The organism is Aquimarina sp. Aq107, assembly GCF_943733665.1.
Taxonomy (GTDB): Bacteria; Bacteroidota; Bacteroidia; order Flavobacteriales; family Flavobacteriaceae; genus Aquimarina.
On sequence record NZ_OX030782.1, the window covers coordinates 791,371 to 906,713 of the forward strand.

Genomic DNA, 115,343 nt, shown 5'->3' on the forward strand with positions numbered 1-115,343 from the left:
GATGCACAGGATTGTGCACATTATTAATTTGTTAGGTTTCATATGAAGTTTGTGTTTTGAGTTTATGTTTTATGAAGGATTTTGCAAGAAAAAGGGCCCTGACAAGTTGCTAACCAAATATGTAGAACCCTTTTTACACACTTACAAAAAACTTACTTTTTAATGATAGGGATCACCTGAGAACCTCTATCATCATTTATTTTTATAAAATACGTGCCATCTCTTAACGATCCGAAATAACTGCTTAGATCTATAGTTGTGTTCTTTGCTTCTTCTGTGTATTCTATGAATGATTTTAGAATGCTACCTTTTATATCAATTATGGATATAGATGCCTGGGATTTTTGTAGGGATTGATAGCTAATTGTTACATCAGATCCATCTGTGGGGTTCGGAAATACGTTTGCTTTAATGGTATCATTATTAAGAAAAGTATCGTTTATGATTTCTGGGTTTTGTCTTGTTAGAGAACTTATAGTTACATCTAGGTTTCCAGCAGCAGACCAATTTCCGGCGGCATCTCTAACCAAACTTTTTATTTTTCCATTTTTTCTTCGGATATCCTTAGTTATTTCTGATCCTGCAGAAATCCCTGTAGAACTATCCGCTCTAAACTTATAGACCTTTAAGTCATCGAATTCAATATTTGTTTTATTTGTTCTTAAAGAAATTGTGCTTCCGTTTTTGATTGGTGATGGATCTGTCCATTTTAAGATAGAAGTGTTATTTCTAAATACTTCGAGAACACCAAACCCAGGACTGTATGTAATTTTGTAGTTCGCCCATTTATTGTCTAGTAGCACATCATCAATAGCTCTAAAGTTTAATTGGTTATTTATGGTTTCGTATACTCTAACTTTGTTATCCTCTCCGCTAAACCATATTAAATAGGAATTTCCTCTTTGGCTTTGATCTGGAGAATCTGCCATGATGTGAATTCCGAATTTTCTAGGACCATTCGTAGATAGTACTTTTGCAGAGAATTCATATAAATACGGCAATCCTGAATTTTGAGACAAGAATGTATTTAATTTGGTGTTGTCTGATGTAGTGTTCGATTGAAGTAGGTGATTATTATTAATTGACCAATCCCCATCTCCTTGTACGTATCCAGAATAAAAAACATTAAAGTTGTCATTAAAAAAACCATTACCTCTATTGGCGTACCAATTGTTTCCGTATTTTTCTAAAACTTGATAAAATCGACGTGTTACCGCAATATTGTCTGAGTCGGTATAATTGGCAGTAAAATCACCAGATTGTGTAGTTCCTCCATTAGCTGTTATAGAAGTAGTAGGAGCTTCTGTGTCTGCTTGCGAACCAAAGGTATTCTGAGAGCGATAAATATAATTTTGTCTTGGTTGTCCTGCATCAACAAAAGAACCTGGAGTAGGAGAGTTTCCTCCAGCAGCTCTCCACTCAAAATGAATATGATCTCCTGTAGATCCACCTGTTGTGCCTTCTAAAGCGATTACTTGTCCTTTTTGTACAGATTGCCCTTGACTAACTAATAGTGTTTTATTATGAGCATAATATGTTCGGGTTCCATCGCTATGTCTTATGATAATCAATCTCCCATAACCGCTAGATAAACTTCCACTTATTCCAGAAAAAGAAACAGTTCCAGCAGCAGAAGCTCTTACGTTATCATCTCCGGATAAAGAAGTTGCAAAATCAATTGCGTGATATCCGTGATGGCCACCTGGAGTAAAAAAACCACATTGACCTACAGGACTATGAGAACCAGTTGGGCCAGGTGTTCCGTGTCTAGAGACACAATTTTCTTTGCCAAAATCCCAAGGTAAATAATAGGATAAATTAGATTTTTGATTATGGGTAGGCTCTTTATTAGTTTTAGAATTAACATTCCAACCTAAGATTTGAACCTGATCTCCTTCTGACCGATATATAGTCTCAGTTGTTTGTTGTTTGATATCATATTTATAAATAAGATCAGAAGTACCATGGAGGTAGTCTAATTTTTTATCGGTAGATCCAGAGAAGATAAAATATTCTCGCTGCGGAGAGAGTAATGGTGTACTGGTGTACTTAAAGGAGATAGGAAGTTTTTCGATATGATTTGTTTGGATGTCATACATGAAAATCCCTTGGTGTTCTTCTGCTGCATCTAAGTAAATCCCTTCTACAAAGATTTTAGAAGCATCATTGGTCCAGCCAATAGGTTTTAGCGCTATTTCCTTTCGATCATTATTAGTTTTACTTTGTAAAGTAACCTGTTTTTTATTAGAAAGATCTATTTTTTGAAGTTTAAAAGCTCCTCCAATTTGTTCTCTCTCTAGATATATCCATACATTAGGATTAAAAGGATTTTGTAATCCCTGAAAAAAATCAAAGTTAGCCGTTAGATCTAGTTCTCGCGAGATATTATGCGGTTGCAATACTATCACATCCATTGCTGAGGTGATGGCTAAAGAAGACTTATTCTTATTTAATATTACGGTATCGCTGTTACTTATATTTTGAGAATATAGTTGCCGGTTTTTTTCTATAATAAGTTCTTGAGCTTCTGATATGTTTATATAAAATAAGAGTATCAATAAAGTTTTGAGTGTAGTGTTTTTCATAATTAAGAGTTGTGTGTGATTTGTTTATTTTGGGTATAAACAGTATCGTTAGTTTTCGGTAGGAAAATTAAAAACTCTATGAATGAAAAATATAGGCACAAGTACTCAATTTTTTATTAAAGATTATTGCGCTCTAACCATCTAATGATACACATCTTTTAATTTCATGGTATATTTAAAAAGAGCATTACTTCCTGCAATCTGTAGCTTTTTGCAAATATTTTGGCGATGATTTTTAATAGTTTTTTCGCTTTTAAAAAGATCAAATGCAATTTCTTTATTGGTTTTGCCTAATGCTACTTGATTTAAAATTTTAATTTCTGTTTTTGATAATTGTTGGTATGATTTATCAGAAACTTCGGGAATAGGATTTGCTTTTTCTTTAAACCAAGATTCTCTAAATCGTTTACTTACATAAGGTTTGTTTTGGATAGCTCGCCCTGCACATTTAGTTAGATTTTCTACAGTATCGGCCTTATATAGAATCCACTTTATCTCTAAGTTTTTTAATTCTTTTATCAACCACTCTTCTAGGGTAAATGTCATGATAACAATCTTGGTTTTAGAAGCGTGTCGTTTAGTATATTTTGCTAATTCAATTCCAGAATCATTAGAATTTAGTGTAGCATCAATAACAATAAAATCAGGTTGGCTGTCAACAATGACTTTTCGTAAGTTTTCTAAATCACTTATATCTTCATATAAATTAAATTTCATGTCTTTTGGGGCTTCTAGCATGGCTTTGATGCCTAACCTTTTTAAAGGATCATCATAGGCCACAACAACACTATATACTTTCATAGTCTTAGGGATTTGTTATGAAATGTCAATAATAATTCTGGTTCGGTGGGTGGAATGTATTATTGAGAGAAATTAGGGTATTATGTTTGTTGTAAAAAAGCTACTTAGGTTGATGATCTTCTAATAAATACGTGTAGTGCAAGTATGTGGTGTAGCGGTTCGTAATATTCATGAGTTTGAGGTTTTGTGTTAGCCTTATAAAGTTAATTGATATTTTAATTGATTTAGGAGAGATAGCTTTCTTTTCGATATAATGATATGTTTTTTAGCTAAAGACAAGAGTTGATATAACATACCTAATTAGTACAATGATAGTGTGTTAATTCAATCTCCAAAAGCAAATACCCTAGTATTTCTGTAGGTTTTAGTTAAAACAAATTTTTAGCATTACCGCTTAGATTTGTAAGTTTTTACGTACCGGTTCTAGTGATCTATATTTACTAAAAAATAGATGAATGTATTGATTTTGATTACTTTTTACTTGTATTTTATTAGTAGAAATGCCTGTAATCAAACTTTATAGCACAAAATAGTTCTATTTTAGTATCAATATTTCTTGTTACTAATTTTATTTCTATTCTTTTAACTAGAGTATTATTCGTTGCATCATTCGGAATATTTTAAACAAAACATAAACTTTTCTAAAAATCCATGTTTTTAGATTTTTTATAAAATAGTTAACGGTTTAAGTTGTTGAAAATCTGTATCTTAAAAAGAAAATAAGATATGAGAAATAAACTACTTATACTTACCCTACTGTTTTTAATAGCTTGTATCTCTGGTAATGCCAGTGATGATTATTTAGTAAGCAATAGATTGGATACTATTAATGATACTACATTTTCTTTTAAACTAGAATCTACGACTGCCCAACAGTCCATTACGATTATATCCGATGTAAGAGAACCTATGTTAATCAAGGTGATAGATGATTCTGGTTTTATTAGAATTCAGAAAAAACTTCATGTAGATAGAGAAGTTGATATCTCTGGCTTATTAGAAGGCACCTATGTGATTAGAATATACGTTGGTAACCATACTGCTGTAAAAAGATTTTATAAAGGACAAGATGGTGTGGACATAAAGTAATGCGAGCCTATGCATTTTATAGAATGTGTTATAGGTAATACTAAAATATGAATACAAACTCCCATAATCATTATTGATTTGGGAGTTTTTTTATGGAATACATCAACTATTTAGAATAAACTTAGAAATGATTAAAGAACGTTTTGGTTGTAATATTCTTCTTAAGCTTACTACTGAGCAAGAAAAGTATTAATAACATAAAATAAGATGTTTAAAAAGAATCGGAAGAAATGAATAGAATGGGGAAAAAATAGTCATTCCAAATTAATTTGTTATTTTCGTTTTAGGATAAAATGATTATGAAAAGTAAGTATATATCTTATGTTGGAGATATATAGTCACATTTGTTCACTATACTCGCATGTTAGCTCTAATTAACCATAACTAGCAAAAAGACTGAAATGATTCAAAAAAAACTAACGAAACTTGTCGGACTGAAAAAAACTGATTTTGACTTATTTGTTCAAAGTGGTCAAATCAAAATACAACAAGCGAAATTAATTCCGACATTGAAAACTGGAGATGAAATGGCATTAACGTCAATTTTCTTGTCAACAATTAGGTTAGTTAAAGAATATAGAGACGGAATTTTCAAAAGCATCAAATTAAGTAGAGCTGGTAAAGCATATTATTATACAGAAACTTGCTTTCCTGATATTAGTTCATCTCGAATTGATGGATTAATTATCGTTGTGACAAAAGGAATAATTACGGATGCGGTATTCTTCGAAATGAAGAATAAAAACAACGGAATTGACCTGAAACAAGTTGAGGATTATTTGTCTATTTCAAAAAGTTTAAAGGTTAATAAATTGGTAACTGTTTCAAACGAATTTGTCGCTGACTCGACACATTCGCCTGTTAAAGCAAAAGTTCCAAGAAACATTTCATTATATCATTTTTCTTGGACGTATTTAATAACAAAAGGAAGATTACTACTTTTTAAGAATGATTTAAGAATACAGGATAACGACCAAGTGGAGATAATGTCAGAAGCTTTACATTATTTTGAAAGTTCAGTATCTGGAATTTCTGGTTTCATACAAATGAAAGCAGGTTGGAAAGAGCTTGCTGAAAGTATTAGGGCACAAAAAGCGCTAAAACAATCCGATTACTTTATAGAAGAAGCTGTTTTAAGTTGGTATGAGGAAGAAAAAGATATGGCCTTACTTTTAAGTAGAAAACTTGGTGTTTTGGTAAAATCTTCTTCAAAAAACAAAGACAGCGTAAAAAACGATATAAAAAAAGTTATAAAAGACAACTATATCAATGGAGAGTTGGTTATTAAAAATGCTGCTTCGGATATTAAACTTATGGTTGAATTCGAAAGGAGAATAGTATCAATGTCAGTTAAGTTGACACCGCCTTTAGATAGAGGAAACAAAGCTAAAATTACTTGGATTGGAAAGCAACTAGAAAATTGTAAAAAGAAAAATGATACTTTATTTTCAAAATTAGAAAAGGAACTAATAATCGAAGCAGACATAAAATATGCTAAAGCTAACATAAAAGTCAAATTATCAGAATTTGATGAGCTTATTGAATTAACTAAAGACAAGGAAATTCAAGGTTTTAAAATTACTTTGAATAGAGGATTTGGAGCAGGATTTGCAAGCGTTAAAAAATTTATAGTTCTGATTGATAATATGGTTTTAGAATATTATGAAGGAATTGTTCAATATGTAAGCACTTGGACAAGACCAACGCCGAAAATTGTACAAACAGAAACGGAATTAATAAATAACTAGAGTTAACAATAGTTACAAATAATTGTTTTTTCTCGCCTACATTGTAAATTCCTTAGGGATTTACAACTTGGTGTGGAGACGATCGAGCGTTAAGCAATTATCTTGTGGATGATTTTAGCGAAGAGGCGGGCTTGCCGCGATGTGAATCCCCCGGATACTCAAAATCCCGCCATTTGGCGGGATTGAAGTGGAGTCGGAGGCTATCGAACTTTTAGCAGTTTGTTAATAACAGTTTATAAGTATATCAAGCTGTTAACCATATAAGTACAGTGATTGTTTATTTTTGTTATAGCTTAGAATAGTATCTAAATATAACATAATTGTCGACCAGATTGTCGACTATAATATTCAATCAATGACCTCAACATTCTTTTTAAAACGTCCAAAATCTGAAAAGGAAACGCTAATTATTTTTTCGTGTTACTTTAAAAGCGAAGGGAAGAAGTTTTTGTATTCTACAGGCGAGAAGATAAAACCAATAAATTGGGATCAAGAGAATAAACAACCTATTCTAAAAGGTAAGTATAAAGCTGCAAGTAGTAGCATTATTAAACTACAACTGAATCGATACCCAAAAGCCTTTGAGTTAATTCATAATAGGTGCAAAGCGATGGGAGAAGATTTTACTTCGCAGATCTTAAAGCGGGAGTTTGATATCATTTTCAAAAAAGCACCAACTGGCAAAAATACATTTTATGATGCATTTGATGAGTTTATGGATTATAAGATCAAAATGCAAGAATGGTCTTCATCTACTATTAAGAGATATAAGAATATCAAAAACATATTACAGGACTTTGAGAAACAGTCAAAGTATACACTTACGTTTAGCAATATAAATGAGGTTTTTCATGCTGATTTTACAGATTATTGTATGAATGTTCGAGGCCATATTAATAATACCTATTCTCGAAATCTGGGATTGTTCAAAACCTTTATGTTTTGGGCTTTGAAGAAAGGGTACACATATAATAATGCATTTCTGAGTTTTGAGAAGAAAAAGAAAGTAATTACTCAACAAATAGCATTGTCCAAAGTAGATTTACAGAATCTAATGCATTATAATTTCAAAAATGAACGACTGGGGAAAGTCAGGGATGTATTTGTCTTTTCTTGTGTTACTGGGATGAGATTTGGAGAATTAAGATTATTCAAAAAAGAAGATATACGAAATAACTCTATTGTTCTAAAAGAAGAAAAAGAAACCGAGAAAGAGTCTCGTACAATACCATTGAATGAAGTGTCATTACATATTCTTCGTAAATACAATTATAAGTTACCATTGATTGCAAATCAGAAACAAAATGAGTACATAAAGGAAGTGTTCAAAGAAGCTGGTTATATAGATGAGGTTATTAAAACCACAACCAAAGGAAAGGAAAATATAAGAGAAAAGATGCCTTTTTATGAAAGGATATCAACGCATACCGCTAGACGTACATTTATTACAATGATGAAAAAAGAAGGGCTGTCTGACAAATTAATAGCGTCTATAACTGGTCATAGAGATATGAAAACATTAAATCAGTATTATCAGGTGGATGATGATTCTAAAGCCGAAGCTGTGAAAGATGTTTTTAACATGGATATTGGTTTATTAAAAAAAGTGAATTAGATGAAGAGGAAAGAATTTGGATTGGAGATTAAGTTGGAAGAAGGGGCGCAAATAACTTCTATCCAATTAAGTGATGAAACTGTAGAATATTTGAATAGTATTTGGGGAGAAAAAACGTATATCGACTACCTTAAAGAATTTTTGGTTGAAGAAAAGAATTTTGAAATAGCGAATAACGCTGTCATGGAATGCATGAAAGATGCTTTGCCAGAAAATATAAGAGAAAATTGCAAACATTGTAAAGGTGAAACCAAAGATGAAAGCTATAAGGCTTGCACAAAATATTACCTACAAATGAAAGGGACTTTTACGATGGTAGGAACAGAGTTTGTAAACATAGTTTTGAGGCATAAACATATTTATGATAATAAGTATGAATTGCAAAGGTTGACAATTAATTTTTTCAATTGTTTAAATTTTGTCAAAGGTAGAGGGGTTATGTTTATTGATTTGGAAAAGTTATCTCGTTATGCATTAGATGCCAATTTTAAATCACTGTCTCAGTTGTTTCGGAACTCTAGAGTTTTGAAAAGCTTAGAGATAATAAACAACTCTTTAGATTCTTTGAATGAACAGGAGATGGAAAATAAGGTACTTCAGAGAGAGGATGAAAATTACATAGAACTACAAAAAGAATTTTTTGAGAAGAAACAAAGATTCTATAAAGAAAAACTTTTTTTACAGGAAAAAGAGAATAATGCAGATGTAAAAATAAAGGAACAAAATGCACCCGATAAAAAAATCTCAATTCCAAAATATGCGCTCTACATTCATTATCTACAAGCTGTAGGAGAACATCCATATTTCGAGAACCACCCTATTGGTAAATTGACTGCTATTGAAGAATGGTTAGAGAAGGAGGGTATTATCACTACTCCTAAATACTTTCAAATCAAATATAATTTTATCAGTAATCATAAAACAAATAGAATTGCAAATAACCAAGTTTCCAATATTAGTTACGTAGCACATACAATGCTTGCAGATTTTCCTAAAGCAAAGAAATTGGCACTTTCAGAACTAAAATTGGCACAAACTAAGAATAAGTAACTATAAGAGGTAACAGTTACATTATAGTTACCTCATAAAAGCTGGATTACCTTGTGGCTGTATAACAAAAATGCAGAAGTTATGGACAATCCATTTAAGATAATTAGTGAAAGATTATCAAACATTGAAAGCCTTCTATTAGACATAAAACATAAGCCTGTAGAAGAGAGAAAACCTGAAAACCTTACCGTAAAAGAAACTGCAGAACTTCTAAAAGTCTCTGAGCAATCCGTACATAATTACATAAAACGGGGGACGTTGTCTGCACAAAAAGTAGGTAGAATACTATTAATCAAAAGAGCCGATTTAGATAATGCATTAACAGAGGTTAAGTCACTTAAGTATAAAAGAACTTAACCCCTTTGTTTATTGGGTTTTATAATTTTTGAAATAGGTAGTATGTATACATTAGCAGAAAGTAGGACAAACAAAACAGGACAGAATAGCATTATTGTTAATGGAGAAGGTTCCGACCTCAACAAAAAAGATGCGTTAAAAGGTAGGGCAAAACGAAAAACGATCACGCAAATAATGATGTTGCGATTAATAGAAGTAGCACAAGAAAATGGAGAGCCAGAATTGGAGAAATCTTATTGGAATACCTATTACTGTCAGCAAAACATTGTTACAGCGGATAGGAGATTATACGGCAAGTATTGTAAAAACCGCTTTTGTACTTTGTGTTGTAGTATTCGAAAGGCTGAGATGATCAATAAATATTATCCAGTAATGAGAGAATGGAAAGAACCATATTTTCTTACTCTAACTGTGAAAGCCTGTAATGCATACAATTTACCGAGATATATAAAGAAATTGATACAAGGAATACAGAGAATAACAGAAAAACACCGTAAAAGATACCAAAGAGGGAAAGGTAAAAAACTTGTTGGAGTTCGTTCGTTAGAATGCAATTTCAATCCCAAAAAGAAAACATATAATCCGCACTTCCATATAATCACTAAGGACAAATATACTGCTGAGGTTTTATTAGCCGAATGGTTAAAATTATGGACTCCAAAATACACCAATAGAGGGGGACAAAAAATCAAGAAAATCACTAATCTCGAAAGGGGGCTTGTCGAGATCATAAAATATGGTAGTAAAATATTTACAGAACCAGATTTAAAGAAAAGAGAAAAAGAAACAAGTACTACAAAAATCTATATCAAAGCTTTAGATACAATACTAACTGCAATGAAGGGCAAACGTATTTTTGATCGATTTGGTTTTAACTTACCAAAGAAAACTACAAAACAAAAATTCTCTGCAAAGTTGCTTAGTAACTACAACGAATGGGAATATAATTCAAAAACCTGTGATTGGGAAAATTTAGCAACAGGAGAGCTTTTAAGCGGGTATGAGATGCCATCACATTTATCAGCTCTGCTGACGAATAATATTAATAATTCAATTAGCTAAAATTTATTACAACGCTGCTGGTTGGTTTAAGGTGTCTATAAATTTATCTTGTACAGGCTCTTATAGCTTCATAGAAGGTTCTATATTGATCATATTTCACTAAGTCACCATTTTTATCTAGTTCAACTGTTTTGTTTTTTAAGAAATCAACAAAAGAAATTCTTTTTATCGCATAATCACGGAACACAAATTCAAGATTACTACTTTTGTTGATCATATTTTTATCATATCTGAAGGAAAAATCTCCATCGAAATTCCCGTACGAATTAACACAAACAGAATCATTAATATTTAATTTAATAGCTACTAAATCCGTTGTTGTAGAATCATTATGAATCACCTTGCCATAAATGAAATCATTTCCAATAGGTTTGTAACTATCCTCAATTTTTATTACTTCCTCAGCTTCTACTATAGGCGGTGGATCGATTGTAGTTTTTGTTTTGCACGAGTTTAGTAATAAGAACGTTATGAATAAATAAAATAATGTTTTCATATCTGATTCTAGTTATAATATTTTATTACTTCCTTCTGCATAATCTTCCATTGCCAATGGAAAAAATCTTTATGGTTATTTTCGTAATCCATAAGATTAGTAGTTTTTGACTGTTCGAATTTAAATCTATTGTTTTCTTCCACTTTTTTATAATCTCGAATGTTGTTGTCAATTTTAGTAATTCTATTATTTAGCTTTTCAATATTATCACTCACTTGTGTTTGATTATATCTCGAATCATTTAAATATCCACTATTCTTATCTAATTGATCTTGATAAAACTGTTTACTATTATTCATCCTAGTTACATAATCTGAACTTTCTACAAATGTATGTTGTAAACCTAATGCGTGACCTATTTCATGTGATAGATCAGTTTCTAATGCTGAACTTAGGTATAAATAAACAAATTGATCATTTAACGGTAAACTTTGCGCATCTCCTGCTTTACTATCTACGTGTTCTACTCCTAAATAAAAAACGACTAAACCTTTAAAATTATCACCTAAATTACATCTTTCCTTTAATTCGTCTCTACCTTTACTATTTATTTTAGTTCTATTAGAATTAAACATCTCATCCGGTAAATCATTTAAATTGATAAACTCCAGATTATCAAATTCCTTTTCGATGATATTTGGCTTTATAAGAGCTTGATTTAATGAGTTATTTTCTAAGTGAGTTTCAATATCTGATATACTTCGATTAAATTTTTTCTTCAAATAATTTAAAGATCTTGTTTCATCACTATTAACTATAACAAATTTGACATCAACATCAAAGACCTCATCATTCTTTACCACAATAATTTCACCAACAGGACTATCGTTTTTATCCAGTAATTCAATACTTACATCTTGACTTAAAGCATTCTCGCAAATTACTTTAATTTCGGTTCTATCTATCGATGAAACATCTCCATCAAAACCTTTTGCTTTCTCTTTTTCCAAAGCTTTCTGTTCTTTTACTAAATCTTTTATTGATACCTCATCAGGATCAAATTTTATACCGTCTATGGTTGGTAACTTAATCACATCATCCTTTCGGGCTTTACCTTCTATAATATCTAACTTTAAATTTAGTATAACTCCATCCTGATTAGGAAACATACTCAAATATGGAATAAAGTAATCTTGATCATTAATTTGAGTTTCTTTGTATTCATTCTTTAAGTCTTCATAATTAAGAGAAATACCATCGCTGTAATCATCTCTCATCCAATCAAAACCAAACTCACCTTTGTAATTAGCTTTACGCTCAAATAGAACTGTAAATTTTAGATCCTCTACAACTTCGATACTGGTTGTTTTAGTAATCCCTGCGACTTGTAATTTAAAAGTATTTGTTCCCATTAATTTTGCTGCTTAATTACTTCTAACTCTATTTTTTCAAGGTTACCACCTATTTCATAATCAGTTAAAGTATCATTAACTAGTACTTTTCCATTGTATTTGAAATCTACAGTTTGATCATCTAGGTTAATGGTTAATTTCTCACCTATTAGATTCCTAGAATCAATATTTAACAGTATTGTTTCTCCTACTACTGTTTCTTCAATTCTTTTATTATTAGTGTCCGTAATATAATATTCTACAACTCTAGGTTCATTATCAGATGCGTCGCTCTCAACTACGGGAGTAGTATTAGGATATGTAACCCTCCAATATTCTGAGAACTCCGCAGAACCTTCTTTCATTCCTGCTGAGGTGATATTTAGATTAATAGTCATTGGATTCTCACTATCGCTAGTAAATAGCTCCACATAATCAACACAACAAGCATCTATAAAATTGAGCGTTCTTCCTTTACCGTTAAGGGCTCTTGGTTCTAAACGGATTTTTAGTTGCTTAGACATAAATGGATCTACCATCCATTCTAACAACTCTGCATCTTTTGTAGATTCTATTACGACAAATAATCCTGTGAATTGAGGTTTAGAAGAAGGGCTTCCATTATAATCACTCTCTTGTCTGAAAGTATAGGAAAAATCAAGAATGTTTATCTCTTTATCATCAAAGAGCAGTTTTGCCGTAAAACTCATATATGCTTATGTATAAAAAAATACAAATATAAAAGTATATCTGTGATGTAAGTATACGGTAAAACCTTCTATTTATTGTTTTTATGAACTAAAAACATGGGATACTAAGTCGGGGAAAAAATATTACTGTTATAGTTGTTATTAAAATACTATTTTTAGCATTATGATAAAGAAAGATTATTTTCTTTTATAAAAGAAAAATTTAATATTAATTACTTGCAAATTTATATGAAACTTACCGAAATCTTAAGAGACTCTAATTATAAACTAACCCAATTTTCGCAAGAGCAAATTGACAGATTAGAAAGTGAAGTATTTATTGAGGAAACAAGAGGAAAAGATACTCCTTACATAAATTGTTTAGTTCGTAGAAAAAAGATAAAACTAACACCTGAAGAAACTGTTAGACAACTATATCTTACGGTGTTAAATGAAAATTATGGCTATCCATTTGAAAGAATGGAGATTGAATATTCTGTAAGTTTTGGACGTGAAAAAAAACGAGCAGATATTGTGGTTTTTGACAAACAAAATACTCGTTCTGTCTATATAATGGTTGAGTTAAAAAAACCAAAATTAAAAGACGGAAAAGAACAATTAAAATCTTATTGCAATGCAACTGGCGCACCTATTGGTGTCTGGAGTAATGGAGAATCAATTTCTTTTTACAACAGAAAAGACCCAAATTATTTTGAAGATATTCCCAATATTCCAAAAGCAACGGAAAAATTATCTGACGTTTTAACTGAACGTTGGACAATTACTGATTTGGTTGAAAAAGATAAGCTTAGAACCGAAAAAAAATCGTTGAAAGATTTGATTTTGGAAATGGAAGATGAAGTTTTGGCTAATGCAGGAGTAGATGTTTTTGAAGAACTTTTCAAGCTGATTTTTACCAAACTATATGATGAAATGGAAAGCGGACGAAATAAAACTCGTCATTTAGAATTCAGAAATTATGGAGATACTGAAACTGAATTAAAGCAAAAAGTTCAAGATATATTTGACAAAGCAAGAGAAAAATGGGAAGGCGTTTTTACAGATGATTCAAAAATAATGCTTACACCTTCTCACTTATCTGTTTGTGTTTCTTCATTACAAGATGTCAAACTATTTAATTCAAATTTAGATGTTGTAGATGAAGCATTTGAATATTTAATAAACAAAAGTAGTAAAGGAGAAAAAGGGCAATATTTTACACCACGTTATGTAATTGATATGTGTGTAAAAATGATGAACCCTCAAGTACATGAAACAGTAATTGATACTGCTTCTGGAAGTTGTGGATTTCCCGTTCACTCCATTTTTCACGTATGGGAACAAATTCTTAAAGAAAAAGAAATTCCTAAAAGTCATTTATTTACAACTGAAGAAAAACCTGTCGAATGTACCGATTATGTTCAAAATAAAGTTTTTGCTATAGATTTTGACGAAAAAGCAGTTCGTGTAGCTAGAACCTTAAATTTAATTGCTGGAGATGGACAAACTAACGTACTTCACTTAAATACTCTAGATTGGGAACGTTGGGAAGAAAAAACGGAAGACGAAGAATGGCAAGATACATATTTTGAAGGGTGGAAGAAGCTAAAGAAATTAAGGAAAGATAAAAAGAGCAATCGAGATTTTAAATTTGATATTCTAATGGCAAATCCACCATTTGCAGGTGATATTAAAGAAAGTAGAATTTTAGCAAAATATGAATTAGGTAAGAAACCAAATGGTAAATATCAAACCAAAGTTGGTAGAGATATTTTGTTTATTGAAAGAAATTTAGATTTTCTAGCTTCAGGAGGACGAATGGCTGTTGTGTTACCTCAGGGGAGGTTTAATAACAGTTCTGATAAAAATATTCGAGACTATTTGGCGGAAAAATGTAGAATATTAGGTGTAGTTGGTTTACATGGAAATGTCTTTAAGCCGCATACAGGTACTAAAACTTCGGTGCTTTTTGTGCAAAAATGGGATGATAGATTATGTCCTAAAGTAGATGACTATCCAATTTTCTTTGCAACAATGCAAGAACCAAGTAAAGATAATAGTGGGGATAAAATTTTCGTAAAAAATGACGATGGAACCCCTAAATTAGACACCCATGAGCATTTAATAATAAAACATGATTTATTTAATCACGACAACTTAACACAAGATGGGATTGCAGAAGCTTTTGTAGAATTTGCTAAAAAAGAAAAACTTTCTTTTGTGGGAAAGACCTAAGCCCTTTTAGTCAAAACCGTTATAGGGATTTGTTAGAAGGGCTAGAAATCAAAGAAGTTAAATTAAATAAAATTATAAACACGAATTTAATTCGATTAGAACCTGAATTTTATACCGCAAAATCTTTTGATTTAGACTCACCCTTTTCTGGTGAAGAAATAATAGATTTTGTGCAGTATGGAACATCTAAAGAATTAAATGAAGAGTTCAAGGGGTATCCTGTACTTCGGTTAAATGAATTTAAAAGTTGTTTTATAAGTAAGCCATCTAAATATTGTAATAAAATTAATCAAAACACTTATGATTCATTAAGGTTATTGAAAAATGATGTATTGATTTGTCGTACAAATGGAAATTATAAATATGTTGGTAAAAGTGCTATTGTTCCAAAGGATTACAATTATGCTTATGCTTCTTATTTATTTAAAATTAGACCTAAAAATCACCTAATAAATGCTAGTACACTCGTAACATATTTAAATTCTAAGTATGGTAGAATTGAAATTGAAAAATATTCAATGGCAGGTAATCAAGTTAATTTTAGTCCAGCTAAATTCAGGCAACTTAGAATACCAAAATTTATCAAAGAGTTTAACGTAATCATTGAAAAACTGACATATAAATCTTTTGAGCACCTTCAAGAGTCAGATATTTCCTATATCGAAGCTGATGAAGTATTATCAAAAGAAATTGGGTTGCTTAATTTTAAGCCGAGTAATTCCCCTATTAATATAAAGTCTTTTTCAGAAAGTTTGGGTATGTCTAAAAGATTAGATGCAGAATATTATCAGCCAAAATATGATGATTATTTGAAGCTAATTTTTAATTATCATAATGGGTTTGATTCAATTTCTGATTCGTGTAATTTAAAAGGTAGCAATTATAACCCTATTGATGAAAAAAAATATAATTATATAGAATTATCAAATATTGACAAGTCAGGTGATATAAGCGGTTGTACAATAGATTTAGGTAATAAATTGCCCTCAAGAGCAAGAAGATTGGTAAATAAAGGTGATTTAATAATAAGCTCAATTGAAGGAAGTCTAGACTCGTGCGCCTTGGTTACTGAGAATTATAATAACTCATTATGTTCCACAGGGTTTTACGTGATTAACTCAAGTAAAATTAACTCTGAAACATTATTAGTGTTATTCAAGTCGGAATTAATGCAGAATATTTTAAAACAGAATTGCTCAGGAACTATTCTTACTGCGATTAATAAAGATGAGTTCTTAAATATCCCAATACCCCAAATACAGTTAAACATACAACAGCAAATTTCAGAGCTAATAGAATCAAGTTTTTCAAATAAAAGAAAAAGTGAATACTTATTGAATGTAACTAAAAAGGCGGTAGAAATGGCAATAGAGCAAAATGAACAAATTGCTCTAAAGTATATTAATGAAAAAATATCTGATTATGCCAGTTAGTACAGAAAACATAAGAAGATGGATTGAGCAATCTGATATTGATTATATCTCTCATTATATCAAATGTTGGATACCATTTAATGCGTGGTATAATGCAAATTATTCGGCACTAAATACTGACAGAGAAAAAATAAACTCCATTAAAAATAACGGAAATACCATTAGAAATAAAATTAATACTCTAATGGAAAATAATGGACAAGAAAGTTTAGAGTTCAGGAGCTTTTTGGCTTCTCTCCACCAAGAACTTTTAGATACAGATGTCCAAGGAAGTAATGGACGGATTTGGTTTCAAGATATTATTAAAGAAACAAATCCAATAAATCAAATTTCGGAAAACTATAATCGGATTAGTTACTTTGTACGGGTTACTCACGTAAGAGGAGATGTTAGTAACGTTCGGATAAATTTAAACAGAATGACAAATAATTCTTCGGTTTTTAATTATACGCATACTGACTATGATTTAACACATTTAACAAACAATAACGGTTTTGGTAATTTATCTGCTACACAACAAGCTCAAATAAGACATTATTATGGTCAATTGAAACCAATCATTATAAAAAATATGATTGAATTTCATCCTTCACAAGTAGGAGAACCTCAGAATCACTATCCTTGTGACGCTCATAATTTTAAAAGAGACTTATCAAATCCAAACTGCTATTCAATTTATGTCTGCAAATCCTTAATTGAAATTTTGTATCAATTACGGAATGTACTATTTCATGGAGAATTAATACCAAACGAACAAAATCAAAGAATATATAAGAACGCTTACTTCTGTTTAAAATATCTATTGAATAGTTTGAGGTGATATGTTAAAAGTATTTGAATAAGCTAAAATAGAAATATAAGACAATCAATATGTTAAATAACCAAACAAAACAAAAAATAAAGGAGCTTTGGTCGACCTATGAAAGCTATAATGAGTATGAAAATATAGATAAAAAACGCATAGATGCTATAGAAGACATTAAAAAAATAATAAACTCATTTATTATTGGTAAAAGCAATGTTTATGATTTTAAAACTTCTTTAGATGGTTATAATAAGCGTAATAACCTTTGGGGTTTTACAGCTGTTAAAGGGCAAATGTTTTTTAATCAAATTGTTAATTCCTATAACGATAATATAGATGAGTTAACAGAACTTTTGAAAACAATAATTACTGAGCCAAAAGATTTAAATGATGCTTTACAACGAATTACTAAGTTAGAAAATGAATTACAAGATGGTTATAATGATGCGCCTGATAAACGTAAAGTGCCTAAACCATCTTCAATAGGATACTTTTTGTCTTATTTTTGGCAAATACACAATCCAGAAAAGTGGGCAATATTATTTACTTCAATGATAACTGCTTTTAAGGAAATAGGCATATGGAATGAAAAGGAAACTCAAAAAGAAATTTATAATCAATTTTATTTATTGAATGAAGAGATAAAAGCATATTTAATAAAACAAACAAGTGCTCCAATCAATAATTGGGATATTGAACATTGTTTTTGGGATTTGTATTTAAAAAAAAATAACATTTCTCAAAATACTACTATCCATACTAATAAAGAAAGTCAAAGTTCCGCTAAAGCTATTGAAAAGGTAGATGTTGATTTGATAAAAGCAAGCTTTAATATTGAAGACTATTTAATACCTAAGATTTCTAATTTAATTCAGTTAGGAGAGGATGATACTAAAAGTTCAGCGGAGAGAGGTAGTTTGTTTGAAAAGAATGTTGCAGAAGTTTTTAAATTATTGGATTTTGAAGTTAAGGAATATGGGCAAGGTACTGGACGTAATGCAGATGCTATTCTAAGGTTTAGAGAAGAGAATATAGCATTTATCGTTGATGCTAAGGCTTATGTAAATGGGTATGATTTAGGAATTGATGATAGAGCTATTAGGGAATATATAAATAATTATTCACCAATTTTGGCTAAGGATGGTTACAAAAGAATAGGGTTTATTATCGTAAGTAATAGTTTTAAATCTGATTTGGATACTTTCATAAATGATATTACTTGGAGTACAGATGTAAAAAGATTTATGTTGTTGACCTCAAATGCATTACTTCATTTGTTGGCTTATAAAACAAGATATAATATTCCTCTAAGTCAAATTATTGAAAATATTATAAAATTAGGTTCAGTTATTAGTGAAAAGGAAATAATTGGAATATTTGAAGATATTTAATTAAATAACTGAATAAAATTAGAGTTTCTGTCAACTAAAAAAAAGCTTTGTTAATCAAATGATTACAAGTGTTTTTGCGGAGAAAGAGGGATTTACATCTTTATTGTCACATGGTTAAAAAAATAAAATTGTCGACCAAATTGTCGACTAAAAATTAAAACTCCCGTAATCATTAGTGATTCGGGAGTTTTTTGTGGAGTCGGAGGGATTCGAACCCTCGTCCAAACAAGTAATACAATAGCTTTCTACACGCTTAGTTTTTGTTTAGATTTTCGTGGGATTGCCGGCCAAAAACCGCCAACGCACCCCTTATTCTCAATTGATTTCGAAACTATATCAAGATCCTATAGTTTCTAGGTTTATTTTTACGATACTCAAAACCAAACGCCATAAACCAAGGCTTCTGAAGAGTATCCTGCTTGTCTACCTAGTAGACCGAGGCACTATCCTACTATAATTCGGATTATGCAGCTAGGGCGTAGTTATTCTCGCCGTTTAAAAAAGGTGAAATATGATATTTACGAGCTGTATCTCAGCGCTCGACGTGCTTACCACTCTATTAATCTCGCTGTCAAAACCAGTCGACCCCGATATTTATGTAATTGGTATTCATTTAAAGTTAATTTGACATAAATTACCCTAGTTAGAATACCAAAATGGTTGGCAAAGATAATCATATTTGTCATATCTTAGCCGCGCTTTTAAATAAACAAAATACATACCAAACCTATATGACTACATTCGGAATAATTAAAGAGCGTAAAAACCCGCCAGATCGTCGGGTAGTCTTTTCTCCCAAAGGGATTAGTGACACGATGTCTAAGTTTCCTGAAGCATCTTTTAAGGTAGAAAGCTCTGATATTAGAATTTTTGATGATGCTTCATATAAAAATGTAGGCGTAGCAGTTACTGATGATATTAATGACTGTGATGTATTATTAGGTGTAAAAGAAGTTCCTATTGATGCCTTGATTCCGAATAAAAAATACTTTTTCTTTTCGCATACGATAAAAAAACAACCTTATAATAGAAAATTGCTAAAAGCGATTTTAGATAAGAACATAGAATTATATGATCACGAGGTTATCGTAAATCAAAAAGGGTGGAGACTGATAGGTTTTGGAAAATATGCCGGTATTGTCGGCGCGTATAATGGTTTTAGAGCATTTGGATTGAAAAACGAAAGTTTTATACTTCCTAAAGCAGAAACTCTACCAGATCAAAAAGCGTTGGAAACTGAGTTGTCCAAAATTAATCTACCAAGTATTAAAATTGTTCTAACAGGAAATGGTAAAGTAGGAAGTGGAGCTAAAGAAATTTTAGATGCAATGCGAATTAAAGAAGTTTCTGTTGATGAATATCTGAATACTGTATTTGATGAAGCTGTATATACCCAGATTGATGTATTAGATTATAACAAACGAAAAGACGGTCAGCTATTAGATAAAAGTGATTTTTATAATAATCCAGAGGAGTATGATAGTGATTTCATGAAATTTGCTAAAGTAAGTGATCTGTATATGGCAGGACATTTTTTTGGTGATGGTGCGCCTTATATTTATACTAGAGAGGATGCAAAATCAACAGATTTTAACATCAGTGTAGTTGCTGATATTTCTTGTGATATTGATGGCCCTGTCGCTACTACCATAAGATCATCTACCATAGCAGATCCAATTTATGGATATCATCCTCATAAGGAAGAAGAAGTAGATTTTAAAGATCCAGAAGCTATTGTAGTAATGGCAGTGGATAATTTACCTTGCGAGTTGCCAAAAGATGCGAGTGAAGGTTTTGGAACTATGTTTATGGAACACGTAATACCAGCTTTTTTTAATAATGATATTGATGGAGTATTAGAAAGAGCGAGAATGACTCAATCTGGTAAGCTTACGGATCGATATAATTACTTACAGGATTATGTTGATGGAAAAGAATAGTTTATATAACGCAAATTATACGAAGAATGACGACTAAGCAACTTGTTGATCAAATTTGGAAAAAGAAATCCTTTCTATGTGTAGGTCTAGATGTGGATCTTAACAAAGTACCAAAACATATATTAGAGACAGAAGATCCTATTTTCGAATTCAATAAAAAAATCATTGATGCTACGCATCATCTAGCAGTTGCGTATAAACCGAACATAGCTTTTTATGAAGCTTATGGTCTAAAAGGTTGGAAGTCTTTAGAAAAAACTATCCAATATTTAAATACGAATCATCCTGAGGTGTTTACAATAGCGGATGCTAAAAGAGGTGATATTGGTAATACAAGTTCTATGTATGCCAAAGCATTTTTTGAAGATTTAGAGTTTGATTCTATAACCGTAGCTCCTTATATGGGTAAGGATTCTATAGAGCCCTTTTTGGCTTTTGAAGACAAACATACGATTATGCTTGCGCTGACTTCTAACCAAGGAGCTTTTGATTTTCAGACTAAAATGGTTGATGGGACAGAATTGTATAAGCAAGTATTAGAGACTTCTAAAGGCTGGAAAAACGCAGATAACTTGATGTATGTGGTAGGAGCTACAAAAGCAGAATACCTGGCGGATATAAGAAAGATTATTCCTGATAGTTTTTTATTAGTTCCTGGAGTTGGAGCGCAAGGTGGAAATCTACAAGATGTATGTAAATATGGTATAAATGATCAGATTGGTCTATTAATTAATTCATCTAGAGGAATCATCTATGCTTCTGATGGATTGGATTTTGATACCGTTGCTGGCGAAAAAGCAAAAGAGCTTCAGTTACAAATGGAAGAAATATTAGATGCAAGAAAATAACAAAAGGAGATTACCTGTAATCTCCTTTTGCTGTAGTTTTTAAAATTAAAAACTAGCGTCTATTGGCTTTAAATACTTGTTTTGCATATCCTATAAGCCCATACGTGATGAAAATTACAAAAAACGCTAAACAAGCATAGATAATAATGTTAAGTAATATTGAATTCATAGCCCCAAAATTTTAAATTAATATTTCTTCTTATAAGATACGGTTTTTTTTAGAGAATATTAATTTTAAATAGTTAATTTTTAGGTGGTTGTGTTTTTTTTAGTATTGTAGCTAGTCTCAGTTAAAGTATGATTTATATAGATCAATTAGATAGAAAAATCACCTTAGTTTCTACTCCTGTAAGAATAATATCATTGGTGCCTTCTCAGACAGAGCTTTTGGTTGATTTAGGTTTGTCTGATTTTATTGTTGGGGTTACTAAGTTCTGTGTACATCCAGATACTATAAGAAAGGAAAAGGTTGTCGTCGGAGGAACAAAAAATATACACTTACAAAGAATCAAAGAATTGAATCCAGATATCATTTTATGTAATAAAGAAGAAAACACCAAAGAGATTGTCGAAACATTGGAACAAAATTATTCTGTACATGTTTCAGACATTGCTACCATAGCAGAGTCACTGGAGTTAATCAGTCAATATGGCGAAATTTTTGACAGAAGGGATAATGCAAAAAAACTTACGGATAAAATTAAACTAGAGGCAAAAGAGTTTTCTGAATTTATACAAAACAAACCAAAAAAGAAGGTTGCCTATTTTATTTGGAGAAAACCTTGGATGGTGGCCGGAAAAGGAACATTTATTCATCATTTATTGGAGATAAATGGTTTTATAAATGTATTCGGTAATCAAGAACGATATCCTAATATTCCAGAAGAAGATCTAGCCGCCTTATCTAATCTTGATTTTATCTTGTTGTCATCAGAGCCTTTTCCTTTTTCTGAAGAACACCAGGAAGAAATGACTAAGTTAGTGCATGAGGTTAAAACACTTTTGGTAGATGGGGAATATTTTTCTTGGCATGGGTCTCGATTGGCTAAAGCATTTACTTATTTTAGATCACTTCATGAAAACTAATACATTGAACAATACATTAAATACTGTTAATCCTTCTTATACTGTATAAGAAGTAGTTATCTTTACGTCATCAATCAGTCTATGCTTAATTATTCTATATATCGCCATCCAGATAATACCAAATGGGTGACCTTTGTTCACGGAGCAGGCGGAAGCTCTTCTATATGGTTCAAACAGGTTAGAGAGTTTAGAAAGCATTATAACGTGCTATTATTGGACTTAAGAGGTCATGGTAAATCTAAACCAGCAATTAAAGATGCTTTTAACTTTAAATACACTTTTGATTTTATAACAGATGATATTCTAGAAGTTATAGACCATGAACAGATAGGATCGTCTCATTTTATAGGAATCTCGCTAGGTACCATTTTAATCAGAAATCTTGCAGAGAAATATCCGGATCGAGTGGATAGTATGATTATGGGAGGTGCAATCATGAAATTAAACTTTAGATCTCAGGTTCTGATGAAATTGGGAGTTGTGTTTAAATCTGTGATTCCATATATGTTTTTGTATAAGTTTTTTGCATTTATTATAATGCCTAAAAAGAATCATAAGCAATCGAGATTATTATTTGCAAACGAAGCTAAAAAGTTGTATCAAAAAGAGTTTATTCGTTGGTTTCGGCTGACTTCTGAGATAAATCCTTTACTACGTTTTTTTAGAGATAAGGATATAAAAATACCTACACTTTATGTAATGGGAGAAGAAGATTACCTGTTTTTACCATCTATAGAAAAAATAGTTTCTTTACATGAATTTTCTAATCTCTTTGTGGTTAAGAACTCTGGACATGTTGTAAATGTAGAGCAACCAGAGATTTTTAATGAAGAATCTTTATCCTTTTTGAATCGGTTCTCTCTATAATATCAAATACATCCATCTTATGACTGATGCTGTAGTTTTTTAATTTCGATTAAAAGTTTGCTTGCTTCCTCGTGTAAAAGATCACTTTTTTCTTTATTCTTAATCGCTAGATTATACGCGTTTTTCATTAGCCTACAATATCGTTTTTGTAGTTTATCAAGATTAGATTTGTCTTTAGTCCAATAGAACATATACTCTCTCTTTTTCTTTTTTACAAAAGTATTAGCTAGGATTCTAAATGATTCTTAAGACTACGTTAAGTTTGTTTAATACAATATTAAAAAAGGATAGTGCAATTGCATGTACACTATCCTTTTTTATGGCTAATCAAATAATTTATTGTGTTTAGTATCCGTCGTTTTGTTCTAGATTAGGATTTACATTTCTTTCTCTTTGTGGTATTGGTAACACTAATCTATCATCATCAAATGGTAATGCTCCTATAGAAACTTCTAATCTTTTAAAATCATGTAATTTGTGTCCTTCAAAAGATAATTCACGTAGTCTCTCTAATATAATATCTACATAAGCTACATCTGTTAGCGCAAAAGCATTTGATCTAGTACGTACTAGATTTACATCACTTGTTGGATCCGCTCCAACTGCTGTACTAAGGACAAAATTAGATTCGGCACGTATTAAATGCATTTCTGGTAATCTGATAAATGGAATGTTAGAGTTTCCGAATATCCATTTATAAGATGCTATTCCGGATCCTGTTTCTGAATCTACATAAAAGTAACCAGCTCTTAGATCATTGAAGTCATCAAATATTCCAAAAAATGCATCTTCGATAGAGATATCTGGATTTCCAGGTCTTCCGCCGAATCTGTCCGTAGCCCAAAATGTATTCATGCTATTGGCACCATCAGAATCTGTTACTTGCCAAGCGAAGATGTCTTCAGTAGAGTTATCATCATTATTATAGGCATCATCAAGAGTTTCGGTTAGAACGAATCGCCCTGATTGTATTACTTCATTAGATAAATCTCTAGCTTGTTCATAATTACCAATCTGTAAATGGATTCTTGCTAATAAGGATTTAGCAGCATTTACAGATGCAAAAACACCATTGGTTTCAGGTAATAATACAATCGCATCTTCTAGATCATTGATGATGAAATCATATACTTCCCCAATTGTATTTCTAGATGGATAAGTAATATCCTCATATTGGATTACTGGCGTTCTTATAATAGGTACGCCCAGTTCGCCGTCATTTAGTCTGTTGTTATTATGTTTAGAGAAAAAACGTAATAAATCAAAATAGGTTACTGCTCTTAAAAACTTAGCTTGACCTTCTACTGAATTTTTACTATCCAGATTTTCAAAAACATCTAGGTTGTCTAAGACAATATTAGCTTGATTACTGATATCATATCCATTTAACCATAAGTTAGCGACAAACGTATTATTAGTGTTGATCACCTTGTTGTTAAACTCTCCAGGATCAGAAAATGTTCCGTTCCATTTTAATTCTTGATCATTTCCTAGCAATTCGGCGATTGTATATAGTTGACCGCCATAACTAGCCGCTTGTCCTGCTTGTGCATATGCTCCAATAAGAATGTTGCTTACTTTCTCGGGAGTATCGAACGCGTCATCTGTTGTTAATGATTGATCCGGGTCAGTGTCTAGTCTGTTCTCACAACCGATGTTTGCAATTGTAAGAGTAAAGATTAGTATAATTTTTATGTATGTTTTCATTTTTTTTGGCTTTTAGGTTAGTACTAAATTTTAAAAACCTGTTTTTTAAAACTCAATATTTATACCTAGTGAATATGTTTTTGCTGGTGGTGCGGAATAAAAAGAGGTACCTGTTCTTACTCCTGAGTTTCCATTAAAATCTGCTGTAGATTCAGGATCATATCCATCGTAATCAGTAATAGTAAGTAAGTTTACACCACTGAAATAGAACCTTACTTTTTCTAAGAAAAATCTTTTAGAGAAAATAGGATTAATTGTATATCCCAACGTAATGTTTCTAAGTCTTATAAAGTCGGCTTCGTCCAGGTAGCGAGTAGAATCCGCTTGTCCATTCTCTTGATTTAATCTGGCTTGTGGAACATTGGTAATATCACCAGGATTTTGCCATCTATCTAATTGATCAATGGTTTGGTTATCAAAGAATTTACCATTACCAGAAGAGAATTTACCGGCTTGATCAAAAATGGAAGCTCCGAATTCTCCTTGAAAAGTGAATTGAAAATCAAAATCGTTTACCTTTAAAGTATTTGTAAACCCGATCTGATACTCAGGAAACGGACTTCCTACTACGATTTTACTTGCTTTAGACACACTATCTGTAGTTGTTTTGTCTAAAGAGCCATCTGCATTTAATGTATTGGTATAAAATAAAGCATCTCCATTAGAAGGGTCAACACCCGCATACTCATATAGATAGAAAGAAGAAATAGTTTCACCTTTTCGTATAATATTTACTCCATCGATGATATCACCGCTTGGTAGATCTGTTACCTCATTCTTGTTTTGAGTAAATAGTGTACTTACGTTCCAAGTAAATGAAGGCTTAGAGATGATTCTTGCATTAAGACTTACTTCGAATCCTTTATTAACAATCTCTCCAATGTTTCTAACAATAGAGGTAAAACCAGAAGTACCTGGTAATGGTTGATTGAATAATAAATCATTGGTGGTTTTATTATAGTAATCAAATTCTCCAGAAATTGTACCATTAAACAAACCGAAATTTACTCCTAAGTCATACTGCGTTGTCTTTTCCCAACGTAATTCATTATCTCCTAATTGAATTGGTGAAACACCAAGTCTTTCATTATACGTAGTTACACCATAAAGATCTTTACTAGCAAAATCTCCAATTTCTGCATTTCCTGTAATACCCCAACTTCCTCTTAATTTTAAATTACTTAAAAAATAAGAATTACTTAAAAACCTCTCATTACTAACTATCCAAGCGGCAGAAGCAGCCGGAAACCATCCAAATTGTGAGTCCTGACCAAATCGAGAAGAACCATCTCTACGAATACTTAGATTGAATAGATATTTTTCGGCAATAGAAAAACGCGATCTGGCAAAATATGATAAGAAGTTGTATTTGGTTTTGTTAGAACCTCCGTTCGTTATTAATACTGCATTATCCAACGTTTGTAAATCATCCGAAGGAAATCCTTGTCCTATTGTAAATTGACTTTTACGATTGGTTTCTTCAAAACTTCCTCCTAACGTAGCAGAAAAATCTACTGCATCGCCAAACGTACGTTTATAAGTCAGGTAATTTGTTAAGATATACCTTTCTGTGATTGCATTGCTAACGGTACCAACTCCACCTGCCGAAGCAAATTCAGTTAAACTTCCAGAGAATCGTTCAGCATTCTGGTTATTAGCATCATAACCAACTTCGGATTTAAGTCTTAAATAATCATTAATATAAAAATCACCATACATATTAGCGGTGGTTCTCCAGATATCAGTAACAAATCTTCCTGTTTGTTCTTGTCCTAGAAAATTTTGAAACAGTGTAGAATTACCATCTACATTGGCAGTTCCATCTTCTAACAAAGCAGGTGTTAAAGGAGATTGACCTATAGATTGAAGTGGTGATATAAATGCATTGTCATTAGATAACCTGTCTATTGTAACTTTAGAGATATTGATGTTTACTCCTGCTTTTGATTTTTCAGTAATAGCTGCATCAACTTTACCTCTTAAGGTATATCTGTCTAACTCATTTCCTAATATAATACCTTCTGTCTTGTTATAGGATGTAGAAACGAAATAGGTGATTTTTTCGCTTCCACCAGAAGCTGATAGATCTATATCCTGAGTAATACCTTCTACCAAAGCAAGATCTTGCCAATCTGTATCCACTTCATTGTTTCTCCAATCGCTCCCTAAAGATAATTGATCAAATTTGGTTTCAATTTCATTTAAAGAAAGTCCTCCATTAAGAGCAGCTTCAGTATAAAATTCTACATATTGTTCAGCATCTAAATATTCTCTTTTGTTAGTAGCAAAATTCCATCCTGATGCTGTGTTTAAGGTGACTTTAGTTTTTTCTGCTTTACCTTTTTTAGTAGTAATGATAATAACTCCATTAGTTCCTCTGGCACCATATATTGCAGCTGCAGATGCATCTTTTAAGAAATCAATAGAATCTATATCGTTAGGATTCAGTCCAATTAAAGGATTTATTGGAGAATTGTTTATAGACTCGTCATCATTAATCAATGGTACTCCATCTAAAACATATAACGGTTCTTGAGAAGCACCAACTGTAGAGATACCCCTAATTCTAACTTTAATTCCGGATTCTACCCTTCCAGAAAGCTGAGTTATCTGCACACCAGTAACTTTACTAGTCATTAACGATTGAACACTTGGAGTGTTTATATCTGCAATTTCACCGGCTCTTATGCTTGAGACACTGGTTGTAATCTCTTTTTTAGAAGAACTACCATATCCTATTAGAACAACCTGATCTAATCCTTCTACATTATCTTTTAGCGTAACGTTTATCACGGTAGATCCTGTGATAGTTACTTCCTGAGTTTCGAAACCTACATAAGAAAATATAAGGATATCACCAGTAGTAGCTTCAATAGAATAATTTCCATCAAAGTCGGTTTGAACTCCATTGTTCGTCTTTTTTACTAAAATGTTTGTTCCGGGAAGTGGAATTCCGGATGGGTCGATAACCGTTCCAGTAATTGTTTTCTCTTGGGCTTGGGCAAGTCCAGAGCATACTAACATAGCCATAGCTATGCTAAGTTTGATTAAGTTTTTCATTGAGGGCGTTTTAAAATCGGGCCCAAAACTACGCTAATCCCGTAATAAAAACACCCCTACAATGATATGTGCTACTGAAAATAGCTGTTTTTTTTTAAGAATATTTTATCTGCAACAAGAAGTAAATTTTATTATTCTTAATTAAAACAAATATTATGTATTGTTATGGTAAAAAAAAGTACAAAAAAATGAGTTTTTGTGAAAAAATAAAAAATCGTTAAAACCAACACTAGGTTAGATAAAGTGTATGGATTGTAAGTCTATTCTTTCTTACTTTTATTATTTTCCGTCTTGTAGGGCAAATACCTTACGTAATAAATCTGTTGTCCTAGAACTAAGTTTATTTCTAATTTCTCCTTCTTCTACAGCAATCATAGTATATACACCTTCTAAAGCTTCGCTAGTAACATAGTCTGTAAGATCCGGGTTTACGTTACTAGTAAAAGGAATCGTATTGTATTTATTAATAATGTTTGACCAAACTTGATCAGCTCCTACCTTAGACAAAGAGTTCTTAATAACAGGATTAAATTTAGAATACAATGCAGATTTAGTAGTACCTTTTAGGTATTGCGTGGCAGCATCTTGGTTACCTAGTAATATCTGTTTGGCATCATTAAATGTAATTTGTTTTACTGCATTTACAAAAATTGGAGTTGCTTCTTGTACAGCATCTTCGGCAGCTCGGTTAAGAACTTTTAAACCTTCATCTGCTAGATTATCAAGACCAATATCTCTTAATGTCTTATCTACCTTTTTTAATTCTTCTGGTAATACAATTTTAACTAACTCATTTCTGAAAAAACCATCTTTTTGGGTAAGTTTAGTTACTTGTTTATCGATTCCTTTGTCTAAAGCTTCTCTTAAACCATTCCCTATGTCAATATTGCTAAGACCAATTGCTCCTGTAGTTTCTTGAGGAAGGCTCTCTATTACTTGTTGTAGTTCTGCACAACTTGAAAGTTGAAATATAACTAACAGTAAAAAAATTCTTTTCATAATTTCTTATTAGATTTGAGATTGTAATGATTTTATATGAATTCAAAGTTAATTTTTTTCATACTATCTATTTCAATTCTTTCTTGCAAAAATAGTGAAGATTCGATGAAAGGGAGATCTTTTGGGCCTAATGATCCAAAACAATACATAACTATTTTGGGAATTGCCCAAGATGGAGGGTATCCGCATATTAATAATACAGACGAATTCGTAGGTGTTGCCCAAGGTGATATTAGCAAAGAACTTGTTGTTTGTTTAGGAATTGTAGATCAAAAAGAGAGAAAAAAGTTTTTGATAGAAGCTACACCAGATTTACCTAAACAACTGGCTATGTTAGACGCAATACATCTAAATAAAGCTCCCATTATTGATGGTGTATTTCTAACCCACGCTCACATTGGTCATTATACTGGGCTTATGTATTTTGGTAGAGAGGCAATGGGATCAAAAGACATTCAGGTTTTTACAATGCCTAAAATGAAATTATTTTTGGAAAACAATGGTCCTTGGTCGCAATTAGTGGATTTACAAAACATTGTACTACGTCCATTAGAACATGAAGTATCGGTAGACTTGACAGAAAATATTAAAATAACACCATTCCTTGTGCCGCACCGAGATGAATTTTCTGAAACAGTTGGGTATAGAATTGATGGAAAATCTAAGTCTGGATTATTTATTCCTGATATTAATAAATGGACTTTATGGGAAAAGAAAATTGTAGATGAAGTGAAAAAAGTGGATTATGCTTTCATAGATGCTACTTTTTTTAAAGAAGGAGAAATACCTAGACCTATGGCAGAGGTTCCGCATCCTTTTATTCAAGAGAGTATCGAATTATTTAAAAATGAATCTAAAGAAGTTAAATCAAAGATTATTTTTATTCACTTTAATCATTCTAATCCTTTAATGGATCCTAGTAACAAAGAAAGAATTCAGTTAGAAAAAGAAGGGTACAGGTTTGCAAACACTAATGACATGTTTGAGTTATGAAAAAATAACAGTTTTGTTATTGTATACCAATACTTTTCTTTCTATATGATGTTTTATAGCTCTGGATAAAACTATTTTTTCAAGATCTCGTCCTTTTAAAATAAAGTCTTGTACATTATGGATATGTGATACCCTAACCACTTCTTGCTCAATTATAGGTCCTTCATCGAGATCAGAAGTTACATAATGACTTGTAGCTCCGATTATTTTTACACCGCGTTCATAAGCAGAATGGTAAGGTTTGGCACCAGGAAAAGCAGGTAAAAAAGAATGATGAATATTGATTATTTTATTGGGAAATTGATCCACAAAATTTTCAGATAAGATCTGCATATATCTGGCTAAAACAATGAAATCAACTTTAAGTTCTTTTAGTAATGCTATTTGTTCTGCTTCGGCTTGTTGTTTGTTAGATTTGTTAACAGGAATATGCTTAAAAGGGATTTTAAAATTATCTGCTATTGGTTTTAGATCTAAATGATTACTTATGATGATTGGAATTTTTACCAGAAGCTCACCAGAAGCGTGTCTTCCTAGAATATCGTATAAACAATGGTCATACTTAGAAACAAAAAGTGCCATTTTAGGTTTTTTCTCAGCATTATACATTTCCCAGTGCATATTGTAATTATAGGCTACTTCTTTATTAAAAGACTCTTTAAATAAAGCTAGTTTCTCTTCATCTTGATCAAATTCACATTCTAATCTCATAAAGAATTCTCCTAATTCTCTATCAACATGTTGTTCGATATAGACTGTGTTTCCTTTTTTTGATAAGATAAAATTAGTTACCGTAGCTATGATCCCTTTTTTATCCGGACAGTTAATGAGTAAGGTTGTTTTTTTCATGTAGTGATTAGATTGAAAATTCTAATTTTTGGAATATAAACTTACTATTTAAGTTGTAATAATTGCTTACGAACGTGACCTATTCGAATCGTTTTTGATGAATTAAAAAAATATGCCTGTTTTTTCTAAATTATCTATAATAAAAAAAGGTTGATTTTTATAAAAATCAACCTTCTCTTAATACAATGATATGTAATGTCTGTTATTTAATATCCTCTACTACATTATTAATTAAAGTTCTTATATGGTCTTTATGTGCTTTAGATAGTTTGTCTCCAGTACCGTTAGAAACCATTGATCTAATTCGTTTTAGATTATATAATGCCATTGATTTCGATGCATAAGTGTATTTAGGGCCTCTAGCATTATTCATCGAAATAACTTGGATGAGCCTTTTGGTATATTCTAATTGTAAATTCTGTCTAAAAGTATTTACAGAACTTGCAGCATCTGCTTGAAAAATAGCATTATTTAGATCTGTCATAAACTCTGATAATTTATATTCATTACCATATAATTCAGAATCGGTAATTCTTTGTAAAGTATTAGGGTGTAAAATATGATCTAGTACTCTTTTTTGAAACCCAAGTGTAAGATCATGAATTTTAGGGTCTTCTGGACCTCCGAAGAAGTTGTACCCTCTTCGTTGCATAGCAATATAATTATAAAGATCATTTGGAGTCTTATATGCATCTGGTGCAAACACATACTTTTTTAAAGCATTCATTGCTCTTTTTTGATCTTCATAACTAACGGGTGTAAAAGGTTTGGCATTTGTGTCTTGTCCTACCATACTTCTATCTACATATACACCACCAATGAATCTTGAAATAACATTTCCTGCTTGAGCATACTGACCACTTAGGATATAATAAGCTTGTCTCAGCTCTTGATAAGACTCGCCTTTTTTACTAAACTTCAGTTTGATTTCGCCCATCATATTATTCACTAATTCCATTCTGTTGATAGAATATTTTATTTGATCATTAGACATATCACCAATCATTACTCTTGGATCTATTGCCTTTCCTGGAGAGCGCATATCATCTGCATCATTCCCGAAAATCAGTTCAGGTTTTGTAGATTGACTAGCGATTTTTTCCAGCTCTTTATCAGAGCTTACTGGAGTGTATCCATATTGTATAGCCCATTTATCATAGGGTCCAACTGTCGTAGAAAAATATTGTCCTTGATTTGATTTGTCATTTGTAACATTAATTGCAGTATAATCCATAACTGATCCTGTAAGACATTTGTCTTTAATAAACTCTGGATTATTTAATTCTTCTGGAGAGAACAACTGACTTGCTTTCATGTTATGATTTAATCCTAAAGTATGACCAACTTCGTGCATTACTAATTCCTTCATAGCTTCCATTTTCATACCTTCCATTTCATTGTCATTTGCTCCATAGGCAATAAGAGCAGCTTGACCAAATAAAGAGTTTTCCTGCATGATATGACCATATGAGCAATATGTATGTTTATCCTTGATCATAGTTGGATAATTATTATCCTCATCTTGATCGCTTACAGCTAGGTTAAACAATCGATCATATTTTACACGATTTGTATGATATACATACTCTAACATAATATCTGCACCTAAAATTTCACCTGTTCTTGGGTTTACAAAACTTGGTCCATATCCACCAAAAGGCGGTATTGGAGAAGATGTCCATCTCAGTACATTATATCTAATATCTCCAGCATCCCATGTTGCATCATCAGGTTGTAATTTTACAACCATTGCATTTTTAAAACCTGCTTTTTCAAAAGCTTTGTTCCATTCTAAAACAGCTTCTTTAATGGTTTCTCTAAATTCTACTGGTGTAGAGTTTTCCATCCACCAAACAATTGGCTGTACTGGTTCGGAAATTGCTAAACTTGGATCTTTTTTTACTAAGTTCCAACGATGTACCAAATCCCTATAAGGTGTTGAACTTGCAGAAGTCATATCAGTCACCTGTGTAAAGAAATAACCAATTCTTGGATCATCAAATCTTGGTTTATAATCATTTTCTGGCATTGCAATAAGACTGTGCTCTACTTTAATCGTTACATTTCTACCGTCTGTTACTGCATTAGAACCTCCATTTAGTATATTAGATTTAGAATACACGTAATGACTATTTATATTTAAATTTTTCGGATAATTTTTGATTGATTTAATCTTAGTTTTTTCCTTGCTAAGTGAACCTAACTTAAAAGCAAAAGGTGATTGTCCTGGAAAGTTTGGCATTTTTATTTGCTCAAAAGTCTCTTTAAGAAATAGATCGTCTGATTTTATTAGATATAATCCTTTTTCTTCGTCCAAAGCTTCAATTTTTAAACTTGCCATAATTCCTTCGCTAATATTTGCATTAGCTGATTTTGATAAAGCACTGTTTTCGTCAAAATAATAAGAAGCATTTTGAGTGATAAACTCAATTTTATTATAATGTTTTTCGATTTTAAAAACTTTATTATCCCTGTATGAACCTCTAAAAGCACCAGCTTCTAGTACTCCATCAGAAATTTGACTGAAATAAATAAACTCTTTTCCAATTTGGTCTTTTTTAATCACCATTTTGGTAGTTCCATCAATAGTATCTCTATAGATGGTAAACAATCCTTCTATTTTTTCACTTTTCTTAGTAAGTTCTTCAATCGATTTTTCTTTGGAATCTTTCTTAGCTGTATCTACTTGCTCCGTTTTCCCTTTTTTGGATTTTTTCTTTTTCTTACGTTGCGCTTCCATGTTTTGGATCCCTAATCCCAAAACAAATGCAAATGATAAGAGTAATAATTTGTTTTTTGATGATGTAATTTTCATTTTAAAATGTATTTGTTTTCAATAATTTTGGAAGATATAATTTTCCATATATAGTTAGAAAATCTTTAACAATAGTGTTAACACTTTCTTAAGTACTATTTGACTTATGGAATGTCACTTTGTTACAGGAATTGAAAAATAATAAACGTAAATTTGAACTATAAATAATAAAACGATAATTAGAGTTATTGAAATTATATAATTCTAAAAAAATATCGGTTTTTGATGCGTATTTCGTAAATTAGCACCTATTAAAATACTTTTTATTGTCAATGGAACAAATTGCACCCTATAAGCCCAAGAATAAAGTTAGAATTGTAACTGCAGCATCATTATTTGATGGTCATGACGCGGCGATAAATATTATGCGTCGTATTATTCAGTCAACCGGAGTCGAAGTCATACATTTAGGACATGATAGAAGTGTTGAGGAAGTAGTAAATTGTGCAATTCAAGAAGATGCCAATGCTATTGCAATGACCTCTTATCAAGGTGGGCATAATGAATACTTTAAGTATATGTATGATTTACTTAAAGAAAAAGGAGCTTCGCACATTAAAATATTTGGAGGCGGAGGTGGAGTAATCTTACCAGAGGAGATTAGTGAGTTAATGGATTACGGAATTACAAGGATTTATTCTCCTGATGATGGAAGAGAATTGGGGTTGCAGGGTATGATTAATGATCTAGTGCAACAATCTGATTATCCTATTGGAGATAATTTAAATGGAGAAGGAGCGCATTTAGCAGATAAAGAAATTGGTGCGATTGCTCGTGTGATTTCTTCGGTAGAAAATTTTCCTGAAGTTGCAAAAGACACCTTAGATCAAATACACGAAAAAAATAAAACATCAAAAACACCTGTTCTGGGTATTACTGGAACTGGAGGAGCCGGAAAATCCTCTCTTGTAGATGAATTAGTTCGACGTTTCTTAATTGATTTTCCTAATAAAACAATTGGATTGATTTCTGTGGATCCATCTAAACGTAAAACCGGAGGAGCTTTATTAGGAGATCGTATTCGGATGAATGCAATAAATTCGCCTAGAGTATATATGCGTTCATTAGCAACAAGACAATCTAATTTAGCATTATCCAAATATGTGGCAGAAGCTATCGAAGTTTTAAAAGCAGCAGAATTTGATCTTATCATCTTAGAGACTTCAGGTATTGGACAATCAGATACAGAAATTCTAGAGCATAGTGATACTTCATTATACGTTATGACTCCAGAGTTTGGAGCCGCTACTCAGTTGGAAAAAATAGATATGCTGGATTTTGCGGATTTAGTTGCTATTAATAAATTTGATAAAAGAGGTTCGCTTGATGCTTTAAGAGATGTTAAAAAACAGTATATGCGTAATCATCAGCTATGGGATACTCCACAAGATGATTTACCAGTATACGGAACTATAGCTTCGCAGTTTAATGATCCAGGAATGAATACGCTTTATAAAGCGATTATGGATAAGGTGGTGGAGAAAACAGGTGCAGATTTAAAATCAGATTTTCATATTTCTAAGGAAATGTCTGAAAAAATATTTGTAATTCCTCCAAGTAGAACCAGATATTTATCAGAGATCTCTGAAAATAATAGGGCATATGATAAAACGGCTAGTACTCAGGTAGAAGTAGCTCAGAAATTATATGGAATTTATAAAACGATATGCAGTGTAGCTAACCTAAATTTCGTAGATCTATCTAAAAATGGTATTGAGGAAGAACAGCTTAGAAAAGTAAAGAATGATGAAAATGAAGACTTTTTAAGACTTTTATTAGCAGAATTTGATCGAGTTAAATTAAATCTCGACCCTCATAATTGGGAGACGATAACAGGTTGGGCTGCAAAGGTTCAGAAGTATAAAGATCCAATTTATTCTTTTAAGGTTAGGGATAAAGAGATCAAAATAGAAACACATACCGAGTCTTTATCACATAGTCAAATTCCTAAAGTAGCTTTGCCTAAGTATGAAGCTTGGGGTGATATTCTAAAATGGTGTCTACAAGAGAATGTTCCTGGAGAGTTTCCTTTTGCGTCCGGGTTGTATCCTTTTAAACGTACAGGAGAAGATCCTACCCGTATGTTTGCAGGAGAAGGTGGTCCAGAAAGAACGAATAGACGTTTTCATTATGTTAGTTTAGGGATGCCGGCAAAACGGTTATCTACTGCTTTTGATTCTGTAACACTATACGGAAATGATCCAGATCATAGACCTGATATTTATGGTAAAATTGGGAATGCTGGAGTTTCTATTTGTTGTCTTGATGATGCTAAAAAACTATATTCTGGTTTTGATCTTACTCATGCTATGACATCTGTAAGTATGACCATTAATGGACCAGCTCCAATGTTATTAGGATTTTTTATGAACGCAGCAATTGATCAAAACTGCGAGAAGTATATCAAAGAAAATAATCTTGAAGCTGAGGTTGAGGCTAAAATAAAGAAGATTTATAAAGAAAAAGGAGTTGAGCGCCCTGCGTATCAAGGAGATCTTCCAGAAGGAAATGATGGATTAGGTCTTATGCTACTTGGTGTAACCGGAGATCAAGTACTACCGGCAGATATATATGCAGAGATCAAGGCTACCACACTTAATACAGTGCGTGGTACTGTGCAAGCAGATATTCTTAAAGAAGATCAGGCTCAGAATACTTGTATATTCTCAACAGAATTCGCTCTACGATTAATGGGAGATGTGCAAGAATATTTTATAGAAAAACAAGTACGTAATTTTTATTCAGTTTCGATTTCTGGATATCATATCGCAGAGGCAGGAGCCAATCCAATTACACAATTGGCATTGACACTGGCTAACGGATTTACGTATGTAGAATATTATCTAAGTAGAGGAATGGATATTAATAAGTTTGGACCAAACTTATCTTTTTTCTTCTCTAATGGTATCGATCCCGAATATGCTGTAATTGGTAGAGTAGCCCGTAAAATTTGGGCGAAAGCCTTAAAAAACAAGTATGGTGCTAATGCTAGAGCACAGATGCTTAAGTATCATATTCAAACATCTGGTCGTTCACTACATGCTCAGGAAATAGACTTTAATGATATTCGTACCACGTTGCAAGCATTGTATGCAATCTATGACAATTGTAATTCATTACATACTAATGCTTATGATGAAGCTATTACTACACCAACAGAAGAGTCTGTAAGACGTGCTATGGCAATACAGTTGATTATTAATAAAGAACTAGGACTTGCTAAAAATGAAAACCCAATTCAAGGATCTTTTATTATCGAAGAATTAACTGATTTGGTAGAAGAGGCTGTACTTACAGAGTTTGATAGAATTACAGAACGAGGCGGTGTATTAGGAGCTATGGAGACCATGTATCAACGCAGTAAAATACAAGAAGAAAGTTTGTATTACGAAACCTTAAAACATAACGGAGAGTTTCCAATCATCGGCGTTAATACATTCTTAAGTTCTAAAGGATCTCCAACGGTAACTCCAGGAGAAGTAATTCGAGCTACTGAAGAAGAAAAGCAGTATCAAATTACGATGTTAAATGAATTACAGAAAGGAAATATAAACGAAACTTCTGAATTGTTAAAAGATTTGCAAGAAAGAGCTGTTAGTAATCAGAACATTTTTGAAGCATTAATGGAAGTATGTAAGAAATGTTCTTTAGGCCAAATTACTTCTTCATTATTTGAAGTGGGTGGGCAATATCGTAGAAATATGTAATTGAAGTATTTTTTTTCAATTTTAATAATATCAAAAACTTATAGAATCCCGCTTTGACGCGGGATTTTTCTTTTCTGTTAGTTTTTCTATCTTTAGAGAAACACAACTCATCATGAAAAGAATACTCATAATATTATTCCTTGTTTGCTGTAGCGCTTTTGGACAGCAAAAATCATTAAAAGCTTTAGTCGGTGGAACACTAATAGATGGATTTGGAGCTACACCTATAAAAAATAGTGTGATAATCATTGAGAATGATAAAATCAAAGCTATTGGTACAATAGAAACCTTAAAAGTGCCTGCAAATGCAGAAGTAATTTCTACAGAAGGGATGTCAGTATTGCCTGGACTTTGGGATATGCATGTGCATACAATGATTAATGGTCATGCCGATTATACGTATTGGGATAAAACGTATCCACCATTATTAGAAGATGTAATCATGCCTTCATCAGCAGAGCAATTATTAATGGCAGGAGTAACTAGTGCTAGAGATCTTGGAGGTCCGCTTAAAGAAAGTATTTCTGTTAGAGATCGTATTAATAAAGGAGAAATTCCAGGAGCTACCCTATATGTTTCAGGACCTTTTATCCAAAAAAAACCGTATCCGGGAACTGAAGCATTTCGTTGGGGAATTAATGGGGAAGAGGATGCCAAAAAGAAAATCAAAAAATTAGCAGATGCAGGCGTAGATTGTGTAAAACTGATCGATCAAGATCAAATGACTACTACAGAATTAAAAGCAGTAGTCGATACGGCTCATAAGTACAATTTAAAAGTAGTTGCTCACGGACATCGACCACAAGAAATAAGAGCAGGACTTACCGCTAATGTGGATTGTTTTGAACATACTGGATTGTCATCAGCTCCAAGATATCCAGATGATGTGATGGAAGCAATAAAAGAGCGAACTGCGCAAATGAATCTTGGACCACTATTTTGGTGTCCTACGGTAGAAGGATTATATAACTATGAATATGTAAGAGATAACGGAGAGCATCTAGATAATGATTCTTGGCATAGAGGGCTTCATGATACTATAATCACAGATATAAAAAATAGTTTTGCGCATAAAGATCGTTTACCATATTTTCAATTAACACCTCTACGAAAACCAACATTAGAAACTAAAATTAAGCAGTTAATGGAGGCAGGAGTAGTGTTAATGATTGGTACTGATAGTGGTATCCCGATGAAATTTCATAGTCAATCCACTTGGAATGAATTAGATGTGTGGGTAAATGAGTTTGGGATAGATCCTATGTATGCAATAAAAGCAGCTACGTATTGGCCATCAGTTTGGATGGGAGTTTCGGATAAAGTTGGGACTATTACAGAAGGTAAGTTTGCTGATATTATAGCAGTAAAAGGAGATGTTTTAAGACATGTAAACTTATTGCAAGATGTTGATATGGTGATTAAACACGGTAAAAGATATAAATAAGGTTAATAATGAAAATAGTAAGCTACAGGTTGCGGCAAGATTTTTGATTATCGATGTAGCATCAAAAAACATCTTATGAATTTTTACAAATACCTTGTAATACTCTTATTTACTCTTCTTGTTCATTCTTTTGGGACATCTCAGACAAAACAAATTATTATTGTTGATGAGTTTACTAGTAAACCAATAGAAGGAGTTCATTTGTTATATGCTAATCTAGAAGAAGGAAGCTATACAAATGCTGATGGTGCTGCAAATATTATCATTAGAGAAGAGTTATTAACCATCTCTCATTTGAATTACCAAGATTTAACTATAACTCCAAAAGAAATAACACTGTTAAATACTATTTCTTTAAAACCCGATGATGTTCAGTTAGATGAGGTAATTGTTAACTCTTTTGATTTAAGAAAAGCGTTACAATATGTATTGGATAATTATTATAACCTATACGTGGATTATCCAACAGAAAAAGAATGTTCTTTTAAGGAAACCCTATTAGTGGATGATAAAATACATCGTCTAATTCTTTCAGATCTTAAAATTTGGACAAAAGACGCAGGTTTTAATAATAGAAAACTAGAAAAAAACATAAAACTTAAGTTAGGTGCTGTTAGTCAAAACAAGAATGTTCCTATGGATTTTGATATTAATGATAAGGGAGAGTCTAATCCAGAATCAAGCGGACACATTGTAACTAAAAGTCTATTGCTTAATACGTACTTGGATGCTGCTATAGCTGGTTTTTTGAAATATTCGGGTATGATAGAGGAAACAGTAGAAGTATCTTCATCAGATGTTATTATAGTTTCTTTTACTACAGATTGGAAGAACGTTAATGAAATAGCTAATCGAACAAAAGGTAGGTTTGTTTTTGATAAAAAAACAAAAGCAGTTATTGAGTTTGTAAAAGAGATTGAGTTGCGCAATGATATAAAGAAAAAGACTTCTACCTTTTCTAATAGAGAATATTCATATGAAAGTAAAAGCCAGGTTATCTCTTATAATTTTGCTAAGAAAGTTGATGAAAAGTATAGTCTAAGTAAATTTAGTATTGAAGGTAATGTGACTTTATCTTATGATAACAAAAACTATGATACTAAATTTAAAAACGATCTTTTCGTTCTTAAAGAATCCAAAAAAAGGAGGTTTGGAAATACTGGAGTAGTAGATTTAGAACAACCAATTTACAAAATGTTGCCGTCCAATGTGATTAATTCTAATGCTATTGTATTAACAACAAAAGAAAGAGAGTTTTTAGAATCTAAAGATTGATCTGATTGTTTTTTTAAACAATAGTTTTTCTATAAAACTGATTAGTAATAAAATATCAAACTTTTTTAGGGAATAAATTTTATTTTTCTATCTTGATCTGGCTATATAAATCAGTAAATTATTTGCTTTATTTTCGATCAATTGGGAGGAAATAATCTTCAAACGGTAAGTAATTGATTCAAAAGATATAAGTGATGTTAAGATATATCATACTGTTTAGTATTTGTGTAAATACTTTTGCTCAAACCTATGAAACAGGAAAACTCATAGATTCTATTCTTGTCTCTGATAAAAGTAAAGAGACATTTGCGATGTACCTTCCTAGTGCTTTTGATGCCAATGTAGCATCACCAATTGTTTTTATTTTTGATCCTGGAGCGGAAGGTAAAAGAGGAATACAACAGTTTATTAAAGCTTCTGAGATTTATGGATATATATTAGTATGCTCCAATCATACTAAAAATGGGCCGTACGATCGTAATTTTGATATTACCAATCGTTTGTTCGAATTTATGTTCGATAATTTTAAGATTAAGCAAGATCAAATATATTTATCGGGCTTCTCTGGTGGATCCCGATTAGCTTCGGCAATTGCAGTATTAACGAATCAAGTAGCTGGCGTTATTGGATGTGGTGCAGGCTTTTCTTTAGAATCTTCTCACGTTCCCAGTACGCAGAATTTTGCGTATGCAGGTGTTTGTGGTGACAGGGATATGAATTATCAAGAAATGATTCGTGCAAAAGGATATTTACAAAAACTAAATTTTACAAACACATTAATAACTTACGATGGTCATCATAGTTGGACGCCTCCTGATCAAATTTTAAGAGCATTCGATTGGCTCGAAATTCAGGCACATCTTCAAGGTATTCGTAAAAAAGATAATTCAGAAATTTACAAGAATTATCAAAAAGTTTACAACACTGCATTAGAGGCGCAGAAAGAAGGTGATCTACTAATAGCTGTAGAAAATTATGAACGTGCTTTAACTACTTATAATTCGTTTTATACGTTGGATAGTATTGTAGATAAATTAAAAGTAGTCCATAAGAGTAAAGAATATAAGAATTTATTAAAATCGGTATCTAAGGCATTTGATAAAGAAGTTACTTTGACCAAGAAGTTTACTACACGTCTGTTTGAAGATTATAAAAAACCAGATGAAATTGATCTTTCTTGGTGGGAAAAAGAGTTGGGGAAATTAGAAAAGCTAGACGAAAAAGAAGATCCACAAACAAAAAAAATGCTAGAAAGGCTGAGGTTCCAGATTTTTGCTGTTGCGCACTCTATGAATAATCCCAATTTATATCAATCTAATCAGAAACAGAAGGAACTTACAGAGAAAATTAGGAAGTTAATTTATCCATAATTAATTATAAAGACATCATCCAATTACGCTGAAGTTTTTTGAATTTTTTAACCTCTTTGCGAAGTAGTCTAACAAAATCTTTACCATTACTTTCAGAATGTTCTAATCGTTGACAATTTCGATAAAGTTTATTAGTTAAATTCTCTAATAAACAAGCATGTTTTAAACGATCATTTTGGAAAACCTGATTTTCTGCTTTAAGAATTTCAGGAACTAAGGAATCAGAATCTTTTATAATATCGCCTGTAAAATAAATAAAAGGATTTTCATTTCCGTTTTTTTCTAAAGCAGAAAAATCATGAACTAAATATTTAGAAACACTCTTTGATAGAATGAGTATTTCCAAGGCTTTTTTGTATAATATTTTATTTTTAGGGCTTGAATTCATGGTTAAGTCAAAATTAAGGGTATTTATAGGGATATTGCTTTTTACTTTAAGGTATAATGTTTAATTTGCTTTAGAAAATAATGTAAATTCTATTTTTTACTTAAAATTATAATGGATATCACAAATTGGAAAATTCTTCAATTATTACAGGAGAATGCGAGACTATCTAATGCAGAAATAGGAAGAAGCGTGGGGCTAAGTTCCCCAGCTGTTGCCGAACGAATTAAAAAAATGGAAGATTATGGTATTATTGAAGGATATACAACCAAAGTCTCTTATGCCAAAACGGGTTATCAACTAAAAGCTATTATAACTTTGAGAGCTTTTATGGGACGTTTAAAACCATTTTTATCAAAAATATCTGAATTTAAAGAAGTACTTAATTGTTATCGAATTACTGGTAATGAAAATATTATTATGGAAGTGGTTCTGGAGGATCAGGTTCATCTTCAGGGTTTTATAGATAGGTTGATAACGTATGGTGAGGCTAAAACTCATATTATTTTATCTAATGTGGTCGAAAACAACCCGATTTTGAATAGAAATAATAAATAAAATATATACTATCTTTAGAATATCATGTACGTTACTTTAGAATATTATGTTACGGCAATAGTTTGTTTAATTACTGCTTTCGTAATACATAGGATTTATTATAAAGAGAAGATAAAGAATCAGTCTTCTATAGCGATTAGTGGTATTAAATGGTTCGGTTTTGCAATTTTTTTATGGGGGTTGGGCGCTCTCATAAATGTTATATTGGTCCAATTAATAGATATTGAAACCACTAATAAGATTGTTATTTATCTGGGAGTATTTATTTCTTTGACCAATTCACTTAGTATTTTACTGTCATTACCATCTATAGAGCATCAGAAAGAACGTAATATCGTGGTTAGATTGGTACAACGTTTTTCGGAGAAAGAGTTTGTAACACTTTTTAGTGGTGTTCTGGCGATGATAGCTTTTGTATTTATCGTCACTTCTTATAGTAATACAGAGATTAGTAATAATTTTATTTGGCTTATAGATATTCCAATTTCTTTAATTGTAGCTTTTGCCTTATTAAATGAACTAAGCAAAGCTTTTGCAAACCGGGCTATGAAATTCATGGTAGTTCCCTGTTTTTTGTTATTTGTACTTATCGTAATTGCTGTAACACATAGAATTATACCACAAGATAAAGTACTGGGTTACATTGATCAGGAATTTTGGAGTTTACTTGGGGTAATTGCTGGAGTTTCATTCAAGTTTTTATTTATCTTATTATTTTCCATTTTATTATATAGCTGGAAATTTCTTTCAGAAAAAGAACTAAAACAAACAGAATTGGAGGTCCTTCTTGACGAAAAACAGGTACTACTAAAACAGCAAGAAAAATTAGTAGTAGCTAACGAAAGTCATCTAGATACAATTACTACATTACAAAAACGCTTAAAAGAAAGTGAAGTAAAAATTAATGTATTAGAAGAATCTACAAGAATAGCACTTTCTGATAGACAAAAAGAAGTGTTAGGAAATCTAGGAACGTGTGGAGCTAGTAAATCGTATACCGAGATTGCTGAAGCTATGAATATTAGTTTAGATGGTTTTCAAACCCATATTTACCAGATTAAGAAAGTACTTAAAATTAGTGGAGCTGATGGAAAAGAACAACTTATCGCATTTGCTAAAGCCAATGAATTACTAAAGTACGCTAGTATCCAAAATAAAAATACTGATTAAGTATATGCTTAAGCATACGTAATGTCGATTTTGATCAGTACGTAATCTTTTCTTAAAGCTAGTTTTATTCAATCTTCGTCCGAAATCATAATACTCAGAACAGATGAAGAAAATTACAGCAATGTGTATTTCTTTTTTTGCGTATGTATATACAAATGCGCAGGAAAAACTGGAAAGCACTATTGATCAAAACATTAATGAAGGTTTTAAGAACGCTACAGATTGGTTTGTAGATGGTATTTTTGCAGAAATACCAATTACTTCTCAAGTTGGAATTCCTTGGGTTTTGGTCGTTTTGTTAGTAGGAGCATCTTATTTTACAATCTATTTTAAAGGAATAAATTTTAAGAGTTTTTGGACTTCAATAAATATTGTTAGAGGTAAGTATGATGATCTAGAATCTTCTGCTCCATTAGAGGTGTCAGAATCAGTTCATACAAAAGAAAGTGATCAACCGGATACGATTAGGATAGAAGGTGAAATAGGCGAGGTTAGTCATTTTCAAGCTTTAACTGCAGCTTTATCAGCAACAGTTGGTTTAGGAAATGTGGCAGGTGTAGCGATTGCTTTATCTATTGGAGGAGCAGGAGCTACTTTTTGGATGATTTTAGTAGGTTTTTTAGGAATGGCATCCAAATTTGTTGAATGTACTTTGGGAGTTGCTTACAGAGAAATAGACGAGAATGGTACAGTGTATGGCGGACCAATGTATTATCTAAGTAAAGGTTTAAAAGAAAAAGGACTTACCAATTTAGGAAAAGCTTTAGCCATAATTTTCGCAATTATGTGTGTGGGAGGATCTTTTGGAGGAGGCAATATGTTTCAGGCTAATCAGGCTTTTAAATTATTCGAACATGTAACAGGCGCTGAAAATAGTTTTATCTATGGAAAAGGGTGGTTGTTTGGATTAGTAATGGCTATTCTGGTCGGTATTGTTATTATTGGTGGTATAAAGAAGATTGCTAAAGTAACTGATAAAATAGTGCCTTCTATGGTTGTTTTGTATGTAGTAGCTGTAATAACCGTTATAGCTATTAATTATAAAGTAATACCAGATGCTATTTATGCTATAATGAATGGAGCTTTTAGCCCAGAAGGGATAACAGGTGGAATGATAGGAGTGATGATCCAGGGATTTCGAAGAGCTGCTTTTTCTAATGAAGCTGGAATAGGTTCGGCTTCTATCGCGCATTCTGCGGTAAAAACAAAATATGCAGCAAGCGAAGGGTTAGTTGCATTATTAGAACCTTTTATAGATACAGTTGTAATTTGTACGATGACAGCTATTGTTCTCATAATTACAGGACAAATTGATGTAGGAACAGAAATCTCTGATGAGCAAGGAGTTTTACTTACCGCTAAAGCCTTAGAGAGTGGTATTTCATGGTTTCCATATGTATTAAGCTTTGCAGTTACTCTTTTTGCTTTTTCATCTATGATTTCTTGGTCTTATTATGGATATCAGGCCTGGTCTTATTTATTTGGTAGAGGAAAGTTTACTGGATATATATATAAAAGTATATTTTGTATCTGTGTAATCATTGGTTCCGCAGCTAGTCTCACTGCAGTTACTGATTTTTCTGATGCAATGATTTTTTCTATGCTTGTTCCTAATATGATCGGTTTATTTTTAATGGCGCCAAGAGTGGCAAAGGAACTAAAAAAATATAAAAGAGCTATTTCAGAAAAAAAATTGATATAGAACTTGTTATTTGTTTTCTTGGCATAAGATTTGATATTATATAAGTGTATAGAATTTATCAAAATCTTGTGTGAGGACATTGGTTCAAAAGAGCTAAAGATAGTACGGGAAAAGGATAAGAAAAACGCTCGAGCAAAACTCTGAGCGTTTTTTTATATTATTTTTCTATTTTAGATATTTTAAAAATCGCACCATGGAAAAATTATACGAATATTTTGAAATAGCCATTGATAAAGTTGTCTTTTTTGCTCCAAGAATTATTGGAGCTGCTTTGGTATTTTGGATAGGGTTCAAAATCATTAAAAAAGTACTTCAATTATTAGATAAGACCTTAGAAAAAACGGGTATTTCGGATACCATGCGCCCTTTTCTGCTTTCTATTATATCTGTAGTTCTAAAGATAGCTGTCATTTTTGCGATTGTTACAATTTTAGGAGTAGATTTATCAGGGTTATTAGCTATTCTCGCTGCAGTTGGATTTGCCATTGGGATGTCTTTACAGGGAAGTTTAGGTAATTTTGCATCAGGAATCTTAATTATGTTTTTAAAACCATACGAAGCCGGAGATTGGATTCAGGTAGGTGATTCTTTTGGTAAAGTTCAGGAAATAGGTATTTTTAGTACTGTCGTAATAACTCCTGGGGATAAAGTTTTAATTATTCCTAATGCTAAAATTACCGATGATGTTGTAGCTAACTACTCTAAGAGAGGTGTAGTACGTTTAGAGATAGGTGTTACAATGCCGTATAATGAAGATTTTTCTAAGGTTAAGCGAGTAATTGAGAATGCCATAGCTCCAATTGATAAAATTTTAGATTCACCAAAAACAGAAATTGGAATTGAAAATTTTGATTCTCATAATATTTTGATAGCTGTAAGACCTTATGTAAAACCCGATGATTTTTGGGAAGTTACCTTTATAACCCATCAAGAGATTAAAAAAGCATTTAGCGAGCATGATATTAAAGTTGCCTACTCAGAAGGTGTAGAATTAGGGAACATTGGAGTATAATTTCAGATACACTTTTATATAATAAAAGATGTGAATGGCATTTTTTTTGCTGCTCTTATTTTAGTCAAAATTTTTAAATATGAAATTTACTTCTATTAGGAATATATTGTTTTATGTGTTTTTGTGTACTGTGACTTATTCATATAGTCAAAATACTTTAAGACTAAAAAAAGGACAGGTTATAGATTCACTGACAGTACCTTCTAGTAAAGGGGTTTATAGTATTTATTTACCGACATCTATAGATTTAAACAAAAGTTGGCCAATACTTTTTGGGTTTGACAGTACAGGAAGTATGAATGAATTTACCAATGTATTTAAAAATTCAGCGGAGGAGTTTGGATACATACTAGTGGTTTCTAATTATTCAGGAAAATTAAGTTCCGAAGAAAAATCCAATTATATTGCTCTTTTTATAAAACATATGGTTTCTCTTTTTCCAATTCAAAATGAAAGAATGTATGTTTTTGGAGTAGGTAAAGATGCTCCTCTAAATACCTCATTGCCTCTTTTATACAAACATTTCAGTGGCGCGATTGCTATTGGCGATAGTTATAACTATTATCAAAAAATAGGTAGAAATAAGAATTTCTCATATGTAGGAATGGTTGGGGATAAAAATTTTAGAACGCTAGATTTTATAGATATTGATAAGTATTTTAAAAGGAAAAAAATAAGTTCTGAAGTTTCCTTTTTTGATGGTAAAGATGAACTTCCATCTTCGGAGGTAATATCAAAAGCATTACCATATTTTACCTTGGATGCTATGGCTAAGGGAATGATACCAAAAGATTCTGTTTGGATTGCTAATAGATATAAGAGAGATAAAGAACTCGTTTCTTTACTGAAAAAAGAAGGTAAGTATATATGGGCATATGATGAGCTAACCCAAATTATGAATAGATATGATTCTTTTTTTAATGTAGATAGCCTTAAAGAAGAAAAAAAAGAAATCAAAAAAAATAATAGCTATAAGAAAGAAAAGAGACTTATAACTAGATATCAAAATCAAGAAATATTTTTAAGACAGTCATTGTTTTTTTCGTTAGAAGAAGATATCGAGCTTAATCAATATGATAATCTTGGCTGGTGGCAATATAAAATGGGTGAACTGGAAAAAAGACAGAAGGATGGAGACGCATATGCTACGAATATGGTAATTAGATTAAGAGGTTTTCTGAAAAATGTTTTGTCTGACTATAAAAAAGAACTGGTCAATAAAAACGAAGAAGACAGGAAAATATTTTTAAATATATTGAGTACGATAGTAGATAAAGATGATTTTGAATCATACAGAAATATTATTTCATTAAGCACGATTGATCAAGACAATGAAACAGCTCTTTTTTATTTAGAAAAAATGCTTCAACAAGGATATAAGGAAATAGAATCACTTTATAACATAGATGGGACTTTAGCATTAAGGGTTTCTAAAGAATATAACGCTATTATCAAACAATATTTAGGAAGATCTAAATACTTTAATTTAGATTAATAAAAAGAGCTATTGTGTATTTTATCGGTATTAATAAACACTTAATCGTTATTTTGTTAATAACTTTTTTTTGAACTACGGTTTTAATGTAAAAAATCATATATCTTTATAACACGTAAAATATAAACAGTGCGTATTGTAAAAATTAACATATCAAGAAATATGACGATATGGATTTGAAATTTTAATTTGGAATACGTATTGGGATAAATTAAGTGTGAGGACATTAGTCTAAAGACCCCAAATCTAAAAACTAAAGAGAGTACATAATTTGCCCCATAAGAAAAAGCGATCTTCTACAAGGTCGCTTTTCTTTTTTAATCACCTAATTTAATCTTCAATAAGGGGAGAATTGCTAAGAAGAATAGAATTTATATTATTTTTTTTGACTTTTAAAATGTTAAAAAATATGATTTTTGTGTATTTCATCGATTTTTATTGTTTTTTATCGTAAAAAATTTTGTGTTAACAATTTTTTTACAATATATTTACATGTGCTTAAAAAATACTTCGATGTATGGCCAGAATTAACATTTTAAACTGTATGACGATATGGATTTAAAATTTTAGTTTGGAATACGTCAGGGCCTATTAAGTGTGAGGACATTAGTCTGAAAGACCCCAAATCTTGAAGCTAAAGAGAGTACATAATTAGCCCTAAAATTGATGAAAGCGTTCCTTGATGGGAGCGCTTTTATACTTTTAATATAATCCAGATCTATTTTGAAATTACCAAATGTGGTACGTTTTCTAGTTTCCAATCAATAACGAGTCCACCTGCTAATGATCGAGCAATTTCTGCTCCGTATAAATGTTCGCATAAATATAAAGCCGCCTCAAAACTTTTGGCACCACCTGCAGAGGTAATGTATTTTCCATCGTGTACAAATAATACCTCTTTTCTAATATCCAGATCAGGAAACATTTCTCGCATTTTGTCGATATCACTAGGGAATGTTGTAGAAACTACGTTGTTTAATGCTCCTGCCTTGGCTAATACAAAAGCTCCATCACAATGCGAAGTCATATAAGTAGCTGTTTGATCTACTTTTTTTACGAAGTTAATCATAGCTTCATCGTCTAAATCTGTATCCAGATGATGCTCTGCACTTGGTATTACTAGAATATCAATTTTGGGTAAAGCATCCTTTAGGTAATTATAATCCGGAATTATTTTTACACCTTCAAAAGTAGTAATCGGTTCATCTGTATTGGCAACTGTAAAAACATTCATTTGTTTAATGTTTTTTCGATATTGAGTATGTTGAAAAATATCAAAAGGAGCAGTGAATTCGGTATTGTAAGTCCCATCCATCAATAAAAAAGCTACATTATATCTGTTAGGTTCTAGTTTAGGGAAAGTTTTCTCTTTCTTTAATACCTTAACTTGTTCTTTGTTACTTAAAATAGATTTTTCTTGTTTTTTTTCTTGACAACTAATTATTATTGCTGATAGAAAAATGGCGTATAATATAGATCTCATAATTTATTTCTTAATTAGAATTTAATGCCTTTAAAGTATTTTCTTTATTGATTTTTTGTTTTACAATGAATAACAAAAATATTCCTACCGCAGAAACAATGGTCATGAATATCCAAGCGTTATTATAACCATACTGATTTATAAATTGCATTCCAGAATTATGTCCAAATATATGAGCAAAAGAAAAAGACATACTGTATAATCCCATATATGCACCTTGTCTACCTCTTTTAGATCTGTCTAAAGCAAAAGCATTTCCAAAAGGAAACGAAATCATCTCGCCAAGTGTTGCTATGATCATACCTATAATGACAATCCCAGTCCAAGGAGTTATTAATAACAATATAAAGCTGATCCCGGTTAGAAGAAACCCGTTCATTACATTTCTAATTTTAGATATTGAAGTGGATTCTAAATAGGCTATTAATGGCATTTCAAAAATAAAAATTAACACTCCATTCATAGCTAAGATTAATCCTATATTTCTTTCAGAAAGCAGGTGTACTTCCTTGTAATACAAGGGGATTGTAGAAAAATACTGGACAAAAATAAACCCGAAGAGTGTTAGTGCTACTAGAAAAATCATATAAACTCCATCACTATAAGCTGGAGTTGGATTATCTACAATAATTTCTTTGTCAATTATTCTAGCTTTTTTAGGATGTAAGGTCTTAATCATAATTATTCCAGCAATAATGCAAGTGACTCCATCCACCCAGAACAATCCAGAATAACCAATTGTTGCAATCATAAAACCACCTAAAGCAGGAGCCATAGAAAACCCTAGGTTTATCGCTAATCTAATAAAAGTTAAAGATCTAGTTTTGTTTGCGGGTTTGCTATAGGCACTAAGTGCTACAAAAAAAGCAGGACGTGCAGCATCGGCAACCGCGATTAATACAAAAAAGCTGATACAGATACTCCAAAAACTAGTGAAATATTGAACAACAAAAAATGAGAGGCCTGTTAATAGTAAAGAACCTAAAATTACTTTATAATAACCAATGCTGTCGCTTAATTTTCCTCCAACCCAAGCACCTAAAAGAGAACCCAGTCCATAACTAGTCATTACCCAACCAATCTGGCCAAGAGAGAAGCATAGATTGTCGGATAGATACAAAGATAAAAAAGGTATTACCATTGCACCCATTCTATTAATTAAGGTAATAAGTGCTAACCACCAAACTTCTTTTGATAAGCCAGAAAAAGTATCGATATAATTTCTGAAAAGTTTTTTCAATGTATTGATGGTTGGTTTTCTGAAAACTGGTAAAAGTAACCTTTTGTCGAAAAACTAACAGCAATTTTAGAGAATATTAACTTGTTTATTGCTAATGCTTTGTACTTTTGCAAAAAAATAAGGGGACAGTGCATAAATTATCTTTTTTACTAATATTATTCTTTAGTCATATGATGGCTCAAGATTCTACGACCATTAAAAAAATATTAATATTTCAGGATGAACTTAATAAAGAGTTTGCATCCGAAGAAGAATCACCATTAACCCCAAAAGATTTTAAAATATTTAAAGAACTTGATTTTTTTGATATTGATACTACATATAGTGTTACAGCAAAGTTTGTTCGAACTCCATATGAGACTCCTTTTATTATGAAAACTACAACTGATAGAGAACCTATTTATGTTAAGTTTGGAGAAGCTCACTTTACGCTTCAGGAAAAAGAATGGATATTGAATATATATCAAAATCAAGGTTTAAAGACACAATCAGAATATGAAGATTATCTTTTTCTTCCTTTTACTGACCTAACCAATGGAGAAACTAGTTATGGAGGAGGACGTTTTATAGATCTAAAAATACCAGAGGGTGATATAATTCTTATTGATTTTAATATGGCTTATAATCCATATTGTGCTTATAGTGCAAGATATTCTTGCCCAATCCCTCCAGAAGAAAATCATTTAGAATTAGAAATACCTGTGGGAGTCAAGAAATATAGTAAACACGAAGTAAACAAATAAATAAAAAGCGCTCTAAATAAACAGAGCGCTTTTTGCATAAACAAACAAATATATTAAACTATAATATATTAAAACTTATAGATGGCTCCAAGAACAAAAGATGAAAGACTCTTTGTACCTTCTCCATCGTTATTAGGGAATGTATCCTCTGATGTAGAATCTAATCTTAATTCTGGCTTAAGTGTTAAGTTTCCGACATCATAACTACCTGTAAGAGTAGCAGCAAAAACGCTTCCGTCTCCATCAGCATCTGTTTCTAACGCACCAACACCTTCTTCAAATTCTGCAAAATATTCTCCTCTTAATCCGATACTAAATTTCTCAGTAGCTTTAAATTGTGGGTATAGTGCTACACCATAAAATCCAGAAGCATCAGCATCACCTTGATCTTCTGTTGTTAAATAAGTAGCATTAACTCCTAAATAAAAACTTTCTGCTAGATCCCAACCTGTAGTAAGATCTACCTGAAATGTAGGTCCTACTTCTCCAGGTTCTCCTTCATTTCCATATCTGAAATTTAAATAAGCACTACCGTTATCAGCAGCATATCCAACTTGCGCACCAAAAATATAAGTGTCGAATGGGTTGTTTTCTGTGTAATCTGTTGGATTCATAACAGCTACCATTGCAGACCAATTATCATTGATTGCAAAATCAGCTTTAAGTCCTGTATGAGAAAAAGGTCCATAAGAGAACATATAAGAAGTAGAGTAGTTAAAGTTACCTGTAGGAGATATTACCTCATACCCAAGAAACGTATTGAAATTACCAATAGTAAGTTTAACTTTCTCGGTTACATTCCAATATGCATATAATTGGTTAACTATTTGTGCAGATCCTGTAGAAAGGAATACAGCATCTTCTCCTCTTGGGCCATATACTAAATCGGCAACGAATCCTACTTTTTCTCCTTCGTACCCAAGGATAACATTAGCCATACCTAAAGCAAAGCCTGAAGTATTAGCAAATGATGTTGTTGGAGCTACAAATTCTGCAGAACCATTATCATCTCCATCAGCTAAAATACCTCTGTTAGGAGCCCCGAAATTATATCTAAAATATCCATCAACAGATCCATTAACCGAAAAGTTATCGAACCATTTTTTTTCTTCTTCTTCCTGTGCTACGGTGGTTAGACTAACTAGCGCAAGAGAAAAAAGACATACTTTTTTGAAAAGTTTTGTTACGGTTTTTGTTTTCATAATAAACATTAATTGGTATTAATTTGTTTTTAATTGGAGCTGTAAAACTATGTTAAAACAATTTTACCCCAATAAAAAATAGGGGTTCGATGGGTATTTTTACATATTTTCAATTTTATGCCCTTAAAAAATTAGACATTAACGTTTAATTAGCGATTTTTTAAGAATCTTGAAAGTGGATTTTTCGATTTAAATGATAAAAAAGTGACTTTTAGGTCTATAATTTGTTAAATTATCTGAAAATAATAGTTAAGAATGATACTTAAATAAAAAAGGCTTACCGGATATAGGTAAGCCTTTTTTAAAGTATGTAATTTTAATTTTAGTCTAGCGCTTGATTACCGTGCTCACCTGTTCGTATTCTGTAAGTATTTTGTATTTCTGATACAAAAATTTTTCCATCTCCTACATCTCCAGTCTTAGCAGCATTGACAATGGTTTCAATTGTTTTTTGTTCAAATTCATCAGAAACGACAATGGATAAATATCTACGCTGTATATCTGTTGTACTATAGCTAATACCTCTATATACGTGACCTTTTTGCTCATTACCCACACCGGTAACATCCCAGTACGTAAAGAAATTTACTTCTATTTCATGCAATGCATCTCTAACTTCTTTAAATCTTGATTTACGAATGATCGCTTCTATTTTTTTCATTTATTCTTTATGGTGTTTAAGCGGATTAAAATCATTATATCATTTTTGCTATCCACATTCCTAAAAATACTAAAAGAAATCCTATCACAAAAGTACCTATGGCATATATTCCAAAGTTTACAAAGTCTCCAGACCTTAAAAGCATATGGTTTTCATAGGCAAAAGTGGAGAATGTTGTAAATCCACCACAAAATCCTGTAGCAAGAAATAAAATGGTGTTCTGAGATAAAATATTGTTTTTTAGGGCTAGTCCTAATATAATACCAATCAGAAAACTACCTAGAATATTTGCAGCAAAAGTTCCATATGGAATCCCAGTAGCTTCATTATTTAGGTATTTACTGATAAGAAACCTTGCAACACTGCCGGTGCCTCCTCCTATAAATACAAGAAGTAATTGTTTCATTTAGTAGGAGTATCTATTATTTTATTGGGATATAAATTTCTGTGATCCAAGCTGCAGGATTAGGTTGTAGGGTCGCATTGGACCTGTAAACTTCAAAAGCAGGTGATTCAGCATTAGCTTCTAGTCCATTTTGCTCTATATATTTATAACCAGTCTCCCAAGCTTCTTTTAAGTTTATGTAATCTCCATTTAAAGTTATCTTTACAACTCTTTGTTTAGGTAATGAGCTACATAAAATATTACTGTCAGCAGGTGTAATAACTTCTTCTCTTACAGGTACTCCAGTCGAATAAATAGCTGTTCCTTGAGCTTCGTTATATTCATTAAAAAGGGTAAACGGCATACCAATTTGTGGAAGTTTATTCTGTTGTACATATGATACGACCGATGGAATCATTTGCTCGGTTTTTTGAGGAATGTCTGCAATAGATGAGGCAGCCGCAATATACATGTAAAAGCCACCTCGGTGTTCGGTAACTCCATCAACATTGATTGAATATTCTTTCATTTTTTCATTTGCGTACGTATCTAGTTTTTCTAGACCTTGTTTATACATAGGTCTTAAACTTTCAGACATAGTACTATCCTTTGTCATCCAAAATAATTTTTCCATAAAACCTTGTTCTCCTTTGATTCCCCAAGTGACTTTAGTTTTATTACTTTCGAGTTTTTCAAAATTCCAGTAAACGTCATTGGTAATTTCATCAACTACCGGCAGAACTATGGAAAGTTTTTGTTCTATACTAGAAAAAGGTGCGGCTTTTACCGTCTTCATTTTTCCATCTTCTTGTGTTTCACTTTTCCAGCTATATGAAGCTCCATTACCACTGGTTTGGTTTCCGTATCCTAAAATTAAATCATCAGAATTATCCATCCAAGGATTCCATTTTTCCCATGTTTTGTATTCATTGACAGTATTAAAAAGGAGTTCATCAGGTGCGTCAATTACTCTACTTTCTTCTAGCTGAAATTTACCATCGATCATGGCTACGTAAGCTCCACCACCGATAACTAAAATAAGTAGAAGAAAGAATAGATATTTTATGATTTTCATGTTAGTTAGTTTAGATCTTTTCAGAAGCTAATATAATCAATTTTTAAAATGGGTTTTAGTTTTAAGATTTACAATAGGTTATGATGTTATTAGTTTTACGCCTTATTAAGATTAGACTAGGTAAGCATTTGAAAAACGCGATTTTTTTTATTTCGTTACATTTGCTGCAAACAATAAACATAAACAAATGAAACTTAATCGTATAATATTTTTTATGACAGTTAGTATAATGCTAATTGCTTGTAAAAAGGATCCAAGTATACAGGATCAGATTAATCAAGAAGAAACGAAACAAGAAGTGAAAGAAGAAAAATTCGATCATCTTGTGGAGCAATTTTCAGATATTAAAGTGCTTAGATATCAAATTCCAGGATGGGAAAACCTTTCTCTTAAAGAGCAAAAACTAGTATATTATCTTACACAAGCTGGTTTAAGTGGAAGAGATATTATGTGGGATCAAAACTACCGACATAACCTAGCAATCAGAAAATCTTTTGAAAAAGTGTATACCTCCTATGCAGGAGATAAAACTACAGATAATTGGAAGTTTTTTGAAACATATTTAAAGAGAGTATGGTTTTCTAATGGAATTCATCATCATTATAGCAATGATAAAATTAAGCCAGAGTTCGATAAGGATTATTTAGTAGCTCTTTTAGCAGAAACTAAGACTGAATTGTCAGAAGATGCTATGAACATGATTTTTAATGAGGATGACTCTAAAAAAGTAAATCAAGCAAAAGGAGTTGATAACGTAGCTTTATCAGCAGTTAATTTTTACGGACCTGGTGTTACTAATAAGGATGTTACTTCTTTTTACGCTAATATGAAATCTCCGGACCCTAAAAAACCTTTATCATATGGTTTAAATTCTCAATTAATTAAGGAAAATGGAGCATTAAAAGAAAGAGTATACAAATCTGGAGGTTTATATGGAGCTGCTATTGATGAGATCATCAAATGGTTAGAAAAGGCACAAGGAGTTGCGGAAAATAAAGCACAAGGAGATGCATTAGGATTATTGATAGCGTATTATAAAACTGGTGATTTACAGACATGGGATGATTATAATGTAGCATGGACTGCAGCTACCGAAGGTAATATTGATTATATCAATAGTTTTATCGAAGTATATAATGATCCATTAGGATATAGAGGTTCTTATGAAACAATAGTACAGATCAAGGACTTTGATATGTCTAAGAAGATGGCAGTTTTATCAGAAAATGCACAATGGTTTGAGGATAATTCTCCATTAATGGATGAACATAAAAAAGATAGTGTAGTTGGAGTAACTTATAAAGTAGTTACAGTAGCTGGAGAAGCAGGTGACGCATCCCCAAGTACACCAATCGGAGTAAACCTTCCTAACGCTAATTGGATTAGAGCAGCAGTTGGATCTAAATCAGTTTCTTTAGGTAATATTATTAATGCCTATAATAATGCTGGTGGATCAGGTCGTCTTAAAGAGTTTGTTCATGATGATGAAGAATATGAATTAGAAGAGAAATATGGGCAATTGGGAGATAAATTGCATACAGCTTTACACGAAGTTGTAGGACATGCTTCTGGACAACTAAATCCTGGAGTTGGTGAGACTAAAGAGACGTTAAAGAATTACGCATCTACAATGGAAGAAGGGCGTGCCGATTTAGTAGGGTTGTATTATTTAATGGATCCAAAATTACAAGAATTAGGATTGGTAGATGATTGGGAAAAAGTTGGAAAAGCAGCTTATGATGGTTATATAAGAAATGGATTAATGACACAGTTAATTCGCCTTAATTTAGGAGATGATGTAGAAGAAGCGCATATGCGTAATCGCCAATGGGTGAGTGCTTGGGCTTTTGAACAAGGAGAAAAAGATAATGTGATCGAAAAAGTAACTAGAGAAGGGAAAACATATTATAATATTAATGATTATACAAAGCTACGTGAAATTTTTGGTCGTCTTCTAAGAGAGACACAACGTATTAAATCTGAAGGTGATTTTAAGGCAGCTGAGGCATTAGTAGAAGGTTATGGAGTGAAGGTGGATCAAGATATCCATGCAGAAGTCCTAAAAAGGAACGAACAATTTACTTCTGCTCCTTATAGTGGTTTTGTAAATCCAGTATTAGTTCCTGAAATGAATGAGAATGGAGAAATTACTAAGATAAATGTAACACAACCGAAAGATTTTGTTACTCAAATGTTAGAATATAGTAAGACTTATGGTTTCTTGCCAGAGGTAAACTAGTAAGAAGATATTTTATTTTTGTAAATCACCTTCTAAGGGAATTAACTTAGAAGGTGATTTTTTTTAAGCTACTTTAAGAAGCAATATCAAGTATTCCAATTTTAGATAGTTGCCGGGTTACTAGAATTTTACTTTCATCATCAAGATTACAATGGATTTTATGGATAGGTAATGCTTGATTTTCGTTTATAAGTGCATTAATAAATGATTCACATTGTATTGGCATAGATAGTTTTAGATCATAAAATTTCACATCTATTTTTTCGCAGTTTTTGATCATTCTAAATTTGTTCTTTTCTCGAATCTTGATTTTAGAGTCTTTATTAATACAGTCAATATTCACTATTTGACTTAGTTGGCCTTGTGCGATAGCTTTTTGCCTACTATAAAAGTCATCAATAATCTCATCATCTTGTTGTAATTTTTTGATGAGTTCTGTAACAACATTGGTAACTTCGATAATCTCTTCATTTTTATCATTTTCGTTAATAGAATGAAATTTTGTGAATTTCCTTAACGGTAATATGGATTTAGATTTTTCTAAAAGAACTTCTGCTAAATGTTCTGCCCAAGTTTTGCCAATGATACCTGTAGTAATGTGCCCAGAATTTTGATTAGTACAATAGGCGTCATGAACAATTCCTCTTGGGATATATAATACGTCTCCCTTTTTCAAGGTGAATTCGTCGATTATTTTACCAGGAATGAATTCTTCTTTGTTAAAAGGAGTTGTTTTATCAGCTAATAGAACAGGTTGATCATATATACGCCAATGTTTAGAACCTTCAAACTGAAATATAAATACATCGTGAGTATCGTAATGAGTAGAAAACCCTTGAGACTTTTTTGGAGTAAGGTAGATGTTTGTTTGTATTTTATGTTTAAAAAAGGTCTCTAATTCATTAGTTAATTTTCTTAAACTGTAAATTTTATTTTGCAGTCCAGACATTACTAAAGTACTTCCATTTTCGAATGCATTAGAGAATTTTAGAGGATCTATAATATCAGAATCTTTTATGGTATATTCATTAACATCTGGTTTTTCGGTTTTAGAATGATCAGCTAATCTAAAATCCGGGTGATGATTAGTTTGTGAAAACAAAATAGAATCTAAATCTTTAATAGATAGCAATTGATCAAAGAAACTTCTATTTCTGTTTTTTATTATTAGGTGTTTTTTTTCAAAATATTCATTAAAAAAGACATCTGTAGTAATTGGATGTAATATTTCTTGCAGATTCATACGTGGTGTTTTATTATAAAGAAGGATTTAAATATTAACTTTTATAAATTCATCGGTTGATGAAAAGAACAAGAGGAGATTAAAAAAAACGAAACTAAAAAAGCAGTAGTGTAAATCTTATTTATAGTTGTCTTTTTTAAATCTTTGAGTAATCTTTTAGAGAATGTAAAAACTTTAATCATAACTTTTATTGTTTAGTGTTATGTTAAAATTACTATTGAATTAAGTGCAAAAAAATACCCAAAAGAGGGTATTTTTCCAGTTACAATTTTATTGAATAACAAGGTAACTTCTTTTGTTTTTTAATTCGAGTAAATTAGTCTGAGTCCGCACAGTTAACACCAGCTCCTACAGCGTCTCCACTATTGCTGTCGGTGCAAACGGGACTGTCAGTAGTACAAGAAGTTGTTACTGCTAGAGATGATACTAATAAAGCAGAATAAAATGTCCTTCTGAAATTGTAGTTTTTAGAAACATTGTCAATTTCAAAATCGGAAAGTTTCAATTTGGTCATAATTAAAATATTTAAAAGTTTTGTTAAAACTAGGCAGGAGATTGACGAAAGAAAATACCCAATTAAGGGTATTTTCTTAGCCTAGTTAACTCAAAAAAATAAAGGTCTAGTTTTTTGTGTATGTTAGTGTGTTAGAATTTCCACTACTGATAGTACCATTAAATGTATTTACAGTATTACCATTATCTCTTACAGTGATAGTGTATGATGTAGCGCTTCCGCTAAAAATATTTACATAGAATTGATATGTGCCTGAAGGACCTCCATTGGCCCAAGTGATATTCTCTGAATTACCACCTGAACAATTTCCTGTACAATCTACATCTAATGCACCTCCAGAATTTGATTGTGGATTGTTAAAAGATAAAGTTTCACCATTCGGATCTTGAACGTACAAATCTAAATCGGCACTACCGGACCAAGTAAGGTTAAATCTTGGACTTCCGTCTTGTCCCGCTAATCCTCCGCAATCAGATGCGTCAACTAAACCTTGACATGAAGATTCATCACAATTACCGCAGAGCATAGCTACATCTCTTATGTTCGCTCTAGAGATATTTCCAGAAGATGTTTGTGCAAATTCATAGCATTTGATATCATGACATACTTGTGATAAATCTGCACAGATTCCTTGATTGATTAAGAAATCAAAATTTCCAGTACCAGCAGTGGCACCGTTGGTATTTACAGGAACAAAATAAATAGGCCCTGTTGTACCGAATCGCATTCCTACAGCATTTACATTTCCGTTTGGAGCGTTAAATGATATAGAATTAGTCATGGATTGTCCAGAAGCTAATGGCACAATGCTAGAAGAACCATTACCAATAGTTATGGATTCATCAATTTGTACGGTATTTGGATCTACCGTAAAAGAACCGGGAGGTAATATTAAATTGTCGTTCATGATGTTAGCAATTTGCGCAGGATCAGATATCCCTGAATTTCCTGAATCGCCATTGTCTTCGCTACAACTGTAACAACATAGTATTCCAATAATTGTAATTAGATAAAAATTTTTCATTTGAATGGTATTTTTTGTTTACATCAAATCTACCTTCGAAATGAGCATAAAAAAATACCCGTAATAGGGTATTTTTGATTTGTATTGGATAAGCTTTAGTCTTTTAAAAATCATATTTTTTTTCAATAGCATATCGAAGCAATTCTCCTTTTCCTTGCAGCCCTAATTTTCGTATAATATTTTTACGATGTGTTTCTACAGTTGATACAGAGTTGAAGCGAATTGCTGCTATTTCGGATGAGGTTTTTCCTTGGCCAATAAGCGTTAGTATTTCACGTTCACTTTTAGAAAGCACCTGTTTCTTTACTTGTTGTTTTGTCTCTTCCGAAAAAAAAGAAGGATCTATGGAAGCGTCATAATATGTGTTACCTTTCATAACTTCTTGTATAGCAGTTAAAACTTCTTCTAAAGGGGAGTTTTTTAGTAAATATCCGGACGCTCCCGCAGCTACCATTTGTCTCACAGCATCTTCTTGATCAAACATAGAGAAAGCAATGATTTTAGTGTATGGTAGTTCCTTTTTAATGATTTTAGTGGCTGCAATACCATCAATTTTGGGCATACGGATATCCATAAGTACTACTTTGGGTTGTTTTCTTCTAACAATAGCTAACAATTCTTCGCCATCATTTGCCTTTCCGATAATGCTTATTTCTTCTTCGTATTTGAGAAGTAAATCTATTCCATCGATAAGTGATTGGTGATCTTCTGCTATGGCTACTGTGATCATATAGGTATATTTATAATAATGTTAGTTCCTTTTCCTATGGTAGAATCAATCTCAAAAGTTCCTTCTAGATGTTCTATACGTTTTTCAATACTTTTTAATCCCATTCCATCTTTTTCGGGTAATACTTTCGCATTAAACCCCTTTCCGTTGTCCTCTACAATGATATTCAATAAAGAGTCGTGATTAGTAAGAGAAATACCAATTTCTGAAGCGCCTGCATGTTTGATAGTATTGGTAATAAGTTCCTGAATAATTCTGAAGATAGAAATTTCTAATGCATTGTCTAATCGTTCATTTAGTCCGTAATCTTGAACTTCAATTTGTAATCTATTACCATTAGAAGCTTTTTTTGCAAGGTTTCTAACAGCAGGTAATAATCCTTGTTTGGCCATAACACCACTGTTTTTTTCGTGAGCAATAGTACGAACCTTTTGATACGCTTCATCTAGTAAATTATTGGTTTTACTGTATAATTCTTCTATGTTTTCTACTTTTGGGTTATTACGGTTGTTTTTTAAATGATCGAAATGCAGTTTTACGGTTGCTAGTGTGCTCCCTAGATTATCGTGTAGATCATTAGCCAATCGTTGTCGTTCTTTTTCTTGTCCAGAAATCATTGCATCAATCGCCGTAAGTTCTTGTTCTTTGAGTAGTTTTTCTGTCTTTTGAATTTCGATCTCCCGTTCTTGCTCGGCGATACGTTGTTTTCGTTTGGTGTTTCTATAGATAAGAATCGCAATAGTACTTCCTAAGATTAAAGATCCGCCTAAACCAATCGCTATGTTTTGGTTTCGTTTCTTTTGTTGTTGTTCTATTAGGATTTGTTTTTCTTTTTCTGCTGTTTGAAGTTGTTTGTTAAGTTTAATATTGTCTGAAGTGTTTTTTTGATAATCCAGCTCATGTTCTAATTGAACAGATCGTGTGAATTTTGTGTAGGATTCTCGATAGCTCAAGAAAGCTTTTTGAGCCATTGAGTCAATTCTGAATAAATTTTTATTTTTTTTTAATGCGTTAAAAGAATCAATATATTTTTCGGCTAAAGCTTTATAGTTTTCGGATATATATTTTGATATAAAAACTTGACTTCTCAGTTTATCTGAAATATCAATATGTTCTTCGGCCATTTTAATATATTTCAAACCATCCTCAGTATAGTAGTTAGCATTGTATAATTCGGCTAATTTATAGCAAGTTCTGAATCTAATGTATTTTAAAAACGGAAAATCAGCAGATTCTTTTAAAGTTTTTAGATGAAATTCTTTGGACTCTTCTATTTTCCCTTGTCTTCCTAAGTTGATAGCTTTTAGCGAAAGAAAGAGTGGTCTAATTCTATGATTTTTTTTTAACAATTTGATTTGTTGTTCGAGTTTATCTATTTCATTAGATACTTCTCGTTCATTTTCGTTAGTACTTTCTAATTTGAAATAGATGTAATGTAAATAATACCAAGAATATAAAATTGGAGTTTTTGCAACACTTTTGAGTTCTAATAAGTATTTTTCGTATTGTCTGCTAGTTAGAACAAATTCATAGTGATAATATTCAAGTATACCTAATAAAGTTAGTATTCTTAAATTAGTGTCATTTTTTTCTTTTGCCAATCGGTAAGCCTCAAAAAAGTAAGTAAAAGATGTTCCTTCATTGGGTTTGTGAAACAATTCATTATATCCGAATGCAAGATTATTAAGAGTAAGAAGAAGCTTGTCTTTGGTATTTAGATTTATTTGATAACTAACCGAAGTGGAATCTTGAATCTCTTGACCTTGGTTGTATAGTATTAGATTTAAATTTTTTAAACTTTCTTTTAATTGCCAATCTTCAATTTTTTTTATTAATCTATTTGCATTCTCATACTCTAGGTTAACAATGTTATTAATGATCAACTCTTGAGTTTGCTTGTTACTGGAAAATGAATAAACGGTTGTTGAAAGAAAACAACAACCGTAAAGTGAAATAAAGAATAATATTTTTATCATTTATAACTATCTTATTTTAACAGTGCCTCTAGGGCAAATTCCTCCTGAATGAGACATTAATAAACTAACAGGTCCATCAGATTGAGTTTTTGGTTTTGGACATACTTCTGGATATTGCTCTCCATCTAGAAGAATCCCTTCTCTATAATAAAACTCCGAATCAAAAACATTGTTTTTTAATGCTTCTCCATTCTCGTGTATTTTCTTTAATCTTCTATCAAAATGTAAAAAATTGTTTTTGTCAACTTTTATACCGTTTTCATTACCACCATTTTGATGAATAAAGTTCATGTATTGGATATCTGAATCTGCAGTTTTTAATGCTTGAACTTCTATTAGGAAAACTAGAACTTTTTGTGGTGTCGGCATTGGACTTTCTTCATTAGCATCTGGATCTTGAGGAGGTTGATAATCTTTAGATTCAGGTCGTTTAATTTCAGAAATGTTAATATCCAATATTCCTTTATAATTAATTGTTTTGAACTCTATTTCTTTTATATAATATCCTTCATCAGCGTTTGCTGTGGTAAATTTCCCATAAATTCCAAAAAGAGTTCCGTAAAGTTGGCTTCCGTATAAAAATTGAAAGTTTTCTTTATCAGTAAGATCAACATTTCCGATGTGTAAGTTTGACATTTTATAAATATTTGGTTATTAGTTATTATTTAGGTGCAAGTGGAAGTCCAATACCATATAGATTAGAATTGTCCCATGGATCTAAAACATTTCTATTAATTGCGTTTAATAATTGTTCCGGACTAGCTCTACGTCTGTAACTATTGATTCTTCTGTTGTTATGAAATTTTGAAATTGTTAAAGCGAATATACCTGCAACAAATGGAGCGGAAGCACTTGTTCCGGTACAAGTTTTATAGTTTCTTTCTCCATTTTCAGATAACCAAGTTGAATAAATATCTACTCCTGGTGCTACAAAGCCTAAAGGTAGTCTCGGATATACCCCAACATTACTTTTGTTATATAGTTTGTAATATTCGTCAATTGCTCCTACCGCAATTACAGAATGTGAAGCAGCAGGGTTTGATATTATATGGGTCGTACCAGAAGAATGATCACTATTGTTACCAGCGGCTGCAATCATAACAATTCTTTTTTTCTCTGCTTTTTCAAATAAGTCAGAATGTACAGCATTACTAATGTCGTATAATTTGGAGGTTAAAGACATTGATATAATGTTGCATTCATTTTTTATAGCCCAGTCTATAGCACATAGTAAGTTAGATAAAAAACCTTCCCCATTATGATCTAACACTTTTCCAACGTATAACTTAGCCTCTGGAGCAACTCCATACCTTAGTCCATTGGAGTCCACTCCTCCTACAATTATACCAGCGCAATGTGTACCATGACCGTTTGTATCACAAAAATCATTTTCATTATCAACCCATGATTTTCCATCCGCAATCTTGTCTTTTAAATCTGGGTGTTTTTTATCTATTCCTGTGTCAAGTATTGCTATTGAAACTTGCTTTCCTTTAAAATGAGAATCAAGTTTAATTTCTCCCATTCTAATTCCATAAGTCATCTTGGCATTTGGGTCATCGTGAGTTAAGATTTCTTCTGAGGACTGATGATTAGAATTTTGAATTTTTAAGTCAGGAATTATTAAGAAGTCTGAATGTTTATTGGAGGATTTAAATTCTTCATCAGATAGCTTGATGATACCAATACCTGTTTTTTTAATTACAATGACTTTTTTTTCAGAAAGAACATTATCGATACTTTTTTTTTGTCTTATAACCTTGTCATAGCTTATTGGTTCATAATTAAGATCACTACGCTTGATATTTTTTTCTATCCTATTAGCATTATGATCATTTTGTGATAAAATAATGTATCTACCATTAGGACTTGGTTGTTGAAAAGAAGAATCATATTTTTCTTTTAGTTCTTGGAACTTCTCAGCTCTTTTTTTCCAATAATTCATAACGACTAAAAATTAAATATTAACTGCTTGAACAAAGGTTCATTTTATAATATAATTTTCCCATACCCAATACAAGGTATATTTCTAAAGGTATTTAAAAAAACACCATAACAACACCTTCCTACTGATCCAATGATCCTAGGTAATAGAAATTACTATTTAGTTGAAAACTAGGGGTATAGTTTTTATTCTGGCCTTAAATACGTTTTTAGTACGAAAAGCAGCAAAATAAAGATAATAAAACCAACGAGAATAAAAATACTGCCTTTGTAATATTTGCGATGTAGTTTAAGATCTTTTCGGTAGCTGATAATCATTAAAACAATAAAAGCTATTACAAAACATCCTGCAAATATCCATTGACCAGTACTAAACATATTTATGCTATTTTTACAGCAAAGATAACTTATTAGAGGAAATACATGAAAGATAAAATTGCTGCTGTACAGGAATTTCATACAGCATTCGAGATAGGATATAAAAATGAGCCTATTGCAGATTTAGGAGAAGCTAAAAACACACTTCGCTTTAATTTAATGAAAGAAGAAAATGAAGAATATCTAGAGGCTGCACAAAATAATGATTTGGTTGAAGTGGCGGATGCATTAGGTGATATGCTTTATATTCTATGCGGTACTATTATAGAACATGGAATGCAACATAAAATAGAAGAAGTGTTTGCAGAGATACAACGAAGTAATATGAGTAAATTGGGAGAAGATGGAAAACCGATATATAGAGAAGATGGTAAAGTACTAAAAGGCCCTAATTATTTCAAACCGAATATCAAGGAGATTTTAGACCGATAATTATAAATCAAAAATGCCTCAAGAATTCTCTTGAGGCATTTTTGATTATATAAATTCGTAATTTGTTAATCTTAGTTCAGTAATTACACCTTCGTTCTCCATCCAAAAGCATCTTCAGCTTTATTATACTGAATATCCATAAGAGCTTTCTTAAAATGGGAAGCATATGAATTTTCTTGTTTTTCTAGCTCATAATGCTCTCCTTTATAACCGAATGCTTTTACTGGACTTACTACTGCCGCAGTTCCTGCTCCGAAAATTTCTTTAAGACTACCATTTTTAAAAGCATCTACAACCTCACTAACTTTTATAGGGCGCACCTCTACGTCATATCCTTGTTTCTCTGCTAATGCAATCAAACTTTTACGAGTAATCCCATCTAAGATTCTATCACTAACGGGTGCTGTCAATAACGTGTCATTAATTCTGAAGAAAACATTCATGGTTCCAGCCTCTTCCACATATTCATGAGTGTTAGAATCTGTCCAGATAATTTGTTGATACCCTTGCTCTTTAGCTAGTTTGGTTGGGTAAAATTGCCCTGCATAATTACCAGCAGCTTTGGCATATCCAAAACCTCCGCTTGCAGATCGACTAAATTTTTCTGCAACTAATACACTAACATCACCACTATAATAAGATTGTGCAGGTGAACAAATAATCATAAAACGATACTCATCAGCTTCTGATGCAGAAACACTGGGTTGTGTCGCAATTACAAATGGGCGAATATATAAGGAGTTACCAAAACCAGATTTGATCCATTCATTATCTAATTTTAATAACGTATTTAGTCCGTCAAAAAAATACTCTTCAGGAAATTCTGGCATTGCTAATCGCTCAGCAGACTTGTTAATTCGTTTAAAGTTTTCATCTGGCCTAAACAAGAAAGTATCACCTTGATCATCTTTATAAGCTTTCATTCCTTCAAAAACAGCTTGCCCGTAATGAAATACTCGAGCAGATGGATCCAGTGTTAGAGGTCCGTAAGGGACAATCTTTGGTGTTTGCCATTCGCCATTGACATAATCACATATGAACATATGATCTGTAAAAACTTTACCAAAAGCTAAGTTTTCAAAATCTACTTGACTGATTTTTGATTCATTTATCTTGGTAATTTCGATCTCTTGCGGAACTGCATTTCTCATCCGATACTTAATTTATTGGGTTATGAAAGTTTTTATTAATTGTTGTATTAGTTCTAAAATAATAATAGATCTATATACTCATTTAATATTTTAAACAAAAATACCCTTTTCTTATAAATTAAGAATTTTAAAAATGTTTAATTTTGCTAAACATCATTAATAATAATGTATCATGAAAAAAATCACACTATTTTTTGCCGGATTATCATTTCTAGTATCTTGTAATTCTGTTCAAAAAGAAAAAGAATCTTTCTCAATTGCGGATGTAACACTAAGTCAATATGATAATTTTGGAGGAGAAGTTTCATCAGAAACAGTTCTTTATAAGGATGCAATAGCAGAGAGATATGAAAATCTTAGTGAAGGAGATACCATTGATATCGCTTTTTCTAGTACAGTAAACGATGTTTGTAAAGCTAAAGGATGTTGGATGAAAGTTGCTTTGGGAAATGATCAAGAGACAATGGTGAAATTTAAAGATTATGGTTTTTTTGTTCCAAAGGATATAGAGAACGACACAATAATTGTTCAGGGTAAGGCGTATGTTTCGGAAACTTCTGTGGAAGAATTACGTCATTTAGCTTCTGATGCAGGAAAATCAGAAACTGAGATAGCAGCAATTACTGCTCCTAAGAAAACATATTCTTTTATGGCAGATGGAGTTTTAGTAAAACAATAATGAAAAAGAATCTAAAAAGGGAGATTATTACTACTTCTGATGGTTCTACTACTATTCATTTTCCGGAACTCGATGAGCATTATCATTCTAAACATGGAGCTATCAATGAGGCAAAACATGTTTTTATAGATAAGGGTTTTGATCATGTTTTAGCATCAAAAGCATTTCCAGAGTTACACGTTTTAGAAATAGGTTTTGGTACCGGTTTAAATGCTTTTATAACATATTTAGAAGCGCTTAAAGTTTCTCAAAAAGTATATTATGTTGGAGTAGAGGCGTATCCTGTTTCGATGGAAGAGGTGAAATGTCTGAATTACTTAAAGCAATTATCGGCTCAAGATCAGGTAGCTGTTTTTGATCATTTTCATAGATCTTCTTGGGAGGATCAACATGCCATAACGGACTCATTTTTTCTTACCAAAAGACAACAGTTTTTTGAAGATATTGATGATAAGTCTTGTTATAACCTGATTTATTTTGATGCGTTTGGAGCTCGAGTACAGCCAACTTTATGGGAAGTAGATATCTTTAAAAAGATGTATGATGCACTTTTAGATCAAGGGGTATTAGTTACGTATTCTGCAAAAGGAAGTGTAAGACGCGCCATGCAAGAAGTAGGTTTTACTGTAGAAAGACTTCCTGGACCTCCTGGCAAAAGAGAAATGCTTCGAGCTACTAAAATAATGAACGGTTGATAATGGATTTTAGAAAATTAAAATACAGTTTTCTTAGTGTGTTAAACCTATAATAAATCGGTAGGTTATGTTAAACCCTCGTATTACTTTGCAATAAATTACTTTATTATGAAAGTTTTAATTACTGGTGCAACCGGACTTATTGGTCAGGAGATTGTAAGGTTATGTCATCAATCATCAATTGATGTCAATTATCTTACCACAAGTAAAAATAAACTGACATCTAAAAAGAATTATCAAGGATATTATTGGAATCCAAGTTCTGGAGAAATAGATTTAGATTGTTTTAAAGATGTAGAGGTTATTATTCATCTTGTGGGCGCTACAGTAGCGAAACGTTGGACGAATAGTTATAAAAAAGAAATTATCAATAGTCGTGTTCTTACAACTTCATTAATTTTAGAGTCGTTAAGAAAAATAAAACATTCTATACGCCAAGTTGTGTCTGCTAGTGCGATTGGGATTTACCCGGATTCTTTTCAGAATTATTATATGGAAGATTCAGAAAAGGTGGATACTGGCTTTTTAGGAGAAGTCGTAAAAAAATGGGAATCTGCTGTCCAAGAGTTTGATACATTAAATATAGAGGTTAGTTTACTAAGGGTAGGGTTGGTGCTTTCTGATAACGGAGGTGCATTTCCTAAAATAGCAAAACCTATTAAACAAGGAATGGGAGCTGTGTTTGGAAATGGAAAGCAATGGCAAAGCTGGATACATGTAGAAGACCTAGCGAAAATGTTTATGCACGTAGTTCAAGAAGAATTAAATGGCTTATATAATGCGGTGGCTCCAAACCCGATTTCTAATCATAAATTAACAATGGTTATAGCTGATCAAATGGAGAAAAAAATAATACTACCCAATATTCCTCGTTTTGCTATGAAGCTTATTCTTGGAGAAATGCACATGCTCCTTTTTAGCAGTCAAAGGGTATGTTGCGATAAAATTTTAAAAACGGGTTTTCAATTTAAATATGAAAATATTACTCAGGCAATAGAAGATCTTGTTTGATGGGTATAATTATAAAATAAAAAAGTCCAACATTCTAAATGTTGGACTTTTTTATTTTATGAAATATTTTTTGATTAAGCTTTAGTCGCTTTTAAGCTAACTTTTAACTCGATATCATCTAAGATGAACTTGTCACCTAAATTTTCAAATACTGATTTAGATCCATAATTTACACCCCAATCTGTACGATTGATAGTAAAAACTTCACTGTTTAATGTCATAGTATTTCCTTCTACGGAAGTTGATGCTGGGAAAGAAATATTTTTCTTAATTCCTTTAATAGTAAGATTACCATCAATAACTGTTTTTCCTTCTTTTTCAGAAACACCAGTTACTTCAAAAGATGCATTTGGAAATTGCGCTACATTGAAGAAATGATCTTCTTTACCTTCTCCTTCTCCTTTTAGATGACCTTCTAATCCTGCTTTTTGCTTACCTTCTAGATCAGTTACGTTAATTGATGTCATATCAATTACGAAAGATCCACTTTGGATTTTTCCATCCTGAGTTTTTACCTTACCATCTGCTATATTGATGGTTCCTGTATGATTTTCTGTTGGCTTTTTTCCAACCCAATCTATAGTACTAGCTGCGTTGTCTACTACATATGTAATTGCTTCCGCTGGTGCTTCTACTACTTCTTCAGCTGCAGTAGCTTCCGTTTCATTTTTTTTCTCACCTTTACAAGAAGTTGCCGATACAATAATAGCAGTTACAGCAAATAGGTTAATCAATTTGGTCTTCATAATAATGTTAGTTTATAGTTTAATTTTCAAAATTATTTTTTTAGAAAATGAATACTCTTAAATATATACTAAAATATTCCTGTGACATTATGACATTTATTCAAAAATGGCAGTACTTTTGCATCTTCAAATAAAGAAACTTATAAAAGGTACTAGTTACATGAGTAAGAAAAATAAAAACACAGAAGATATAAAAGATCAAGTAGAAGAAGTACTTGATACTACTGTTGAAGATACTGAAGTAGAGGAAATAGATGTTGAAACACAATTAAAAGAAGATCTGGAAAAGGAGAAAGATAAATTTTTGAGACTTTTTGCAGAGTTTGAAAATTATAAAAAGCGAACTTCAAAGGAACGTATAGAATTATTTAAGACCGCAGGTAAGGATGTAATGCAATCTATGTTACCTGTTTTGGATGATTTTGATCGTGCTATGAAAGAGATTGAAAAGTCTGCTGATAAAGATTTGCTAAAAGGGGTGGAGTTAATCCATAATAAATTGAAAGAAGCCCTTAAAGGGAAAGGTTTATCAGAAGTTGAGGTAGCTGCTGGAGATGCTTTTAATGCAGATGATCATGAAGCAATTACCCAGATACCTGCTCCAACAGATGAGTTAAAGGGGAAGATTGTGGATGTTATAGAAAAAGGATATAAATTAGGAGATAAGGTAATTCGTTTTCCTAAGGTAGTAACCGGACAATAAGATAAACGATGAAAGAAGATTTTTATGATATTTTAGGTATTAGTAAAGGTGCTACTGAAGCTGAAATTAAAAAGGCATATCGTAAAAAAGCGATAGAATATCATCCGGATAAAAACCCAGGAGATGCTACAGCAGAAGAAAAGTTTAAAAAAGCAGCAGAAGCATACGAAGTCTTAAGCGACCCTAACAAGAAAGCGCGTTACGATCAATATGGACATCAGGCTTTCGAAGGTGGCGGCGGTTTTGGCGGCGGTTTTGGAGGTGGCGGAATGAATATGGATGACATATTTAGTCAGTTCGGAGATATTTTTGGCGGTGGTGGTTTTGGCGGCGGTTTTGGCGGCGGAGGAAGACAACGTCGCGTAAAAGGGAGTAATCTCCGTATTCGCGTAAAACTTACATTAGAGGAAATTGCTAATGGCGTAGAAAAGAAGATTAAAGTAAAACGAAAAATTCAAGCACCCGGAACTACTTATAAAACATGTGGAACATGTAATGGTAGTGGTCAAATGACTCGTATTACCAATACAATTTTGGGTAGAATGCAAACCTCTACTACGTGTTCTACTTGTGGAGGAGCTGGACAGGTTATAGATAAAAAACCTTCGGATGCAGATGGACAGGGACTAAAAGTTTCTGAAGAAACTGTAAGTATAAAAATACCGGCAGGAGTAGAAGATGGTATGCAACTTAAAGTTTCTGGAAAAGGAAATGAGGCGCCAGGTAATGGTGTCGCGGGAGATCTTTTAGTTGCAATAGAAGAATTAGATCATTCAGAATTACAACGCGAGGGTGATAACTTACATTATGATCTTTATATTAGTTTTTCTGAGGCTGCTTTAGGAGCATCTAGAGAGATTGATACTGTATCTGGTAAAGTTCGTATTAAAATAGAAGAAGGTGTACAAAGCGGTAAAATATTAAGATTACGTGGTAAAGGAATTCCTAGTATAAATGGTTATGGAAAAGGAGATCTTTTAGTACACGTGAATGTATGGACTCCAAAAACATTGAATAAAGAACAACGAGAGTTTTTCGAAAGAATGGCGCAGGATGATCATTTTAAACCTAGTCCTGATAGTAAAGACAAATCATTTTTTGAAAAAGTTAAAGATATGTTTTCATAAAAATAAGAATCATAAAATATAACCAGAATCATTCTTGAATGCTAATTTTTGTTTAATAAAAATTCGTATATTTGAAACATCACTAGCGCATTTAGTGATAATTTTTCTTTTTCATAGCAATTTTTTTCCCATCCTTAATACTTGTATTTAGGGTGGGTTTTGTTTTTTATAGACACTAAATTTTCTGGACCAATCTAGATTCTAATTTGAGGCATGTCCCATATGTAAATTCAATCTTACTATTGAATGATCAGTTTAAATTCGTTATTTATTTCATTTCATTAATATTTTGACTTAATTAGCATTGTTTTTAATTTTTTAATAAACCATACCTTTTTATGACTAATCTTTTAGAGGTACAACAGGCATCGAAACAATTTGGCGATTTTATTGCATTAAATGATGTTTCTATAAAAGTACCTAAAGGAAGTATTTTTGGTTTATTGGGTCCTAATGGAGCTGGTAAAACTACTTTGATAAGAATCATTAATCAAATTACATTACCAGATACTGGAAGTGTATTTCTTGATGGAGAACCATTGCAACCACATCATGTAAAAGATATAGGTTATTTACCTGAAGAAAGAGGTTTGTATAAATCTATGAAAGTAGGAGAGCAAGCATTATATCTTGCTCAATTAAAGGGGTTAAGTAAAAAAGATGCTAAAGAGCGTCTTAAATATTGGTTTGATAAATTTGATATTTCGCATTGGTGGGATAAAAAAATACAAGAGCTGTCTAAAGGAATGGCTCAAAAAGTTCAATTTATTGTTACAGTACTACATAGACCCAAGTTGTTAATATTTGATGAACCTTTTAGCGGGTTTGATCCAATAAATGCCAATGTGATTAAAGATGAAATACTTCAATTACGAGATGAAGGCGCTACAGTAATTTTTTCAACGCATCGTATGGAGAGTGTGGAGGAGTTATGTGATCATATTGCTTTGATAAATAAGTCAAATAAAATATTGGAGGGAAAGGTGTCTGACATTAAAAAAGAGTATAAGTCAAATACTTTTGAAGTCGGACTACTATCTGATAATAATCTAGAATTACAGAAAGATTTACAAACCAAGTTTGTAACAGAACCTGCTGATTTTAAAACTATCGAAGATCAATTGAAGTTGAAAATTTCTTTGGATAATAATACTTCCTCAAATGATTTATTAAAGTATTTGTCCGAGAAAGGGCAAGTTGTTAGGTTTAACGAGGTGATACCAAATGTAAACGAAATATTCATTAAAACCATTACCGAAAATGAGTAGTAATTTACAGTTAATTATAAAGAGAGAATTTATATCTCGAGTTCGCAATAGAACTTTTGTTGTAATGACTTTTCTAAGTCCTTTAATCGTAGTGGGAATGATTGCATTGATCGCTTGGTTAACCACTCTTAATAATGACGAAGTTAAGAAGGTGGCTTACATAGATGAAACAAAGTCATTTGCTGTTGATCTTAAAGATACTGATGAGGTAAAATATATAGATTATAGTAGTTTTGATTTAGAAACCGCAAAAGACTCTGTAATATCCCAAAAATTATATGGTTTATTGTATATCCCTAATAAATCTACTAATAAAGAGCTTGCAGAATCCATACAGTTTTATGCAGATGAATCTCCCAATTTTTCAATATTAAATAAGATTGAGAGAATCATAGCGAATAAACTAACAAAACAGAATTATAAAGCAGAAGGTCTAAATTTAGAGGCAATAGAGAGTTCCAAGGCCAGAATAAATATCCAAATAGAGAATTTTTCTGGAGAGAAAACTTCTAAAATGTCTAATTATGTAAAAATGGCATTTGGAGGATTTGCAGGCTATTTACTAATGATGTTTATCATTATATATGGTAATATGGTGATGCGATCTGTTATAGAAGAAAAAACAAATCGTATTATTGAGATTATTATTTCTTCGGTAAAACCTATGCAGTTAATGATGGGTAAGATCCTAGGGACATCTTTTGCAGGTATTTTACAGTTTTTTATTTGGGTAATTTTAGGAGGCGTTCTTCTTATAGTTGCTACCTCTGTATTTGGAATAGATCCGCAACCAGTAGGAGTCGATCCGTCTATAGCTTTACAAGAAAACAATCAACAAGAAATTCAGCTTTTAGTACAGGATATTCTAAAACTTCCTTTATTAACATTGGTTTCGTCCTTTTTTGTATATTTTATCGGAGGTTATTTTTTATATAGTTCGATATATGCAGCTATTGGAGCAGCAGTAGATAGTGAAACAGATTCTCAGCAATTTATGCTGCCAATTATATTACCTTTAATGCTAGGTATTTATGTTGGATTTTTTGCAGTAATTGAGAATCCACACGGAACAGTATCTACAGTGTTTTCTATGATTCCTCTTACTTCTCCGATAGTTATGCTTATGCGTATACCTTTTGGAGTTCCTTGGTGGGAAATTCTAATTTCTATTGCATTACTTATAGGGAGTATTATTTTTATGGTATGGTTTGCAGGTAAAATTTATAGAATAGGTATTTTGATGTACGGTAAAAAACCAAGTTACAAGGAGTTGTTTAAATGGTTGAAGTATTAATATGATTCAGGAAGAAATAACAGAGCAGGTTAAAGAGGTAATCCAGGAAGATGTATGGGGTAGTATTAAGAAATTTTTAGATTACGAAATATTTCATTTTGGTCCAGATGATCATTCTATTATACTCACTGTTGGTCTATTGTTATTCGTGATATTTATTCTTATTATTACTACGATATCATTAAAGTTCATTCGACGAATAGTGACAAGAAAATTACAGAATGAGGATAAACTAAAGTTTGAATCTGTTTTTTCTTTTTCAAAGTATTTTATCTACATTATTGTTATTCTCATAACCTTAGATAGTATTGGGTTCAATATTACCGCTATTTTTGCTGCTTCTGCGGCGTTATTAGTAGGTGTTGGTTTGGCATTACAAACATTAATTCAGGATGTTATTTCAGGAATTTTTATTTTAATAGATCAGACCGTTCATGTAGGTGACATTATTGAATTAGATGGTAAAGTTGGTAGAGTAGAAGAAATTAAACTAAGAACTACTAGAGCGGTAACCATAGATAATAAAGTATTGGTTATCCCAAACCATAAGTATCTTACATCAACATTATATAATTGGACTCAGAATGGATCAATAACGAGAGAATCTGTAGAGATTGGAGTAGCGTATGGTAGCGATATAAATTTAGTAAAAGAATTGCTTCTCAAAATAGCGAACGATAATGAAAAAATTCTGAAAACCCCAGAACCATTAGTATTGTTTACTAACTTTGGAGATAGTTCTCTAAATTTTAAACTTATTTTTACGATGAATGATAGCTTTCAGGCTAGTATTCCAAAAAGTGAAATAAGATTTGAAATTGATCGTTTATTTAGGGAGAATAAGATAAATATTCCATTCCCTCAGCGAGAAGTTACTATCTTAAACCCCAAACAGTAGTATAGCCCCTAGATATAAAAATGAATAATAGAAGCCTGCTAATAATTTGTATTACTCTTTACTGTATTATTAATACGGTAAGATCACAGGATACTAATTTAGCTAGGGTAGAGTATGCGTATATTCCGCAAGCTAATAGTGATAATGAATATAATAGTTTAAGAATTTCTGGAAACTATCCAATTAAAATGGATGACAAGGGGACTTATTTGGTGATGTCATTTCAGTATAGATTAAATAACTTATTGTTAAATGATGATTCTATAATCGTTGAGAAAGATGGTCTTCAAGAATTTCATACGATAGGTTTTGAATTAGGATATACCTACAAAATGAAAAATGACTGGAGATTCGGAGCTAAACTGGGAACACGTCTTTCCTCTAACCTTGAAGGTTCTGGAATAGATGGAGATGATTTTAGATATGCAGGATCAGTATACTTTGTAAAAAGTTACGGAAAGAAAACATCCCCAAAATCTGCAAGATTAGTGTTGGGATTGCGATACGCTGCACCGGCTAGTATTAATTTTCCATTGCCTATTATTAATTATTCTAAACGATTTCATCCAAGTTGGTCATATTCTATAGGAACACCAAAAACTAGCATAAAATATTTTTTTAATGAGACCAATACTTTACAAGCATTTATCGGGCTAGATCGGTTTTATGGTAACATACAGAATAATAGGGTGTTTGTCGATGAAAATGGCGAGACTAAAACTGCAGAAAACGCTTCAATGTTATTAATTAATAGTGCTTTGGGGTATGAATACTATTTTACGGAACACTTATTGTTATTTGCATATGGCGGATATACTTTAAGTAATGAAATTCGCTTGCGAGATAAAAATCAAGAAAATGTTTTAATTCTCAATGATAAAAACACATTTTATCTGAGAGGTGGAATTAAATTAAAATTATAATGGCAAAAATATTAGTAATAGAGGATGAAGCGGCAATCAGAAGAGTGCTCGTTAAGATATTATCAGAGGAAAGTGATAAATATGAAGTTTTTGAGGCTGAAGATGGACTAGTCGGAATTGAAAAAATCAAGAGTGAGGATTTCGATTTAGTACTATGTGATATCAAAATGCCTAAAATGGATGGAGTAGAGGTGTTAGAAGCCGTAAAAAAAATAAAACCAGAAGTTCCTATGGTTATGATTTCGGGTCACGGTGATTTAGATACAGCTGTAAATACAATGAGACTAGGAGCTTTTGATTATATTTCTAAACCGCCAGACCTTAATCGATTGCTAAATACGGTTCGTAATGCTTTAGACAGAAAAGAGTTAGTTGTCGAAAACAAAATGCTTAAAAAGAAGGTCTCTAAAAATTATGAGATGATCGGTGAGTCCACAGCCATTTCTGATATAAAGAATATTATCGAAAAAGTTGCCACGACTGATGCAAGAGTTCTTATAACAGGTCCAAATGGTACTGGTAAAGAATTAGTAGCACATTGGATACATCAAAAAAGTGAACGATCAAAAGGTCAAATGATAGAAGTGAACTGTGCTGCTATTCCTGGCGAATTAATTGAAAGTGAGCTGTTTGGTCATGTAAAAGGAGCATTCACCTCTGCTAATAAAGATCGTGCAGGTAAATTTGAGGCAGCAAATGGTGGAACTATATTTTTAGATGAAATTGGAGATATGAGCCTTTCGGCACAGGCTAAAGTACTTAGAGCTTTACAAGAAAATAAGATACAAAGAGTCGGTAGCGATAAGGATATTAAAGTAGATGTACGAGTAGTAGCTGCCACAAATAAGGATCTTAAAAAAGAAATTGCGGACAATAAATTTAGAGAGGATTTATATCATCGATTAGCAGTTATCTTAATAAAAGTACCGGCATTAAATGACCGTAGAGAAGATATTCCTTTATTAGTGGATTACTTTACAAAAAAGATTTCTAATGAACAGGGATCTCCTGCTAAGACTTTTTCAGATAAAGCGGTTAAGCAATTACAGCAATATGATTGGACAGGTAATATTAGAGAATTACGTAATGTTGTGGAGCGTCTTATAATACTTGGTGGTAAGGAAGTTAGTGAGGAGGATGTTAAACTTTTTGCGGCGAAGTAAGAAGAATCATTATCTTGCGACTTACCCTAAAATATATTGACCCCAAAAATGAAGAGAATACTATTTGTAGTTATATTAGCTTGCCTGTCATCTGTATTGAATGCGCAGTATGAACCAAGTGCAATAAATTATGGGGTAGTTGCTATAAAGAGTTTTAGTTCGATAGAAGAAGTTGGGCTGGGAGTAAGAATGGAATACGCTCCAAATTGTTATACAACCTACATGGGGGAATATAATCGTTTGTTTTCGATCGGAACGAGCGATGAGATAGAAGGGTATAACGAACTAGCTCTTGGAGTTAATTTGATTTTGTTTAATTGGTATCCAACAACGATAACTGCTGGGTTTGGTTACATAGGAAACGATTCTAGCCTTTTTGAAGAGATAGAGGATGATGCTTTAATAGCTTTTAGAAGTGGAGATTTTAATCATGGCGCTCAGATCAAATTACGAGCTTTACATCAAATAGCTATTCCGGTGCATATTTTTGCCGAATTTAATTTAAAAAGCCTTGGAGAACAATATCATACGTTTCTTATTGGATTTAGTTACGACTTTGATGCACGATAATGATGTTGTTTTACTGTGGTAAAAGTTACTCTTTATTTTCACCTTTATATCTTCTCAAGATTCGTATTATGAAGGAGAGGAATATTTCTTGGGATTACATCCTAAGAATTTTAGAATGCATTACGTTACCTATCTTTTATTCTCACATGTTCTTTAGGTAATTAATCTTACTTAACATTTTTCTTTTTTGACCAATCTAAAACTTTAGTATCTTACCAGAGATAATACAAATCAAACTATGAATAAAATAGATCACGAAGATTTTAAAGTTTCTCAACCGATAGAATTGTCAAAAATCTCTACAACTTATGACCTCGGAGAGAGTGAAAAAAAAATTGAAAAAGAACTAGAAAAGGTCAGAGAAAAATTAGGCAAATTTCAAGATACGATATATGCACATGATAAATATGCCATTTTAATTTGTTTACAAGGAATGGATACAGCTGGAAAGGACAGTCTTATCCGAGAAGTTTTTAAAGATTTTAATACGAGAGGAATCGTTGTACATAGTTTTAAAGTTCCTACGGAATTAGAACTTGGTCATGATTATTTATGGAGACATTATATCGCATTGCCACAACGTGGAAGATTTTCTGTCTTTAATAGAACACATTATGAAAATGTTTTAGTGACTAGAGTACATCCACAATATATTATGGGCGAAAAACTACCGAATATTAATTCAGTAGAGGATATAAATGATGAGTTTTGGGAAAAGCGTTTTGAACAGATAAGGAATTTTGAAAAGCATATAGCAGATAACGGAACACTTGTATATAAGTTTTATCTTCATTTATCAAAGGAAGAGCAAAAAAACAGACTACTTCGTAGATTAGAAAAGAAAGAGAAAAACTGGAAATTTTCTTCAGGGGATCTTAAAGAAAGAAAACTTTGGGATGATTATCAATCTTGTTATCAAGATGCAATAAATAAAACATCTCTACCACATGCTCCTTGGTATGTAATTCCTGCAGATGATAAACCTACTGCAAGATATATTGTGGCAAAAACATTGTATGATACCTTGATAAAATTTGATGACATAAGAGAACCAGAATTAGACGAAAAAACTAAGTCCAATATTGAACAATATAAGCAACAACTGGAAAACGAATAATAATACGATTACATTTAAAATAATATTATAAAAAATACATCTGTGAGAAATTTAGTCTTTATCCTTTTCATAACTTTTTCTTTTTCCTCTTATAGTCAAAAGGACAACAGAAAAGAAGATTCAATTGCAATTAAAAAATTTTATAACGCTTCATTATTAGAGGGTAAAAGTTACACTTGGTTGGATTATTTATCCAATCAAATAGGTCCTAGATTGTCAGGATCTTTAAATGCTCAAAAAGCGGTAGAATGGACAGAGCAGGAACTTAAAGATGTAGGATTAGATAAAGTATGGTTGCAATCTGTAATGGTTCCTAAATGGACAAGAGGTGTTACTGAGTTTGCTTATATAGAAACTGATCCTGGACAAACAACTAATGTTCCAATTTGTGCTCTTGGAGGTTCTGTTCCTACACCTATAGGTGGAGTTAAGGCTGAAATAGTTGAAGTAAAAGGTTTAGAGGATCTACGAAAACTTGGAACAGATAAGATAGAAGGAAAAATAGTATTTTTTAATCGTCCAATGCAAGCTGATTTAATAAATACCTTTGAGGCTTATGGTGGATGTGTGGATCAACGTTATTCTGGGGCTGCAGAAGCTGCTAAATTTGGAGCAGTTGGTGTGATTGTAAGGTCGATGAATTTGAGGTTAGATGATTTTCCGCATACAGGTACTATGAGTTATGGTAACCTCACTGATCTAGAAAAAATTCCGGCGGCTGCAATAAGTACAAACGGAGCAGAATTATTACATTCTATGTTAGCACTAAATCCAAAAATTAAGTTCTTATTAAATATGAACTGTCGTAGTTGGAAAGATGTTGAATCATTTAATGTAATAGGAGAAATTACAGGAAGTGAGTTTCCTAATGAATATATGATTGTAGGAGGACATTTGGATTCTTGGGATTTAGGTGATGGCTCACATGATGATGGAGCAGGAGTAGTACAATCTATGGAAGTGCTCAGGTTGTTTAAAGAAACAGGATATAAACCCAAAAGATCTATTAGAGTAGTTTTATTTATGAATGAAGAAAATGGACTAAGAGGAGGAAAGAAATATGCTGCAGTAGCTAAAAATAAAGGGGAGAATCATGTATTTGCATTAGAAAGTGATGCCGGTGGTTTTACACCTAGAGGTTTTTCTTTTGACTGTAATAATGAAAATTTTGATCAGATTAAAAGTTGGAAACCTCTTTTTGAACCTTATTTGATTCATTATTTTGCTAAGGGTGGTAGTGGAGCAGATATAGGTCCTTTAAAAAAGGATGGAATAGTATTGGCAGGACTTCGTCCAGATTCTCAACGGTATTTTGATTATCATCATGCTAAAAATGACACTTTTGATGCTATTAATAAGCGTGAACTAGAATTAGGTGCCGCTACTATGACAAGTTTAGTATATCTTTTTGATAAATATGGAGTCAAGTAATTTTTAAAATTTTCTTTGGTAGATTATAGATGAAAAATCATTAAAAATACATTGATCTAGTCTGTTTTTTTTGGGGAATTTTACGCTTTTTGTCTGATATTGCGTAAAAACAGAAAAATCATGTAAGTTGTTTCTTGTTTAAGAATTTAACTTTTTTATGAAAATTTTTATAAGAAAAAACATTCAAAAATGATTTTTTGTTAATTTAGGCTATGGTTTTACCATTGAGAAAGTTTTCTTTTTTTGTAAATCGTCTTTTTTTTAATCTTTTTTTGTGTTCTTTTTTCTTAGCATCTTCTTAACAACGAAACTTTTTTCGTTTTTTAAGATTTAAGAAAAGTATTTTGATTCTTCCTTTACGCCCTAAAAACAGTAAGCTTGGAGATTAATGCTAGAAATTAACAAGTTTTTTCTAAAACTTGTTAAGACTTAGTAAAGGTGACTAGTGTTACTTTTTTACCTGAGAGTTGTCATAACTTTATTCAACGTTTCAAACGATATTTCAATAACAAATCTTAAAAGTAAGATCAAGATTTAATTAAAGAGCTTATCGATGAACGGACAAGTAAACGTAACAATCGTCATGTCAGGCATTTTCCCAATTTATGTTTGATATGGTTTTAATGAAAATTAACTTAAAACTGTACTAACCTATGAACAAACCCAAAAATTACCAAATAGCATTGTCTTCTATGTTATTTTATTTAGAATTGAATTTTTATCGTCATTCTAATTCAGTTTGCCTTAACTAATTATTTAGTAGGATACTAAAGAAAATACGTAACCAAAGCTTTCGAAGAAAGTTAGTTTTTAATATCAGTGAATATCTCTATTTAAATAAATTGGTCAACCAATTTATTTGACAAATTCTAAGAATATTAGAACGAATTCTCTTTAAATCAAATCAATTAATAAATCCAAGTGTACGACTAGTCTTCATAAGACTACTTTCACTTCTTTTTAATATCAAAATCAAAACAATTTTCAAAACACAATTCTTAAAACTACACTAACAATGAGAAATTTAATCAAGATAAGTACTATCATAGTATTGTGCTTATTCTGTGCTAGATCATCAGCGCAGTTCAATTATGGAGAAGCTCTGCAAAAATCTTTGCTTTTCTATGAAACACAACAATCTGGAAAATTACCCGATTGGAACAGAATAAGTTGGCGATCCGATTCGGGAGTCAATGATGGAGCAGATGTAGGACTTGATCTTACAGGAGGATGGAATGATGCTGGAGATCATGTAAAATTTGGTTTTCCAATGGCTTTTTCTGTAACAGCTCTGAATTGGGGGTTCTTAGAATACAAAGATGGATATGATACAGCGAACCAGACTGAACATTTTAAAAGAAACATTAAATGGGTAACAGATTACTTTATTAAGTGTCATCCTTCACCTAATGTTTTTTATGCGCAGGTAGCGGATAGTAAATCACAAGACCATAATTTTTGGATGCCAGCGGAAATGGTTGATGTACATCCAATGTATGGACAACGAAAATCGTATGCATTAACTACTAGTAATCCTGGTACAGATGTAGCTTGCGAAACAGCAGCTGCTCTTGCATCAGCGAGTATTATCTTTAAAGATAGTGATCCTGTTTACAGTGCTACGTTATTGAGTCATGCAATTGAGTTGTATGAATTCGGAGATAACCATAGAGGACTGTATACATCAGAAGGTAATATACCGGCTGTAGGAACGTATACTTCAGGTAATTATCAAGATGAATTAACTTGGGGAGCACTTTGGCTATACAAAGCTACAGGCGATCAAAAATATTTGGATAAGGCTGAAGCAGAATACGCACAACCAGACTTTTTATGGAGTCTTGTGTGGGAAGATAAGTCATATGGTAATATGGTTTTGTTATCAATTATCACAGGAAAAGAAGCATATAAAATTGATGCCGAGCGTCATTTAGATTGGTGGCAAGAAGGAAACGGAGGAGTTAATTATTCTCCAGGAGGTCAAGCACATTTAACACAATGGGGATCTCTACGTCATGCAATGAATGCATCTCTTACTGCACTTATTTATAGTGATAATGTAAATACGCCAAAAAGTACTCAGTATCGTAATTTTGCTATTAACCAGGTAAATTATGCTTTAGGTGATAATCCTAATAACAGAAGTTTGGTAACAGGTTTTGGAGTAAATCCACCAACAAAACCTCATCATAGAGGGCAACATTCTAGTTGGTCTAGAAGTAGTGCAAACCCTGTAGAATCAAGACATACTATGTGGGGTGCATTAATGGGAGGTCCTTCTAAACCAGATGATTTCTTCATAGAAGATAGAGATGACTTTCAGGCGAATGAAGTAGCTACAGATTACAACGCTTGTTATCAGGGAGTTTTAGCAAGAATGGTAATGGAATTTGGAGGTTCACCGCTTTCTAATTTTCCACAACCGGAGACTCCAGGATTAGAGTTTGCTAATGAGGTTAAACTAAATAATGATCAGTCAAAATTTACAGAAGTAGCAATATGGTTAAATAACCGTTCTGGATGGCCAGCTAGAGTACCAAATACACTAAAAGCTCGCTATTTTGTTGATATTTCAGAAGGTGTTGCTGCTGGATTTACTGCTAGTGATTACGAGCTTACTGCACGTGGAGCAGGAAACACAACCATTAATAGTTTACAGGAATGGGATGCTTCTAGCAATATCTATTATGCAGAAATAGAAGTTGATCAAGATAATATGCCTTTCCCTGGAGGCCAAGGTGAGTATAGAAGTGAAATACAACTAAGAGTTTCATTACCTACTAGTGCTCCAGAATCGGCTTGGGATGCATCTAATGATTTTTCGTATCAAGGATTAACTAGTGGATTACAAATTTCAGATAATGTACCAATTTATGCAGATGGAATATTGGTAGGAGGGCGAGAGCCTAACGGTGGTGAAATACCGACAGCATCTTTTACTGCTACTCCAGAATCAGGAACTGCTCCGTTAGAGGTTTCATTTGATGCTTCAGCTTCGTCTGATCCTAATGGAGATTCATTGAATTATAATTGGGATTTTGGTAATGGTCAGACATCTTCTGTTGTAGATCCATTGATTACATATACAGAAATAGGATCTTATTTAGTAACTCTTACTGTAAATGATGGAACTAATACTTCTTCAGAATTTACACGAACAATTACCGTACTTGATGGAAACATAGCACCTATAGCTGATTTTTCTGCAACACCTACCACAGGTGTAGCTCCGGTAACAGTTAATTTTGATGCATCAGCTTCATCTGATGAAAATGATGATTCATTGACATATGTATGGGATTTTGGTGATGGAGAATCAGGATCTGGAGTAACAATTACCCATGAATATACTGCAATAGGTGAATATGATGCTCAACTTACAGTAAGTGATGGTAGTAAAGAAGATATAAAGACAATAACAATTACAGTGACAGATGGAAGCCCAGTTGCGGCTTTTACTGTAAGTACAGATTCAGGAGTTGCACCTTTAGATGTTGCTTTTGACGCTTCAGGATCTGCAGATCCAACAGGAGGAAATCTTACATATAACTGGGATTTAGGGAATGGTCAAACTGCTTCTGCAGTAACCACTTCCGCTACATATACAGATGTAGGAGAAGTGATTGTAACACTTACAGTTACAAATGCTTCAGGAGATACAGATACAGCAACAAAAACTATTACTATTACTGATGGTAGTGTAAGCTGTACTTTTGATACTCCAATACCTAATGGATTGCCTTCTATTAACGAAGAGTTTCAGAATATTTTTGTTTTAGGCGATGGAGGACCAAATTTGGATAATGTTGCTAAGTTTAATATTAACTGGAGTTTGGAAAACAATGGATTATATCAATTTTCTATGAATACCAATAATGGTACTCCTAATTGGTGGAATGATTTTTTACCAAACGTTACTCAAAACTTCAATTCTTCTCAACCAGAAATTACAATTACAGGTTCTGGTTTTGTAGGGCTTGATGGCTCATATTATGTAACAATCAATGAGGGTAATTTTGTTTTAGTTTCTAAGACTGGTGGATTTACTATTTATTTTAGTACTTCTACAACTGCACCAGATTGTGATGGGGGAATATCGAATCCGATTATAACAGATGGAGGAAGTATTACTGGAGGCCCATTTGTGTTTACTGTAGGAGATGGTGTTGTTGATAATGTATCAGGAATTACTTTAACTGGGAACATTGGGGCTAATTCTCAATGGGTAGTAACAGATGATCAGAATGTAATTCTTGGATTACCAGGAAACATCGAAGATGTTGATTTTGATGGAGCAGGAACAGGAACTTGTTTAATCTGGCATTTAAGTTATGAAGATGGTTTGCAAGGTTTAGAAGCAAATAATAATGTTTCAGCATTGGTAGGAGATTTTGATTTTTCTAACTCAATTGATGTAGTAAGAAATCCGGTAGATCAACCAGGAACTAATGGAGGTGTTATATCGGGAGGACCGTTCACGTTTACTGTTGGAGATGGTATCGCAGACAATGTTTCTGGAATTACTTTAACAGGAAATACAGGTGTTAATTCCCAGTGGGTAGTAACAGATGATCAGAATGTAATTCTTGGATTACCAGGTAACATCGAAGATGTTGATTTTGATGGGGCAGGAACAGGAACTTGTTTAATCTGGCATTTGAGTTATGAAGACGGTTTACAAGGTTTAGAGGCAAATAATAATGTTTCGGATTTAGTGGGAGATTTTGATTTCTCTAATTCTATAGCTGTTATCCGAAATCCAGTTACTATAGGTGGTGATTGTACCTTTGATACACCAATTGTATCAGCATTACCATCTATTGATAATAGATATACTAACGTATTTGTATTAGGTGATGGAGGTCCAGATCCTAGTAATATCAGAGAGTTTTCTATTAATTGGAATCTAGAAAATAACGGATTGTATCAATTCGCATTAAATACAAATAATGGTACTCCTGATTGGTATGTAGATCTTAGTGGAAATCTAACTCATAATTTTAATTCTCCTCAACCAGAAGCTATTTTAACAGGGACTCAGGTCAGTGGTTTAGATGGTGATTATTGGGTGAATGTAGATGGAGATAATTTTGTAATGGTTTCTAAAAATAGTGGATTCACACTTTATTTCAGTTTAACTGCTACATCACCTGATTGTGGTGATACTGGAGGAGGAAATACAGATCCTGTGGCAGATATTTCTGCAACACCTATTTCTGGAGAAGCTCCACTTTTAGTAACATTTGATGCAGTTGCTTCTACCGATGCGGATGGAGATGCATTAAGTTATGCGTGGGACTTTGGAGATGGGAATACAGCTAATGGAGTGACTGTAGAAAATACATTTACTACTATAGGAGATTATTCCGTAACACTAATTGTGGATGATGGTAACGGAGGTACAGATCAGGCAGTAATAACGATTACGGTAACTGATGGTGATATTATCATTAACCCTCCTACCGGAGAAAATGCATATATCGATCGTTTTATTGAAATGAGAAATGAGTTCTATGATCCGGCAAATGGATATTTTAGTGCAGATGGTTCTCCGCATCATTCAGTGGAAACATTAATTGTAGAAGCACCTGATTATGGTCATGAGTCTACTAGTGAATTATACTCATACTGGCTATGGCTAGAGGTTATGAACGGTAGAATTACACAAGATTGGGCTCCTTTAAATAACGTTTGGAATAAAATAGAAGAATTTATAATTCCTACTACAGCGGATCAGCCTAGTAATGGAGCTTATAATGCTTCATCTCCAGCAGCGTTCGCAAGTGAATTTCCATTGCCGAGTGATTATCCGGCACCACTTAATTTTAGTGCTCCGGTTGGATCAGATCCAGTTTCACCAGATTTAACTGCAACATATGGTGCTGATATTTATCAGATGCATTGGTTATTAGATAATGATAATTTTTATGGATATGGAAACAGAGGTGATGGCGTAAGTACACCATCATATATAAATACTTTCCAAAGAGGAGAACAGGAATCAGTTTATGAAACTGTACCTCACCCATCTTGGGAGAGTTTCGACTGGGGAGGAACCAATGGATATCTTCCACTATTTATTGAAGATCAAAATTATGCACAACAATGGAGATATACAAGTGCTCCGGATGCAGATGCAAGAGCAGTTCAAGCAATGTATTGGGCTCAAGTGTATGCAAAAGAACAAGGTGCAAGTTTAGGAAGTTTAGATTTAGATAAAGCATCTAAAATGGGAGATTTCCTTAGGCTATCAATGTTTGATAAGTATTTTAAACCCATGGGAGTACAAAGTGCGACCAGTGGAGCGGGATCTGGATATGACAGTGCACATTACTTAATGTCGTGGTACATGTCTTGGGGTGGTTCGGCAGATCCTGCTTCGCAATGGGCCTTTAGAATAAGTTCTAGTCATTGCCACTTCGGATATCAGAATCCTATGGCGGCTTATGCTTTAACACAGGTAGATGAGCTGAAACCAATATCTCAGAATGGAGAAAGAGATTGGACTGAAAGTTTAAAAAGACAAATGGAATTTTATACTTGGCTACAGTCTAAAGAAGGTGCTATTGCTGGTGGAGCTACTAATAGTTGGAATGGAGATTATAGTCCATATCCTGCTGGTAAATCTACATTCTACGATATGGCTTTTGATACTGATCCTGTATATCATGATCCAGGAAGTGGAACTTGGTTCGGATGGCAAGCTTGGTCTATGGAGAGAGTTGCAGAGTATTACTATATCACAAACGATCCAATGGCAAAATCTCTAATGGATAAATGGGCAACATGGGTTAAAAGTGAAGTAAAACTTATCGGAACAGATGATTTCGAAATACCTGCTACTTTAGAGTGGACTGGTGAACCAGATACTTGGAATCCAGATAGTCCTGGAAGTAATGATAACCTTAGTGTTGTAGTTACAGATTATGGTAAAGATTTAGGTGTGGCAGCTTCTATGGCAAAGGCACTTATTTATTATGCAGCAGCAACCCAAAAGCATGCTACTTTAGATACAGAATCTCGTGATTTAGCTAAAGAAGTATTAGATAGAATGTGGAATACGTATAGAGATGATAAAGGGGTTTCTTCTCCAGAAGATAGAGGAGATTTTGCAAGAATCTTTGAGGAAGAAGTATATATTCCTAATGGATTTAGTGGAACAATGCCTAATGGAGATCAGATTAAACCTGGAGTTACATTCCTAGATATAAGATCAGATTATAAAAATGATCCAGATTTTGATAGATTAGAAGCAGCATACAATGCTGGAGAGGAATATACACAACGTTATCATAGAAGTTGGGCTCAGATAGAAGTAGCGTTAGCTAATGCAGAATTTGGATTCTTTTTTGGAGATCAAGAACCAGGAGTTAAAGCTCCAGAAAAAGAACTTACCGTAAGTGCTACACCAAATCCTGCTTCGGATTATATTACACTTTCTACTAATTTTGATATGACAAATGTTAGAATTAGAGTGATAGATATTGCTGGTAATGTGATCAGAACAGAATCTATGAAAAATGAACAAAAGTCTACTAGACTTTCTGTTAATGGATTACCTTCTGGAATGTATATTTTAGAAATATATGATATAACTACTGGAGATAAATTCAGAAATAAAATTATTAAAAACTAATTTTAAAAAATAGAGAGAGGTTGTACAACCTCTCTCTTACTTTTTTTATTCTTTTTTAAGTCTGAATATATAGACATCTTCTTAAAAGTATAAATGAACAAAAGTTTGCTAAAATCATAGGTGTGTCATATACTTTTCAGTTACCACACTTCTGAGCAAACTAATACCAATTACAATAACTACGCTAATTATTGAAAAAAATATATACATGAAACGATTTATAAATTATATGATGATTCTGTTACTGTTTTTCAGCAGTATTACAGAAATTATAGCACAACAACAAAATTTCTTAACTGTATCAGGAAATAAATTATATGATACAACAGGAAAAGAAGTACGTCTAACTGGTGTAAATTGGTTTGGTTTTGAAACACAAAACTATTCTCCTCATGGAATTTGGTCAAGAGATATGAAAAGTGTTTTACAACAAATTAAAGATTTAGGTTTTAATACCATACGGGTTCCTTGGTGTAACGAGATGTTAAACCCGAGTTCTTCTATTGCCATAAATTCTTATGGTACTGATGCCTATAGCGGAGTATCACCAATGAATGAAGAAGAAGCAACAGTAAGCAAGCCAATAGAATTACTTGACATTTTTGTAAAATGGTGTCAGGAAAATGACATGAAGATTGTATTAGATAATCATTCTAGAGCCGCTGATGGTTTTTTAAACGAGGCGGTTTGGTATACTCCAGAATATTCTGAGGAACGTTGGATTAACGACTGGGTTTTTATAGCTGATCGTTATAAGAATTACTCTGCAGTGGTAGCTATGGATTTAAATAACGAACCTCATGGATCTACTTGGGGTGATAGTAACCCTGATACAGATTGGAACAAGGCAGCAGAACGTTGTGGTAATGCAGTTCTCCAGGCAAATCCGAATGTTTTAATTATAATTGAAGGTGTAGGAGAATTTGAAGGAAACTCATATTGGTGGGGTGGACAATTAATGGGAGCAAAGAAATATCCAGTTCAATTGTCTGATCCAAGTAAACTTATGTATTCTGCTCATGAATATGGTCCTGAGGTATCCCAACAAGACTGGTTTACTGCTAGCGATTTTCCACAAAATATGCCTGGTTTATGGACTGATAATTTTCATTATTTATATGAAGAGGGTACTTCTCCACTATTTTTAGGAGAATTTGGGATTAAAGATCAAGATGCTTTTGGAGGTATTTCCTATACCTGGTTTACCGAGTTTACAGATTTCATGGGTGATATTTATTCTTGGACATTTTGGAGTATGAATCCAAATTCTGGAGATACCGGAGGAATTTTACAAGATGATTGGACAAATGTTAATCAATGGAAATTAGATGTGTTAACTCCCCATTTGGCACCATTTATTCCTAATGTTGTAGGAGGAACAGGAAATCTTCCTCCTACAGCTAGATTTACTTCGGATATAGATTCAGGTAATGCACCGTTAACAGTGCAATTTGATGCATCTGAATCCACAGATCCTGATGGAGACAATTTATCTTATTCTTGGAATTTTGGCGATGGATCTACTGCCACTGGAATAGGGATATCTCATTTGTTTGCGCAACCAGGTACTTATCAGGTTAGTCTTACTGTTAATGATGGAGCATTAAGTGATACTACTAATAAAACCATAACCGTTATAGATGATACTGTTCCAACAGTCACTGCTAATTTAGTTGCAGACAATAACTCAGGAATAGCTCCGGCTACTATTAATTTTGATGCTACAGGATCTATGTCTTCTGACGGAAGTGCATTGGTTTATGGCTGGGATTTTGGAGATGGAACTGCTGGTTCTGGAGTAACTATAAATCACGAGTTTGTAGAGGCAGGTAGTTATGATGTTGTATTAACAGTATCTAATGCAGATGGAGTTTCTGATACAGCAATTACTACTATCGTTATTACAGAACCAAATACTGGTGGTGATTGTAGTTTTGGAGCGCCATTAAATAACCCTTTACCAACTATTCCTAATGCTTCTTACAGCAATATATATATTCTTGGATCTGGTGGGCCAGACTTAAGTAATGTTACTAATTTTACTATCAATTGGGATTTACAAAATAATGGTCTTTGGCAATTCTCTATGAATACCAATAATGGAATTCCGAGTTGGTGGAATGATTTAAAAACTAATGTTACTATTCAAAATTTCAATACTGCGCAACCTAGCATTACTATTACAGGTACAGGTTTTTCTAACTTAGATGGTGCTTATTATGCAACAATTGATGGGGATAATTTTGCATTGGTATCTAAAAGCGGAGCGTTTACAATTTATTTTAGTAATAGTAATACAGCTCCTAATTGTCAAGAACAGTTAAAAGATCCAATTGTTGATAATGAGATAATAAGAATAAAAGCATATCCAAACCCCGTGACTGATAAGTTAATGATAAGTCAGGATACCAATTTTAATAATGCACAAATGAAAATAGTTGATATATCAGGAAAAGTAATTAAAACATTTTCTACAATTACTGATACAAATATGATAGAGCTAAATGTTTCAGAATTAAAAGCTGGCGTTTATTTTATAAAAATATTTGACCAAAAGAATATGGTAACTCAACAAATTATAAAGCAATAATTTAAAAGGTAGTATAAAAGAGACGCTATGATGCATTAGTTGTCTCTTTTGTACTAATACCCAGAAATACCTACAACAAACTTTTCTTTATAGAAAAGAAACAGCAAAATAATTTACAAAACTCACTACTTATTATGGGACCAACACCAAACAATAAGCGTGGATGGCGTGCGTATATAAAAAATACTCGTAAAGCACTCTTTTACACGATAGCAATATCAATATCATTAGGTCTTGCCATCATATCATTCGTAGATGTATATGATGGGACAGAAGGACCAATGATGACAACCCAAACATGGCCTGCAGGAACTTTTCTTTCTAACTTTCCTGAGGGAGACAGAATTAACACTTACCATCGCAACTACTTGATGATTAATGGTCAAGCTGGAACGGGAATATGGGATGTTTCTAATCCTACAGCACCCAAAAAAGTACAATTCAGCGATGCAGCAAATAACGGACATAGATGGTGGAAATTAGAAGGAGATCTTTTTTATAGAGAATATTCTGTTCCTGAAGTAGAAGGAACTGGATATAAATACTTAGATCTTTCTAATATGTTAGAAAGAAAACCTATTACTACTTCGAATATCCTCTATACTGTAGAAGACGGACAATCTAATTATGATAATTTAGAGACTTTTCCACATACTATAGATGGTAGTAGAGTTTTTGATATGAGAACTGGAGAGCAATTAGATGACATCCCAACTTCAGTTTCTTTGCCAGATGTAGTGGTTAGAATTGGAAACTATGTTTTTTATGCACCACAAACGGGGGATATAAGCGTATTTGATTTTGGTGATCCTACTAATATTAAATTTCTCGGGTCATTCGGAGGAGATATTCCTCATGAGCAGTATAGTACAGGATTTCAATTATGGCGAAATCACTTAGTTTTTATGAGTGGAAATGAGGGGCCGAATGCCTTAGTTGGATTTGATATAAGTGATCCAACTGATGTTAAATTAGGTTTTAGTTTACATTCTGATCAAGCCACATTAGGAAGGTATATGATATTTCAGGATGAGTTTGGTTTTTCTGGTCGTTTTGATCGGGGAGTCAAATTTAATTTTGAAACTATGGAAATTGAACAAGAGTTTTTTCCACCATCAAGTGATGAGACACTTCAGTTTATAGATAATCAATGGATGCCAATAGGCCATATTCTTATAGCAAGTGGAGATGATAAGACTTCAATTTTTGCTCATCAGGATGGACTTGATACAAAACCTCCAACAGTAGGTCATCATTTTCCTATTTCTGGGGCAATTAATCAACCTACTTCTTCTACAATAGGTTTTGTAATAAATGAAACATTAAATGATTTAACGCTTAGTGACGAGACTATACAAGTAAGTCCTTTAGGAGGTGATCCAATTCAGGGTGATGTAACCACAACATCTTATCAAGTTATAAATTATGTCCCAAAAGAAGATTTACTTCCTAATACAACCTACGAAGTAAAGTTTGTAGAAGGAGGTGTAAAAGATGCGGTTGGTAATGGGATTGAAGAGTATGTGTTTTACTTTACTACTGGAGGCGATGCTTCTAATCAATCCCCTGTAATTACAGGAATTGATGTAGACATCTCTTCTCCGGTAACGATCGGAACTACTATAAACTTTACAGCGAATGCAAGTGATCCTGATGGTAATGATTTGAAATATAGATGGAATTTTGGTGATAATTCTCCTAAAACCGAATGGATTGGAGCGGTTAGTAGTCATACGTATACAGAACCAGGAAATTACCTGATACAAGTACAAGTTTCTGATGATAATGGTGGTTTTGTAGTAGGATCTCAATCTATTGTAATAGTAGATGCTATATATGATAAGTTACCAACACAATCGGGACCCATTACCGTTGATACTGATAATAGAACTGTGTGGTCAGTAAATCCCGATAATAATTCTGTAACACTTATTAACTCGGATGATTTATCTATTATTAATGAAATTCAAGTAGGAAAAGACCCTGTTAATATAGCATTAGATTCCCAGGGGAAAGCTTGGGTCACATGTCGAGATTCTGATGAGATCTATATTTTAAGAAAAGATGGAATATTAGAAACCAAAATATCTTTAGAAAGCGGATCTCAACCTTATGGAATTATATTTACACCTGATGGTAATCGGGGGTTTATATCAACTTTTGGTTCAGGTAAAATATTAGAGTTTTCAACAGCAACTAATTCCATAGTCAATGAATTAGCTATTGCAGAAAAACCTAGAGCAATGGCGATAGATGGAGAAGGGGAAATCCTTTTAGTAACTAGATTTGTTTCTCCAGATCAAGAAGGACAAATATGGAAAATAGATTTAAATACATTTACTCTTGACACAACTATTGGACTGCCATTGGATGATTTCACACAAGATAATGGAAATCAAGGAAGAGGCTTACCTAATTATGTTTCAGGGATAACTATTCATCCAAATAATAAAACAGCGTGGTCAGTAGCTAAAAAGGATAATATTCTTAGAGGATTAAATCGTGATGGAAAACCACTGTCATTTGATAATGTTGTCAGGACCTCAATATCATCTATTGATCTAACAACTAATAATGAAAATCTAAATGAGAGGTTGGATATCGATAATCATGGTCAGCCTTCATCTGCTTTATACACGCCAACTGGAAATTACCTTTTTGTTACCATGCAAGGTAACAATAGAATTGTAGTAATTGATCCAAATACAGGTGTAGAGCTCCTTAAGAAAGATGTTGGGAAGGCTCCTCAAGGCTTGACAATAGATCCTGTAAATAATCGGGTTTTTGTAAAGAATTTTATGGATCGTTCAGTTACGGTTTTTGATGCTAATGAGATGATAAATGATGGTAGCAGTACGTTGGAAGAATTATCGACGATTGTAACGGTAGATAATGAGTTATTATCAGCTACAGAACTTAAGGGGAAACAAATATTCTATGATGCGGCCGATATCAGAATGGGTACAGATGGTTATGTGAGTTGCGCTACCTGTCATATCGATGGAGGAGAAGATGGAAGAACTTGGGACTTTACTGATAGAGGAGAAGGATTGAGAAATACAATCTCTTTAATAGGTAGAGCAGGAACAGCTCACGGGAGAGTTCATTGGAGCGCTAATTTTGATGAGATTCAAGATTTCGAAAATGATATTCGTTTTCATTTTAAGGGACAAGGTTTTATGAGTGATCAGGATTTTAATGACGGTACAACGGCATTAACTACTGGAGATCCTAAAACTGGAAAATCTGGAGATTTAGATGCATTAACGGCATATATAGAATCCTTAAATAGTTTTAGTCCTAGTCCATATCGAAATAATGATGGATCGCTTACAGCAGATGGAATAGCTGGAAAATCTTTATTTGAAGATCTAAAATGCTATGCTTGCCATAGTGGGAGTAATTTTACGGATAGTAATTCTGGAAAATTACATAATGTTGGTACAATTACGAGCACTACGGGAAGTCGTTTGGATAAAAAACTACTTGGGATTGATGTGCCAACGTTAAAAGATGTCTGGGCAACAGCTCCATATCTTCATAATGGAATGGCCAAAACTATAGAAGAAGTACTAACAATTTATAATAATAATGACACTCACGGAGTAACATCATCTTTAAATGCCACTCAAATAAGACAATTAGAGGCATATATAAAACAGATTGATGGTTCCGAATTAGCCAAACCATCAGAGCAGTTACTAAAAATGGCTTCTCCTGTTGATGGATCTATAATTGATAGAGCAGAATCACAAAACCTTAGTGTTGATACTAATATAGAAGGGATTACAAAGATTCAATATTTTGTAGATAATGAAATGATAGAAGAAGTAGTAAGTGCTCCTTTCGAATCCTCATGGACACCTGTTCTTTGGAAGAACTATACAATTAATGCGAAGGTTTTTTATAACAATGATAATACAGCTTCTGTAACTCCGGAAATCACTGTTCAATTTAAGAATGTTATAAAAGTGATGTTTGTTGTTGGTGATAAGAATGTACTTACGTCGGAGGATCAGCGAATAAAATCTAGATTAGAGCAACAGTTTGGATTTAAAATTACTTTGTTTTCTGATGAAGAAGCAACCAGTCCGCAATCTGCTAATCCATTTGATATGGCCTTAATTTCTTCAACCGTTGATCCTAGAGAACTAGGAAATGATCTAGAAGGAGCTAGAGTTCCATTGATGACTTGGAATCCATTTATGTATAACAAATTAAGAATGGTTACTGGAGAATTAAATAGTGGATTTGGTATTACAGAACAAGGTTTTTCTTCAATTGCAATAACATCTCCAGAACATCCAATGGCTGTAAATGCGGGTATTGAAACATCATTATATTCCATAAGCCAAAGTTTACCTTTCGGTAATCCAACAGATGAAGCTATTATTATTGCAACAGCCGGAACCAAACCTATTTTGTTTGGTTATGAGGCTAGTATTGATATCCCTTCGAGAAGAGTAGCTTTCCCATTGCGAGATCAGTTTATGCATTTGCTCACTGATCAAGGACTAGCCATGTTCGATGCAGCGGTTTTATGGACATTACATGGAGGCGATGCAGATACACCAATTGGCCCCTTGCCTGATGTGTTTTTTAAATCACCAGTGGATGGAGAGTTAGTTAATACTCCTTTGAAAATAGATTTTAATACTGAAGGTTGGGAATTACCATCTCAGCAGTATAAACTAAGATTTAAAATTGATGGACAAGATCGTGGATTAATAACCTCCGAAGGGGAATTTACAGATGGTACAGCTTTATCAGAAGGCCCTCATGAGTTGTTATTACAAATGGAGAGAAGTGATAATTCTGTAACAGATTTAGGTGAAACAATTACGGTAATAGTTACTAACGAAACATTACCACAAAATCCTACAGCAATTATTCAATCCCCTTCAGATGGTGCATTGGTAGGACCTGATTTTAATATAGAATTTTCTACTTATAAATGGGATATTCATCCAGGAGGACAGCATATTAAGTATTTTATTGATGGAATCGAGAAAGGTTCCATGTTCGAAATAGCTCCAATACCAGTTTCAGGCTTGTCAGAAGGGGTACACACTATCACATTATCATTAGCTACGGAAAACGGAGAAATCATTGGAGATTCTGCAGAGGTTACAATAACTGTAGATGAACGATTTAATAATCTTCCGGATACCGATTTTAGTTTAGAATATAGAGATAATAGTTCTGGGGTATCTACATCAGAATTGAAACCTGTATTCCAGATAGTAAGTGAATCAGAAGAAAGTCATGCACTAAGCGATTTTAAGATTAGATATTGGTACACTCCGGAACATGCAGAAGCAATGAATTTTAATATAGATTATTCCGCTGTAGTAGGAACTGTAGGTAGTTTTGATTCTAATTTAGAAGAAAATTATATAGAAATTGGTTTTAGTGCATCTTCTGGAAATTTAAATCCTAATAGTAAGTCTGGTCAAATTCAAACTAGATTACACCATTCAGGTTTTCAAACTCATAATCAGAACAATGATTATTCATATGATGCAGGGAAGACTTCTCTGAAACCACATGTGTTAACAACTTTATATTATAAAGACGAATTAGTTTGGGGATTAGAGCCTGATGGTGGAGAAATATTAAATAGGCAACCAAATGCTATCATAAACCCTAGTGTTATATCAGGAATAGCGCCTTTATTTGTAGGTTTTGATGCTTCAGCTTCTAGTGACCCAGATGGTGATTCATTAAGTTATTCTTGGGATTTTGGTAATGGTGATGCAGACGCAGGAGTAACTAGTCAGTTCACGTTTCTTACTCCAGGTGATTATGAAGTTGGATTAACTGTTGATGATGGAAATGGAAAATCCGATACAGAATCTATTGTGATTAACGTTAAGGATGAAATTCCTACCTTAATTTCTAGTTTTACAGCAACCCCAGTATCAGGGGATGTGCCTTTAGTTGTTGATTTTGATTCCTCGAGTTCTGTATATCCAGATGGATCTATGATAACATATATTTGGGATTTTGGAGATGGAAATACGAGTGATTTGGCCAATCCTTCTTATACATATACTAGTTCTGGATCTTATGCGGTTACGTTAACAATTAGTGATGGCGTAGTCTCGGATATTTCTAATCCAATTACTATTAGCGTTCTTGAGGGTAACATCGCTCCGCAAGCTAGTTTTAATATGTCGGTAACATCAGGGATTGCTCCTTTGTTGGTAAGCTTTGATGCTTCAACTTCTTCTGATTCCAATGGAGATGTTTTAGAATACCTATGGGATTTTGGTGATGGAACAACCGGAGATGGAATAAATAGTACCCACACATATACGGAAGCTGGGGAATATATTATTTCTCTTACAGTAAGTGATGGACTATTATCAGCTAATCAAACAGCTATACTTCTGGTAAATGAATCTACGGGCAGTAATAATTGTAGTTTTGGTGCTCCTATGCAAAATCCATTACCTACATTATCTAATTCCACATTTGATTATGCCTATGTTTTAGGAGAAGGAGGTCCGGAATTGAACAACATGGCTAATTTTACAATCAACTGGGATTTACAAAACAATGGGTTATGGCAATGTTCAATGAATATGGGTGATGGTAACCCAGCTTGGTGGATTGATTTAAAGGTAAATATTGAAAGTCAAACATTCAATCAAGTACAACCAAGCATAACATTTTCAGGAACAGGAATATCAAATTTTGATGGTGTTTATGATGTCGTTATGGATGGAGATAATTTTGTGCTCGTTTCTAAAATAGCAGCATTTACTATATACTTTAGTAATGAAAATAATGCTCCTACTTGTGATAACAAGCTAAGTGAACCATTAAAAGATACTTCGATCTCAGTAACAGCGTTTCCTAATCCAGTAATAGATTATCTAACAATACAGAGTGATCAAAATTTAAAAGGAACTTTTATTAAAGTTGTAGATATAAATGGAAAGGTCTTGTCATCTAGTAATATTCAGAGAAATATAGAATCGATACGATTAGATATGAATACGTTCCAATCAGGGATATATTTCATACAAATTCGGAAGAATCAAAAAACTGTAATTAAACAAATTACTAAATAAGATAATCACTGTTAGATCTCCTATTTGAATAGGAGATCTAACAGTGATCATAAAATAAAACTCTAAACAATAAACTTTTAAAAAAGAAAGAATTTAGAACACCCAAAATAGAGTGTTCTTAGAATCGGGGGATTCATAAGTTAGGAATAGTTGGAATAACAATTATCAATTCAAACTAAAATCAATATACACACAACTAATTCTTTTAAAAATGAAAACTAACATTAAAATTTTATTAATAGAGAGCTTACTCTCTATCACGCGTGCATTTGCTCAAAAACAAAAAAATACTCCAATGAGATTTGTATATGCAGAAGAAAAATCACATTAAATATTAAACTGTAGACCTGATATCCGTAATAGTAAATAAATCTACCTTTTAAAAAGAGTCAATAAAATAGAATTTATTGAAAAAAATAAAGAAGCTTTTTAGATCTCAAACATGTTGTTCGATTTAACGAATTCTAACATAACATACGCGGTTAATAGAACAAGCAATACAGAAATAAGCGGTAATATTATTTTTGCCGCAAATAATCAAACTCAACAGTAAGCAATGAAAAATAATCAAACTCTCAAGACCTTTTTTCGAAAATGTATATGGATACTTTTATTCATATTTGTGTCTTCAATACACGCGAAAAATATTTATGTAGCAAAAAACGGAAATGATTCAAATTCCGGAACACAATCAAGTCCATATAAGACAATTGCGAAAGCCTCAGCAGTAGCACAAGCTGGTGATGTTATTGTTATTGGAGAAGGAACCTATGAAGAAACTATTAGACCAGCCAGATCAGGCAATGCTGGTCAACCTATAACATATATTGCCAAAAATGGAGAAAAAGTAATTATCTCCGCTATGCAAGCTTTAAGTGGATGGCAGAGAGATAATGGAGCTGTCTATAAGATAAAAGTAGACTGGGATTTAGGACAAGAAAACTTTGTTTTGAATGGTAATACAGCAATGGATTTGGCAAGGTGGCCCAATAATACAGATGGTGATCCTTTTACACTTAATTCTCGCAGAAACGATGGCGGTAGTGGCGCTAATGTGGTGAATGGTGCATTTCTAACATCATCCCAAATTCCTAATATTAACTGGACCGGGGGATCAGTTTTCTTTTACGGAGACAAACCTGGATCAGGGTGGATCGCCTGGAAAGCATTTATTAATAGTAGTTCTTCTGGAAGAGTAAACTTTACACTTGATAAAAATCCTGCTTGGATTAGAACTTTCCATGCCCCAGCTGATAAAGGAGATTTTTATTTAGAAGGAGTAAAAGGAGCTTTAGATTATCAAAATGAATGGTGGTTTAATAAGCAGACAAAAGAATTATTTGTACAAATGCCAGGTGGGCAGGCACCAGTTAATGGAGTTGTACAAATGAGAAGAAGAACAACAACCGTAGATCTAAGTGGTAGAGGTTTTATTCATATCAGAAACCTCGCTGTTTTTGGAGGATCGATTAATATGCCTAGAAATTCAAATAATAATGTGATTTATGGTGTTTCCTCTTTTTATGGGAATCATACACAAGGTGTTCAAAAAGGTTTCTCTGCCAATAAACAAAGTGTTTTGATGGAGGGAAATAATAATACAATAGAGCGTTGTGAGATAGCTTTTGGAGCTGCCAATGGTATCAAAGTAAGTGGTGATAAAAATAGAATTCTTAATTCTAGAATTCATGATTTTAATTATATCGGTTCTTATGATGCGCCCATTAATGCAAGAGGAGGAAAAAATACTCTTTTCAAAGGAAATACAATTTTTAGAGCCGGAAGAGATGGTATTCAATTCTTTAATAATAGAAGTGAGTTTGCTTATAATGATGTATATAGGTCAAACTTAATTAATGATGATTGTGCTTTACTATACACAGTAGGTGGGCCGCATTATGGGGAGATTCATCATAATTGGTTTCATGATAATGAGGGTAGAGGAAAATTAAGAAAAGCTGCAGCTATCTATTTAGATAATGATGCAGAAGCTTTTTCAGTACATCATAATGTGGTGTGGAATGTAGAATGGACTGGAGTTCAAATCAACTGGAATGGTAAAGATATTGATGTTTTTAATAACACTTTGGTAAAGACAGAAGGTGGAGCAATGGGGGCTTGGCATAAAGAAGGGACAGCTTTTTCTAATGTTAAGGTTTGGAACAATATTGCTGATGTTAGAACCGAGGATGACCCTTCTACCCAAGAGGATGAAGGTACTTTCGAAAGAGATGCGGATAAGCAAAATAATGTAATTACACAGTTAGGCTTTACTGATTATAACGGAAATAATTTTACATTAAAATCTAACTCACCTGCGGTAAACGCTGGTAGAAGAATATCAGGTATAACTGATGGATTCGTTGGATCTGCACCAGATGCAGGGGCATATGAGTTTGGAGGTGAAAATTGGGTGCCAGGAATTAACTGGAATCCTGTTTTAGGTCCTACAGGTAATGGGTGCTATGGATTACCAGGTGAAAATTGTAATAATACAAGTATACCTGATGAGATAGCATTTGTAAATGCACCAACATCAATTCAACCTCAAACATCTTATGAATTTGATATAAAATATAGTGCGCAAACAAATAGAGAGATTGTAGTTGAGTTTTGGTCAGCTACCAATTGGCTTGCTCAAAAAATGGTTACTGTAGAAAAAGGATCTGGAACTGTAATGGTTACAGTTGATCTTCCTGTCGCTCCAGAAGTTGGTGCGGGTTATATCTATAAAACGCATATACGTCCTGTTGGAACCACTTGGCAAGAAGCTATTGATAGAGATCAGGTAGATAATGTTACCATAGAGGCTCAAACGTTTACAGACAAAATTTCTTTTAGTAATGCTCCGACAAGTATAGTTCAAGCTACATCGTATAACTTGGATTTAAATTACGAAGCATCTACGGACAGAGAAATTATAGTAGAATTTTGGTCTTCTACTAATTGGATTGCTCAGCAGAATGTAACTGTCTCTGCCGGAATAGGAGTAAAAACAATGACCATAAATCTTCCTAATGTTCCGCAATCTGGTTCGGGATATATCTACAAAGCTCATATTCGTCCATTAAATACCACTTGGCAAGATGCACTTGATAGAGATCAAATTAACAATGTAACTGTTACTGAAGCATTTAGACAGCTAATAATAAATGGCTCGTACCACATAGAATCTACACAATCTAATCAACGATTATTATCCAGAGCAAATGAACAACATAGTGCAATTATGAGTAGTCCATATCCATACAATGATCAAGTATGGGTTTTTAATCATATCGAAGATAATGTGTATACTATAAAAAACTTAGGCACTAATAGATTTTTGGAAGTTCCTTATGCTCGTTGTGGTAATGGAGAAAATGTTGCTACCTGGACAGATGCCAATGAAAATCATAAAAAATGGAAAGTAGTTCAGAATGATAGTAATTCATTTAGTTTACAACCTATGCATTGTACGTCAAGTGCATTAGATCGAGCAGCTGGTGCTATTGATACTAATGTTCAAATTTGGGATTTTAATTCTGGAAATAACAATCAAAAGTGGAAAATTATTTCATTAAATAATAGAGAACAACCACAGGGAGAAAAAGCTGTAGCTTTATCTGTTTATCCTAACCCATCTTCTAATTCCATAACAATTCAAGGGATAGAGGAGAATGATATTCTAACTATATATGATCTAATGGGAAAGATTATTAAACAAACTACAATGACTGCTAATAATCAATCATTAATAGTATCAGACATGGCATCTGGGCTTTATATTTTATCAGTATTTGGTAAAGATAAAGTACAGTTCGTTAAAGATTAAAATTAAAAAATGAGACCTGATTTTCTCTATAATCTGAATATAAATAAAGTAGTTAAATAAAAGTTAAAAAAGACTATTTGAAGTAGGACAGAAGTCCATTTGATCCAATAAGATTTCAGAAGTGATTCTCATTAAGTAATTGATTTATTATCGAATTCTAAATAGATTTTAACGAATTCTATTTCGGAAAGATCGTTTAATAGTTTTGATAAATTCAACAAGCTTTTGAGATCTTAAATTCGAGAGGTTTTACGGTATTTAATTTCGTGTTAAAACTTGTTAACTATCTGTTTGTTAGTTGTTTTGACTCGAAATTAAATACAATAAAAGACGTTCTTTGAATACTTACACTAACAAAATAAATATCTTAAAACCACACACACAAAAAACAATTTAAATCATGAAATTAACTAAACTCAACGTTTTATTAACATTCTTGTTTCTTGGGTTTTTGCTCCAAGCTCAAACACCAGAAGGAGAATTGAAGAGATGGCATAAAGTCTCTCTGACCTTTAACGGTCCTAACACCTCAGAGACCGCAAACCCAAATCCTTTTTCGGATTATCTATTAGAAGTGACCTTTACACATCAAGGAAGTAATACGAGTTATACAGTGCCAGGATATTTTGCGGCCTGTGGAAATGCTGAAAATAATAGTTGTGACTCTGGAAATAAGTGGCGAGTGCATTTTGCTCCTGATCGAACGGGTACGTGGAACTGGTCAGCTTCTTTTAAATCAGGTTCCGATGTAGCAATCAATGGAGGCGGATCAAACGCTGGATTTATGAATGGGGATACAGGATCATTTAATATTTCTGAATCCGATAAATCTGGTAGAGATTATAGAAGTAAGGATCTAGGAAGACTTAAGTATATTGGAGAACATTACTTAAAACATGTAGGATCAAACCCAAGTAATCCTAATGGTCCTTGGTTTATAAAAGCTGGAGCGGATTCTCCAGAAAATGCTTTTAACTATGTAGATTTTGACGCTACTCCAAGTTATAATAATAACCTAAATAAAATAGGGAATAAAACTTGGCAACCTCACCAAATAGATTATGTTGCAAATGATGCTAGCTCTTATACTTGGGATAGTGGCAAGGGAACTGAAATTTTAGGTATGATCAACTACCTATCTGGTCAAGGAGCTAATGTTGTTTCTTTTCTAACTTGGAACACTTCTGGAGATGGTGGAGCAGTTTTTCCTCATGTCTTAAAAGTTTCTGAACAAGAGTATGGAAATACTGCTAGAGGCCAGCAATGGGATAAAGTTCATCACGATAGATTTGATGTGTCTAAAATGGCCCAATGGGAAAAAGTAATGGAGTATGCCGATAAAAAGGGAGTATACTTGCACTTTAAGACCATGGAGACAGAAAATGATAATAAAATGGATGGTGATAATTTTGGGAGAGAAAGAAAACTATACTATCGAGAATTAATTGCAAGATTTAGTCACCATTTAGCATTAAACTGGAATCTAACCGAAGAAACTACGTTAAAAGATCAGGTGGCGAAATCAACTGCAACCTATATCAAAAATGTAGATCCGTATGATCATAACATAGTAATACATACATATCCTAATCAACAAGACCAACGATATAACCCATTATTAGGTAATAACTCTGACTTAACGGGAGCTTCTATTCAAACCGGAAAGGATAATGTCCATAACGATGTTCGAAGATGGTTAGAAAAATCTAGAAATTCAGGAAAGAAATGGGTAGTTGCTAATGATGAGCAAGGTCCTGCTTCTACAGGAGTTAGAATTTCTGACAAAGAAGTAAGACATAAAATCTTATGGGCTACACTGATGGCAGGTGGAACAGGAGTTGAATATTACAGTGGATATACAAATGATGATGGTGATATAAATGGGAATGATCATAGAAAGAGAGGTAATAAATATAAAGAAGGAGGTTATGCACTTAACTTCTTTAATAGTTATTTACAATCAGATATGGTAAATATGATAAGTTCTGATGCTGTAACTTCAGATAATAACGATTATGTTTTAGCAAAATCAGGTAGTGTTTATGCTGCTTACCGACCTAATGGTGGTTCTACAGGATTAAGTTTGCCTGGAGGAAATAATAAATATGATGTACAATGGTATAATCCACGTTCTGGAGGTAATTTATCTTCAAAACAAACTTTAGGAAGTAATTTGGTTGCTCCTGATAATAACGATTGGGTAGCACTTATTACAAGTAAAGATGGAGATAATGGAGGTGGAAATTGTGGAACTATTTCAATGCAAGCGATTTCTGATTTCCCAACAATTGCGGTTGCAGGTTTTTCTCCAGCGTATAAGGATAATACTAGAAATGCACTTGCAATTGACGCTTCTCAATATAAAGATGAGTTTGCTGCAGCAGAAGCTACTTTTAATGGAGATACAGGGACCTATGATATTAGATTAGCAACACTTACAGAAACTGATGGAGAATCTACATATCGTGTTTCTATAGATGGTAAGGAAATAGGAGAATTTACAAACCCAACATCTAGCACTGATTATGCTCCGTCGGGTACCACTTTTACAGGTATAGAAGTAAAAAATGGAGATAAAATAAGAGTAGTATTTAATTCACATACCAACGGTACTATACCAGAAGGTAATGGGACTGCTTACTCAAGAGGAAGATGGACCGCGTTAGACTTCATTTGTACCGACGATGGCGGTGGCGATGGCGGCGGCGATGGAGATGGAGATTGTGTTGCATTAGAACAAAACGGAGTTGTAGCTGTAGAAGCAGAACACTTTTTAGATCAGTCTAAAGTAAACGATAGAAAGTGGTATACACAAGATGGTAGTACAGCGACACCTACTCCTGATCCAGATACCGCGCACGCTAGTGGAGCTAGTAGCGGAGGTTATTTAGAAATCTTACCTGATACTAGAGTGACTCATAGTGATCCATTAGTAAACGGAGTAAGTTTTTCAAACACTCCAGGACAAGTAGCTATTATTAATTATAAAGTAAAGTTTACAAACGCAGGACGTTATTATGTTTGGGTTAGAGCACATTCTACGGGAACTGAAGATAACGGAATCCACGTAGGGTTAAATGGAAATTGGCCAGATTCTGGAGCAAGAATGCAATGGTGTGCAGGAAAGAATCAATGGACTTGGGAAAGTAAACAACGCACAAACGCTAACCATTGTGGAGAAGCACAAAAAATATATTTAGATATTCCTTCTGCCGGAGTCCATACAATTTCTTTTTCAATGAGAGAAGATGGATTTGAGATGGATAAGTTTGTTTTATCTAAAACCTACACTAAGCCTTCTGGAAATGGTCCTGATGAGGTTCTAGTGGATTGTGGTAATGAAAATAAGCCTCCACAAGTAGCGATTAGTTCTCCTGCAAACGGAGCTACATTTAGTATTGGACAAACTATTCCTTTAGTAGCTAGTGCTTCTGATACGGATGGTACGGTTGCTAAAGTTGAATTTTTCATAAACAATGCATTGACTGCTACCGAGCAATCTGCTCCTTACGAAACGTCAACTACAATTACGAATCCAGGGAATTATACAATAACAGCGAAAGCTACTGATAATGATGGAGCAATTACAACCTCTCAATCGGTGGATATTATTGTTGAAGATGATTCAGTTCCTCCAACGGATGCAATAGATATTCCTGGAACTTTTGAGGCGGAAGATTTTGAACTGAAATCAGGTAGTGTTAGAATAGAGGATACTCCTGGAACAGTATCAGATCAAAACTTAGGTTTTATCCAAAATGGTGATTTTGTTAACTACACTGTTAACGTTGATACTAGTAGCGAATATACTTTTGATATTTATGCTTCAAGCAAAGGAATTGGTGGTAAAGTAGATATTGTAGAATCTGGAACTGTTGTTGGTTCTATTGATATTCCAGTTACCGGAGAGTGGCATAGTTATAAAAAATATAGTACTACCATTTCTTTATCTTCTGGAGAGAAAACATTGAGATTGTCATTTAATGGAGGATCAGGTTATTTATATAATATAGATAAAGTAGTAACTACAAAGATTGAACCTGTAGAACAAACAGTTACTTTATCCCCTATACACGATGCATTTTTACAAGGATCTACTCGAAATAATTCTGATATGGTCCGTGTAGAGTTAAATAACCGAACTGGATACTTAATGTTTGACCTTTCTTCTATTAATGGAACGATTACAAAGGCGGATCTTAAGTTTACTGTGTTTTCCGATGCTGGAAATGGAAATATAAGTATTAATAAAGGAAATAGTGATAATTGGACAGAGACTAATTTATCTAATTCCAATAAGCCAGGAAAAGGAGTTCAGTTGGGTACATTAAATGCTAATTTCCCGGTTGGTAGTACGAAAACAATACCACTGAAGACAGCTCAGATTTCAGGTAATAAACTTTCATTAATCATAGATGCGCTTTCAGGGAATGATTTTGCATTTGCATCTAAAGAAAATGGATCCGTTACACAAGCTCAATTAGTAATTACTTATGATACCAATAGAGTAGATAATATTGATGAGTCTAACGATATTACCTTTTATCCTAATCCTGTAATTGATGTAATTAATTTCTCTGGTGCTACAGCTGGTAAGACAATTAAAATTTACAATACAGTAGGAGTTCTTGTAAAAGAAGTAGCACTTTCAGAAGGTCAAAACACTGTTGATATGAGTGCTTTATCTTCAGGATATTATATCGTTAATATTTTAGAAGCTGGCAAAACGAATAAAGTCCTTTCTGCGAAGAAAGTACTAAAACGTTAAAAACCCCTTTAATCCTTATAAAATCAAAGAATTTATTTTAAAGGGTATATAATAAATAATCAGTTTTTATGTGATTGTTTATGATCTGTACTAAAGAGATAATAGCATAATTCGAGATGATGAAAAATCATGATCAGGGTTATGTTATTGTTTCTTTTTATGGATTGCAAAACTCTTAAAGTTTATTTGATAAAACAAACCTGTTTTAATCATGAAAAAAAATACAAATTTATTATTAGTCTTATTGCTGTATTTCGTAACAGTAAATGTTTTTGCCCAACCAGCAGCACCTAACGGAAAAAAGTGGGAAAAGATAGAAGTGATGTCCGATGAGTTTAATGGTTCTTCATTAAATACTAATAAATGGGCAATAAATAGTCCTCAATGGGAAGGTAGAAAACCGGCCAGATTTGAAACATCATCAGTTTCTGTTGGGAACGGAGACCTTAAAATTTCTGCTTCTAAAAAGACAAACCCATTTAATGGTTGGACTCATAACGGAGGTCTCGTTAGATCCTTAACAAAAAATACATACGGATATTACGAAACGCGAATGAAAGGAAATAAAACCTTTATGTCATCAACGTTTTGGCTTATTAATCAACGAAATGAAGGTAGTGGATGTAATCTTCGTGTTACAGAGTTAGATATTACGGAGACGGTAGGTGTTAACTCTAATGGAGCTAATTGGGTGAATAATATGATCACTAATATGAATTCCAATACGCATAGTAGAAATACAAATTGTAATAATACGCCTGTTGGGCAACAAGGAAACAAAGCTCCACTAGTAGAAGCTTCTTGGAAAAATTATCATACTTATGGAGTTTGGTGGAAAAGTAAAAGTGAAATTTTATTTTATCTAGATGGTCAGTTTGTTGGGCAAATTAAGCCACCAGCAGATTTTAATCTTCCTATGTACTTGCGTATGGTAGTGGAGACCTACGATTGGAATCCACCAAAAAATGGTCAGGATGGAATAAATGATTCTTTGGAAAATCGAACTACATATTATGATTGGGTACGCTCTTATAGATTGGTGGATGATACAAATCCTAATATTCCTCCAACAGTTAATATTACGGCACCTACAAATGGAGCAGATTATCAGGTTGGTCAAGCGATACCTTTAAAAGCGAATGCATCCGATAGTGATGGATCTATCTCTAAAGTGGAGTTTTTTGTAAATAATAACTTAATAGCGACAGAGCAAGTTGCTCCATATGAAACAACTACGGTTATTAATTCGGCAGGAAGTTACACTATCACAGCCAAGACCACTGATAATGATGGAGCTGTTAAGACATCGCAACTTGTTAATATTGTTGTTAAGGATGACTCGGTTCCACCAATTGATGCTATTAAAATACCAGGATCATTCCAAGCAGAAGATTTTGAATCAAAATCAGGTAGCGTTCGTATAGAAAACACTCCTGGAACAAATACCGATAAAAATTTAGGGTATATTAAGAATGGAGATTTTACGGATTACAATGTAATCGTAGATGCTGCGAGTGAATATACACTCGATATATATGCCTCAAGTCAGGGAGTCGGAGGAAAAGTAGATATTTTAGAATCTGGATCTGTTGTAGGCTCCATAGACATTCCAGTTACTGGACAATGGCATAATTATAAGAAATACTCTACCACTATTTCCTTAACTTCAGGAGAAAAAACATTGAGATTATCTTTTAAAGGAGGTTCTGGATATTTATATAATATTGACAAAGTTGTTGCTACAAAGATTCAGCAAGTAGAACAAACTGTTACATTATCGCCAATTCACGATGCATATCTACAGGGGTCAACAAGATATAATTCTGATATGGTTCGTATTGAAAATAACCGTCGTTCGGGATATTTGATGTTTGATCTTTCATCAATTAATGGAACGATTACAACAGCGGATCTTAAGTTCACTGTATATTCGGATGCTGGAAATGGTAATATTACTGTTAGTAAAGGAAATAATAATAATTGGACAGAAACTAACCTATCCAATAGTAATAAACCAGGAAAAGGAACACAATTAGGAACGTTAAATACAAACCTTCCTATTGGTAGTACTAAAACAATTCCTTTAAAAACAGCACAAATTTCTGGTAATAAGATATCATTAATTATCGATGCACTTTCGGGAAATGATTTTGCATTCGCTTCAAAAGAGAACACCTTAACAACAAAACCACAATTAGTGGTTACATATACTACGAATCGTAGTAATGATGATAACTTAAATATTGTGAAATTATATCCTAATCCAGTAGTAAATTCAATTAACTTTTCTTCTAATATGGAAGGTCAAATAGTTAAAGTATTCAACGTTAATGGAGTATTGATGAAGGAAACTGTTTTAGAAGCTGGTCAGAATTCTATCGATGTAACCAACTTGTCATCTGGTTATTATATAATCAATGTTTTGGAAGCTGGTAAATCAAATAAATTAATTGTTTCTAAGAAAATAATTAAGCAGTAAAGCGAAATAAAATTATAAAAGAAAATACTAGTTAACTACTAGTATTATTTACACAAACTCTGTATAGAGAAACTGTCCCTTAAAAAAGGATAGTTTCTCTTCTTAATTTTAGAATAACATGAAAAATGTCTTTGTAAGAATTTTTTTCAAACAATATGAAAATATCTTATCACTCTCTTAACAATTGAAAAAAACAGCAATATATAACCCAAGAAAAGAGTTATGAAAACTTTTAACCTCACATAAATTAAAATAATACACAAATCATTTAGACATGAAAAAAAACTTACGAAACTTATTGTTAATCTTTTTAGGATTACTTGGAACACAGATCGTCGCACAACACAATTATGGAGAAGCTTTACAGAAATCAATATTGTTTTATGAATCACAACAATCAGGAGTTCTTCCAGATTGGAATAGAATTAGCTGGCGTAGTGATGCCGGCGTAAATGATGGACAAGATGTAGGATTGGACCTAACAGGTGGATGGTTTGATGCTGGAGATCATATTAAGTTTGGTTTTCCTATGGCATTTTCTGTAACTGCATTAAATTGGGGTTTTCTAGAGTATAAAGATGGTTATGACGCTGTAAACCAAACGGAACATTACAAGAGAAACATAAAATGGGTAACAGACTATTTTATAAAATGTCATCCATCTAAATTTGAATTTTATGCTCAAGTTTCTAAAAAAGGACAAGATCATAACTTTTGGATGCCTGCAGAGATGATAGACGTACATCCGCAATATGGTCAAAGAGAATCCTATAAATTAGACGTAGATCATCCAGGAACAGAAGTAGTTTGTGAAACAGCTGCAGCTTTAGCTTCTGCCAGTATTATTTTTAAAGACAGTGACCCTACATATAGTGCTACTTTATTACAACATGCTAAAGATCTATATGAATTTGGAGAAACATATAAAGGAAAATATACTGAAGAAGGTGGAATTCCAGCTGTTGGTACATATTCTTCTGGAGGGTATGAAGATGAATTAAGTTGGGGAGCTTTATGGTTGTACAAAGCAACAGGAGATAATACATATCTTCAAAAAGCTGAAGCCGCTTATGGAGAACCAGATTACCTATGGAGTTTTGTATGGGATGATAAGCGATATGGAAATATGGTTTTATTAGCGCAACTTACAGGAAAGCAACAATATATTGATAATACAGAAAGACATTTACAGTTTTGGATAGATAATGGGAATGGAATAACATACTCTCCTGGAGGTCAAGCGCATCTTACACAATGGGGATCTTTACGTCATTCTATGAATGCAGCATTAACAGCTTTAATATTTAGTGATACTGTAGATACTCCAAATAAGCAGGAATATCATGATTTTGCCGTTGATCAAGTTAATTATGCTTTAGGAGATAATCCTAATAATCGTAGTTTAGTTACTGGTTATGGAGTAAACCCTCCTACAAAACCACACCATAGGGGACAACATTCTAGTTGGATAAGAAGCGAAAGTATTCCAGAAGAATCAAGACATACGCTTTGGGGAGCATTAATGGGAGGACCAGGAAGTCCTGATGATGTTTTTGTAGAGAATAGATCAGATTTTCAAGCTAATGAAGTTGCTTGTGACTATAATGCTTGTTATCAGGGAGTTTTAGCTAGAATGGTAATGGAATTTGGAGGTACCGCGTTGGATAATTTTCCGCAAGAAGAGCCAGCAGATGTTGAATTTCTAAATGAAACAAAAATCAATAGTGAGTCAGGAAGATTTACAGAATTAGCAATATGGCTAAATAATAGGTCAGCTTGGCCTGCTAGAATTCCGGGAAGTTTAACAGCACGTTATTTTATTGATATTTCAGAAGGAATTAATGCCGGATATACGCCAAGTGATTATGAAATTACTAGTAGAGGAAATGGTCAAGCTACAGGAGGTTTACAAGCGTGGAATGCAGATGACAATATATATTTTGTTGAGGTTGCTATTGATAATGAAAACATGCCTTTTCCAGGTGGACAGGGAGAACATCGAAAAGAAATTCAAGTAAGAGTTTCAGTGCCTAATGACGCTTCTGATAGTGCCTGGGATCCTACTAATGATTATTCTTATGAAAATTTAAGTAATACACTTATCGAATCAGAAAAAGTTCCTATTTATGCTGATGGGATATTAGTTTGGGGTACGGAGCCTTCAAGGTCATTATCTGTAACTGATTTTGATGTGTTAGGACTACAGTTATTTCCTAATCCTGCAAAAAATGTAATCTACATTTCTGGAGATTTAACAAAGATTCAAAATTCGACTGTTGTGATTTCTGGAATAACCGGAAATATCATAAAATCTATTACAGTATCTGACGTTGCTACAGATAGGATTTCGATACCAACTTGGAATTTGTCATCTGGGATGTACTTTGTTAGTTTAACTTCTAATACTGGTGCTAAAGCGACTACCAAGTTTATGAAGAATTAATATAATCGTTTTATATCTATAAAAGAGGGTGCTTATTTGTAAGCACCTTTTTTTAATAAAGTTGTTTTAAAACAAGAAGTAATTCTGTTACTAATCTCCCTATATTTGTAGGTTCAATATGTACAGATGCTTTATCAATACACAAAAGAGTTTAGTTATAATCTGAAGTTGGCAGCCCCAGTAATGTTGGGTATGTTGGGACATACTTTTGTGGGATTAATTGATAACATTATGGTGGGGCAATTAGGTACTGCGGAATTAGCTGCAGTATCTCTAGGAAATAGTTTTATGTTCATTGCGATGTCTCTAGGTATTGGTTTTTCTACTGCAATAACACCTCTGGTAGCAGAAGCAGATGGAGAAGATAATTTTAGCAAAGGTAAATCAGCATTTAAGCACGGATTATTTTTGTGTACGACCTTAGGTGTAATTTTATTTTTAGGGATATTATTAGCGAAACCACTTATGTACTTTATGAGACAACCAACAGAAGTGGTTGAGTTGGCGATACCATATTTGGACTTAGTTGCAGTTTCATTAATTCCTTTAATTATTTTTCAGGCTTTTAAACAATTCTCTGATGGATTGTCAATTACCAAATATCCAATGTATGCAACATTAATTGCGAATATTGTTAACGTGGTATTGAATTATTTGCTGATTTTTGGGAAGTTTGGTTTTCCTCAGATGGGAATAGTAGGAGCAGCAGTAGGAACATTAGTTTCTAGATTTGTTATGGTAATCTTTTTATGGTTTTTTCTGAAATATAAAGAGAGATCGAAAGCGTATGTATCTAATATTAAATTCTTTTCTCTTCAAAAAAACATGTTAAAAAAAATAGTGACATTAGGTTTTCCTTCTGCATTACAGATGTTTTTTGAAGTTGCTATTTTTACGTCTGCTATTTGGATTTCAGGTATTTTAGGCAAAAATCCGCAAGCGGCTAATCAGATAGCTTTGAATTTGTCGGCGATGACTTTTATGGTAGCTATGGGATTGAGTGTCGCTGCGATGGTTAGAGTAGGGAATCAAAAAGGATTGAAAAAGTATAAAGAGCTAAGAAGAATTGCTTTTTCAATATTCTTATTAACGTTTTTTATTGAAATTGTATTTGCATTATGTTTTGTTATTTTTAATAATATTCTTCCTGAGATCTATTTAGATGTAAACGACACAGAAAATTTAGCGGATAATACAGAAGTAATTGGAATCGCTGCGAAACTTTTGATCATTGCTGCATTGTTTCAGATATCTGATGGAATACAAGTAGTAGTTCTTGGAGCATTGCGAGGACTACAGGATGTAAAAATACCTACTGCGATTACATTTTTTGCATATTGGATTGTTGGTTTTCCTGTTAGTTATTACCTAGGTTTATATACCGAATATAAAAGTTCAGGTATTTGGATAGGATTATTGGCAGGGTTAACAACATCGGCAATATTACTATATTTTAGATTCAATTATTTAAGTAAAGATCTAATGTTAAAAAAGGGCAACGCGTAATCTTTTTTGACTTTTACAATATAGATAGTTTTAGATCGTTTCTTTTTTTGGACTAGTTTTTGTTACTTGTCAAAGTATATTTCGTATTAAGAAATATTTAACTATATTTCGAATATATCTAAACCTGAAAAGAAAAGAGATGAATAGCCCAAAATCTAACCTTCACCTTCTACTTATTGCGATTTTTAGTATTGGTTTTAGTAACCTTATTATAGCGCAAAATTTAATTCCCAATCCAAGTTTTGAAGAAACAAATGCAGCTGTTAAAAAATTAAAGCATGAGATGCGAAACTTTGGTGTCATTTCACATTGGAAATCTTTAACAAATACACCGGATGCACATCATCCAGTTGTAAGCGAAGTAAAGTTTGACCATAAAGCACCTGGATTTCTAAAACAATTTGGTCCTCAGGCTCCTAGAACAGGTGAGTCTAAAGTAGGATTATATGTCACTGGTAACAATACGAAAGAGTCCATTGTTACGAAATTGGTTAGCCCTTTAAAAGCGGGAAAGTATTATTATTTTCATATGTATGTGTCACTTGGAGAAGGAAGAGTTAGTAATTCGTGTACTTCATCAATAGGTTCTTATTTTACAGCTAGGGTTCCTAGGATTACAGAAACATCAACTTATAAATTACACATTGAATCTTCAGAGATGATTTGTGATACTAAAGAATGGACGAAAGTTTGCGGAGTTTATAAAGCTAAGGGGACTGAAAAATATATCTCTTTAGGGTATTTTTCGGATACACCTAATGGTAAATCATTAAAAGGCGGACCATTTAACGATGCATATTATTATATAGATGATGTAGAGCTTAGAGAAATGCAAGATGTGCAAGGTGTAGCAGTGGATAATATCTGTGATATGGCACTTGACTTTTCTGATATAGAATACCTAATCGGAGAAAGTGAAGTTTATGAAGAGATTAAAACAGCACTTGATTCTTATCTTCAATATCTTAAAGTCTTTAAATTTGAGAGTATTAAAATAGTTGGTCATGCGAATGATTCAGAAATTGAATTTGAAAATGAGATTCTTTCATCTGCTAGAGCTGGATTTGTTAAAGATTACTTGATAGAAAATGGAATTGACGAAACCCTGATTGAATATGTGGGTGTGAGTAATACAGAACCTAAAGAAGGAGAAGGTATAGATAATACAGAATTGGGTTCTAATGCTAGAGTTCAAATTATTATAGAATAAAGTCTAAAAAAGATATAACAAACAAGAAGAGGTAAGTTTTAAAATAAATTTACCTCTTCTTGTTTTTGTTACTTTGGGATTAAACTTCGTAGCTTTGCTTAACATAATATTTTATATATGAGTTTTCCAAAATTCTTATTAGGTGATAATACAGATTATCCAAATGCCATTTTTGTAGTGCATACAGAATTTCCTCGGTTTATTATTAATTTAGAGAATGATGAGGTGGAGTGGTTAGAAGAATTTGATAAAAGTGATGAAAAAGAATTAGAAAGTGAGGCTGAGAATTTATTTCAGGCTGCGAATGATTTTTATGATCGAGAGATTGAACGTTATGAAGATTAATTAATGTTTTAATTAAAAAAGAGATATAAATTACTTGTCATTATGGAAGAGCTTATACAATTAGATAAAGATCTGTTTGTGTTTCTTAACAATTTAGGAACTCCTTTCTGGGATGGTTTTTGGTTGTTTATGACAGAAAAATTATACCAAATTCCATTGTATGTACTTCTATTATACTTTTTTTACAAGCACTATGGAATTAAAGGTACGATTATAACACTTGTTATAGTAGCTGCTTTAATAACAGCATCTGATCAGTTATCTAATTTATTTAAAAATGTTTTGTTTATGAGGCCAAGACCTTGTCGGGCAGAAGGGGTAGAGGAATTTACCAGATTTATAGCAGAGCGATGTGGTCGTCATGGGTATTTTTCTGCTCATGCTGCAAGTTCTATGGCATTAGCCTTTTTCACCGGATTGGCTTTGCAAAAAAAGTTGAAATATATCTTTCCTTTTATGGTGGTTTGGGCTACTGTGGTAAGTTATAGTAGAATTTATGTAGGTGTTCATTATCCAGGAGATATTATAACAGGTATGGCTATCGGAATTCTTTTAGGTGTTGGGGCCTATAAATTACTTATGTTTCTGGTTAAAAAATATGCTACGTAGATTTATAGTTAAATAATGTTAGTGCTTCACTACTTTTATAACTTTTTTCTTTTCTAATATTAGATAATATATACCATTATTATAAGTCGACATATCTAATTCTTTGGTAGAACCTTGATCTAATATTTTTCCAGTATTATTTATCAGTTTCCATTTTTGAGTATTTTTTGTGATGTGTATTATGTCTGATGTTGGGTTCGGATATAATATTGTTGTTTCTGTAATGTCAACTTCTGGTATAGAAAGTTCTTGATTGCATTCTTCTGGAGTAGAAAATTGAAGTCCTGTATCAAAATCTTCGTTTAGATTTAATACAATATTTTCGAAAATTAGTTCTTCTCCCAAAATTGAAGTTATTCTTAGATTCATCGGAGATGGAATTCCGGAAGTTTCTATAAAAAAATTAAATAGTTCTCTATTGGTGTTTTTCCAAGTATTATCTGGTAATTGATATTCCATTTTAGAAATTGCGTGATTAATATTTCTAAATTGGATGGCCGTCCAGAATTCACTGGAACCTTCTTTAAAATTAATTTTGATAGTTTCATTAGTAAGTATTGTTTCACAGGGTACAAACTTCCAAGATATTGGGACTCTACCGTCTATAACATCAGCAATCATTTCAAAAGCTTCCATTGTCATATCGACATCACCAGAAGCACACTCAGGACAACGATCAACTACATTTAGAATAACACTTCCTTTTGCTCCAGTTACTTCAATACATGCTCCACAACCATTACTGCCATCATAATCAAAATTATTCAGTGCACAATGCATATAATCTCCAACTGCTACAGGCAAAGAACAATTACCAAATGTACCTCCTGCTACACCATCATAAAATGTA

General features: G+C 32.7%; 80 protein-coding genes and 1 other RNA gene (2 of these 81 only partly in view). 51 read left to right on the forward strand and 30 right to left on the reverse strand.

What is annotated here, in order from left to right; translation table 11 throughout:
• The 3 genes from NMK29_RS03105 to NMK29_RS03115 all read right to left on the reverse strand — a co-directional run.
• Nucleotides 1–42, reverse strand: the start of a protein-coding gene (locus NMK29_RS03105) for a PD40 domain-containing protein (protein WP_108801533.1). 834 nt of this gene lie to the left of the window's left edge; only the first 42 of its 876 coding nucleotides appear in the window; it begins with the start codon at nucleotides 40–42; its stop codon lies off the left edge, out of view.
• Nucleotides 43–152: 110 nt separating this feature from the next.
• Nucleotides 153–2,585, reverse strand: a complete 2,433-nt coding sequence (locus NMK29_RS03110) for a peptidoglycan DD-metalloendopeptidase family protein (protein ID WP_108801534.1) — start codon at nucleotides 2,583–2,585, stop codon at nucleotides 153–155.
• A gap of 141 nt (nucleotides 2,586–2,726) precedes the next feature.
• Complete coding sequence (locus tag NMK29_RS03115) at nucleotides 2,727–3,386, reverse strand: response regulator transcription factor (protein ID WP_108801535.1); 660 nt, start codon at nucleotides 3,384–3,386, stop codon at nucleotides 2,727–2,729.
• 726 nt (nucleotides 3,387–4,112) lie between these two features.
• On the opposite strand from NMK29_RS03115, the gene NMK29_RS03120 reads away from it, so the two are divergent.
• The 6 genes from NMK29_RS03120 to NMK29_RS03145 all read left to right on the forward strand — a co-directional run bounded on the left by NMK29_RS03120 (nucleotide 4,113) and on the right by NMK29_RS03145 (nucleotide 10,307).
• A complete protein-coding gene (locus tag NMK29_RS03120; RefSeq protein WP_108801536.1) occupies nucleotides 4,113–4,475 on the forward strand; it encodes a T9SS type A sorting domain-containing protein in 363 nt (120 codons plus the stop codon).
• Between the two features lie 401 nt (nucleotides 4,476–4,876).
• Entirely contained in the window at nucleotides 4,877–6,223 is a 1,347-nt protein-coding gene (locus tag NMK29_RS03125; protein WP_108801537.1) for a hypothetical protein, read from the forward strand.
• Nucleotides 6,224–6,578: 355 nt separating this feature from the next.
• Nucleotides 6,579–7,838, forward strand: coding sequence for a tyrosine-type recombinase/integrase (locus tag NMK29_RS03130; protein ID WP_108801538.1), 1,260 nt, complete (start codon nucleotides 6,579–6,581; stop codon nucleotides 7,836–7,838).
• On the forward strand, nucleotides 7,839–8,888 hold the full coding sequence (locus NMK29_RS03135; RefSeq protein WP_108801539.1) for a hypothetical protein: 1,050 nt from the start codon (nucleotides 7,839–7,841) through the stop codon (nucleotides 8,886–8,888).
• Between the two features lie 81 nt (nucleotides 8,889–8,969).
• Nucleotides 8,970–9,245 (forward strand): helix-turn-helix domain-containing protein, encoded by a 276-nt coding sequence (locus tag NMK29_RS03140; RefSeq protein WP_159092059.1) that lies wholly within the window; start codon nucleotides 8,970–8,972, stop codon nucleotides 9,243–9,245.
• A gap of 42 nt (nucleotides 9,246–9,287) precedes the next feature.
• Nucleotides 9,288–10,307, forward strand: a complete 1,020-nt coding sequence (locus tag NMK29_RS03145) for a protein rep (RefSeq protein WP_108801541.1) — start codon at nucleotides 9,288–9,290, stop codon at nucleotides 10,305–10,307.
• 43 nt (nucleotides 10,308–10,350) lie between these two features.
• Here the strand turns inward: NMK29_RS03145 and NMK29_RS03150 are convergent, their stop codons facing one another.
• Genes NMK29_RS03150 through tssD form a run of 3 tightly spaced genes read right to left on the reverse strand, consistent with a single transcriptional unit; the run spans nucleotide 10,351 to nucleotide 12,844 of the window.
• Nucleotides 10,351–10,803, reverse strand: a complete 453-nt coding sequence (locus tag NMK29_RS03150; RefSeq protein WP_108801542.1) for a hypothetical protein — start codon at nucleotides 10,801–10,803, stop codon at nucleotides 10,351–10,353.
• A gap of 8 nt (nucleotides 10,804–10,811) precedes the next feature.
• Nucleotides 10,812–12,155 (reverse strand): hypothetical protein, encoded by a 1,344-nt coding sequence (locus NMK29_RS03155; protein ID WP_108801543.1) that lies wholly within the window; start codon nucleotides 12,153–12,155, stop codon nucleotides 10,812–10,814.
• On the reverse strand, nucleotides 12,155–12,844 hold the full coding sequence (gene tssD / locus NMK29_RS03160; RefSeq protein WP_108801544.1) for a type VI secretion system tube protein TssD: 690 nt from the start codon (nucleotides 12,842–12,844) through the stop codon (nucleotides 12,155–12,157). Before tssD ends, NMK29_RS03155 begins: the two co-directional genes overlap by 1 nt.
• 228 nt (nucleotides 12,845–13,072) lie before the next feature.
• On the opposite strand from tssD, the gene NMK29_RS03165 reads away from it, so the two are divergent.
• The 4 genes from NMK29_RS03165 to NMK29_RS03180 are packed head-to-tail and all read left to right on the forward strand — an operon-like array spanning nucleotide 13,073 to nucleotide 18,687.
• A complete protein-coding gene (locus tag NMK29_RS03165) occupies nucleotides 13,073–15,058 on the forward strand; it encodes an N-6 DNA methylase (protein WP_108801545.1) in 1,986 nt (661 codons plus the stop codon).
• A 29-nt stretch (nucleotides 15,059–15,087) separates the two neighbouring features.
• Nucleotides 15,088–16,491: a restriction endonuclease subunit S gene (locus NMK29_RS03170; protein ID WP_108801546.1), complete on the forward strand. Its 1,404-nt coding sequence runs from the start codon at nucleotides 15,088–15,090 to the stop codon at nucleotides 16,489–16,491.
• The gene (locus NMK29_RS03175) at nucleotides 16,481–17,311 is read left to right on the forward strand and encodes a hypothetical protein (protein WP_159092060.1); all 831 of its coding nucleotides are present in this window, start codon (nucleotides 16,481–16,483) and stop codon (nucleotides 17,309–17,311) included. Before NMK29_RS03170 ends, NMK29_RS03175 begins: the two co-directional genes overlap by 11 nt.
• Before the next feature lie 50 nt (nucleotides 17,312–17,361).
• Nucleotides 17,362–18,687, forward strand: coding sequence for a hypothetical protein (locus tag NMK29_RS03180; protein WP_108801548.1), 1,326 nt, complete (start codon nucleotides 17,362–17,364; stop codon nucleotides 18,685–18,687).
• Between the two features lie 191 nt (nucleotides 18,688–18,878).
• Here the strand turns inward: NMK29_RS03180 and ssrA are convergent.
• Nucleotides 18,879–19,276, reverse strand: a transfer-messenger RNA (tmRNA) gene (gene ssrA / locus NMK29_RS03185).
• A gap of 142 nt (nucleotides 19,277–19,418) precedes the next feature.
• Here ssrA and NMK29_RS03190 point away from each other — a divergent pair.
• The 4 genes from NMK29_RS03190 (at nucleotide 19,419) to NMK29_RS03205 (ending at nucleotide 23,428) form a co-directional block, all read left to right on the forward strand.
• Nucleotides 19,419–20,627 (forward strand): NAD(P)-dependent oxidoreductase, encoded by a 1,209-nt coding sequence (locus NMK29_RS03190; protein WP_108801802.1) that lies wholly within the window; start codon nucleotides 19,419–19,421, stop codon nucleotides 20,625–20,627.
• A 26-nt stretch (nucleotides 20,628–20,653) separates the two neighbouring features.
• Entirely contained in the window at nucleotides 20,654–21,475 is an 822-nt protein-coding gene (gene pyrF, locus NMK29_RS03195; RefSeq protein ID WP_108801549.1) for an orotidine-5'-phosphate decarboxylase, read from the forward strand.
• A 297-nt stretch (nucleotides 21,476–21,772) separates the two neighbouring features.
• Nucleotides 21,773–22,561 carry an ABC transporter substrate-binding protein gene (locus NMK29_RS03200; protein ID WP_108801550.1) on the forward strand — a complete coding sequence of 263 codons (789 nt, stop codon included), beginning with the start codon at nucleotides 21,773–21,775 and terminating at the stop codon, nucleotides 22,559–22,561.
• Nucleotides 22,562–22,642: 81 nt separating this feature from the next.
• Nucleotides 22,643–23,428 (forward strand): alpha/beta fold hydrolase, encoded by a 786-nt coding sequence (locus tag NMK29_RS03205; protein WP_108801551.1) that lies wholly within the window; start codon nucleotides 22,643–22,645, stop codon nucleotides 23,426–23,428.
• Between the two features lie 17 nt (nucleotides 23,429–23,445).
• Here NMK29_RS03205 and NMK29_RS03210 read toward each other — a convergent pair whose 3' ends face one another.
• From NMK29_RS03210 to NMK29_RS03225, 4 genes are all read right to left on the reverse strand, one after another.
• Nucleotides 23,446–23,619, reverse strand: coding sequence for a Lacal_2735 family protein (locus tag NMK29_RS03210; protein WP_108801552.1), 174 nt, complete (start codon nucleotides 23,617–23,619; stop codon nucleotides 23,446–23,448).
• A gap of 154 nt (nucleotides 23,620–23,773) precedes the next feature.
• Nucleotides 23,774–25,135 carry a RagB/SusD family nutrient uptake outer membrane protein gene (locus NMK29_RS03215; RefSeq protein WP_108801553.1) on the reverse strand — a complete coding sequence of 454 codons (1,362 nt, stop codon included), beginning with the start codon at nucleotides 25,133–25,135 and terminating at the stop codon, nucleotides 23,774–23,776.
• Nucleotides 25,136–25,180: 45 nt separating this feature from the next.
• Complete coding sequence (locus NMK29_RS03220) at nucleotides 25,181–28,195, reverse strand: TonB-dependent receptor (protein WP_108801554.1); 3,015 nt, start codon at nucleotides 28,193–28,195, stop codon at nucleotides 25,181–25,183.
• 279 nt (nucleotides 28,196–28,474) lie between these two features.
• On the reverse strand, nucleotides 28,475–29,194 hold the full coding sequence (locus NMK29_RS03225) for a DUF4197 domain-containing protein (RefSeq protein ID WP_108801555.1): 720 nt from the start codon (nucleotides 29,192–29,194) through the stop codon (nucleotides 28,475–28,477).
• A gap of 36 nt (nucleotides 29,195–29,230) precedes the next feature.
• Between NMK29_RS03225 and NMK29_RS03230 the strand changes: the two genes are divergently transcribed.
• Nucleotides 29,231–30,187, forward strand: a complete 957-nt coding sequence (locus NMK29_RS03230; RefSeq protein WP_108801556.1) for an MBL fold metallo-hydrolase — start codon at nucleotides 29,231–29,233, stop codon at nucleotides 30,185–30,187.
• Here the strand turns inward: NMK29_RS03230 and purU are convergent.
• Together purU and NMK29_RS03240 are read right to left on the reverse strand one after the other, a co-directional pair.
• Complete coding sequence (purU, locus tag NMK29_RS03235; protein ID WP_108801557.1) at nucleotides 30,182–31,036, reverse strand: formyltetrahydrofolate deformylase; 855 nt, start codon at nucleotides 31,034–31,036, stop codon at nucleotides 30,182–30,184. The two genes, NMK29_RS03230 and purU, sit on opposite strands and share 6 nt — an antisense overlap.
• A gap of 202 nt (nucleotides 31,037–31,238) precedes the next feature.
• Nucleotides 31,239–33,851 carry a zinc-dependent metalloprotease gene (locus NMK29_RS03240; RefSeq protein ID WP_108801558.1) on the reverse strand — a complete coding sequence of 871 codons (2,613 nt, stop codon included), beginning with the start codon at nucleotides 33,849–33,851 and terminating at the stop codon, nucleotides 31,239–31,241.
• A gap of 272 nt (nucleotides 33,852–34,123) precedes the next feature.
• On the opposite strand from NMK29_RS03240, the gene NMK29_RS03245 reads away from it, so the two are divergent.
• The 4 genes from NMK29_RS03245 to NMK29_RS03260 all read left to right on the forward strand — a co-directional run bounded on the left by NMK29_RS03245 (nucleotide 34,124) and on the right by NMK29_RS03260 (nucleotide 41,647).
• Nucleotides 34,124–37,558, forward strand: a complete 3,435-nt coding sequence (locus NMK29_RS03245; RefSeq protein WP_108801559.1) for a methylmalonyl-CoA mutase family protein — start codon at nucleotides 34,124–34,126, stop codon at nucleotides 37,556–37,558.
• A gap of 112 nt (nucleotides 37,559–37,670) precedes the next feature.
• Nucleotides 37,671–39,002 (forward strand): amidohydrolase family protein, encoded by a 1,332-nt coding sequence (locus tag NMK29_RS03250; RefSeq protein ID WP_108801560.1) that lies wholly within the window; start codon nucleotides 37,671–37,673, stop codon nucleotides 39,000–39,002.
• A gap of 75 nt (nucleotides 39,003–39,077) precedes the next feature.
• Nucleotides 39,078–40,277, forward strand: coding sequence for a hypothetical protein (locus NMK29_RS03255; protein WP_108801561.1), 1,200 nt, complete (start codon nucleotides 39,078–39,080; stop codon nucleotides 40,275–40,277).
• Between the two features lie 194 nt (nucleotides 40,278–40,471).
• Nucleotides 40,472–41,647, forward strand: coding sequence for a hypothetical protein (locus NMK29_RS03260; RefSeq protein WP_108801562.1), 1,176 nt, complete (start codon nucleotides 40,472–40,474; stop codon nucleotides 41,645–41,647).
• A gap of 4 nt (nucleotides 41,648–41,651) precedes the next feature.
• Here NMK29_RS03260 and NMK29_RS03265 read toward each other — a convergent pair whose 3' ends face one another.
• Nucleotides 41,652–41,993 carry a hypothetical protein gene (locus NMK29_RS03265; RefSeq protein ID WP_233557568.1) on the reverse strand — a complete coding sequence of 114 codons (342 nt, stop codon included), beginning with the start codon at nucleotides 41,991–41,993 and terminating at the stop codon, nucleotides 41,652–41,654.
• A gap of 153 nt (nucleotides 41,994–42,146) precedes the next feature.
• Between NMK29_RS03265 and NMK29_RS03270 the strand changes: the two genes are divergently transcribed.
• The 5 genes from NMK29_RS03270 (at nucleotide 42,147) to NMK29_RS03290 (ending at nucleotide 47,969) form a co-directional block, all read left to right on the forward strand.
• Nucleotides 42,147–42,590: an Lrp/AsnC family transcriptional regulator gene (locus tag NMK29_RS03270; RefSeq protein ID WP_247666477.1), complete on the forward strand. Its 444-nt coding sequence runs from the start codon at nucleotides 42,147–42,149 to the stop codon at nucleotides 42,588–42,590.
• Nucleotides 42,591–42,614: 24 nt separating this feature from the next.
• Nucleotides 42,615–43,760 (forward strand): hypothetical protein, encoded by a 1,146-nt coding sequence (locus NMK29_RS03275; RefSeq protein ID WP_108801564.1) that lies wholly within the window; start codon nucleotides 42,615–42,617, stop codon nucleotides 43,758–43,760.
• A 103-nt stretch (nucleotides 43,761–43,863) separates the two neighbouring features.
• Nucleotides 43,864–45,462: a sodium:alanine symporter family protein gene (locus tag NMK29_RS03280; protein WP_108801565.1), complete on the forward strand. Its 1,599-nt coding sequence runs from the start codon at nucleotides 43,864–43,866 to the stop codon at nucleotides 45,460–45,462.
• Nucleotides 45,463–45,655: 193 nt separating this feature from the next.
• Nucleotides 45,656–46,474 (forward strand): mechanosensitive ion channel family protein, encoded by an 819-nt coding sequence (locus NMK29_RS03285; protein WP_027395440.1) that lies wholly within the window; start codon nucleotides 45,656–45,658, stop codon nucleotides 46,472–46,474.
• Between the two features lie 79 nt (nucleotides 46,475–46,553).
• On the forward strand, nucleotides 46,554–47,969 hold the full coding sequence (locus NMK29_RS03290) for a hypothetical protein (protein ID WP_108801566.1): 1,416 nt from the start codon (nucleotides 46,554–46,556) through the stop codon (nucleotides 47,967–47,969).
• Between the two features lie 718 nt (nucleotides 47,970–48,687).
• On the opposite strand, the gene NMK29_RS03295 is transcribed toward NMK29_RS03290, so the two are convergent.
• Both NMK29_RS03295 and NMK29_RS03300 read right to left on the reverse strand, forming a co-directional pair.
• The gene (locus tag NMK29_RS03295; RefSeq protein WP_108801567.1) at nucleotides 48,688–49,452 is read right to left on the reverse strand and encodes a DJ-1/PfpI family protein; all 765 of its coding nucleotides are present in this window, start codon (nucleotides 49,450–49,452) and stop codon (nucleotides 48,688–48,690) included.
• Nucleotides 49,453–49,462: 10 nt separating this feature from the next.
• A complete protein-coding gene (locus NMK29_RS03300; RefSeq protein ID WP_108801568.1) occupies nucleotides 49,463–50,692 on the reverse strand; it encodes an MFS transporter in 1,230 nt (409 codons plus the stop codon).
• Nucleotides 50,693–50,862: 170 nt separating this feature from the next.
• Between NMK29_RS03300 and NMK29_RS03305 the strand changes: the two genes are divergently transcribed.
• On the forward strand, nucleotides 50,863–51,435 hold the full coding sequence (locus NMK29_RS03305; protein WP_108801569.1) for a DUF1684 domain-containing protein: 573 nt from the start codon (nucleotides 50,863–50,865) through the stop codon (nucleotides 51,433–51,435).
• 68 nt (nucleotides 51,436–51,503) lie between these two features.
• Here the strand turns inward: NMK29_RS03305 and NMK29_RS03310 are convergent, their stop codons facing one another.
• The 4 genes from NMK29_RS03310 to NMK29_RS03325 all read right to left on the reverse strand — a co-directional run bounded on the left by NMK29_RS03310 (nucleotide 51,504) and on the right by NMK29_RS03325 (nucleotide 54,758).
• Nucleotides 51,504–52,637, reverse strand: coding sequence for a porin (locus tag NMK29_RS03310; protein WP_108801803.1), 1,134 nt, complete (start codon nucleotides 52,635–52,637; stop codon nucleotides 51,504–51,506).
• A gap of 322 nt (nucleotides 52,638–52,959) precedes the next feature.
• Nucleotides 52,960–53,298, reverse strand: coding sequence for a P-II family nitrogen regulator (locus NMK29_RS03315; protein ID WP_108801570.1), 339 nt, complete (start codon nucleotides 53,296–53,298; stop codon nucleotides 52,960–52,962).
• Nucleotides 53,299–53,332: 34 nt separating this feature from the next.
• Complete coding sequence (gene crcB / locus NMK29_RS03320; RefSeq protein ID WP_108801571.1) at nucleotides 53,333–53,704, reverse strand: fluoride efflux transporter CrcB; 372 nt, start codon at nucleotides 53,702–53,704, stop codon at nucleotides 53,333–53,335.
• A gap of 16 nt (nucleotides 53,705–53,720) precedes the next feature.
• Nucleotides 53,721–54,758 carry a GyrI-like domain-containing protein gene (locus tag NMK29_RS03325; RefSeq protein ID WP_108801572.1) on the reverse strand — a complete coding sequence of 346 codons (1,038 nt, stop codon included), beginning with the start codon at nucleotides 54,756–54,758 and terminating at the stop codon, nucleotides 53,721–53,723.
• A 214-nt stretch (nucleotides 54,759–54,972) separates the two neighbouring features.
• Here NMK29_RS03325 and NMK29_RS03330 point away from each other — a divergent pair, with 214 nt between their 5' ends.
• Nucleotides 54,973–56,997 carry a dihydrofolate reductase gene (locus NMK29_RS03330; RefSeq protein ID WP_369862728.1) on the forward strand — a complete coding sequence of 675 codons (2,025 nt, stop codon included), beginning with the start codon at nucleotides 54,973–54,975 and terminating at the stop codon, nucleotides 56,995–56,997.
• A gap of 73 nt (nucleotides 56,998–57,070) precedes the next feature.
• Here NMK29_RS03330 and NMK29_RS03335 read toward each other — a convergent pair whose 3' ends face one another.
• From NMK29_RS03335 to NMK29_RS03365, 7 genes are all read right to left on the reverse strand, one after another.
• The gene (locus NMK29_RS03335; protein WP_108801574.1) at nucleotides 57,071–58,240 is read right to left on the reverse strand and encodes a cupin domain-containing protein; all 1,170 of its coding nucleotides are present in this window, start codon (nucleotides 58,238–58,240) and stop codon (nucleotides 57,071–57,073) included.
• A gap of 316 nt (nucleotides 58,241–58,556) precedes the next feature.
• The gene (locus tag NMK29_RS03340) at nucleotides 58,557–58,754 is read right to left on the reverse strand and encodes a hypothetical protein (RefSeq protein ID WP_027395451.1); all 198 of its coding nucleotides are present in this window, start codon (nucleotides 58,752–58,754) and stop codon (nucleotides 58,557–58,559) included.
• 106 nt (nucleotides 58,755–58,860) lie between these two features.
• Nucleotides 58,861–59,778: a YfaP family protein gene (locus NMK29_RS03345; protein ID WP_108801575.1), complete on the reverse strand. Its 918-nt coding sequence runs from the start codon at nucleotides 59,776–59,778 to the stop codon at nucleotides 58,861–58,863.
• 103 nt (nucleotides 59,779–59,881) lie between these two features.
• Nucleotides 59,882–60,508, reverse strand: coding sequence for a response regulator transcription factor (locus NMK29_RS03350; protein WP_108801576.1), 627 nt, complete (start codon nucleotides 60,506–60,508; stop codon nucleotides 59,882–59,884).
• On the reverse strand, nucleotides 60,505–62,484 hold the full coding sequence (locus tag NMK29_RS03355) for a sensor histidine kinase (protein WP_108801577.1): 1,980 nt from the start codon (nucleotides 62,482–62,484) through the stop codon (nucleotides 60,505–60,507). Before NMK29_RS03355 ends, NMK29_RS03350 begins: the two co-directional genes overlap by 4 nt.
• Before the next feature lie 6 nt (nucleotides 62,485–62,490).
• A complete protein-coding gene (locus NMK29_RS03360; protein WP_091410478.1) occupies nucleotides 62,491–63,120 on the reverse strand; it encodes a hypothetical protein in 630 nt (209 codons plus the stop codon).
• 25 nt (nucleotides 63,121–63,145) lie between these two features.
• The gene (locus NMK29_RS03365) at nucleotides 63,146–64,429 is read right to left on the reverse strand and encodes a S8 family peptidase (RefSeq protein ID WP_108801578.1); all 1,284 of its coding nucleotides are present in this window, start codon (nucleotides 64,427–64,429) and stop codon (nucleotides 63,146–63,148) included.
• A gap of 422 nt (nucleotides 64,430–64,851) precedes the next feature.
• Between NMK29_RS03365 and NMK29_RS03375 the strand changes: the two genes are divergently transcribed.
• Nucleotides 64,852–65,238, forward strand: a complete 387-nt coding sequence (locus NMK29_RS03375) for a nucleoside triphosphate pyrophosphohydrolase family protein (protein ID WP_027395456.1) — start codon at nucleotides 64,852–64,854, stop codon at nucleotides 65,236–65,238.
• A gap of 83 nt (nucleotides 65,239–65,321) precedes the next feature.
• Here NMK29_RS03375 and NMK29_RS03380 read toward each other — a convergent pair whose 3' ends face one another.
• On the reverse strand, nucleotides 65,322–66,389 hold the full coding sequence (locus tag NMK29_RS03380; protein ID WP_108801579.1) for a branched-chain amino acid aminotransferase: 1,068 nt from the start codon (nucleotides 66,387–66,389) through the stop codon (nucleotides 65,322–65,324).
• A 172-nt stretch (nucleotides 66,390–66,561) separates the two neighbouring features.
• Here NMK29_RS03380 and NMK29_RS03385 point away from each other — a divergent pair, with 172 nt between their 5' ends.
• The 3 genes from NMK29_RS03385 (at nucleotide 66,562) to NMK29_RS03395 (ending at nucleotide 68,774) form a co-directional block, all read left to right on the forward strand.
• A complete protein-coding gene (locus NMK29_RS03385) occupies nucleotides 66,562–67,068 on the forward strand; it encodes a DUF4920 domain-containing protein (RefSeq protein WP_027395458.1) in 507 nt (168 codons plus the stop codon).
• Nucleotides 67,068–67,763, forward strand: coding sequence for a tRNA (5-methylaminomethyl-2-thiouridine)(34)-methyltransferase MnmD (gene mnmD / locus NMK29_RS03390; protein WP_108801580.1), 696 nt, complete (start codon nucleotides 67,068–67,070; stop codon nucleotides 67,761–67,763). Before NMK29_RS03385 ends, mnmD begins: the two co-directional genes overlap by 1 nt.
• A gap of 108 nt (nucleotides 67,764–67,871) precedes the next feature.
• Complete coding sequence (locus NMK29_RS03395) at nucleotides 67,872–68,774, forward strand: TIGR01777 family oxidoreductase (protein WP_108801581.1); 903 nt, start codon at nucleotides 67,872–67,874, stop codon at nucleotides 68,772–68,774.
• A 74-nt stretch (nucleotides 68,775–68,848) separates the two neighbouring features.
• Here the strand turns inward: NMK29_RS03395 and NMK29_RS03400 are convergent, their stop codons facing one another.
• Nucleotides 68,849–69,520, reverse strand: a complete 672-nt coding sequence (locus NMK29_RS03400) for a YceI family protein (protein ID WP_108801582.1) — start codon at nucleotides 69,518–69,520, stop codon at nucleotides 68,849–68,851.
• Between the two features lie 160 nt (nucleotides 69,521–69,680).
• Here NMK29_RS03400 and NMK29_RS03405 point away from each other — a divergent pair, with 160 nt between their 5' ends.
• The 21 genes from NMK29_RS03405 (at nucleotide 69,681) to NMK29_RS03505 (ending at nucleotide 114,493) form a co-directional block, all read left to right on the forward strand.
• The gene (locus NMK29_RS03405) at nucleotides 69,681–70,223 is read left to right on the forward strand and encodes a nucleotide exchange factor GrpE (protein ID WP_108801804.1); all 543 of its coding nucleotides are present in this window, start codon (nucleotides 69,681–69,683) and stop codon (nucleotides 70,221–70,223) included.
• A gap of 8 nt (nucleotides 70,224–70,231) precedes the next feature.
• Nucleotides 70,232–71,350 carry a molecular chaperone DnaJ gene (gene dnaJ / locus NMK29_RS03410; RefSeq protein WP_108801583.1) on the forward strand — a complete coding sequence of 373 codons (1,119 nt, stop codon included), beginning with the start codon at nucleotides 70,232–70,234 and terminating at the stop codon, nucleotides 71,348–71,350.
• Nucleotides 71,351–71,688: 338 nt separating this feature from the next.
• Nucleotides 71,689–72,618 carry an ABC transporter ATP-binding protein gene (locus NMK29_RS03415; RefSeq protein WP_108801584.1) on the forward strand — a complete coding sequence of 310 codons (930 nt, stop codon included), beginning with the start codon at nucleotides 71,689–71,691 and terminating at the stop codon, nucleotides 72,616–72,618.
• Nucleotides 72,611–73,912, forward strand: a complete 1,302-nt coding sequence (locus tag NMK29_RS03420; RefSeq protein WP_108801585.1) for an ABC transporter permease — start codon at nucleotides 72,611–72,613, stop codon at nucleotides 73,910–73,912. Before NMK29_RS03415 ends, NMK29_RS03420 begins: the two co-directional genes overlap by 8 nt.
• A gap of 1 nt (nucleotide 73,913) precedes the next feature.
• Nucleotides 73,914–74,810: a mechanosensitive ion channel family protein gene (locus tag NMK29_RS03425; protein ID WP_108801586.1), complete on the forward strand. Its 897-nt coding sequence runs from the start codon at nucleotides 73,914–73,916 to the stop codon at nucleotides 74,808–74,810.
• 20 nt (nucleotides 74,811–74,830) lie between these two features.
• Entirely contained in the window at nucleotides 74,831–75,733 is a 903-nt protein-coding gene (locus NMK29_RS03430) for a DUF6268 family outer membrane beta-barrel protein (protein ID WP_108801587.1), read from the forward strand.
• Nucleotides 75,733–76,896: a sigma-54 dependent transcriptional regulator gene (locus NMK29_RS03435; RefSeq protein ID WP_108801588.1), complete on the forward strand. Its 1,164-nt coding sequence runs from the start codon at nucleotides 75,733–75,735 to the stop codon at nucleotides 76,894–76,896. Before NMK29_RS03430 ends, NMK29_RS03435 begins: the two co-directional genes overlap by 1 nt.
• Nucleotides 76,897–76,944: 48 nt before the next feature.
• Nucleotides 76,945–77,466 (forward strand): hypothetical protein, encoded by a 522-nt coding sequence (locus NMK29_RS03440; protein WP_159092061.1) that lies wholly within the window; start codon nucleotides 76,945–76,947, stop codon nucleotides 77,464–77,466.
• A gap of 238 nt (nucleotides 77,467–77,704) precedes the next feature.
• The gene (locus NMK29_RS03445; RefSeq protein ID WP_108801590.1) at nucleotides 77,705–78,583 is read left to right on the forward strand and encodes a PPK2 family polyphosphate kinase; all 879 of its coding nucleotides are present in this window, start codon (nucleotides 77,705–77,707) and stop codon (nucleotides 78,581–78,583) included.
• A 42-nt stretch (nucleotides 78,584–78,625) separates the two neighbouring features.
• Entirely contained in the window at nucleotides 78,626–80,014 is a 1,389-nt protein-coding gene (locus tag NMK29_RS03450) for a M20/M25/M40 family metallo-hydrolase (RefSeq protein WP_108801591.1), read from the forward strand.
• 1,015 nt (nucleotides 80,015–81,029) lie between these two features.
• On the forward strand, nucleotides 81,030–87,650 hold the full coding sequence (locus NMK29_RS03455; protein WP_108801592.1) for a glycoside hydrolase family 48 protein: 6,621 nt from the start codon (nucleotides 81,030–81,032) through the stop codon (nucleotides 87,648–87,650).
• A gap of 208 nt (nucleotides 87,651–87,858) precedes the next feature.
• A complete protein-coding gene (locus tag NMK29_RS03460) occupies nucleotides 87,859–90,240 on the forward strand; it encodes a cellulase family glycosylhydrolase (protein WP_108801593.1) in 2,382 nt (793 codons plus the stop codon).
• A gap of 134 nt (nucleotides 90,241–90,374) precedes the next feature.
• A complete protein-coding gene (locus NMK29_RS03465; protein WP_108801594.1) occupies nucleotides 90,375–97,319 on the forward strand; it encodes a PKD domain-containing protein in 6,945 nt (2,314 codons plus the stop codon).
• 556 nt (nucleotides 97,320–97,875) lie between these two features.
• On the forward strand, nucleotides 97,876–101,133 hold the full coding sequence (locus tag NMK29_RS03470) for an RICIN domain-containing protein (RefSeq protein WP_108801595.1): 3,258 nt from the start codon (nucleotides 97,876–97,878) through the stop codon (nucleotides 101,131–101,133).
• A 400-nt stretch (nucleotides 101,134–101,533) separates the two neighbouring features.
• Nucleotides 101,534–105,901: a carbohydrate-binding protein gene (locus NMK29_RS03475; RefSeq protein ID WP_108801596.1), complete on the forward strand. Its 4,368-nt coding sequence runs from the start codon at nucleotides 101,534–101,536 to the stop codon at nucleotides 105,899–105,901.
• A 211-nt stretch (nucleotides 105,902–106,112) separates the two neighbouring features.
• Nucleotides 106,113–108,380 (forward strand): carbohydrate-binding protein, encoded by a 2,268-nt coding sequence (locus NMK29_RS03480; RefSeq protein WP_108801597.1) that lies wholly within the window; start codon nucleotides 106,113–106,115, stop codon nucleotides 108,378–108,380.
• A 274-nt stretch (nucleotides 108,381–108,654) separates the two neighbouring features.
• Nucleotides 108,655–110,823, forward strand: coding sequence for a glycoside hydrolase family 9 protein (locus NMK29_RS03485; protein WP_159092063.1), 2,169 nt, complete (start codon nucleotides 108,655–108,657; stop codon nucleotides 110,821–110,823).
• 126 nt (nucleotides 110,824–110,949) lie between these two features.
• Nucleotides 110,950–112,329, forward strand: coding sequence for an MATE family efflux transporter (locus tag NMK29_RS03490; RefSeq protein WP_108801598.1), 1,380 nt, complete (start codon nucleotides 110,950–110,952; stop codon nucleotides 112,327–112,329).
• A 139-nt stretch (nucleotides 112,330–112,468) separates the two neighbouring features.
• Nucleotides 112,469–113,539, forward strand: coding sequence for an OmpA family protein (locus NMK29_RS03495; RefSeq protein WP_108801599.1), 1,071 nt, complete (start codon nucleotides 112,469–112,471; stop codon nucleotides 113,537–113,539).
• A 117-nt stretch (nucleotides 113,540–113,656) separates the two neighbouring features.
• Nucleotides 113,657–113,884: a hypothetical protein gene (locus NMK29_RS03500; RefSeq protein ID WP_027395478.1), complete on the forward strand. Its 228-nt coding sequence runs from the start codon at nucleotides 113,657–113,659 to the stop codon at nucleotides 113,882–113,884.
• Nucleotides 113,885–113,926: 42 nt separating this feature from the next.
• A complete protein-coding gene (locus tag NMK29_RS03505) occupies nucleotides 113,927–114,493 on the forward strand; it encodes a phosphatase PAP2 family protein (RefSeq protein ID WP_108801600.1) in 567 nt (188 codons plus the stop codon).
• An 18-nt stretch (nucleotides 114,494–114,511) separates the two neighbouring features.
• Here the strand turns inward: NMK29_RS03505 and NMK29_RS03510 are convergent, their stop codons facing one another.
• Nucleotides 114,512–115,343, reverse strand: partial view of an expansin EXLX1 family cellulose-binding protein gene (locus NMK29_RS03510; protein ID WP_108801601.1) — the 3' portion only. Its footprint extends 98 nt past the window's final position; the window shows 832 of its 930 coding nt (coding positions 99–930); the start codon falls outside the window, past its right edge — the gene reads right to left on this strand; its stop codon occupies nucleotides 114,512–114,514.

Coding starts and splice junctions, on each gene's coding strand:
- NMK29_RS03110 (WP_108801534.1), bottom strand. CDS start 2,585: ATGAAAAACACTACACTCAAAACTTTATTGATACTCTTATTTTATATA.
- NMK29_RS03115 (WP_108801535.1), bottom strand. CDS start 3,386: ATGAAAGTATATAGTGTTGTTGTGGCCTATGATGATCCTTTAAAAAGG.
- NMK29_RS03120 (WP_108801536.1), top strand. CDS start 4,113: ATGAGAAATAAACTACTTATACTTACCCTACTGTTTTTAATAGCTTGT.
- NMK29_RS03125 (WP_108801537.1), top strand. CDS start 4,877: ATGATTCAAAAAAAACTAACGAAACTTGTCGGACTGAAAAAAACTGAT.
- NMK29_RS03130 (WP_108801538.1), top strand. CDS start 6,579: ATGACCTCAACATTCTTTTTAAAACGTCCAAAATCTGAAAAGGAAACG.
- NMK29_RS03135 (WP_108801539.1), top strand. CDS start 7,839: ATGAAGAGGAAAGAATTTGGATTGGAGATTAAGTTGGAAGAAGGGGCG.
- NMK29_RS03140 (WP_159092059.1), top strand. CDS start 8,970: ATGGACAATCCATTTAAGATAATTAGTGAAAGATTATCAAACATTGAA.
- NMK29_RS03145 (WP_108801541.1), top strand. CDS start 9,288: ATGTATACATTAGCAGAAAGTAGGACAAACAAAACAGGACAGAATAGC.
- NMK29_RS03150 (WP_108801542.1), bottom strand. CDS start 10,803: ATGAAAACATTATTTTATTTATTCATAACGTTCTTATTACTAAACTCG.
- NMK29_RS03155 (WP_108801543.1), bottom strand. CDS start 12,155: ATGGGAACAAATACTTTTAAATTACAAGTCGCAGGGATTACTAAAACA.
- tssD (WP_108801544.1), bottom strand. CDS start 12,844: ATGAGTTTTACGGCAAAACTGCTCTTTGATGATAAAGAGATAAACATT.
- NMK29_RS03165 (WP_108801545.1), top strand. CDS start 13,073: ATGAAACTTACCGAAATCTTAAGAGACTCTAATTATAAACTAACCCAA.
- NMK29_RS03175 (WP_159092060.1), top strand. CDS start 16,481: ATGCCAGTTAGTACAGAAAACATAAGAAGATGGATTGAGCAATCTGAT.
- NMK29_RS03180 (WP_108801548.1), top strand. CDS start 17,362: ATGTTAAATAACCAAACAAAACAAAAAATAAAGGAGCTTTGGTCGACC.
- NMK29_RS03190 (WP_108801802.1), top strand. CDS start 19,419: ATGACTACATTCGGAATAATTAAAGAGCGTAAAAACCCGCCAGATCGT.
- pyrF (WP_108801549.1), top strand. CDS start 20,654: ATGACGACTAAGCAACTTGTTGATCAAATTTGGAAAAAGAAATCCTTT.
- NMK29_RS03200 (WP_108801550.1), top strand. CDS start 21,773: ATGATTTATATAGATCAATTAGATAGAAAAATCACCTTAGTTTCTACT.
- NMK29_RS03205 (WP_108801551.1), top strand. CDS start 22,643: ATGCTTAATTATTCTATATATCGCCATCCAGATAATACCAAATGGGTG.
- NMK29_RS03210 (WP_108801552.1), bottom strand. CDS start 23,619: ATGTTCTATTGGACTAAAGACAAATCTAATCTTGATAAACTACAAAAA.
- NMK29_RS03215 (WP_108801553.1), bottom strand. CDS start 25,135: ATGAAAACATACATAAAAATTATACTAATCTTTACTCTTACAATTGCA.
- NMK29_RS03220 (WP_108801554.1), bottom strand. CDS start 28,195: ATGAAAAACTTAATCAAACTTAGCATAGCTATGGCTATGTTAGTATGC.
- NMK29_RS03225 (WP_108801555.1), bottom strand. CDS start 29,194: ATGAAAAGAATTTTTTTACTGTTAGTTATATTTCAACTTTCAAGTTGT.
- NMK29_RS03230 (WP_108801556.1), top strand. CDS start 29,231: ATGAATTCAAAGTTAATTTTTTTCATACTATCTATTTCAATTCTTTCT.
- purU (WP_108801557.1), bottom strand. CDS start 31,036: ATGAAAAAAACAACCTTACTCATTAACTGTCCGGATAAAAAAGGGATC.
- NMK29_RS03240 (WP_108801558.1), bottom strand. CDS start 33,851: ATGAAAATTACATCATCAAAAAACAAATTATTACTCTTATCATTTGCA.
- NMK29_RS03245 (WP_108801559.1), top strand. CDS start 34,124: ATGGAACAAATTGCACCCTATAAGCCCAAGAATAAAGTTAGAATTGTA.
- NMK29_RS03250 (WP_108801560.1), top strand. CDS start 37,671: ATGAAAAGAATACTCATAATATTATTCCTTGTTTGCTGTAGCGCTTTT.
- NMK29_RS03255 (WP_108801561.1), top strand. CDS start 39,078: ATGAATTTTTACAAATACCTTGTAATACTCTTATTTACTCTTCTTGTT.
- NMK29_RS03260 (WP_108801562.1), top strand. CDS start 40,472: ATGTTAAGATATATCATACTGTTTAGTATTTGTGTAAATACTTTTGCT.
- NMK29_RS03270 (WP_247666477.1), top strand. CDS start 42,147: ATGGATATCACAAATTGGAAAATTCTTCAATTATTACAGGAGAATGCG.
- NMK29_RS03275 (WP_108801564.1), top strand. CDS start 42,615: ATGTACGTTACTTTAGAATATTATGTTACGGCAATAGTTTGTTTAATT.
- NMK29_RS03280 (WP_108801565.1), top strand. CDS start 43,864: ATGAAGAAAATTACAGCAATGTGTATTTCTTTTTTTGCGTATGTATAT.
- NMK29_RS03285 (WP_027395440.1), top strand. CDS start 45,656: ATGGAAAAATTATACGAATATTTTGAAATAGCCATTGATAAAGTTGTC.
- NMK29_RS03290 (WP_108801566.1), top strand. CDS start 46,554: ATGAAATTTACTTCTATTAGGAATATATTGTTTTATGTGTTTTTGTGT.
- NMK29_RS03295 (WP_108801567.1), bottom strand. CDS start 49,452: ATGAGATCTATATTATACGCCATTTTTCTATCAGCAATAATAATTAGT.
- NMK29_RS03305 (WP_108801569.1), top strand. CDS start 50,863: ATGATGGCTCAAGATTCTACGACCATTAAAAAAATATTAATATTTCAG.
- NMK29_RS03310 (WP_108801803.1), bottom strand. CDS start 52,637: ATGAAAACAAAAACCGTAACAAAACTTTTCAAAAAAGTATGTCTTTTT.
- NMK29_RS03315 (WP_108801570.1), bottom strand. CDS start 53,298: ATGAAAAAAATAGAAGCGATCATTCGTAAATCAAGATTTAAAGAAGTT.
- crcB (WP_108801571.1), bottom strand. CDS start 53,704: ATGAAACAATTACTTCTTGTATTTATAGGAGGAGGCACCGGCAGTGTT.
- NMK29_RS03325 (WP_108801572.1), bottom strand. CDS start 54,758: ATGAAAATCATAAAATATCTATTCTTTCTTCTACTTATTTTAGTTATC.
- NMK29_RS03330 (WP_369862728.1), top strand. CDS start 54,973: ATGACAGTTAGTATAATGCTAATTGCTTGTAAAAAGGATCCAAGTATA.
- NMK29_RS03335 (WP_108801574.1), bottom strand. CDS start 58,240: ATGAATCTGCAAGAAATATTACATCCAATTACTACAGATGTCTTTTTT.
- NMK29_RS03340 (WP_027395451.1), bottom strand. CDS start 58,754: ATGACCAAATTGAAACTTTCCGATTTTGAAATTGACAATGTTTCTAAA.
- NMK29_RS03345 (WP_108801575.1), bottom strand. CDS start 59,778: ATGAAAAATTTTTATCTAATTACAATTATTGGAATACTATGTTGTTAC.
- NMK29_RS03350 (WP_108801576.1), bottom strand. CDS start 60,508: ATGATCACAGTAGCCATAGCAGAAGATCACCAATCACTTATCGATGGA.
- NMK29_RS03355 (WP_108801577.1), bottom strand. CDS start 62,484: ATGATAAAAATATTATTCTTTATTTCACTTTACGGTTGTTGTTTTCTT.
- NMK29_RS03360 (WP_091410478.1), bottom strand. CDS start 63,120: ATGTCAAACTTACACATCGGAAATGTTGATCTTACTGATAAAGAAAAC.
- NMK29_RS03365 (WP_108801578.1), bottom strand. CDS start 64,429: ATGAATTATTGGAAAAAAAGAGCTGAGAAGTTCCAAGAACTAAAAGAA.
- NMK29_RS03375 (WP_027395456.1), top strand. CDS start 64,852: ATGAAAGATAAAATTGCTGCTGTACAGGAATTTCATACAGCATTCGAG.
- NMK29_RS03380 (WP_108801579.1), bottom strand. CDS start 66,389: ATGAGAAATGCAGTTCCGCAAGAGATCGAAATTACCAAGATAAATGAA.
- NMK29_RS03385 (WP_027395458.1), top strand. CDS start 66,562: ATGAAAAAAATCACACTATTTTTTGCCGGATTATCATTTCTAGTATCT.
- mnmD (WP_108801580.1), top strand. CDS start 67,068: ATGAAAAAGAATCTAAAAAGGGAGATTATTACTACTTCTGATGGTTCT.
- NMK29_RS03395 (WP_108801581.1), top strand. CDS start 67,872: ATGAAAGTTTTAATTACTGGTGCAACCGGACTTATTGGTCAGGAGATT.
- NMK29_RS03400 (WP_108801582.1), bottom strand. CDS start 69,520: ATGAAGACCAAATTGATTAACCTATTTGCTGTAACTGCTATTATTGTA.
- NMK29_RS03405 (WP_108801804.1), top strand. CDS start 69,681: ATGAGTAAGAAAAATAAAAACACAGAAGATATAAAAGATCAAGTAGAA.
- dnaJ (WP_108801583.1), top strand. CDS start 70,232: ATGAAAGAAGATTTTTATGATATTTTAGGTATTAGTAAAGGTGCTACT.
- NMK29_RS03415 (WP_108801584.1), top strand. CDS start 71,689: ATGACTAATCTTTTAGAGGTACAACAGGCATCGAAACAATTTGGCGAT.
- NMK29_RS03420 (WP_108801585.1), top strand. CDS start 72,611: ATGAGTAGTAATTTACAGTTAATTATAAAGAGAGAATTTATATCTCGA.
- NMK29_RS03425 (WP_108801586.1), top strand. CDS start 73,914: ATGATTCAGGAAGAAATAACAGAGCAGGTTAAAGAGGTAATCCAGGAA.
- NMK29_RS03430 (WP_108801587.1), top strand. CDS start 74,831: ATGAATAATAGAAGCCTGCTAATAATTTGTATTACTCTTTACTGTATT.
- NMK29_RS03435 (WP_108801588.1), top strand. CDS start 75,733: ATGGCAAAAATATTAGTAATAGAGGATGAAGCGGCAATCAGAAGAGTG.
- NMK29_RS03440 (WP_159092061.1), top strand. CDS start 76,945: ATGAAGAGAATACTATTTGTAGTTATATTAGCTTGCCTGTCATCTGTA.
- NMK29_RS03445 (WP_108801590.1), top strand. CDS start 77,705: ATGAATAAAATAGATCACGAAGATTTTAAAGTTTCTCAACCGATAGAA.
- NMK29_RS03455 (WP_108801592.1), top strand. CDS start 81,030: ATGAGAAATTTAATCAAGATAAGTACTATCATAGTATTGTGCTTATTC.
- NMK29_RS03460 (WP_108801593.1), top strand. CDS start 87,859: ATGAAACGATTTATAAATTATATGATGATTCTGTTACTGTTTTTCAGC.
- NMK29_RS03465 (WP_108801594.1), top strand. CDS start 90,375: ATGGGACCAACACCAAACAATAAGCGTGGATGGCGTGCGTATATAAAA.
- NMK29_RS03470 (WP_108801595.1), top strand. CDS start 97,876: ATGAAAAATAATCAAACTCTCAAGACCTTTTTTCGAAAATGTATATGG.
- NMK29_RS03475 (WP_108801596.1), top strand. CDS start 101,534: ATGAAATTAACTAAACTCAACGTTTTATTAACATTCTTGTTTCTTGGG.
- NMK29_RS03480 (WP_108801597.1), top strand. CDS start 106,113: ATGAAAAAAAATACAAATTTATTATTAGTCTTATTGCTGTATTTCGTA.
- NMK29_RS03485 (WP_159092063.1), top strand. CDS start 108,655: ATGAAAAAAAACTTACGAAACTTATTGTTAATCTTTTTAGGATTACTT.
- NMK29_RS03490 (WP_108801598.1), top strand. CDS start 110,950: ATGCTTTATCAATACACAAAAGAGTTTAGTTATAATCTGAAGTTGGCA.
- NMK29_RS03495 (WP_108801599.1), top strand. CDS start 112,469: ATGAATAGCCCAAAATCTAACCTTCACCTTCTACTTATTGCGATTTTT.
- NMK29_RS03500 (WP_027395478.1), top strand. CDS start 113,657: ATGAGTTTTCCAAAATTCTTATTAGGTGATAATACAGATTATCCAAAT.
- NMK29_RS03505 (WP_108801600.1), top strand. CDS start 113,927: ATGGAAGAGCTTATACAATTAGATAAAGATCTGTTTGTGTTTCTTAAC.